118 protein-coding genes and 2 tRNA genes (2 of these 120 only partly in view) are annotated in these 113,367 nt (G+C 58.5%); 83 read left to right on the forward strand and 37 right to left on the reverse strand.

The window, feature by feature from the left end; translation table 11 throughout:
- Positions 1-1,893, reverse strand: the 5' portion of a protein-coding gene (gene podJ, locus CRP02_RS13365; protein WP_097171452.1) for a cell division protein PodJ. It extends 1,881 nt beyond the left edge of the window; 1,893 of the gene's 3,774 nt are visible here — the first part of the coding sequence; it begins with the start codon at positions 1,891-1,893; its stop codon lies beyond the left edge, outside the window.
- 131 nt (positions 1,894-2,024) lie between these two features.
- Here podJ and CRP02_RS27525 point away from each other — a divergent pair, with 131 nt between their 5' ends.
- The 8 genes from CRP02_RS27525 (at position 2,025) to CRP02_RS13405 (ending at position 9,550) form a co-directional block, all read left to right on the forward strand.
- Positions 2,025-2,189: a hypothetical protein gene (locus tag CRP02_RS27525; RefSeq protein ID WP_179784015.1), complete on the forward strand. Its 165-nt coding sequence runs from the start codon at positions 2,025-2,027 to the stop codon at positions 2,187-2,189.
- 80 nt (positions 2,190-2,269) lie between these two features.
- Positions 2,270-4,066 (forward strand): acyl-CoA dehydrogenase C-terminal domain-containing protein, encoded by a 1,797-nt coding sequence (locus CRP02_RS13375; protein ID WP_097171453.1) that lies wholly within the window; start codon positions 2,270-2,272, stop codon positions 4,064-4,066.
- Between the two features lie 32 nt (positions 4,067-4,098).
- Entirely contained in the window at positions 4,099-5,307 is a 1,209-nt protein-coding gene (locus tag CRP02_RS13380; RefSeq protein ID WP_097171454.1) for an acetyl-CoA C-acetyltransferase, read from the forward strand.
- A gap of 10 nt (positions 5,308-5,317) precedes the next feature.
- Complete coding sequence (locus CRP02_RS13385) at positions 5,318-5,530, forward strand: hypothetical protein (protein WP_097171455.1); 213 nt, start codon at positions 5,318-5,320, stop codon at positions 5,528-5,530.
- A 33-nt stretch (positions 5,531-5,563) separates the two neighbouring features.
- Positions 5,564-7,780 (forward strand): 3-hydroxyacyl-CoA dehydrogenase NAD-binding domain-containing protein, encoded by a 2,217-nt coding sequence (locus CRP02_RS13390; RefSeq protein ID WP_097171456.1) that lies wholly within the window; start codon positions 5,564-5,566, stop codon positions 7,778-7,780.
- 169 nt (positions 7,781-7,949) lie between these two features.
- On the forward strand, positions 7,950-8,372 hold the full coding sequence (locus CRP02_RS13395; protein WP_097171457.1) for a hypothetical protein: 423 nt from the start codon (positions 7,950-7,952) through the stop codon (positions 8,370-8,372).
- Between the two features lie 285 nt (positions 8,373-8,657).
- Positions 8,658-8,733 (forward strand) — tRNA-Phe (locus CRP02_RS13400).
- Between the two features lie 259 nt (positions 8,734-8,992).
- Positions 8,993-9,550 carry an alpha-ketoglutarate-dependent dioxygenase AlkB gene (locus tag CRP02_RS13405; protein WP_323455393.1) on the forward strand — a complete coding sequence of 186 codons (558 nt, stop codon included), beginning with the start codon at positions 8,993-8,995 and terminating at the stop codon, positions 9,548-9,550.
- Here CRP02_RS13405 and mnhG read toward each other — a convergent pair.
- The 7 genes from mnhG to CRP02_RS13440 all read right to left on the reverse strand — a co-directional run bounded on the left by mnhG (position 9,502) and on the right by CRP02_RS13440 (position 15,986).
- The gene (gene mnhG / locus CRP02_RS13410) at positions 9,502-9,846 is read right to left on the reverse strand and encodes a monovalent cation/H(+) antiporter subunit G (protein WP_097101478.1); all 345 of its coding nucleotides are present in this window, start codon (positions 9,844-9,846) and stop codon (positions 9,502-9,504) included. The two genes, CRP02_RS13405 and mnhG, sit on opposite strands and share 49 nt — an antisense overlap.
- Entirely contained in the window at positions 9,843-10,124 is a 282-nt protein-coding gene (locus CRP02_RS13415) for a K+/H+ antiporter subunit F (RefSeq protein WP_003514989.1), read from the reverse strand. The genes mnhG and CRP02_RS13415 overlap by 4 nt, the downstream gene beginning before the upstream one ends.
- On the reverse strand, positions 10,121-10,609 hold the full coding sequence (locus CRP02_RS13420) for a Na+/H+ antiporter subunit E (RefSeq protein WP_003514990.1): 489 nt from the start codon (positions 10,607-10,609) through the stop codon (positions 10,121-10,123). Before CRP02_RS13420 ends, CRP02_RS13415 begins: the two co-directional genes overlap by 4 nt.
- Positions 10,606-12,252, reverse strand: coding sequence for a monovalent cation/H+ antiporter subunit D (locus tag CRP02_RS13425; protein WP_179784016.1), 1,647 nt, complete (start codon positions 12,250-12,252; stop codon positions 10,606-10,608). Before CRP02_RS13425 ends, CRP02_RS13420 begins: the two co-directional genes overlap by 4 nt.
- Complete coding sequence (locus CRP02_RS13430; protein ID WP_003514993.1) at positions 12,249-12,584, reverse strand: Na+/H+ antiporter subunit C; 336 nt, start codon at positions 12,582-12,584, stop codon at positions 12,249-12,251. Before CRP02_RS13430 ends, CRP02_RS13425 begins: the two co-directional genes overlap by 4 nt.
- Positions 12,584-15,502, reverse strand: coding sequence for a monovalent cation/H+ antiporter subunit A (locus CRP02_RS13435; protein ID WP_097171458.1), 2,919 nt, complete (start codon positions 15,500-15,502; stop codon positions 12,584-12,586). The genes CRP02_RS13430 and CRP02_RS13435 overlap by 1 nt, the downstream gene beginning before the upstream one ends.
- A gap of 106 nt (positions 15,503-15,608) precedes the next feature.
- Positions 15,609-15,986 (reverse strand): hypothetical protein, encoded by a 378-nt coding sequence (locus CRP02_RS13440; RefSeq protein WP_097171459.1) that lies wholly within the window; start codon positions 15,984-15,986, stop codon positions 15,609-15,611.
- Positions 15,987-16,502: 516 nt separating this feature from the next.
- Here CRP02_RS13440 and CRP02_RS13445 point away from each other — a divergent pair.
- The 13 genes from CRP02_RS13445 (at position 16,503) to CRP02_RS13505 (ending at position 30,035) form a co-directional block, all read left to right on the forward strand.
- Positions 16,503-18,098 carry a globin-coupled sensor protein gene (locus CRP02_RS13445; RefSeq protein ID WP_323455365.1) on the forward strand — a complete coding sequence of 532 codons (1,596 nt, stop codon included), beginning with the start codon at positions 16,503-16,505 and terminating at the stop codon, positions 18,096-18,098.
- Positions 18,098-18,397: an STAS domain-containing protein gene (locus CRP02_RS13450; protein WP_013635450.1), complete on the forward strand. Its 300-nt coding sequence runs from the start codon at positions 18,098-18,100 to the stop codon at positions 18,395-18,397. The genes CRP02_RS13445 and CRP02_RS13450 overlap by 1 nt, the downstream gene beginning before the upstream one ends.
- Entirely contained in the window at positions 18,394-18,759 is a 366-nt protein-coding gene (cheY1, locus tag CRP02_RS13455) for a chemotaxis response regulator CheY1 (RefSeq protein WP_003493773.1), read from the forward strand. Before CRP02_RS13450 ends, cheY1 begins: the two co-directional genes overlap by 4 nt.
- A gap of 16 nt (positions 18,760-18,775) precedes the next feature.
- Positions 18,776-21,043, forward strand: a complete 2,268-nt coding sequence (locus tag CRP02_RS13460) for a chemotaxis protein CheA (protein WP_097171461.1) — start codon at positions 18,776-18,778, stop codon at positions 21,041-21,043.
- 13 nt (positions 21,044-21,056) lie between these two features.
- On the forward strand, positions 21,057-21,965 hold the full coding sequence (cheR, locus tag CRP02_RS13465; protein WP_019564320.1) for a protein-glutamate O-methyltransferase CheR: 909 nt from the start codon (positions 21,057-21,059) through the stop codon (positions 21,963-21,965).
- On the forward strand, positions 21,962-23,017 hold the full coding sequence (cheB, locus tag CRP02_RS13470) for a protein-glutamate O-methylesterase CheB (protein WP_013635453.1): 1,056 nt from the start codon (positions 21,962-21,964) through the stop codon (positions 23,015-23,017). Before cheR ends, cheB begins: the two co-directional genes overlap by 4 nt.
- The gene (gene cheY2, locus CRP02_RS13475) at positions 23,017-23,406 is read left to right on the forward strand and encodes a chemotaxis response regulator CheY2 (RefSeq protein ID WP_003515008.1); all 390 of its coding nucleotides are present in this window, start codon (positions 23,017-23,019) and stop codon (positions 23,404-23,406) included. Before cheB ends, cheY2 begins: the two co-directional genes overlap by 1 nt.
- Positions 23,403-23,948 carry a chemoreceptor glutamine deamidase CheD gene (cheD, locus tag CRP02_RS13480; RefSeq protein ID WP_003515010.1) on the forward strand — a complete coding sequence of 182 codons (546 nt, stop codon included), beginning with the start codon at positions 23,403-23,405 and terminating at the stop codon, positions 23,946-23,948. Before cheY2 ends, cheD begins: the two co-directional genes overlap by 4 nt.
- Positions 23,949-23,962: 14 nt before the next feature.
- Positions 23,963-24,346 carry a chemotaxis protein CheT gene (gene cheT, locus CRP02_RS13485; RefSeq protein ID WP_003515012.1) on the forward strand — a complete coding sequence of 128 codons (384 nt, stop codon included), beginning with the start codon at positions 23,963-23,965 and terminating at the stop codon, positions 24,344-24,346.
- Positions 24,347-24,489: 143 nt separating this feature from the next.
- The gene (gene fliF, locus CRP02_RS13490; protein ID WP_179784017.1) at positions 24,490-26,172 is read left to right on the forward strand and encodes a flagellar basal-body MS-ring/collar protein FliF; all 1,683 of its coding nucleotides are present in this window, start codon (positions 24,490-24,492) and stop codon (positions 26,170-26,172) included.
- A gap of 372 nt (positions 26,173-26,544) precedes the next feature.
- Positions 26,545-27,276: a transcriptional regulator VisN gene (visN, locus tag CRP02_RS13495; RefSeq protein ID WP_003515014.1), complete on the forward strand. Its 732-nt coding sequence runs from the start codon at positions 26,545-26,547 to the stop codon at positions 27,274-27,276.
- Between the two features lie 58 nt (positions 27,277-27,334).
- Positions 27,335-28,036 carry a transcriptional regulator VisR gene (gene visR / locus CRP02_RS13500; RefSeq protein ID WP_003515015.1) on the forward strand — a complete coding sequence of 234 codons (702 nt, stop codon included), beginning with the start codon at positions 27,335-27,337 and terminating at the stop codon, positions 28,034-28,036.
- A gap of 151 nt (positions 28,037-28,187) precedes the next feature.
- Entirely contained in the window at positions 28,188-30,035 is a 1,848-nt protein-coding gene (locus CRP02_RS13505; protein WP_097171463.1) for a methyl-accepting chemotaxis protein, read from the forward strand.
- 55 nt (positions 30,036-30,090) lie between these two features.
- On the opposite strand, the gene CRP02_RS13510 is transcribed toward CRP02_RS13505, so the two are convergent.
- Positions 30,091-33,600 carry a hybrid sensor histidine kinase/response regulator gene (locus CRP02_RS13510; RefSeq protein ID WP_097171464.1) on the reverse strand — a complete coding sequence of 1,170 codons (3,510 nt, stop codon included), beginning with the start codon at positions 33,598-33,600 and terminating at the stop codon, positions 30,091-30,093.
- 216 nt (positions 33,601-33,816) lie between these two features.
- Between CRP02_RS13510 and mscL the strand changes: the two genes are divergently transcribed.
- From mscL to galE, 3 genes are all read left to right on the forward strand, one after another.
- Positions 33,817-34,245, forward strand: coding sequence for a large conductance mechanosensitive channel protein MscL (mscL, locus tag CRP02_RS13515; RefSeq protein WP_003515034.1), 429 nt, complete (start codon positions 33,817-33,819; stop codon positions 34,243-34,245).
- 153 nt (positions 34,246-34,398) lie between these two features.
- Positions 34,399-35,565, forward strand: a complete 1,167-nt coding sequence (locus CRP02_RS13520; RefSeq protein WP_097171465.1) for a pyridoxal phosphate-dependent aminotransferase — start codon at positions 34,399-34,401, stop codon at positions 35,563-35,565.
- Between the two features lie 328 nt (positions 35,566-35,893).
- On the forward strand, positions 35,894-36,925 hold the full coding sequence (gene galE, locus CRP02_RS13525) for a UDP-glucose 4-epimerase GalE (protein WP_097171466.1): 1,032 nt from the start codon (positions 35,894-35,896) through the stop codon (positions 36,923-36,925).
- Positions 36,926-36,952: 27 nt separating this feature from the next.
- On the opposite strand, the gene CRP02_RS13530 is transcribed toward galE, so the two are convergent.
- From CRP02_RS13530 to CRP02_RS13575, 10 genes are all read right to left on the reverse strand, one after another.
- On the reverse strand, positions 36,953-37,774 hold the full coding sequence (locus CRP02_RS13530; protein ID WP_097171467.1) for a DUF6030 family protein: 822 nt from the start codon (positions 37,772-37,774) through the stop codon (positions 36,953-36,955).
- A gap of 148 nt (positions 37,775-37,922) precedes the next feature.
- Positions 37,923-38,150 carry a DNA gyrase inhibitor YacG gene (gene yacG, locus CRP02_RS13535; protein WP_097101500.1) on the reverse strand — a complete coding sequence of 76 codons (228 nt, stop codon included), beginning with the start codon at positions 38,148-38,150 and terminating at the stop codon, positions 37,923-37,925.
- 3 nt (positions 38,151-38,153) lie between these two features.
- Positions 38,154-38,777, reverse strand: coding sequence for a Maf-like protein (locus CRP02_RS13540; RefSeq protein ID WP_003515050.1), 624 nt, complete (start codon positions 38,775-38,777; stop codon positions 38,154-38,156).
- A gap of 34 nt (positions 38,778-38,811) precedes the next feature.
- Positions 38,812-39,030 carry a translation initiation factor IF-1 gene (gene infA / locus CRP02_RS13545; protein WP_003493814.1) on the reverse strand — a complete coding sequence of 73 codons (219 nt, stop codon included), beginning with the start codon at positions 39,028-39,030 and terminating at the stop codon, positions 38,812-38,814.
- Positions 39,031-39,240: 210 nt separating this feature from the next.
- A complete protein-coding gene (locus CRP02_RS13550; protein ID WP_065688347.1) occupies positions 39,241-39,729 on the reverse strand; it encodes a low molecular weight phosphatase family protein in 489 nt (162 codons plus the stop codon).
- Between the two features lie 2 nt (positions 39,730-39,731).
- A complete protein-coding gene (locus tag CRP02_RS13555; protein WP_003515052.1) occupies positions 39,732-40,205 on the reverse strand; it encodes a UPF0262 family protein in 474 nt (157 codons plus the stop codon).
- A 3-nt stretch (positions 40,206-40,208) separates the two neighbouring features.
- On the reverse strand, positions 40,209-41,507 hold the full coding sequence (hisD, locus tag CRP02_RS13560; RefSeq protein ID WP_097171468.1) for a histidinol dehydrogenase: 1,299 nt from the start codon (positions 41,505-41,507) through the stop codon (positions 40,209-40,211).
- Between the two features lie 131 nt (positions 41,508-41,638).
- Positions 41,639-42,079, reverse strand: a complete 441-nt coding sequence (locus CRP02_RS13565) for a DUF2948 family protein (protein WP_097171469.1) — start codon at positions 42,077-42,079, stop codon at positions 41,639-41,641.
- A 115-nt stretch (positions 42,080-42,194) separates the two neighbouring features.
- On the reverse strand, positions 42,195-43,487 hold the full coding sequence (murA, locus tag CRP02_RS13570; protein ID WP_025592455.1) for a UDP-N-acetylglucosamine 1-carboxyvinyltransferase: 1,293 nt from the start codon (positions 43,485-43,487) through the stop codon (positions 42,195-42,197).
- A 102-nt stretch (positions 43,488-43,589) separates the two neighbouring features.
- Positions 43,590-43,856, reverse strand: a complete 267-nt coding sequence (locus CRP02_RS13575; RefSeq protein WP_097171470.1) for a hypothetical protein — start codon at positions 43,854-43,856, stop codon at positions 43,590-43,592.
- A 155-nt stretch (positions 43,857-44,011) separates the two neighbouring features.
- On the opposite strand from CRP02_RS13575, the gene CRP02_RS13580 reads away from it, so the two are divergent.
- From CRP02_RS13580 to CRP02_RS13695, 24 genes are all read left to right on the forward strand, one after another.
- A tRNA-Thr gene (locus tag CRP02_RS13580) sits at positions 44,012-44,086 on the forward strand.
- Between the two features lie 90 nt (positions 44,087-44,176).
- Entirely contained in the window at positions 44,177-45,748 is a 1,572-nt protein-coding gene (locus CRP02_RS13585) for a tyrosine-type recombinase/integrase (RefSeq protein WP_097171471.1), read from the forward strand.
- A gap of 185 nt (positions 45,749-45,933) precedes the next feature.
- Positions 45,934-47,082 carry a phage portal protein gene (locus CRP02_RS13590; RefSeq protein WP_179784147.1) on the forward strand — a complete coding sequence of 383 codons (1,149 nt, stop codon included), beginning with the start codon at positions 45,934-45,936 and terminating at the stop codon, positions 47,080-47,082.
- A 67-nt stretch (positions 47,083-47,149) separates the two neighbouring features.
- Complete coding sequence (locus CRP02_RS13595) at positions 47,150-47,545, forward strand: gene transfer agent family protein (RefSeq protein WP_097171473.1); 396 nt, start codon at positions 47,150-47,152, stop codon at positions 47,543-47,545.
- Entirely contained in the window at positions 47,542-49,092 is a 1,551-nt protein-coding gene (locus tag CRP02_RS13600; RefSeq protein WP_097171474.1) for a phage major capsid protein, read from the forward strand. Before CRP02_RS13595 ends, CRP02_RS13600 begins: the two co-directional genes overlap by 4 nt.
- Positions 49,093-49,095: 3 nt before the next feature.
- Positions 49,096-49,722, forward strand: a complete 627-nt coding sequence (locus tag CRP02_RS13605; RefSeq protein ID WP_097171475.1) for a hypothetical protein — start codon at positions 49,096-49,098, stop codon at positions 49,720-49,722.
- Positions 49,719-50,063: an HNH endonuclease signature motif containing protein gene (locus tag CRP02_RS13610; RefSeq protein ID WP_097171476.1), complete on the forward strand. Its 345-nt coding sequence runs from the start codon at positions 49,719-49,721 to the stop codon at positions 50,061-50,063. The genes CRP02_RS13605 and CRP02_RS13610 overlap by 4 nt, the downstream gene beginning before the upstream one ends.
- A complete protein-coding gene (locus CRP02_RS27330; protein ID WP_143539320.1) occupies positions 50,060-50,356 on the forward strand; it encodes a hypothetical protein in 297 nt (98 codons plus the stop codon). Before CRP02_RS13610 ends, CRP02_RS27330 begins: the two co-directional genes overlap by 4 nt.
- On the forward strand, positions 50,353-50,811 hold the full coding sequence (locus CRP02_RS13620; protein ID WP_097171478.1) for a hypothetical protein: 459 nt from the start codon (positions 50,353-50,355) through the stop codon (positions 50,809-50,811). The genes CRP02_RS27330 and CRP02_RS13620 overlap by 4 nt, the downstream gene beginning before the upstream one ends.
- Positions 50,808-51,110, forward strand: a complete 303-nt coding sequence (locus CRP02_RS13625) for a head-tail connector protein (RefSeq protein WP_097171479.1) — start codon at positions 50,808-50,810, stop codon at positions 51,108-51,110. Before CRP02_RS13620 ends, CRP02_RS13625 begins: the two co-directional genes overlap by 4 nt.
- Positions 51,100-51,528, forward strand: a complete 429-nt coding sequence (locus CRP02_RS13630) for an HK97-gp10 family putative phage morphogenesis protein (protein WP_097171480.1) — start codon at positions 51,100-51,102, stop codon at positions 51,526-51,528. Before CRP02_RS13625 ends, CRP02_RS13630 begins: the two co-directional genes overlap by 11 nt.
- Positions 51,528-51,941 carry a DUF3168 domain-containing protein gene (locus CRP02_RS13635; protein WP_097171481.1) on the forward strand — a complete coding sequence of 138 codons (414 nt, stop codon included), beginning with the start codon at positions 51,528-51,530 and terminating at the stop codon, positions 51,939-51,941. Before CRP02_RS13630 ends, CRP02_RS13635 begins: the two co-directional genes overlap by 1 nt.
- Positions 51,941-52,255: a phage head closure protein gene (locus tag CRP02_RS13640; protein WP_323455366.1), complete on the forward strand. Its 315-nt coding sequence runs from the start codon at positions 51,941-51,943 to the stop codon at positions 52,253-52,255. The genes CRP02_RS13635 and CRP02_RS13640 overlap by 1 nt, the downstream gene beginning before the upstream one ends.
- Complete coding sequence (locus CRP02_RS13645; protein WP_097171482.1) at positions 52,252-52,644, forward strand: P27 family phage terminase small subunit; 393 nt, start codon at positions 52,252-52,254, stop codon at positions 52,642-52,644. The genes CRP02_RS13640 and CRP02_RS13645 overlap by 4 nt, the downstream gene beginning before the upstream one ends.
- Entirely contained in the window at positions 52,644-54,266 is a 1,623-nt protein-coding gene (locus CRP02_RS13650; protein WP_097171483.1) for a terminase large subunit, read from the forward strand. Before CRP02_RS13645 ends, CRP02_RS13650 begins: the two co-directional genes overlap by 1 nt.
- Before the next feature lie 11 nt (positions 54,267-54,277).
- Positions 54,278-56,914: a hypothetical protein gene (locus CRP02_RS13655; protein WP_097171484.1), complete on the forward strand. Its 2,637-nt coding sequence runs from the start codon at positions 54,278-54,280 to the stop codon at positions 56,912-56,914.
- A gap of 455 nt (positions 56,915-57,369) precedes the next feature.
- The gene (locus tag CRP02_RS27335) at positions 57,370-57,723 is read left to right on the forward strand and encodes a hypothetical protein (RefSeq protein WP_143539321.1); all 354 of its coding nucleotides are present in this window, start codon (positions 57,370-57,372) and stop codon (positions 57,721-57,723) included.
- A gap of 277 nt (positions 57,724-58,000) precedes the next feature.
- The gene (locus CRP02_RS13665) at positions 58,001-58,201 is read left to right on the forward strand and encodes a hypothetical protein (protein ID WP_097171486.1); all 201 of its coding nucleotides are present in this window, start codon (positions 58,001-58,003) and stop codon (positions 58,199-58,201) included.
- 123 nt (positions 58,202-58,324) lie between these two features.
- Positions 58,325-58,792, forward strand: coding sequence for a hypothetical protein (locus tag CRP02_RS13670; protein WP_097171487.1), 468 nt, complete (start codon positions 58,325-58,327; stop codon positions 58,790-58,792).
- Entirely contained in the window at positions 58,792-59,013 is a 222-nt protein-coding gene (locus CRP02_RS13675) for a hypothetical protein (RefSeq protein WP_097171488.1), read from the forward strand. The genes CRP02_RS13670 and CRP02_RS13675 overlap by 1 nt, the downstream gene beginning before the upstream one ends.
- A 48-nt stretch (positions 59,014-59,061) precedes the next feature.
- Complete coding sequence (locus CRP02_RS13680) at positions 59,062-59,268, forward strand: hypothetical protein (RefSeq protein WP_097171489.1); 207 nt, start codon at positions 59,062-59,064, stop codon at positions 59,266-59,268.
- Positions 59,265-59,549, forward strand: coding sequence for a DUF2293 domain-containing protein (locus CRP02_RS13685; protein ID WP_097171490.1), 285 nt, complete (start codon positions 59,265-59,267; stop codon positions 59,547-59,549). Before CRP02_RS13680 ends, CRP02_RS13685 begins: the two co-directional genes overlap by 4 nt.
- Before the next feature lie 1,456 nt (positions 59,550-61,005).
- Positions 61,006-61,623, forward strand: coding sequence for a hypothetical protein (locus tag CRP02_RS13690; protein WP_097171491.1), 618 nt, complete (start codon positions 61,006-61,008; stop codon positions 61,621-61,623).
- A gap of 40 nt (positions 61,624-61,663) precedes the next feature.
- Positions 61,664-62,452: a DUF4393 domain-containing protein gene (locus tag CRP02_RS13695; RefSeq protein WP_097171492.1), complete on the forward strand. Its 789-nt coding sequence runs from the start codon at positions 61,664-61,666 to the stop codon at positions 62,450-62,452.
- Positions 62,453-62,746: 294 nt separating this feature from the next.
- Here the strand turns inward: CRP02_RS13695 and CRP02_RS13700 are convergent, their stop codons facing one another.
- From CRP02_RS13700 to CRP02_RS13785, 17 genes are all read right to left on the reverse strand, one after another.
- Complete coding sequence (locus CRP02_RS13700) at positions 62,747-64,084, reverse strand: flagellin (protein WP_038489820.1); 1,338 nt, start codon at positions 64,082-64,084, stop codon at positions 62,747-62,749.
- Positions 64,085-64,346: 262 nt separating this feature from the next.
- Positions 64,347-65,690 carry a flagellin gene (locus CRP02_RS13705; protein WP_097101503.1) on the reverse strand — a complete coding sequence of 448 codons (1,344 nt, stop codon included), beginning with the start codon at positions 65,688-65,690 and terminating at the stop codon, positions 64,347-64,349.
- Positions 65,691-66,282: 592 nt separating this feature from the next.
- Positions 66,283-67,293, reverse strand: coding sequence for a flagellin (locus CRP02_RS13715; protein ID WP_097171493.1), 1,011 nt, complete (start codon positions 67,291-67,293; stop codon positions 66,283-66,285).
- 372 nt (positions 67,294-67,665) lie between these two features.
- Positions 67,666-68,403 (reverse strand): flagellar type III secretion system pore protein FliP, encoded by a 738-nt coding sequence (gene fliP / locus CRP02_RS13720; RefSeq protein ID WP_003515060.1) that lies wholly within the window; start codon positions 68,401-68,403, stop codon positions 67,666-67,668.
- Positions 68,400-68,900: a flagellar basal body-associated FliL family protein gene (locus CRP02_RS13725; protein ID WP_013635471.1), complete on the reverse strand. Its 501-nt coding sequence runs from the start codon at positions 68,898-68,900 to the stop codon at positions 68,400-68,402. The genes fliP and CRP02_RS13725 overlap by 4 nt, the downstream gene beginning before the upstream one ends.
- Before the next feature lie 28 nt (positions 68,901-68,928).
- The gene (flgH, locus tag CRP02_RS13730) at positions 68,929-69,645 is read right to left on the reverse strand and encodes a flagellar basal body L-ring protein FlgH (protein ID WP_003515062.1); all 717 of its coding nucleotides are present in this window, start codon (positions 69,643-69,645) and stop codon (positions 68,929-68,931) included.
- Positions 69,642-70,178: a MotE family protein gene (locus CRP02_RS13735; RefSeq protein WP_013635472.1), complete on the reverse strand. Its 537-nt coding sequence runs from the start codon at positions 70,176-70,178 to the stop codon at positions 69,642-69,644. The genes flgH and CRP02_RS13735 overlap by 4 nt, the downstream gene beginning before the upstream one ends.
- Positions 70,175-71,296: a flagellar basal body P-ring protein FlgI gene (locus CRP02_RS13740; RefSeq protein ID WP_013635473.1), complete on the reverse strand. Its 1,122-nt coding sequence runs from the start codon at positions 71,294-71,296 to the stop codon at positions 70,175-70,177. Before CRP02_RS13740 ends, CRP02_RS13735 begins: the two co-directional genes overlap by 4 nt.
- The gene (gene flgA, locus CRP02_RS13745) at positions 71,293-71,781 is read right to left on the reverse strand and encodes a flagellar basal body P-ring formation chaperone FlgA (protein ID WP_013635474.1); all 489 of its coding nucleotides are present in this window, start codon (positions 71,779-71,781) and stop codon (positions 71,293-71,295) included. The genes CRP02_RS13740 and flgA overlap by 4 nt, the downstream gene beginning before the upstream one ends.
- A 20-nt stretch (positions 71,782-71,801) precedes the next feature.
- Positions 71,802-72,590 carry a flagellar basal-body rod protein FlgG gene (gene flgG / locus CRP02_RS13750; RefSeq protein WP_003515079.1) on the reverse strand — a complete coding sequence of 263 codons (789 nt, stop codon included), beginning with the start codon at positions 72,588-72,590 and terminating at the stop codon, positions 71,802-71,804.
- 122 nt (positions 72,591-72,712) lie between these two features.
- Entirely contained in the window at positions 72,713-73,048 is a 336-nt protein-coding gene (locus CRP02_RS13755) for a flagellar hook-basal body complex protein FliE (protein ID WP_003515080.1), read from the reverse strand.
- The gene (gene flgC, locus CRP02_RS13760) at positions 73,045-73,464 is read right to left on the reverse strand and encodes a flagellar basal body rod protein FlgC (protein ID WP_003515081.1); all 420 of its coding nucleotides are present in this window, start codon (positions 73,462-73,464) and stop codon (positions 73,045-73,047) included. Before flgC ends, CRP02_RS13755 begins: the two co-directional genes overlap by 4 nt.
- 3 nt (positions 73,465-73,467) lie before the next feature.
- Positions 73,468-73,860, reverse strand: coding sequence for a flagellar basal body rod protein FlgB (flgB, locus tag CRP02_RS13765; RefSeq protein ID WP_097171494.1), 393 nt, complete (start codon positions 73,858-73,860; stop codon positions 73,468-73,470).
- Positions 73,861-74,098: 238 nt separating this feature from the next.
- Positions 74,099-74,671: a hypothetical protein gene (locus tag CRP02_RS13770; protein ID WP_097171495.1), complete on the reverse strand. Its 573-nt coding sequence runs from the start codon at positions 74,669-74,671 to the stop codon at positions 74,099-74,101.
- Positions 74,672-74,674: 3 nt separating this feature from the next.
- Complete coding sequence (fliI, locus tag CRP02_RS13775) at positions 74,675-76,081, reverse strand: flagellar protein export ATPase FliI (protein ID WP_003515084.1); 1,407 nt, start codon at positions 76,079-76,081, stop codon at positions 74,675-74,677.
- An 11-nt stretch (positions 76,082-76,092) separates the two neighbouring features.
- Entirely contained in the window at positions 76,093-76,827 is a 735-nt protein-coding gene (flgF, locus tag CRP02_RS13780; protein WP_003515085.1) for a flagellar basal-body rod protein FlgF, read from the reverse strand.
- A gap of 1 nt (position 76,828) precedes the next feature.
- Positions 76,829-77,608, reverse strand: a complete 780-nt coding sequence (locus CRP02_RS13785) for a DUF1217 domain-containing protein (RefSeq protein ID WP_097171496.1) — start codon at positions 77,606-77,608, stop codon at positions 76,829-76,831.
- Between the two features lie 184 nt (positions 77,609-77,792).
- Here CRP02_RS13785 and motA point away from each other — a divergent pair, with 184 nt between their 5' ends.
- The 29 genes from motA (at position 77,793) to folD (ending at position 105,184) form a co-directional block, all read left to right on the forward strand.
- Positions 77,793-78,665, forward strand: a complete 873-nt coding sequence (gene motA / locus CRP02_RS13790; protein WP_003515090.1) for a flagellar motor stator protein MotA — start codon at positions 77,793-77,795, stop codon at positions 78,663-78,665.
- Positions 78,662-79,621, forward strand: a complete 960-nt coding sequence (locus CRP02_RS13795; RefSeq protein ID WP_179784019.1) for a FliM/FliN family flagellar motor switch protein — start codon at positions 78,662-78,664, stop codon at positions 79,619-79,621. Before motA ends, CRP02_RS13795 begins: the two co-directional genes overlap by 4 nt.
- A gap of 64 nt (positions 79,622-79,685) precedes the next feature.
- The gene (gene fliN, locus CRP02_RS13800) at positions 79,686-80,225 is read left to right on the forward strand and encodes a flagellar motor switch protein FliN (RefSeq protein ID WP_003515093.1); all 540 of its coding nucleotides are present in this window, start codon (positions 79,686-79,688) and stop codon (positions 80,223-80,225) included.
- A gap of 27 nt (positions 80,226-80,252) precedes the next feature.
- On the forward strand, positions 80,253-81,296 hold the full coding sequence (fliG, locus tag CRP02_RS13805) for a flagellar motor switch protein FliG (RefSeq protein WP_003515095.1): 1,044 nt from the start codon (positions 80,253-80,255) through the stop codon (positions 81,294-81,296).
- Between the two features lie 126 nt (positions 81,297-81,422).
- A complete protein-coding gene (gene flhB, locus CRP02_RS13810; RefSeq protein WP_097171497.1) occupies positions 81,423-82,505 on the forward strand; it encodes a flagellar biosynthesis protein FlhB in 1,083 nt (360 codons plus the stop codon).
- Positions 82,506-82,510: 5 nt separating this feature from the next.
- Positions 82,511-82,948 (forward strand): hypothetical protein, encoded by a 438-nt coding sequence (locus tag CRP02_RS13815; protein ID WP_097101511.1) that lies wholly within the window; start codon positions 82,511-82,513, stop codon positions 82,946-82,948.
- A 306-nt stretch (positions 82,949-83,254) separates the two neighbouring features.
- Positions 83,255-84,547 carry a flagellin gene (locus CRP02_RS13825; protein WP_019564305.1) on the forward strand — a complete coding sequence of 431 codons (1,293 nt, stop codon included), beginning with the start codon at positions 83,255-83,257 and terminating at the stop codon, positions 84,545-84,547.
- Positions 84,548-84,798: 251 nt separating this feature from the next.
- On the forward strand, positions 84,799-85,449 hold the full coding sequence (locus CRP02_RS13830; RefSeq protein ID WP_097171498.1) for a hypothetical protein: 651 nt from the start codon (positions 84,799-84,801) through the stop codon (positions 85,447-85,449).
- Entirely contained in the window at positions 85,446-86,732 is a 1,287-nt protein-coding gene (locus tag CRP02_RS13835) for a MotB family protein (RefSeq protein ID WP_097171499.1), read from the forward strand. Before CRP02_RS13830 ends, CRP02_RS13835 begins: the two co-directional genes overlap by 4 nt.
- Positions 86,729-88,006 carry a chemotaxis protein MotC gene (gene motC / locus CRP02_RS13840; RefSeq protein WP_097171500.1) on the forward strand — a complete coding sequence of 426 codons (1,278 nt, stop codon included), beginning with the start codon at positions 86,729-86,731 and terminating at the stop codon, positions 88,004-88,006. Before CRP02_RS13835 ends, motC begins: the two co-directional genes overlap by 4 nt.
- The gene (locus CRP02_RS13845; RefSeq protein WP_097171501.1) at positions 88,003-89,358 is read left to right on the forward strand and encodes a flagellar hook-length control protein FliK; all 1,356 of its coding nucleotides are present in this window, start codon (positions 88,003-88,005) and stop codon (positions 89,356-89,358) included. The genes motC and CRP02_RS13845 overlap by 4 nt, the downstream gene beginning before the upstream one ends.
- A complete protein-coding gene (locus CRP02_RS13850) occupies positions 89,294-89,872 on the forward strand; it encodes a lytic transglycosylase domain-containing protein (protein ID WP_179784020.1) in 579 nt (192 codons plus the stop codon). Before CRP02_RS13845 ends, CRP02_RS13850 begins: the two co-directional genes overlap by 65 nt.
- Positions 89,873-90,154: 282 nt before the next feature.
- The gene (gene rem / locus CRP02_RS13855; protein ID WP_003515107.1) at positions 90,155-90,826 is read left to right on the forward strand and encodes a transcriptional activator Rem; all 672 of its coding nucleotides are present in this window, start codon (positions 90,155-90,157) and stop codon (positions 90,824-90,826) included.
- A 104-nt stretch (positions 90,827-90,930) separates the two neighbouring features.
- Positions 90,931-92,211, forward strand: a complete 1,281-nt coding sequence (locus CRP02_RS13860) for a flagellar hook protein FlgE (protein ID WP_097101521.1) — start codon at positions 90,931-90,933, stop codon at positions 92,209-92,211.
- 22 nt (positions 92,212-92,233) lie between these two features.
- Complete coding sequence (gene flgK / locus CRP02_RS13865; protein WP_003515109.1) at positions 92,234-93,712, forward strand: flagellar hook-associated protein FlgK; 1,479 nt, start codon at positions 92,234-92,236, stop codon at positions 93,710-93,712.
- Between the two features lie 3 nt (positions 93,713-93,715).
- Complete coding sequence (locus tag CRP02_RS13870; protein ID WP_097171502.1) at positions 93,716-94,819, forward strand: flagellar hook-associated family protein; 1,104 nt, start codon at positions 93,716-93,718, stop codon at positions 94,817-94,819.
- A gap of 34 nt (positions 94,820-94,853) precedes the next feature.
- Positions 94,854-95,198 carry a flagellar biosynthesis regulator FlaF gene (gene flaF / locus CRP02_RS13875; RefSeq protein ID WP_003515112.1) on the forward strand — a complete coding sequence of 115 codons (345 nt, stop codon included), beginning with the start codon at positions 94,854-94,856 and terminating at the stop codon, positions 95,196-95,198.
- A complete protein-coding gene (gene flbT / locus CRP02_RS13880) occupies positions 95,195-95,644 on the forward strand; it encodes a flagellar biosynthesis repressor FlbT (RefSeq protein ID WP_097171503.1) in 450 nt (149 codons plus the stop codon). Before flaF ends, flbT begins: the two co-directional genes overlap by 4 nt.
- Positions 95,635-96,105, forward strand: coding sequence for a flagellar hook assembly protein FlgD (gene flgD, locus CRP02_RS13885; RefSeq protein ID WP_003515114.1), 471 nt, complete (start codon positions 95,635-95,637; stop codon positions 96,103-96,105). Before flbT ends, flgD begins: the two co-directional genes overlap by 10 nt.
- A 49-nt stretch (positions 96,106-96,154) precedes the next feature.
- Complete coding sequence (locus CRP02_RS13890) at positions 96,155-96,421, forward strand: flagellar biosynthetic protein FliQ (protein ID WP_003515115.1); 267 nt, start codon at positions 96,155-96,157, stop codon at positions 96,419-96,421.
- Positions 96,422-96,580: 159 nt separating this feature from the next.
- The gene (gene flhA / locus CRP02_RS13895; RefSeq protein ID WP_097171504.1) at positions 96,581-98,668 is read left to right on the forward strand and encodes a flagellar biosynthesis protein FlhA; all 2,088 of its coding nucleotides are present in this window, start codon (positions 96,581-96,583) and stop codon (positions 98,666-98,668) included.
- A complete protein-coding gene (fliR, locus tag CRP02_RS13900; protein ID WP_097171505.1) occupies positions 98,665-99,420 on the forward strand; it encodes a flagellar biosynthetic protein FliR in 756 nt (251 codons plus the stop codon). The genes flhA and fliR overlap by 4 nt, the downstream gene beginning before the upstream one ends.
- A gap of 15 nt (positions 99,421-99,435) precedes the next feature.
- On the forward strand, positions 99,436-99,855 hold the full coding sequence (locus tag CRP02_RS13905; protein ID WP_003515120.1) for a hypothetical protein: 420 nt from the start codon (positions 99,436-99,438) through the stop codon (positions 99,853-99,855).
- A 115-nt stretch (positions 99,856-99,970) separates the two neighbouring features.
- Positions 99,971-100,528 (forward strand): rod-binding protein, encoded by a 558-nt coding sequence (locus tag CRP02_RS13910; RefSeq protein ID WP_003515121.1) that lies wholly within the window; start codon positions 99,971-99,973, stop codon positions 100,526-100,528.
- A 29-nt stretch (positions 100,529-100,557) separates the two neighbouring features.
- Entirely contained in the window at positions 100,558-100,926 is a 369-nt protein-coding gene (locus CRP02_RS13915) for a hypothetical protein (RefSeq protein ID WP_003515122.1), read from the forward strand.
- Positions 100,926-101,462: a hypothetical protein gene (locus CRP02_RS13920; RefSeq protein ID WP_003515123.1), complete on the forward strand. Its 537-nt coding sequence runs from the start codon at positions 100,926-100,928 to the stop codon at positions 101,460-101,462. Before CRP02_RS13915 ends, CRP02_RS13920 begins: the two co-directional genes overlap by 1 nt.
- 181 nt (positions 101,463-101,643) lie before the next feature.
- Positions 101,644-102,318, forward strand: a complete 675-nt coding sequence (locus tag CRP02_RS13925) for a WecB/TagA/CpsF family glycosyltransferase (protein WP_065688341.1) — start codon at positions 101,644-101,646, stop codon at positions 102,316-102,318.
- Positions 102,319-102,431: 113 nt separating this feature from the next.
- Positions 102,432-104,207: a hypothetical protein gene (locus CRP02_RS13930; RefSeq protein ID WP_097171506.1), complete on the forward strand. Its 1,776-nt coding sequence runs from the start codon at positions 102,432-102,434 to the stop codon at positions 104,205-104,207.
- 77 nt (positions 104,208-104,284) lie between these two features.
- The gene (folD, locus tag CRP02_RS13935; RefSeq protein ID WP_097171507.1) at positions 104,285-105,184 is read left to right on the forward strand and encodes a bifunctional methylenetetrahydrofolate dehydrogenase/methenyltetrahydrofolate cyclohydrolase FolD; all 900 of its coding nucleotides are present in this window, start codon (positions 104,285-104,287) and stop codon (positions 105,182-105,184) included.
- Between the two features lie 9 nt (positions 105,185-105,193).
- Here folD and CRP02_RS13940 read toward each other — a convergent pair whose 3' ends face one another.
- Positions 105,194-106,219: a LacI family DNA-binding transcriptional regulator gene (locus CRP02_RS13940; RefSeq protein ID WP_003515127.1), complete on the reverse strand. Its 1,026-nt coding sequence runs from the start codon at positions 106,217-106,219 to the stop codon at positions 105,194-105,196.
- 275 nt (positions 106,220-106,494) lie between these two features.
- Here CRP02_RS13940 and CRP02_RS13945 point away from each other — a divergent pair, with 275 nt between their 5' ends.
- From CRP02_RS13945 to CRP02_RS13970, 6 genes are all read left to right on the forward strand, one after another.
- The gene (locus CRP02_RS13945; RefSeq protein ID WP_097171508.1) at positions 106,495-107,856 is read left to right on the forward strand and encodes an ABC transporter substrate-binding protein; all 1,362 of its coding nucleotides are present in this window, start codon (positions 106,495-106,497) and stop codon (positions 107,854-107,856) included.
- Between the two features lie 106 nt (positions 107,857-107,962).
- Positions 107,963-108,976 (forward strand): carbohydrate ABC transporter permease, encoded by a 1,014-nt coding sequence (locus CRP02_RS13950; RefSeq protein ID WP_179784021.1) that lies wholly within the window; start codon positions 107,963-107,965, stop codon positions 108,974-108,976.
- 1 nt (position 108,977) lies between these two features.
- On the forward strand, positions 108,978-110,138 hold the full coding sequence (locus CRP02_RS13955; RefSeq protein ID WP_097171509.1) for a carbohydrate ABC transporter permease: 1,161 nt from the start codon (positions 108,978-108,980) through the stop codon (positions 110,136-110,138).
- 37 nt (positions 110,139-110,175) lie between these two features.
- Positions 110,176-111,831, forward strand: a complete 1,656-nt coding sequence (locus tag CRP02_RS13960; RefSeq protein WP_097171510.1) for an alpha-glucosidase family protein — start codon at positions 110,176-110,178, stop codon at positions 111,829-111,831.
- A gap of 21 nt (positions 111,832-111,852) precedes the next feature.
- Complete coding sequence (locus CRP02_RS13965) at positions 111,853-112,941, forward strand: ABC transporter ATP-binding protein (RefSeq protein ID WP_097171511.1); 1,089 nt, start codon at positions 111,853-111,855, stop codon at positions 112,939-112,941.
- Positions 112,942-113,196: 255 nt separating this feature from the next.
- Positions 113,197-113,367, forward strand: partial view of a hypothetical protein gene (locus CRP02_RS13970; protein ID WP_050923858.1) — the start only. The gene runs 186 nt beyond the window's last position; 171 of the gene's 357 nt are visible here — the first part of the coding sequence; its start codon is at positions 113,197-113,199; its stop codon lies off the right edge, out of view.

Here is a 113,367-nt window from a genome sequence, read left to right on the forward strand (position 1 = left end):
ATTATCAAGGCTGTCCAGTCGGCCGGCAATCTGCACCAGCGTTTCGTGCAGCGCCTCGAAGGTGCGGTGCGTGCGTTCTTCCGTGTTACGGCTCAGTGCCTCGAGGCTGCGAAGATCGGTTGCAAGATCGGTCAGCATCGTCATATCGGCGAGGTTTGCGCCGGAGGAGACATTGTTGCGCGTAAAAGCGTCCAGAACGGCCTCGGCCGCCTGTCGAGCCGCTTCGATGATATATTCATCGTTGGACGCCATGTAGTCCTCGATCGCCGACATGCGGGCATCGAGTTCCGGCGACATGCCCGCCGGCTGGTGATGACCCGGCTGGCTGATTAGCGAGGAGAGATGGGCGATCTGATTTTCGAGGCTGAGCAAAGCGCCGCTGTCGGCGGGTGCGGCATGGGCGGTCTCGTCCAGACGGGCCGCGATATCGCCAAGCCGTTCTTCCAGGCGCGAAAAAGTGCCTTCGTTGAAACCAGCAATGGGCTGCGGCTGGCTGTAGCGATAGTCGAGGTCTTCGATGCGCCGAGAAAGCGTGTCGAGCCGTTCCGCCAGGCCGTCATTGACGGTGCCGTGATCCAGCGCGTCGATCTTGCGGGAAATGTCGCTGAGGAACGATGTCAGTTCCGCCTGCTGTGAGGGGCGCTGCGAACGCTCCAGAAGCAGGGAAAGCTGGTCCAGCCGCTCGTGCAGCTGTGCGGCGTCGCGCGCCGTGCTCAATTCGTCGATCTTGGCGGCCAGCGTTTCAAGACGGGCGGTGAGATCCACAGCAGGATCGGGCTTTGCGGCGGCAATACGGTTGATATCACCGAGCTGTTCGGCAAGGCCGTTCAGGCGGGTTTCCAGCCGCTGTGCCAGTGCGTTGTCGGTGGCCTGTGCATTGCTGGAGCGGGCGCCAGTGGCGGCAATGGCGCGGCTGATTTCATCCAGTCGCTGGTCCAGACCGGAAAACTGTTCGGTAAAGGCCGCCTCGTTCGGCTGCATATGCTTGCCGAGCTGCTCCACCGCGCTTGCGATGGTGATCAGCTTTTCCTCAAGCACACGCACGGCGGGATTGTTGCTCATGCCGCCGAGCTGGGTCTTGATGTCGTCGAGACGATAGGCGAGCGAGACGATTTCGTCCTGCAGCGAGGCAGTGTCGAAGCCGCGCAACGTGTCTTCCACGGTGTCCCAGCGACTTTCGATCCGATGCACGCTGTCTTCACGCGCAAGCTGGTCGATGGTGAGGCGCAGGTCATCGAATTCATTGCGCAGCCCGTAGGCATCCGGAGAGGCCAGATTGCCGAGCTGGTCGATGCTGCCGGCAAGCCTTGCAATATCGTCGCGCAGGTCGCCGATGAACTGCTGGTCTTCCGCGATCGCGCGAATATTGCGGATTTCGGCCCGCAGCCCTTGCGCTTCGCGCGCCACGCCCTCTGAGATATCGTGCTTCAGCTCATGCCGCAGGTTGACGAGCGCCTGCGCGATCTCCTGCAGGGCCGCGTCGTTTCGCTGCTGCTCCTGATAGGGCGGGATGGAGCGCGCGCGCGGTGCGGGGTTGGCCGCCGCGTTCTGCACGTCGTTCGGCCGGTATTCAGGCGCAAGCGGTCTGGTAATGGTTCGTTCCGGGCGTGCAACGGGCTCCTGCGGGCGCTGGAAGCTTGCCTCGAGCAGGCGCTGGCGCTGGCGGATTTCGTTGACGGGGTCGAGTTGCGGCGGGGTGACGGTGGCACGTGGCTCGCGCGGCGCGGCATGGGCCTCGTTTTTCGGCTCAGCTGTCGTGGCCCGAGGGTCGCGCGGAAATTTCTGGCTCATCAGCCCTTCGATGCGGGCTTCAAGGCCTTCAATGGTGCGATTGAGAGCATCAAGAGACGACCTGTCGCTCGGGCTTTGGTTTTTCGATCGCAATCCGTTCATCTTCTCGCTCGCTTCGCTTCCGTCCGGCGTGCCCGGTGTTTGTTGCAACGGCTACCCGCCTGATAATGCCGTCGCACAACATGCAGCAATTCTAGAGCCGGTATTTGCCCCCATGGAGGAAAATGCTTCGATTGACGAAGCAGTTACCTCGTGTCGGAGAATTCACGAAACGTGGTAAAGAAGTGGTTAACTATGGTTGGAATTTTTTAACTTTTGCGGCGCGTGACGTTTTTGCGTGGGGCTGGCCAAGCATTGCGCGGAAAAAGGGCCATGACATTCGACCGGAATTTATTTGACGTTTACGCGCACGTCAAATATTGTCATCCCATATCGGCCGGATCGGCTCCGGCTTTCACGATGCGGAGGAACATCGGTAATGCCTGTTTACAAGGCCCCAGTTAAAGACACGCTTTTTATTCTGAACGACGTTCTTGGCCTCGAGCGGTATAACAACCTGCCCGGCTTCGAGGATGCAACCCCCGACATGATCGAGGCTATTACCGGCGAGGCGGCAAAACTTGCCGAGGAGCGGCTTTTCCCGCTGAACCTGTCTGGCGATCAACAGGGCTGCAAGCGTGCAGATGATGGTTCGGTTTCCGTTCCTGATGGGTTCAAGGAGGCCTACGACGCCTATTGTGAAGGCGGCTGGATCGGCCTTGCCGTTCCGCCGGAATTCGGCGGGCAGGGGCTGCCCTATACGCTGCATGCGGCGATTGGCGAATACATGTCCTCTGCCAACCTGTCGCTGATGATGTATCCCGGCCTCACGCAGGGCGCCATCGCTGCCGTCCTCGTCCATGGCACGCAGGAGCAGAAAGAAACCTATCTGCCGAAGATGGTCGAGGGAACATGGTCCGGCACCATGAACCTGACGGAACCCCATTGCGGCACCGATCTCGGCCTGCTGCGCACAAAAGCAGTTCCGCAGGGCGACGGCAGCTACAAGATTTCCGGCCAGAAGATCTTCATTTCGGCCGGTGAACATTCCATGACTGATAATATCGTCCATCTGGTGATTGCCCGCATCGAAGGCGCGTCGGAAGGCACCAAGGGCATTTCGCTCTTCATCGTGCCGAAATTCCTCGTGAAGGAAGACGGTTCGCTCGGCGAGCGCAACGGCGTCACCTGCGGCGCGATCGAACACAAGATGGGCATCCACGGCAACGCCACCTGCGTCATGAACTATGACGATGCGACGGGGTATCTCTTGGGTGCGGAGAACAAGGGTCTCTCCGCCATGTTCGTGATGATGAACGAGGCTCGCCTCGGCGTTGGCCTTCAGGGCCTTTCCGTGGGTGAGATCGCCTATCAGAACGCGGTCGAATATGCCCGCGAGCGCATTCAGGGCCGTTCGCTGTCAGGGGCGAAATTCCCCGATAAAAAGGCCGATCCGATCATCGTGCACCCTGATATCCGCCGCACGCTGATGACTATCAAGGCCTATAACGAGGCTGGTCGCGCCTTCCTTCTGTGGACGGCGCTGCAATCCGATATCGCCCACCGGTCGACCGATGAGAAAGAGCGTCAGACGGCAGACGACCTGCTCGGTCTCGTCACGCCGATCCTCAAAGGCGTGCTGACCGACAAGGGCTTCGACCATGCCGTCATGGCGCAGCAGGTCTTCGGCGGTCACGGCTATATCGAGGAACATGGCATGAGCCAATATGTCCGCGATGCCCGCATCACCATGATCTATGAGGGTGCGAACGGCATTCAGGCACTCGATCTGGTCGGCCGCAAGCTCGGCATGAATGGCGGCCGTGCCGTCATGGCGCTGTTCAAGGAAATCGGCGATTTCTGCGAGGAAAACCGCGCCGACGAAAAGCTCAGCCTCTACACCAAGGGTCTGAAGAAGGGCTTGAACGACCTTCAGGCCGCAACCATGTGGTTCATGCAGAACGCCATGGCCAAGCCAGACAATGCCGGCGCCGGTTCGACCGATTACATGCACCTCTTTGGCATTGTGGTGCTGGGTTACATGCAGGCCCGCATGGCGAAGGCGGCGAGCGAAGCCCTTGCGGCAGGTAGCACTTCGGACGAGGATTTCCTCAAGACCAAGCTTGTCACGGCGAAGTTTTATATGGAGCGCATCATGCCGGAAACGGCGCTGCGCAAGGCCCGCATCGAAACCGGCGCGGACACCATGATGGAACTGGCTGCAGAAGCATTCTGACAGGGCGTGTCACGCGCCGAGGGAGAGAGTTAATGACCGACGTTTACATTTATGACCATGTCCGCACCCCGCGCGGACGCGGCAAGAAGGATGGCAGCCTGCATGAGGTGCCCTCCGTTCGCCTTGCCGCCAAGACGCTGGAAGCCATCCGCGACCGCAACGGGCTCGACACCTCTGCTGTCGACGATATCATCATGGGCTGCGTCGATCCTGTCATGGATGCCGGCGCGGTGATCCCGAAAGCCGCCGCCTTCGAGGCCGGTTATTCCAACAAGGCACCGGGAATGCAGATCTCGCGCTTCTGCGCTTCAGGTCTCGATGCCATCAACTTCGCAGCCGGCAAGGTCAAGGCAGGCTCCGACGATATCGTCATTGCCGGTGGCGTGGAAAGCATGTCGCGCGTTGGCATGGGCATGTCTGGTGGCGCCTGGTACATGGACCCCTCGGTCAATTTCCCGGCCTTTTTCATGCCGCAGGGCGTGTCGGCCGATCTCATCGCCACCAAATACGGCTTTTCCCGTGACGATGTCGATGCCTATGCCGTCGAGAGCCAGAAGCGTGCCGCACATGCCTGGGAAAAGGGATATTTCAACAAGTCCGTTATCCCCGTGAAGGACCGCAACGGCCTGACGATCCTCGATCGCGACGAACATATGCGCCCCGGTACGGACATGCAGGCGCTTGCCTCCCTGAACCCCTCTTTCCAGATGCCGGGTGAAATGGGCGGCTTCGAAGCCGTCGGCATCATGGCCCACCCGGAAGTGGAGCGTATCAACTACGTGCACCATGCTGGAAATTCGTCCGGTATCGTCGATGGCGCGGCCGCCGTTCTGGTTGGTTCCAAGTCGGGCGGCGAGGCGATGGGCGTGAGGCCGCGTGCCCGCATCAGGGCGTTCGCCAATATCGGTTCCGATCCGGCCCTGATGCTGACCGGCCCGGTGGATGTGACCGAGAAGCTTCTGAAGAAGACCGGGATGTCGCTTGCCGATATCGATCTTTTCGAACTCAACGAGGCCTTCGCCGCCGTCGTGCTGCGTTACATGCAGGCCTTCGACATCAGCCACGACAGGATGAACGTCAATGGCGGCGCAATCGCCATGGGCCATCCGCTGGGTGCGACAGGAGCGATGATCCTCGGCACGGTGCTGGACGAGCTGGAGCGGCGCGATCTGAACACCGCACTGGTCACGCTCTGCATCGGTGCAGGCATGGGCACAGCGACCGTTATCGAGCGGGTTTGAAAGGCTGGTCATGAGGCGCAAGGTTTACGAGCGACCCAAGAACGAGATCGAACAGCAGCTGGCCCGGCACAATCTGGAAAAGGACATGGCGCAGGATCACAGGGCATTCGTCAGCCCCGTTTCGTCCGCACATGTCCGACGCCTCCGAGCAGAACGTTGGGGTTTGATTGTGTTTCTCGTTCTCGTGGTCGGTTCTCTCAGCCTTGCCATCGGCCTATCGTAATCTCAGGGAAATTCAGGGAAGAGGAATCCCAAGATGAACACTTATACCAATTTCACCATCGAGACGGACGCAGACGGCATTGCCCTTGTCACCTGGGACATGCCGGAAAAGTCCATGAATGTCTTCACTTCCGAGGTGATGGATGAACTGAACGCTATCGTTGACGCAACTGTTGCCGACGCTGCCGTCAAGGGTGTTGTCTTCACCTCCGGCAAGAGCACGTTTTCCGGCGGTGCCGATCTTTCGATGATCAAGTCGATGTTCTCCTTCTACAATGACGAGAAGGCGAAGGACGCGGATCAGGCAGCCGCCAAGCTGTTCGAACTGGTCGGCCGCATGACCGGCCTGTTCCGCAAGCTGGAGACCAACGGCAAGCCCTGGGTCTCAGCCATCAACGGCACCTGCATGGGCGGCGCTTTCGAGCTGTCGCTCGCCTGCCACGGTCGCGTCGCGTCGAATGCGAAGAGCCTCAAGATCGCCCTTCCTGAAGTCAAGGTCGGCATCTTCCCCGGTGCCGGCGGCACCCAGCGCGTGCCGCGCCTGACCGATGCGCAATCCGCCTTGCAGATGATGACCACCGGTCAGTCGCTGACCGGCGCGCGCGCCAAGGCCATGGGGCTGGTTCATCAGGTGGTGGAGCCGGATCAGCTAGTCGCAACCGCAAAGCAGATGATCAAGGATGGCCTGAAGCCGGTTGCCCCCTGGGATGAAAAGGGCTTCAAGGCCCCCGGCGGCGGCATCTGGACGCCGGCCGCTGCCCAGCTCTGGCCGGCTGCTCCGGCGATCCTGCGCCGGGAAAGCGCCGGCAACTATCCGGCAGCACTTGCCATCCTGAAATGCGTCTATGAGGGCCTGCAATTGCCCTTCGATACGGCGTTGAAGGTGGAGCAGCGTTATTTCACCGAAATCCTTCGCTCGAAGGAAGCCTTCGGCATGATCCGCTCGTTGTTCGTTTCCATGCAGGAACTGGGCAAAGGCGCGCGCCGCCCGGCCGGCCAGCCCAAGACGGAGTTCAGGAAGGTCGGCGTCGTCGGCGCGGGCTTCATGGGCGCTGCCGTTGCTTATGTCACCGCCGCAGCCGGTATCCCCGTCACGCTGGTGGACCGCGATCAGGAAGCCGCCGACAAGGGCAAGGGCCATTGCGAGGAAAGCGTCAAGGCCGCCATCGGCAAGGGCAGGCTGACGCAGGATGAAGGCAAGGCCTTGCTCGACCTCGTTACCCCGACAGCGGATTACGCGGCGCTCTCCGACGCCGATCTCGTCATCGAGGCCGTCTTCGAAGACCGCGACGTGAAGAAGGCCGTCATCGAGGCCGTGGAAGCCGTGTTGCCGCAAGGCGCAATTTTCGCCTCCAATACCTCCACCTTGCCGATCACCGGGCTTGCGAAGAACTCCAAGCGCCCGGCGGATTTCATCGGCATCCACTTCTTCTCGCCGGTCGAGAAGATGATGCTGACGGAAGTGATCCTCGGCAAGGAAACGGGCGACAGGGCGCTGGCCGTCGCGTTGGATTATGTGGCCAAGATCAGGAAGACGCCGATTGTCGTCAACGATACGCGCGGCTTCTTCGTCAATCGCTGCGTGCTGCGTTACATGGCGGAAAGCTACGACATGCTGATCGAGGGCGTACCGCCCGTCATGATCGAAAACGCCGCGAAATTCGCCGGCATGCCGGTCGGCCCGCTGGCGCTGAACGACGAAGTGGCAATCGATCTTTCCTACAAGATCCTGAAAGCAACCGTCGCCGATCTCGGTGACAAGGCTGTCGATCCGCGCCATATGGAACTCGTCAGGAAGCTGGTGGAAGGCGAGGGCCGGTTTGGCCGCAAGAACGCCAAGGGCTTTTACGACTACCCGCCAAAGCCCGCCAAGAAGTCCCTCTGGCCCGGCCTGAAGGATCTCTATCCTCAGCAGAAGCCGGAGGATGTGGATATGGAAGTGCTGAAACAGCGTTTTCTGGTCACCGTGGCGCTGGAAGCCGCCCGCACCGTGGAGGAGGGCATCGTCACCGACCCGCGTGAGGCCGATGTCGGCTCCATCCTCGGTTTTGGCTTTGCGCCCTATACCGGCGGCGCTCTCTCCTATATCGACGGCATGGGTGTGAAGACCTTCGTGGCGCTGGCCGAGAAGCTGAGCGAGACCTATGGCCCGCGCTTCAAGCCGACGCCGCTTCTGAAGGACATGGCCGCCAAGGGCGAGACCTTCTACGGTCGCTTCGATCCCTATGGCAGCACCGCGAAAGCGGCATAAGCCTTCAAGACACACAAATGAACAGGCCCTTCGGGGCCTGTTTTTTTATCGACCTATCGTGCCGATACTGTCGCTTTATGTGCATCCTTTGTCCTGCTGGGGCGTTGAGAAGGCGTGAACGGGCGATGCGCGCCCGGTGCCTCAATTCAGGACGCTTCAGGAGACTGCAATGAAGACATCGCTGCGATCCCATGGTTTCGACAAACCATCGGACCTTGACGACCACTTGGCTGAACTTGATGAAGAAGCTGCGGAGAAAGAGGCAGAAAAGCCCGCTGTCCGAGAGGCGCGTGCTTCCGCTACGGTGGACCAGTCGATACGCGCAGAACTGGACGAACTCCGCAAACAGTTGGAAAAGCTGCGCCGCGATGTGAAAAAGCTGGAATCCGCGTCCCATCCAACCCGCCACAAACCCGCAGATATCAGGCACGAGAAAGACCACGAGAATTCGCGCCTGATGATGGTTGTGCGCTCCGTTGCAGTCGCGTCGCTTGCCAGCCGCATTTTCGCGTCCTCACCCGTCATGGCGGCTCTGGTGGCTGTGGTGCCTTTTGCGCTTGGACTTGCCGCACGGCGCAGGGAAGGGGCATAATTGCCCCAAGCCGCCCAACCGCCGCTCTCCCGGATCAGCCGCGCCTGAACCCGCCACCTGACTGTTGTTGATCAGGTCTGGCGGATTGCGGATAGCGCGTTTCCAGCCACGATAAGGCCTTCACAGCGCACGCATTCCAGCCATCCACAGGCGCCGTGAAAAAACTGTCAAAAAACTTCGCTATGGCGCTTGCCATGTCCGAACAAGATGTTATAACCCCGCTCACTTTCGGGGCACCAAACAGCCCCGCCCGCCAAAAGCGGAGGTTCTTCAAGGACCTGAAGTGCCCGGATAGCTCAGTTGGTAGAGCAGCGGATTGAAAATCCGCGTGTCGGTGGTTCAAATCCGCCTCCGGGCACCATTCTTCTCAATTTCATTGTTTCCTGATTGAATGCGTGTTGCCTCCTCCGTCTGCTCGGCGCTGGCAAGATTAGATTGCTTCCGTTGTCATCGGTTTTTAGCGCGGACGATGTAACTCGATGCGTTACGTCTGCCTACCTGTCAAACAATCGGAAAGCTGCCCGCAAGTGGATCATTGGATACGCGCCTCTCATCTGCCGCCTGGCGTCATGTATTTTGATGACTTCCTTTCTTCAGGGGAGGAGGCATCCGTTATGGCGATGCTGGACGCTGGAGAATGGAACACGGAGCTAAAGCGTCGCGTGCAGCATTTTGGCTACCGGTACGATTATAAAGCGCGCGCTGTTACGGCAGATGCCTATCTGGGCAAGTTGCCGGCGTGGCTGGAAGTCTTTGCAGAACGTCTGGTTGAAACAGGATACTGCAGGAGTTTGCCCGATCAGGTCATCGCAAACGAATATCTCCCCGGACAGGGCATCAGCGCGCATGTCGACTGTGTTCCGTGCTTTGACGACACGATAGTATCGATAAGCCTTTTATCCGCGTGTGAAATGGTCTTTCGCGAATTGCGCGGACCGGACATTAGAAGCGTTGTGCTTCAGCCTTGCTCCATCGTCTTGCTTGGAGATGCCGGCCGTTACGATTGGACTCATGAAATTCCGTCGCGAAAATCGGATGTCGTCAACGGCGTGAGAACAAGCCCGTCGCAGGAGAGTTTCCTTGACCTTCAGGAAGGTAATTCACGCAAAACTTGTGTGAGTCCGCGGTGCTACAGATGCTCCCGATTATCCGAATTCTGCTCCGCCCGGTCCCGATAAAGTGCGGCACGCCCCAGTAGCATCAGCGACACTGGCGTCGTCACCGTCACGAAGATGCCGATGAAGATCTCGTGGAAGGCGAAGCGGTCGCCGGAGACGGAGAAATAGATGATGGAGGCCATGACGATGCCGCCGGTGCCCCAGCTGGTGCCGAGCGTCGGTGCGTGCAGGCGCTCGTAGAAGCTGTTGAGCTTGGCAAAGCCGATGGTGCCGATCAGCGTCAGCGAGGCGCCCAGAAGGACGAAGAACGCCACCAGAATGGCGGCCCAGAGCGGAAATTCTGCGGCATTGGTCATTCGATCACCTCGCCACGCATCATGAATTTGGAAAGGGCAACGGTGGAGACGAAGCCTAGGATCGCGATGAGCAGCGAGGCCTCGAAATAGATGTCGTTGCCGGTGCGCAGGCCGAAGGTCAAGAGAAGTAGCATGGCGTTGACATAAAGCGTGTCGACGCCAAGCACCCGGTCCTGGGCGCGTGGGCCGATGGCGATGCGGTAGACGGAAATCGTCATGGCGATGGCGAGCATCAGCTGCGCGAGCGAAAAGGACCAGAAAAGGATAATCGAACTCATTCGAATATCTCCATCAACAGTTTTTCATATCGGTTCTTGATGAGGCTTATCCAGGCCGCCTCATCCTCATCGTCGAGAACATGAAGCAGAAGCGTGCCCTGGCTGGAATTATATTCGAGCCAGGCGCTTCCCGGTGTCGAGGTGAGGATTGTCGCCAGAACGGCCAATCCCATCGGATCGCGAATGTCGAGCGGCACCGCGAGGAAACCGGATTTGCGGTCTCTCTCGCGCTGAAACAGAATGATCTTCACGACGGAAATATTGGACAGGACGATGTCGTAAAGCACGATCGCGATCAGCTTGACGAGCTTGTGCCAGTTGCGGATGCGCGGCTTTGCCGGCCGGAGAGACGCCATGGCCCAGGAGGCGATGAGGGCCACACCGGTGCCGAGCAGCAGATGTCCGGCTGAAAAGCTGTTGATCGTCATCCAGAAGATGATCAGCGACACCGTCAGCAGCGGGTAGGGCAGGACACGGCTTATCATGGCTGCGCCTCCGGATTGGTTCCCGCTCTCGGGGCGGAAATGACGCCCTGAATGTAGCTGGCCGGCAGATCGAGAATACGCGCCGTCTCCTGCATGTAACGCATCACCGGCCCCGCCTGCACGGTCATGGCGAGCGTCAGTCCGAGCAGCAGCATGATGGGCGCTATTTCGATGACGAGAACACGCGGTACTGTGCCTTCGAGGGAGGCCCAGAAGGTGCGGATGCCCGCGCGGGTCATCGAGATCAACGAGGCGAAACCTGCAAAGACAATCAGGAAGACCAGCCACCAGGAAAGGGTGGAGACGTTGTCATCGGCCTCCAGCCCCGAAGGGTTGAGAATGGCGGTCAGCATGGAGAATTTGGCGATAAAGCCCGAGAGCGGCGGCAGACCGGCGAGGAGAATGCCGCAGGCTGCAAAACACGCCCCGAGCACCGCCATGGTGCCGGGCATGGTCACGCCGACTTCCTCTTCCTCTTCCTCCTCTTCGCCTTCGCCATAGGCTTCCATGGTTACGGCAAGAACGTTCGCGCCGGCATCCTGCCCGCGTTCCACCAGTTCGATCAGCATGAAGAAAGCGCTGATGGTGAGTGTGGAGCTGACGAGATAGTAGAGCGCGCCGGCCGCAACCGTGGGATTGCCGGTGCCCATGGCGGCGAGAAGCGTTCCCGAGGACACCAGAACCGAAAACCCGGCCAGCCGCCCAAGCGCCTGCGAGGCGAGAACGCCGATGGCGCCGAAGATGATGGTGGCGATGCCGCCGACAAGCAGGGCATCATGGCCGAAACCGGCCGATTCCCCGGCCGTCTGCCCGAAAAGCAGGAAGGACAGGCGGGCAATGACGTAGATGCCGACCTTGCTCATGATCGCAAACAGCCCGCCGACAGGTGCTGAAGCCGAGCCATAGGCGGAAGGCAGCCAGAAATTCAGCGGCCACATGCCAGCCTTGACCAGGAACGCGATGCCAAGAACCGCAGCGCCAGTTTCAAGCAGCATGCGCTGGTCCGGGTTGAGGCCGTCGATGCGGTGTGCAAGGTCACCCATGTTCAGCGTGCCGGTGACGCCATAGATGAGGCTGACGCCGATCAGGAAGAACAATGCGGCGACGAGGTTGATGGCGATGTAATGCAGCCCGGCCTTGACGCGCTGCTGACCGGAGCCATGCAACAGCAAACCATAGGATGCCGCGAGCATAACCTCGAAGAAAACGAAGAGGTTGAAGAGGTCACCGGTCAGGAAAGCACCGTTGACGCCCATCAGCATCATCTGGAACAGCGAATGGAAATGCGCGCCTGCCTTATGCCATTTCGCCAGCGAATAGATCAGCGAGGGAATGGCAAGCAGTGCCGTCAAAAGCACCATCAGCCCGGAGAGGCGATCGGCAACGAGCACGATGCCGAAGGGCGCCGGCCAGTTGCCGAGCAGATAGACCCCGCTCGAAACCACCGCCGCAATCTCGGTATTGACCGTCGAGTTCACCTCGCGAAACAGCAGGATGGCGACAACAAGCAATATCACGGTCGAGGCAAGGCTGATGGCGGCCTTCGCCACGCGCTGGCGCTCGTCGAAGAACAACAGGAGGGCTGCGGTGATCAGCGGCACCAGAATGGGCGCGATGACGATGTGGAAGGGGAACGACATCATTTCGATTCCCTCCCGTCCACATGGTCGGTGCCGGTGAGCCCCCGGGCAGCCAAAAGCACGACGAGGAACAGCGCAGTCGTCGCAAAGCCGATGACGATTGCCGTCAACACCAGCGCCTGCGGCACGGGGTCGGCAAGCGTGGAACTGTCGACGCCGTTCACCAGCACCGGCGGCGCATTGGTCTTGATGCCGCCGACGCCGAAGATGAACAGGTTGACGGCATAGGACAGCAGCGAAAGCCCGACGATGACCTGATAAGTGCGCGGGCGCAGGATCAGCCAGACGCCGGAGCCCGTCATGATGCCGATGCCGATTGAAAGAATGAGTTCCATTACACGTCCTCCGCTTTTGCGGCTTCAGGCGTGCGAACGCGGTAGTTACGCAACGATTGGTGTGCCAGTGCTATAAGAATAAGAACGGTGGAGCCGACGACCAGCGAGAAGACGCCGAGGTCGAACAGCAAGGCGGATGCTGTCGGCATTTTGCCGATATAGGGTATCTCCGTGTACTGGAAATAAGAGGTCAGGAACGGATAGCCGAAGTACCATGACCCCATGCCGGTTGCCGCCGCCATCAGAAGGCCGAAGCCCATCCAGCGCAGCGGCAGGATGCGGATGCGATCCTCCGCCCAGCGCGCGCCGCCGGCGAGATATTGCAGCAGGAACGCGATTGCCATGGTGATGCCGGCCGCAAAGCCGCCGCCGGGCAGATCGTGGCCGCGTATGAACAGGAAGATCGAAAAGGTGACGATAACCGGGAACATCCATTGCATGACGATGGACGGCACATAGAGATAGTCGCGCACCGTATCGCCCTTGCTGCGGTCGGGCCGCTCCGCATCGAAGGCGTTTTGCATCTGCTGCTGTTCCGGCACCCCGATGCTTTCGTGCGCAGGGCGGAAACGGCGAAGCAGCGCAAAGACCGTCAGCGCCACGATCGCCAGCACCGCGATTTCGCCGAACGTGTCGAAGCCGCGGAAATCGACGAGGATGACGTTGACGACATTGGTGCCGCCGCCTTCCGAATAAGCGCGCTCAAGGAAATAGGTCGCGATGGCGTTCGGCACGGGCAGGGTCATGACCGCATAGGCGATGACGGACATGCCAATGCCGCTTGCTGCGGCCAGCAGGAAGTCACGGGCGCGGCGAAGCTGCGCCGGCAATTCATCGCTGCTGTCCACCTTCTCGAAGCGTTTCGGCAGCCATCTGAGACCGAGCAGGATCAGAACCGTGGTGACGATTTCGACCAGCAACTGGGTGATCGCGAGATCGGGTGCAGAAAGCCAGACGAATGTGAGGCAGGTGACAAGGCCGGAGACGCCGAGCATGATGAGTGCGGCGAGACGATGATATTTCGCCTGCCAGGCGGCACCCAGCGCGGCGATCATGCCGATCAGCCACAGAATGGCAAAGATCGGATCGAAGGACGTCACGCGCGGCAGCGACAATGAAAATTCCGAGAGGAAAAGCGGCGAGAAACCGGCAAGAAGCGCCACGAGGATCAGAAGCCTCAGCTGCGGCTGCAGGCGCCGGGTGCCGAGCGTGCTTTCCAGCCACCGCGCCCACTTCCAGGACACGGTGACGAGAATGCGCTCGAAGATGCGCTGTCCCCGAAGATGCCGGAAGATCGGCGGGCCGTCGTCGCAGCGGGAGAAATAACCGCCGAGCAGGGCATAGATGGCAACGCCGCCGCCGAGTGCCGCAATACTCATGATGAGCGGCAGGTTGAAACCGTGCCAGATCGACAGGCTGTAGACGGGCGTTTGCGGACCGAGAACGGAAAGCACGGCCGAATGCAGGAATGGGCCGATCGACAGGCTCGGAACTATGCCGACGATCAGGCAGGCGAAAACCAGGAACTCGATCGGGAAGCGCATCCAGCGCGGCGGCTCATGCGGATTGGGGTTCGGCAGGTCAACCGGCTTGGGGCCGAAGAAGACCGTGTGGATGAAGCGAAGCGAGTAAGCGACGGCGAAAGCGCCTGACAACGTCGCGACGTATGGCAAGGCCCGGTCGAGCAGCGAGTCCGCGTGGGTTTCTACCGCCTCGGCAAAGAACATTTCCTTGGAGAGGAAGCCGTTGAACAGGGGCACGCCGGCCATCGCAGCGCTCGCCGCCATGGCGAGCGTCGCTGTTGCCGGCATATAGGTGTAAAGCCCGCTCAGTCGCCGCATGTCGCGCGTGCCGGTTTCATGGTCGATGATGCCGGCTGCCATGAACAAGGATGCCTTGAAGGTGGCGTGGTTGACCATGTGGAAGATCGCCGCAACCGCCGCAAGCGGGCTGCCCAGGCTTAAAAGCGTGGTGATGAGCCCCAGATGGCTGATGGTCGAATAGGCGAGCAAGCCTTTCAGATCCTGCTGGAACATGGCGAAATAGGCGCCGAGCAGCAGGGTGATGACGCCTGCAGCACCCACTAGCCAGAACCATTCCGGCGTGCCTGCCAGCACCGGCCAGAACCGCGCCAGCAGGAAAACCCCGGCCTTCACCATGGTGGCCGAATGCAGATAGGCGGAAACGGGCGTGGGCGCCGCCATGGCATTGGGCAGCCAGAAATGAAACGGAAACTGTGCGCTTTTCGTCAGCGCCCCGCCAAGGATGAGAATAAGTGCCGGCAGATAAAGGGAGTGGGCGCGGATATCGGCACCGGCCGCGATGATCTTGTCCAGATCGTAGCTTCCCGCCATGTGGCCGAGGATCAGAAGGCCGGCGAGCAGGCTGAAGCCGCCGATGCCGGTCACGGTCAGCGCCATGCGGGCGCCATCGCGCGCGCCAGCGTTCTGGTGCCAGTAGCCGATCAGCAGGAACGAGAAGATGCTGGTCATTTCCCAGAAGATCGACAGCAAAATGACGTTGCCGGACAGCACTATGCCGAGCATCGAGCCCATGAAGGCGAGCAGAAAGGCAAAAAACCGTGGAATAGGGTCCTGGGCCGACATGTAATATCGGGCGTAGAGAACCACGAGCAGGCCGATGCCGGTAATGAGGATCGCGAAAATCCAGGCGAAGCCATCCAGTCGCAGGGTAAAATTAAGCCCCAGTTGCGGCAGCCATTCCACATCGTATTTCAGCACGCCACCGCCACTGACATTTGGATAAAGAAGGATGCTGCCGACCAGGCCGAAGAGGGCTACGGCGCTTGCTACGTAGGCCGCGCTTGCGGCCGCGCCTTCGCGCGGCATGAAGGCCGTTATGAGAGCGCCGACGAACGGCAATGCGACAATAAATGGTAGAACGGTTGCAAGTGTCATATGCGGCGGCGGTTTTCTCTCTGGAATTGGAGCCTACGGCGGGTTTCCGACGACTCCGATCCCTCAAGGTTCGCAAGAAACCGAATGATGAGGACCGCCGGAATGACTAAGAGATAATATGCGGAGGTGCTCTTGGAACCACGTTCGCAAAGTCTCGGAAAGTTTGTGGCGCGATGGCAACAGGTGTAGTGGCCGGTTTGGCGTCAGCCACGATCCGCAGGATGGTCGAGGGAAAACCGACTGGGCGAAGCCCCGAAGCACCGTTGTGAGCCTTGCAGCCGTGATCGTCGCCGGTGGTGCAGTCCTTATCGCGAAGCGAGGGGGAGTGGCTGAGGTCAGCCGTCTGCAATCGTTCCAGACGGCTGGTCTTTGAGATTGCCTTGATGCCGGATGGTGCCTGAAAGCCGATGATGACGAGCAGGCTCGCAACCACAAGGCCGATTAACACTTGCGGATGGCGCCTTGAACAGCGGCATTTCTCCATCCGTAACAAGTTGGCATCTCCTTGATCGTAAAGGTCTCTCTAAAGCATCACCGCTGAGCGAATATCCCGTTGATTTGTTTTAGGGGAAGGCGGACACGCTTGTCCAGCGCACAGGCTGGAAAAACCGCCCGTCGCGTCCGATTCCTTTTCGTTTTTGCCCGTTTGCGGCAAAGTAGGGGCGAGAATGGCTAAAAGCTTTTACAAATTTTACCGTTTGACGCCGGTGCTGATGTTTCTTAACTTTCAAGCAAGGAATTAACCATAAAGATTGATGGTATTTCCACGGCGGAATGGGGTTATCTCCCCTTCCAGGCATGACGCCGCACTGCCGTACCGGGCCCGATCCGGTATTTCGTTTCTTGGTTCAAGAAGGTCAGGCAAGCGTCGATGCCGCATCGTCCGCGATGGGTATGTTCGTTCAAAAATCCCCCTTAAGGGTGCTGGCGTTCTGAACCTTGCCATTTGGCCGGGTTTTACCGGCCGTCACATTATTGGGGTCGTCGGTTGGGGCAGGACTTGCCATCAGAACAAGCGCGGAGATCGGCAGGCGCAAGCCTGGCGGGGCGGCTGCGCTTTGCCGGCCTCGACGAGACGCAATCCGATTTCCTGCGCAATTATCGCAGCATGCTGGAGCCTTATGTGAAGGCCGGCCTGCGCGATGTGATGAACCGTTTCCAGTCCATGCCGGACTGTTCGCCGTCTTTCGAAAGCGAAAACCAGCTCGACCGCCTGCACGATCTGCAATCCTCGCACTGGAGCGTGCTGACCGATGCGCGTTTCGATGGGCTTTATGCCGAGCGGGTAAAGGTACTTTCCGACAATGCCGGTCGCATGGGTCTCGATCCGCGCTGGCAGATCGCCAGCCATGCGGTCGTTCTGGAACATCTGCTGGGCGGTCTGGTGACTGAACACGCGCCGCGCTCCATCCTGCCCGGCAACCGCAAAAAGAGCCGCGAACTGGCGGAAGCCGTCAAGAACGTCGTCCGCCTGGTGATGGTCGATACCGAGATTGCCGTATCGCTGCGCTTCAATGAATTGCGCCTGCGCCATGGCCGGGAACTGGCAGAACAGCGCGACAATGACCGCTCTGAAGCCGCAAAGTTGCTGGGCGAAGCGCTGACGGCATTTGCCGCAGGCGATTTGCAGGCCCGCATCGGCGGCGATGTGCCCGACGCCTACCGCGACGTTGCTGCCACTTTCAATGCGGCACTCGAGACGATCGGCGCGTCACTGACATCGGCGCAAAACAGCATCGGCGAGGCCGAGGCGCTGAGCGCGCGGTTTGCCGACATTGGCCGCTCCATGGCGGAGCGCTCCCGCCAGCAGGCCGCAGCCCTTGCCGAGACCTCCCGTGCGATCCAGACGATGATCGGGGATGTGGCCGAAAACGGCGCCCGCATTTCGGCGGCGGAGACGGCGGTTTCCCATGCCCGTGAGGCGGCGGTCGAAAGCGGCAAGGCAATCGGCGAGGCGATAAACGCGATGTCGGATATCGAGCAATCCGCCGAGCAGATCGGACGGATCATCGGCACGATTGACGAGATCGCTTTCCAGACGAACCTTCTCGCCCTCAACGCCGGCATCGAGGCGGCACGCGCCGGTGACAGCGGACGCGGTTTTGCCGTTGTCGCGCAGGAGGTCCGGGCATTGGCCCAGCGTTCCGCAGATGCTGCAAGAGAGATCAAAAGCCTCGTTGGCTCCACGAAAAAGCAGGTCGAAGGCGGCGTGCACATGGTCAACCGCACGCAGGACGCAATCGGCGGTGTTGTCCGGCAGGTATCCGGCATCAACGACATGATCACCGAGGTCTCCCGGCACTCGGCAGAGCACGTCGGCGAATTGCAATCAGTCGCTGCCGACATCGGTGAACAGCAAAGACAGGCTGACCGGAACCTTGCCGATATGGGCAATGGCTCCTCGGAGGCCGATACGCTTCACACTGTCATTCTGGAACTCGGCCGCACCATTCGCGAATTCCGCATTGCCCGTCAGGGACAGGCGGCAACTGTCGCCGCTACGGCTCGGCAGGACACATCATTTGTGGCCCGTGCGGATAACCGCACGGATTACGGCCAGGATTACCAACAATTCAGACGCCAAGGAGTCATGTAATGGCAGCCAGAAAAGCAGCTGAGGCGACGCTGAAACTGTCACCGGTGCTGGATCTCAACGAGGCATCGGCGCTGCACGGCAAGCTGATGACGCTGAGAGGAGCACCTTTGTCGGTGGATGCGTCCGAGGTGGAACGTATCGGTGCGCTTTGCGCCCAGGTCCTGATGGCCGGTGCGAAGTCCTGGGAAGAGGACGGCAAGCCGTTCGGTTTTGCCAGAGTGTCCGATGCATTCGACAAGACCATGAAACTGATAGGCGTCGAAATCGATCATTTGCTCCTGAAGGAGATCAAGAAGTGAAGAAAAAAGTTCTTACCGTGGATGATTCCAGAACGATCAGGAACATGCTCCTGGTCACGCTCAACAATGCCGGTTTCGAGACAATTCAGGCCGAAGACGGCATTGAGGGTCTCGAAGTGCTGGAGCAGAGCAACCCCGACGTCATCGTGACCGATATCAACATGCCCCGTCTTGACGGTTTCGGCTTCATCGAGGGTGTGCGTCGCAACGAGAAGTACCGGGCCATACCGATCCTCGTTCTGACGACCGAAAGCGATGCAGAGAAGAAGAACCGCGCCCGTCAGGCCGGTGCGACCGGCTGGATCGTCAAGCCGTTCGATCCTGCGAAGCTCATCGATGCCATTGAACGCGTAACTGCCTGATACGGGACATTTCACGATGGATATGAACGAAATCAAGGAAATCTTTTTCCAGGAATGCGAGGAACAACTCGCGGAACTGGAATCGGGGCTTCTTAAATTGAATGACGGTGACCGTGATCCGGAAACCGTCAACGCCGTTTTCCGTGCCGTTCATTCCATCAAGGGCGGGGCGGGTGCCTTCGGTCTGGATGATCTCGTGGCCTTCGCCCACGTTTTTGAAACGACCCTCGACTGCGTTCGCTCCAACAAGCTGGAACCGACACAGGACGTCCTGAAAGTCATGCTGCGTTCCGCCGACGTGCTGGCGGATCTGACCAATGCGGCAAGAGACGGTGGCAGCGTCGACGAAAGCCGCACCCGTGGACTCGTCAAGGAACTGGAAGCCCTGGCCAACGGCGAAACCGTCCACGCATCCGCGCCGGTGGCAGCGCCGGTTGTCGCAAAGATGCCGGAACCCGTTGCGCCCAAGCCGACGGACGATAGCGGTTTCGAGCCGATCCCGTTCTCCTTCTCGGACTTTGCCGATGAAACGACGCCGTTGATGGAGACGCCGTCTTTCCAGATAACCTTCAAGCCGCATGCATCGCTTTATTCGAAAGGCAATGAAGCAGCCCTTCTCCTGCGCGATCTCTCGCGCATCGGTGAGATGAGCGTCAATTGCGACCTGTCGGAACTGCCTTCGCTCGACAAGCTGGATCCAGAAGCGTCCTATTTCTCCTGGACGGTTTTGATCGCGACCGACAAGGGTGAAGAGGGTATCCGCAGCGTCTTCGAATTTGCCGAATGGGATTGCGATCTCGAAATCACCCCGATTCTTTCGGAAACCGCTACGGATGCGGAAGAGCTGCCGATGATCCCGGTTCCGTTCGACCTGTCGGCTCTCGACGGTGATGCGGAAGGGGAACCGGCCGTTGTGACCGCCGGGGCGGAAGAGCCCTACGTTGCCGCAGTCGTTGAGGCTGCCGTCGCAACGACGCAGATCGCCCAGAGCGTCAACGCCGCCATCGAAAAGCGCGAGGCTGCGGCAGCGCCCGCCGCAGCGCAGGCGAATGCCAATGCCGCGGCCAATGCAAGCGCCGGCCAGACCATCCGTGTCGATCTCGACCGTGTCGACCGCCTGATCAACCTCGTCGGCGAGCTTGTCATCAATCAGGCGATGCTGTCGCAGAGCGTCATCGAAAACGATGCGAGCGGCACGTCTGCCGTCAACATGGGTCTCGACGAACTCCAGCAATTGACGCGCGAAATCCAGGACAGCGTCATGGCGATCCGTGCGCAGCCGGTGAAGCCTGTCTTCCAGCGCATGTCGCGTATCGTTCGCGAAGTTGCCGACATGATCGGCAAGCAGATCCGCCTCGTTACCGAAGGCGAGAACACGGAAGTCGACAAGACGGTCATCGACAAGCTGGCCGAACCCCTGACGCACATGATCCGCAATGCGGTGGACCACGGCATCGAAACGCCGGAGAAACGCGAAGCCGCTGGCAAGAACCCGGAAGGCACCATCAAGCTTTCGGCCAAGCACCGGTCGGGCCGCATCCTGATCGAGCTTCAGGACGACGGCGCGGGCATCAACCGCGAGCGCGTTCGCCAGAAGGCGATCGACAACGATCTCATCGCTGCCGATGCGAACCTCACGGACGAGGAGATCGACAATCTGATCTTCGCGCCTGGCTTCTCCACCGCGGACAAGATTTCCGACATTTCCGGCCGTGGTGTCGGCATGGATGTGGTCAAGCGTTCCATTCAGGCGCTCGGCGGCCGCATCAACATCTCCTCGCGCCCCGGTCTTGGCTCGACCTTCACCATGAGCCTGCCGCTGACGCTTGCCGTTCTCGACGGCATGGTGGTAACCGTGGCCGGGCAGACGCTTGTCGTTCCGTTGACGGCGATCGTGGAAACCCTGCAGCCGGAAGCGAAGAACATTCACTCCTTCGGCGCCAACCAGCGGCTGATTTCCATCCGCAACTCTTTCTGCCCGCTGGTCGATGTCGGACGCGTTCTGAACTTCCGTCCGACCCAGGCCGATCCTGTGGAAGGCGTGGCGCTTCTGGTGGAATCGGAAGGCGGCGGCCAGCGCGCCCTGATGGTCGATGCGATCCAGGGACAGCGCCAGGTCGTCATCAAGTCTTTGGAAGCCAACTATACCCATGTTCCAGGCATTGCCGCCGCCACCATTCTGGGTGACGGACGCGTTGCGCTCATTCTGGATGTCGACGCCATCGTCAGCGCTTCGCGCGGGCAGCCACTGAAACAGGAAATGTCACTCGCGGCGACGGGTTGAAGGCGGATATCCAATGGCAGCACTTAATCTCAGCGATCAGCGACAGTCTCCCGATGACGTTCTTGCCAGCGGCGAATATCCGCTGACGAGACGCGATTTGTCGGAGATCGCTGCGATGATCTACGCGGATGCGGGCATCTATCTCAACGACACCAAGGCGTCGCTGGTCTATTCGCGCTTGTCCAAGCATATTCGCAATCTCGGACTGGCCGGGTTTCGGGAATATTGCGCACTGGTGTCATCGCCCGATGGAGCGGCTGCGCGCCGCGAAATGCTGTCGCACCTGACGACGAATTTCACGCGCTTCTTCCGCGAGAACCACCATTTCGAACACCTGCGCGACGAGGTCCTACCGGGCCTCATTGCAAGGGCAAAGACCGGCGGACGCGTCCGCATCTGGTCGGCCGCCTGTTCAGACGGGCAGGAGCCCTATTCGATTGCGCTCACCGTGCTCGCCATGTTTCCCAATGCGGCGGACTACGATTTCAAGATTCTGGCGACGGACATCGATCCGAAGATCCTGGCGCAGGCCCGTGCCGGCGTTTACGATGACAACGCGCTCGAAACCGTGTCTCCCGCGATGCGCAAGCAATGGTTCACGGAAGTTGATGCCGGCGGTCGCCGCAAGTTCCGCATCGATGACAAGGTCAAGCGCCTCATCACCTTCAATGAACTGAACCTGATGACGCAATGGCCCTTCAAGGGCAATTTCGACGTCATCTTCTGCCGCAACGTCGTCATCTATTTCGACGAGCCGACCCAGATGCGTATCTGGACGCGTTTTGCGGGCCTGCTGCCGGAAGGCGGTCATCTTTACATCGGCCATTCCGAAAGAGTGTCCGGCGACGCCAAGAACCTGTTCGACAATACCGGCATCACCACCTACCGCTACATTGGTCACACGTCCGGGAGGAAGGCATGAGCGCACTCGCACGGGTCCTCGTCGTCGATGATTCCCCCACCATGCGTGGCCTGATTTCCGCCGTCCTCAAGGCCGATCCGGAGGTTGAGGTGGTTGGGCAGGCCGGCAATGCCATGGAAGCGCGCGCCGCCATCAAGCAACTCAATCCCGATGTCGTGACGCTCGACATCGAGATGCCGGAAATGAACGGCCTCGAGTTTCTCGAAAAGATCATGCGACTGCGGCCGATGCCGGTCATCATGGTCTCGTCCTTGACGCATCGCGGTGCGGATGCCTCGCTCGCCGCGCTTGAAATCGGTGCTTTCGACTGTGTCGGCAAGCCGGCTCCAGGCGATGCGCGCCCCTTCGGCGACTTGGCCGACAAGGTGAAGGCCGCCGCACGGTCGCAACACGCAGCCTACCGCGCGGCGCGCCCGGAACCCGTTGTCGCAGCCCAGCCGACCCCGGTCAGCGATTATCGCGCCGGCCGCAAAGTCGTCGCCATCGGCTCCTCCACCGGCGGCGTTGAGGCACTGATTGCCGTGCTCCAGAAGTTTCCGGCCAATTGTCCGCCGACTGTCATCACCCAGCACATGCCGCCGACTTTCACCAAGAGTTTCGCGGAACGGCTGAACCGCATCTGCGCACCCGTCGTGGAAGAGGCGACGGATGGCGCGCGCCTGCAGACCGGCAAGATCTACCTTGCGCCGGGCGGTGAACGCCATTTGCAGATTTCCAATCGCAACGCGCCCTGCTGCCGGCTTATCGAGCGCGATCCCGTCAACGGCCATCGCCCTTCGGTCGATGTGCTGTTCGATTCGGTCGCCGAGCTTGCCGGACGCAACGCCGTCGGCGTCATTCTCACCGGCATGGGCCGCGATGGCGCGGCCGGGCTGCTGAAAATGCGGCATGCCGGTGCGCGCACCGTCGGCCAGAACGAAAAAACATGTGTCGTCTACGGCATGCCCAGAGTGGCCTTTGAGCTTGGCGCCGTTGAACTGCAATTGCCGCTGGCCTCAATCGGCGAAGAAATCCTGAAACTAACCACTGCCCGCAAAGAAGGTGCTGACTAATGTCTCTCGCAGAAAAGATCAAAGTTCTGATCGTCGACGATCAGGTGACCAGCCGGCTGCTGCTCAGCGATGCGCTGACACAGCTCGGCTTCAAGCAGATCACTGCCGCTGGCGACGGCGAGCAGGGATTGAAGATCATGGAGCAGCAGCCCCATCATCTCGTCATCTCCGACTTCAACATGCCCAAGATGGACGGCCTCGGTTTCCTGCACGCCGTGCGGGCCAACCCGACCCTCAAAAAGGCGGCCTTTATCATTCTCACCGCACAGGGCGACCGTGCGCTGGTGCAGAAGGCAGCGCAGCTCGGCGCAAACAACGTGCTGGCCAAGCCCTTCACCATCGACAAGATGCGCGCAGCCATCGAAGCGGTTTTCGGATCGCTGAAATGATTGAAGCTGCGGCCAAGCGCGTACATATCATTCAGGGCGAGTACAAGGTTGTCAGCGATCCCGACGTGGTCATGACGACGATACTCGGTTCGTGCGTGGCCGCCTGTCTGAGAGACCCCGTTGCCGGCATTGGAGGAATGAACCACTTCCTGCTGCCGGGAACGGGCAACGTGACCGGTGGGGATGCGACGCGTTATGGCGTGCATCTCATGGAACTGCTGATCAACGGTCTTCTAAAGAAGGGCGCACGCCGCGACCGGCTGGAGGCGAAGGTTTTCGGCGGCGCAAAAACGATTGCCAGCTTCTCCAATGTCGGTGAGCAGAACGCCATCTTTGCCATGCAGTTTCTGAAGGATGAAGGCATACCGGTCATCAGCTCCTCCACGGGTGGGGATCATGGCCGCAAGATCGAGTTCTGGCCGGTTTCGGGCCGTGCACGACAGCATCCGCTGAGCGGCGCGGAAACCCAGAAGACGGTCGCCATGGAAACGCGTCCGGTGCCGGCCCCCAAGCCCGTCGCCAACGACATCGAATTTTTCTAGTCACGGAGTTTCCAATGCAGATTGCAAACAACACCGGCACCACTCCGTTCGAAGAAGCCTTGCCCGACGTTCTGATGCGCGTGGTATCGGAACTGCACGATGTCGCCTATCTGATCGAGCGCATCGAGCCGCAACTGCTGGAAGCGACAAGCGGCGAATTGTCCAGCGATGGCGTCAAGCTCTTGCAGGGCATCGACCTTGCCGTCCAGAAAACCCGCGGCCTTGCCGAGTTCATCGATACCGTCACCGGCTCTATTCCCGGTGATTGGATCGTGGATGTCAGTACCGCGCTCAGCCTCGTCAAGCTGGCCGAAATGCAAAAGGCGCTGGGCGCAGCCATCCGCCATGGCCATTCGCAGCCGCTGGACAAGGTCGCCGGCGACTTCGACCTGTTCTAGGCAGCATTCCAGCAGCATTCATCCCAACGGTTCCCTTCCTTTCGCGGATTGCGGATAAAGGCAACGCTCGCGCAAGCTTCGCACCCTATTGTCATTACGGGGCCAAAAGGTCTCGGACTCTATGAATGACGGTGCGGAACAGAATGAATCTGTTAAATCAAATCCCTCAGGTCTTGAAGAATTTCGCGGCGCTGGGTCAGACACGGTTGTTGATGCTGGGCGGCGTGGGCATTTTGTCCATGGCCATTATCCTTGCAGCAGCACTTTACGTGAACCGTCCCGCTTACGAGACCCTTTATGTGGGACTTGAAAAAAGCGACCTCAACAAGATCAGCATTGCACTCGCCGAAGCGGGGCTGGACTTTCAGGTTGGAACGGATGGCGCCAGCCTCCAGGTTCCGGTTGGTCTCACCAGCAAGGCAAGGCTGCTTCTGGCCGAGCGCGGCCTGCCTGACAGTGCCAATGCCGGTTATGAGCTTTTCGACAATGTCGGTTCTCTCGGCCTGACTTCCTTCATGCAGGAAGTGACCAGGGTTCGCGCCCTTGAGGGTGAGATCAGCCGCTCCATTCAGCAGATCGACGGAATTGCGGCCGCACGCGTCCATATCGTCATGCCGGATGTCGGTAATTTCCGCCGCGGTGAGCAGAAGCCCACTGCATCGGTCATGATTCGAGCCAATGCCACCGCCGGGCGCAAGGCGTCCGCTTCCATCCGTCATCTCGTCGCCTCGGCCGTTCCCGGCCTTGAAGTCGATGACGTGACGCTACTCGATTCCACCGGCCAGCTTCTCGCTTCGGGTGACGACGTCACCAACGCTGCCATGAACCGCTCGTTGACGCTGGCGCAGAACGTTCAGCAGGAAATCACCACCAATATCGACAAGGCGCTGGCGCCTTTCCTCGGCATGGACAATTTCCGCTCCAGCGTGACGGCGCAGCTCAATACCGACAGCCGGCAGATTCAGGAAACCGTCTACGATCCGGAATCGCGCGTCGAGCGCTCCGTCCGCACCGTTAAGGAAGACCAGAAGTCCCAGGAAACGCAGCCCGATACGGCCGCGACCGTGGAACAGAACGTACCGCAGGCAGCGCCCCAGGGCGGCGCCGGCGGCCCGCAGTCTTCCGACCAGTCGGCCAAGAAGGAAGAGCAGACCAACTACGAAATCAATTCCAAAACGGTCGCCACGGTCAAGAACGGCTATACGGTCGAGAAGATTTCGGTCGCCGTGGTCGTCAACAAGGGTCGCATTGCCAAGATGGTCGGCGAGCCCGTCGACCAGGCCAAGATCGACGCCTATCTTGCCGAAATGCAGAAGATCGTCACCTCGGCTGCGGGCGTTTCCTCCGATCGCGGCGATATCGTCACGCTGACGGCGATGGACTTCCTCGAAACGCAGCTGCTCGACGAAGCGGCAAGCGGGCCGGGCATCATGGAAGTGCTCAGCCGCAATTCGGCAGGCATCATCAACTCGCTCGCCTTCGTCGCTGTTGCTTTCCTCGTCGTCTGGCTCGGTGTACGCCCTCTGGTTCGTACGGTTACCGGCAACGGTGCGGCGGCAGGCCAGATCAGCCAGGAGACCGCAGGCCTCGAACTGCCGGATTTCTCTCCCGGCATAGATGCGGGTGCTGGTGGTCTCATGGAAGGCTTTGGGGCGGATTTCGGCTTCGACAGCACCGACGATCTTCTGGCGGGTGGCGACAGCGAAGGCACCTTCAACCGCCGGGTTCGCGAAGGACCCGAGCGCAGGCTCTCCCGCATGGTGGAAATCAGCGAAGAACGCGCAGCCAAGATACTTCGCAAATGGGCGGTGGAAAAAGCTGCATGATTTTGAAAAAGGCCGGGGTTATCCCGGCCTTTTGCGCATTTCCGGGTTGTTTGATATCTTGGCGTCGCGCGCGGCCGCATTCCCGTTTCGGGACACTGTTTACAAAAAATTCAGCAACGATACAGTTTGCTGGGAATAGGCTGAGAATGCCGTTTATGGATTGGTCAGCTTTTCAGTATGTTTTTTAGGAATAGACGAACAAGGAAATACGTGGAAAGGCTGGTGTCAGGTAATGGCAAATCCCAGTCCGTTCCATAAAATGAAGTGATTCGGTCTCCGGGGGCTCACCATCCCATTTTGGTAAGCTTCTCGAATGGAATGATTCCATCCCGAGGTATAATCTCCCCATTGGGAGCAAGAGGGCGTAGGCGATTGAAAGTCGATGTTGATATCCGCAGGCTGTCTGCCAAGCCTATGGAGGGCATGGGTAAGCCCTTGCCACGCGACCAGCTTGCCAAGAACGTCGCAGCCTCGGCCGCTGCCGGTAACGTTTCAGGCGCGCTGGATCTGCTCGTAACCTACGCCGGCGCCTCGCACTATCTGCTGGCGCGGGAGGATCTTCTCGAAGAAACCGGATTGAAATTCATCATCACATCCGACTGGCCTTTCGATCTGGTGCGCAGGCTTGGCGCCGAACTCGCCAACAGCCAGAACAGATCGAGCGAAATGGAAAAGTGCCTTTCGCTTCTGCAGCCGCGATTGCTTGTTCTTCCGGACGACGTTTCTGTCCCCTTCGGCATCGACCGGCAATATTCGGCGCTTTCCTTCTGTGTGGGCCGCATTCGTCTTTCGCTTCTGCTGCTGTTTCCAGAACACTCGGTTCCTTCGCCGGACCGTCTGCGCGAAATCGCGCTTCTGACCGGCTATTGCGTCAGCTTCGGTATTGCCAGCGAAGCAAAGGCCGTGCGTGACATAGACCTCACGGAACGTGAGCTTGAGTGCCTGTTCTGGATCGCTGAAGGCAAGACAAGCGACGAAATTGCGATGATACTTGGCATTTCGCGCAATACGATCAATAATTACATTACAAGCGTAATGCGGAAAACCGCGACGAAAACCCGCTCGGAGGCAATCGCCTACGCCGTGCGCAACAACCTCGTATAGATGGTCGGGACCCATGGTACAGACGAAAGATAATGAGGGTACGAGTCAAAGCAGCGGTATGTTTTACCGCAGCCCTGTCGTGACAAGCCGGTCGGATCTGTTTCCGAAGCTGGTCGCCATGCAGAAACTGGTCGGCGCACGGAATTTCGTGGTGACGAAGGCCGCCGCCTCCGGCTTCCCCAACAAGAAGAAGCTGACCTGCGAGCTGGAGAACTGGGGCATGAATGCCGCCGAACAGAGCGCGCAGTTCATCCGCGCTGTCGGCGATATTCTTTTGGATCATATCGAGACATCGCTGCTGCCGGTCATCTGGCGTAACAAGAATGCCGGCGGTTTTGCCGATCTTCCTGACGTGCCGGCTTTGATGCGCCGGATCGAGAACGATACATTGCCCTATGCGGGACTGGCTTTGCCGGTGCGGCTCGGCACGATCGGCAACGGCTACATCGTTTTCTGTGGTAGCAACCTCGTTCTCGACAATGAGGTCGTCATCGAACAGCACATCAAATGCTGCGAGATCATGGTCGATATGCTGGCGCTGGATGAGCGCAAGGTGGCACCGTCTGAAGCGTTGAGCGAAAGGGAAATCGCCTGTCTGCAACTGGCGGGTGATGGCCGTATCAGCGAAGAAATCGCGGTGAAGCTCGGGCTTTCGGTACACACCGTCAACGCCTATCTGGGTTCAGCGACGATCAAGCTCGATTCCGTCAACCGTATCCAGGCGATCGCAAAGGCCATCCGGCTCGGCTATATCCATTGATTGGGGAGGGGGCGGGCTTTCCCGTCCCTGTAAGCCGGCAGGCGCCGGCGCGGCTTGTGTAATCCACCCTAAAAGCTGCTATCGGTACTTCGCGTTTTTTTAACAGTTGCCAACTAGAACTTTTATAAGTTTGGTTTTGGGGAACTGTTTCATGCACAACCGGCTCTTTAAGTCCGTTGCGGGTAAGGTCGTCGTGCTGACGATCGGCCTGATTGCGCTCAGCGTCGCGGCAGTTGGTTTTTCGACATACATTCGCCTAAAGGACAATATCATCACCACTGCGCTGCGTGACACGCACACCGCGATGCGCGGCATGGCGATCCTTTACGAGATGAAGGTCGGCGGCGTGGCCCTCGAAATGGTGGATGGAGAGCTCAAGAGTATCGGCCGCGCCAGCATCGGGACACTGCGCGACAATGATCTAGTCGACCGCACGGCTGCCGGTAATGGCGGCATCGCCACGGTTTTTGAAGCCAAGGCCGGCGATTATATTCGCATGACCACCAATCTGAAGAACGAAAAGGGCGAGAGAGCAGCGGGCACGAAGCTCGCCACCGACCATCCCGCTTTCGAAAAGGTCTCCAAGGGCGAGGGTTATTTCGGCGCCGCCACGCTTTTCGGCACCAATTACATGACCGGATACATGCCGGTTCTCAACAAGTCCGGAGCGACCGTCGGTATTCTTTTCGTGGGCGTTCCCATGGCCGTCTACGAAGCCCAGATTTTCGGCCTGCGCGACCTGATGCTGATCTGTGGCGCGCTTGCCATGGTCGGCGTGGGATTGCTCGCCTATTTCGTCATCCGGCGCACCCTGCAGCCTCTAGGCAAGCTTACCGATGCGGTGAAGTCGCTTTCGGACGGCAATCTCGATACGCCGATCCCCTATGCCACCAATACCAATGAATTCGGCAACATCGCCCGCGCTCTGGTGATATTCCGCGAGAATGCGCTTGAGAAACTCGCGATCGAGGGCAAAAGCGCCGAGGAACGGTCCTTGGCGGAATCGGAGCGTCACCGCAACGATGCCGAGAAGCAGGAGCTGGACGGCCAGATCGAATTCGCAGTCAGCGAGATCGCGTCCGGTCTCGGCAGGCTTTCGCGCGGTGATCTGAGCCGAACGATCGAGACACCCTTTAACGGCCGTCTGGATCGTCTGCGCACGGACTTCAACGAATCCCTTCTCAACCTGCGCGATGCGCTGGGGCAAATCCGCGAGCGCACCTTGGTCATCCAGCATAGCGGTTTTGAAATCGAGCAATCGTCGGTCGATCTGTCGAAGCGCACGGAGAATCAGGCGGCCTCGCTGGAAGAGACGGCAGCCGCTGTCGAGGAAATCACCGCAACGGTCAGATCGTCGGCCGAGCGGGCGCGCGAAGCCAACGAGGCCGTCCGCATCACCAAACAGAGCGCCGACAGTTCCGGTTCGGTCGTCAGCAATGCCGTGGACGCCATGGGCCGTATCGAAGACGCCTCGCGCAAGATCGAGCAGATCATCGAGGTCATCGATGACATCGCGTTCCAGACCAACCTTCTCGCCCTCAATGCCGGCATCGAGGCTGCGCGTGCGGGCGAGGCGGGCAAAGGTTTTGCGGTCGTGGCGCAGGAAGTGCGTGAACTTGCACAACGCTCCGCAGACGCGGCACGTGAAATCAAGCAGCTCATCAACCAGTCAACGCATGAGGTGAGCTCCGGATCGAAGCTGGTGCAGGAAGCGGGCACGGTTCTTTCAGCCATCAGCCATCAGATCGTCGCCGTCAGCCAGCATGTCGAAACCATCGCGACGGCGACGCAGGATCAGTCCTCCGCGCTCCACAACGTCAACGGGTCCGTCAACCAGATGGATCAGATGACTCAGCAGAACGCGGCGCTTGCCCAACAGTCGAGCGCAGCCAGCAGGGTGCTATCGGGTGAAGTGGAAGCGTTGCTCGATCTGGTTCAGCGTTTTCAGATGGAGCAGGGCTCGGCGACCGGCAGGGATCGGCTGAGCCGCGCGGCCTGACATTCGAATTTTTGAAAGTCGAAGAGCTCCCGGATCGCAAGGTCCGGGAGCTTTTTTATTCTGCCGCCGCGCGGGCCGTGCCGGATATCTGGTTGATATAGGCCCGCAGCGCCGCCGGTTTGACCGGCTTATGCTGGACGGAAATCCCGTATTTTTCCGCATCGCTGCGCACTTCCGGGCTGCGGTCCGCCGTCACGAGCAGGGCAGGGATCGTTTTGCCGTAGAATGTCCTGATCAGGCGGATGGCGCTGATACCGTCGCCGTCGTCGAGATGATAATCGGCAATGATGACATCCGGCGCCGCCGACATTGTCAGGAACGGTTCTTCGAGTGTGGCCACCGAACCTGCGGGCAACACCTCACAGCCCCATCCCGTCAGCAATAAAGTCATGCCCTCGAGGATTTTCGGCTCGTTGTCGATGCAGAGTACTCTGACGCCGGCAAGCCGGTCGCTCGCCGTTGGATTGGCGATCCCGCCAGCGGCCTTGGCGGGCGTCAGGCGGTCTGCCTCGCGCGGCAGGTGGATACGGAATGTCGTACCTTTTCCGGGTGTGGAAATCAGCTGTACCGGATGGTGCAGCATGCGCGACAGCCGGTCGACAATGGAAAGGCCAAGTCCGAGGCCGGAGGCCGTTTTTGCACCCTCATCCAGCCGGGCGAATTCCTTGAAAACCGTGCGGAATTTGGATGCGGGAATGCCGATGCCGGAATCCGTCACCTGAATGACGACATCGCCTCCCCGGCGGCGCGCGCCAACGATGACCTTGCCACTCAGCGTGTATTTGATGGCGTTGGAGACGAGGTTTTGTATCAGCCGCCGCAACAGGTTGGGGTCGGAGCGGACGGTGAGCGAGGTGGGCATGACCACGAGATCGAGGTTTTTTTCCTGCGCCATCGGCGCGAAATCGGTTTCGATGCGTTTCAGCAACTCGTTCAGCGGCACCGATGTCATGCGCGCTTTCATCGAACCGGTGTCGAGGCGGGAAATATCGAGCACCGCGCCGAGAATGGTCTCTACCGACTCGAGCGCCGAATCGATGTTCTGGACGAGATCGCTTTCCCCCGAGGCGCCAAGCCGCTCGACCAGCGAGGAGGAATAAAGCCGGGCGGCATTCAGCGGCTGGAGGATATCGTGGCCGGCGGCAGCGAAAAACCGTGTCTTGCCGATATTCGCCTCGTCGGCCGATGCCCTTGCCTCCGCAAGTTCGCGGTTGACGCGGGTAAGCTCGACGGTGCGCTCCGCCACCCGCTGCTCCAGCGTTTCATTGGCCTGTTTCAGTGCCTGATCGCTCGCCACTCTCTGCGTGATATCGGTGAAGGTGGCGACGATACCCTTGTCCGGCATGGTGTTGGAGCGCACTTCGATGATGCGTTCGCCGCCGCCAAGCACTAGCGAGAAAGGCAGGTCCATGGTCAGGAAACTGGTGATCAGCTGTTCCGTGTCGCCCGGCGGCATGTCGCCGCGCTCCTGCAGCATGGAAACGATGTCCGTCAGCGGCAGCCCCACCTGCCCGAATTGCTCAGGTAGATCGAGAAGGGTGCGGAAGCGCCGGTTCCAGATCGTCAGCTGCTGCGAGCTGTCGAAAACGGCGATGCCCTGGTCCATCTGCGCCAGCGCCGTTTGCAGCATGTCCTGATTATATTGCAGCGCCTCGCTTGCCTGATCCAGCAGCCAGGCCGTGTCGGCGCTGGTGTCTTCCGCCTTCTGGAGAATGATCGACAGCACGAGACGGGCTGAGGAGGAGCCGATGGCGCTGCCCAGCAATTGTTCGGAGAAATGGATCAGCGCCATGTCGGCGGGCTGGTCGTCGTTGAGCTTCCTGCCCGCCGTCTTTTCATAGGTCGCCAGTGAGCGCAGCATGCGCTCTTCACCGAGATAACGGGCAATCGCGCTTTTGAGATCGCCGACGCTGACGCGGGTTTTCCAGCCGCGCGTGGCGAATTGTGATTTCGAATGGCGCTTCACGAAGATGCCGGACTGGATGCGCTCCACCGGTCGCGGGTTACGTGAAAGCGAGCCAAGCACGAAAGCCATGCTGTTGACGAGCAGGCTGAGGATGACCGCGTTCACAAAAGGGTCGGCCTCGGGACCGTTGAAGACCGTACTGCCGGAAAACAGGAAGCCGAGCACGGTGGCCGCGACCTCCGAATTATCAGGCCCGCCGAAGCTTGGCAGAAACAGTAGATAGGCCCAGACAAAAAAGCCGGAACTCAAACCGGCAATCGCACCGCGCGCATTGGCGCGTCGCCAGAACAACCCGCCGAAAAGGGCAGGGGCCATCTGGGCGATGGCGGCAAATGCCAGGAGGCCGATGGAGGCAAGCCCGGTGGCGCTATCGGCCGCACGGTAATAGCCGTAGCCCAGAAGCATCACCGCAAAGATCGCTGTTCTGCGGATATTGAGAAGCGTTTTGGCAAAGTTGTCCCGGTGCGGCGAGCGGTTCAACAGCTTCTGCCGCAAAAAGATCGGCATGACGATGTCGTTGGAAATCATGATCGACAGCGCGACCGAGGCAACGATCACCATGGCGGTCGCCGCCGAAAATCCGCCAATGAAGGTGATCAGCGAAACGACCGGCATCTGATGCGCAAGCGGCAATTGCAGGACGTAAAGATCGGCGTTGCCATTGGCGCCGAGCGTCAAAATTCCGGCAAGCGCTATCGGCAGCACGAAGATGTTGATCGCAATCAGATAAAGCGGCAGCAGGAATCCCGCCATGCGCAGCTCTTCCGGCGTGCGATTTTCAACCACGGTGACATGGAACTGGCGCGGCAACAGGATGATCGCGAAACCGGAAAGCAGGGTCATCACGATCCAGCGGCTAATGGGCGTGTGATAGGATATGGCCCGCATGGCCCGTTCATTGCCCGACGCAAGTTCCCACAAATGCGAGGGGCCGTCGAAGAGGACGAACAGAACGTAAAAGCCGACGGTGCACATGGCGACGAGCTTGACGAGCGATTCCATCGAAATTGCCAGAATAAGCCCGTCCTGATGTTCGGTCGCGTCGGTATGCCGGGTGCCGAACATGACGGCGAAGCCCGCCATGACGATGGTGACGAGCAGCGGTAGATCGAGGAAATAGAGGTTGCCGCTGCCAATGCCGTAATCGCCGGGATCGACCATCGTCGCCACCGAACTGGAAACGGCCTTCAATTGCAGCGCGATATAGGGAATGGCGCCGACAAGCGCGATGATGGCGACAATCATCGCCACGGTCGAGTTCTTGCCGTAGCGGGCGGCAATGAAATCGGCAACCGACGTCAGCTTTTCGGTTTTGGCAAGCTCCACGATGCGGCGAATGATCGGCATGCCAATGGTGAAGGCAAGGATCGGCCCGGTATAGATGCCGAGGAATTCCAGCCCCTTGTCCGCCGCAAGCCCGACGCCGCCGAAATAGGTCCAGGAGGTGCAATAGATCGCCAGGCTAAGCGCATAGACGAACGGGCGCCCCTTTTTGGGAGCGTTTCTTTTCCGGCTGTTCCTGTCCCCATAACTTGCAACCGCAAACAGCAGCAGGACATAAGCGAAGGCCGAACCGAATATGATCCACCCAGGAAGCACGCATCCTCCCCATGCAACAATCCCTGAAAACGAGCATAGGCGAATTCCGCGCCGTTGAGAATGAGCGCGGTCTGATCATAAAGTTCAAGACTACCGTGCAAAAAGCCTAATAAATGCAATCTTGACGAATTCCAAATGGGACAGGGAATCTATATGGTTGAACCCGTAGGGACAGTCACATAGCTTCAGCTCGCGAAGCAGGAGAGGGACCATCTGATGCTTAACGAATTTAAAACCTTCATTGCCCGTGGCAATGTCATGGATCTGGCCGTGGGTGTTATTATCGGGGCGGCGTTCAGCAAGATCGTCGATTCCGTCGTCAACGACCTTATCATGCCGATCGTCGGTGCGATTTTCGGCGGGTTCGATTTTTCGAACTACTTCCTGCCACTCAGTTCCAGCGTCACCGCCAGCTCGCTTGCCGCCGCGCGCGATCAGGGCGCTGTCTTCGCTTATGGTAACTTTCTGACGGTCCTCATCAACTTCCTCATTCTCGCCTGGATCATTTTCCTGATGGTCAAAGGGGTCAACAAGCTTCGCGCTTCTGTCGACCGTAAAAAGATCGAGGAAAAGTCGGAACCGGCTCCGCCGCCGGAAGACGTCAAGCTTCTCACCGAAATCCGCGATCTGCTGAAGACGCGTTGAAGCTTAGATTGTCCCGGCGCGATATTGCTGACCCATGGGTCAGCTCCCTCTCGCCGGGCATCCATCCATAAAGAAAATCCATGACTGTCGCACGGAATATCATGCATATCGCCCGTTCGATGCGATAAGAAGACACCAAACGGAGTGTCTTTAATGTCCATTTTGAACAGTCTGAGTGCGCGCTCTCTGGCGGCTCCCAAGAGCGGCATTGTCGAGGTCGTGAATTATGCCCGGGGACGGGACAATCTTCTGCCGCTTTGGGTCGGCGAAGGCGATCTGCCAAGCCCGGACTTCATCAACAAGGCGGCCATCGACGGGCTCAACAATGGCGAGACCTTCTATACCTGGCAACGCGGCATTCCCGAATTGCGCCAGGCGCTCAGCAGCTACTACGAGCGTCACTTTTCAGCCTCTCTATCCGCAGATCATTTCTACGTAACAGGTTCCGGCATGCAGGCGATTGCGCTTGCCGTGCAGGCGCTGACCTCGCCGGGCGACGAGATGATCTATCTCACGCCCACCTGGCCCAATATTGTCGCCGCCATCGGCGTGGCGGGCGCGAAGGCGGTCGCAGTCGGCATCGATTTCCACGATGGTCGCTGGGATCTCGATATCGGCAAGCTGGAAAGTGCGATCACCGGCAAGACGAAGGCGCTCTTCATCAATACGCCTTCCAACCCGACCGGCTGGACCGCAACGCATGACAATCTTCGCGATGTTCTGGCACTCGCCCGCAAGCACGACCTCTGGATCGTGGCGGATGAGATTTACGCGCTTTATCACTATACCGGCACCCGTGCGCCGTCGTTCCTCGACGTGATGGAACCGGATGACAAAATCGTCTTCGCCAATTCTTTTTCGAAGAACTGGTCCATGACGGGCTGGCGTGTTGGCTGGCTTGTGGCGCCGCCGGTCATCGGGCAGGTGATCGAGAACCTTATTCAATATTCCACCTCCGGCGTGGCGCAGTTCATGCAGCGCGGCGCAGTCGCGGCTCTCGACCATGGCGACGGTTTCGTCCGCGAGAACTACGAACGCGCTCTGACATCCCGCGACATTCTCTGCGATGCGCTGATCGCGACGAACCGCGTGGAAACACTGAAGCCGGATGGTGCTCTTTATGCCTTCCTCAAGGTGGACGGCGTGACCGACAGCCGCGCCACGGCTCTGGATATCGTTGACAAGACCGGCGTCGGCCTCGCACCAGGCACCGCCTTCGGCCAAGGCGGAGAGCTGTTTCTCCGCGCTTGCTTCCTGCGCAACCCAAAGCAGATCGAAGACGCAGCCGATCGGCTGGCATCCTATATTCTCGGCAGATAACCGCGATCCTCCGATAGCCCGCCCTGCCGCGCCGAATATTTGGCCGCGGCAGGCAGATTTTCTACCGAAAGAATCATGGCGAGCCGCTAAAACTACAACCTCACGGCGTACCAATCGACGTGCGGGCTTTTCTGTGCTATGCGCCTTGTGTTCCATTTATGAGAACATTTTCATCTAATAAATAAAACACACTTCATTGCGCTAACCAATCGTAAGCCACCTTTTCATAGGGGCGAGGGATAGGTGGGGTATTTGCTGTGCAAGTAATCAATGATGAAGAATTATTGGCTTTGATGGACGCAACAAAAGCAAACAGGGAAGTAATGTCATGGCTGTTCTGGTCACCGGTGGGGCCGGTTATATAGGAAGCCACATGGTGTGGGCTTTGCTCGACGCCGGTGAAGACGTCGTTGTTGTCGACCGTCTTTCGACGGGATCACGTTGGGCGGTCGCGCCAGCGGCACGTTTCTATCTCGGCGACGTCGCCGATCGCGACTTGCTCGGCCAGATTTTCGAACACAACCAGATCGAGACCATTTTCCACTTCGCTGGCTCCGTCAGCGTCCCTGAATCGATCAGCCAGCCGCTGGAATATTACGAAAACAATACCGGCACGACCCGCGCCCTTGTTGCGGCGGCAGTCGGTCATGGTATCCGCAATTTCATCTTCTCTTCGACTGCCGCGGTCTATGGGAACCAACCCTTTGATGGCCCGGTGCCGGAAACGGCAGTTCTCAGCCCGGAAAATCCCTACGGCCTGTCGAAACTCGCCTCAGAAATCATGTTGCGCGATGTCGTGCAGGCGCATGATTTCAACTATGTGGCGCTGCGTTATTTCAATGTTGCCGGCGCCGACCCGAAGGGCCGTGCCGGGCCGTCCCCCACGGGTGTGGCGAACCTCATCAAGGTAGCGTGCGAAGCGGCAACCGGCCGGCGCGACAAGGTGGAGGTTTACGGAACGGATTATCCGACCGCTGACGGCACCGGCGTTCGCGACTATATCCATGTCAGCGATCTGATCGACGCGCATATGCTCGCCATGGCGCATCTGCGTGCTGGTGGCGGCACACGAACGCTCAATTGCGGTTATGGCGTCGGCTATTCGGTACTGGACGTGCTGCATGCCGTGCAGCGGGAATCCGGAAACGATTTCCCGGTTATCCGTTGTCCCCGCCGCGCCGGCGACATTGCCACGATGGTTGCGGATTCGAGCCGCATCCAGTCGGAACTCGGATGGTCGCCGCGTTTCAATGATCTCACAACCATCGTTCGCACGGCCCTTCAGTGGGAGGCCAAACGTCAAGCCCAGCGAAGCGACAGGATTCTGCCTGGGCGGCATAAACTGGCAGCGATAGGCTGACCAGCCGTTGGTTTTCGGGATGCGGTTCTACCTGACGGAAAAATAGAGGACCGGTCGATCCGAAAGGGTGGCAGCGGGAAGCCATTTCTCGCTGTCGAAAAAGCTGCGGGTGAGCTTCAGTCCCGGCAATTGTTCCGTTGCCAGCAAAATCAGGTTCAGCCGATGCGGCGCCGACGGCTCCGGTTTTATGGAAACCGAAATACCGAAATGCTCTGCCTGATAGGGTTGCAGCCTGCGTGCCGGCTCAAGCATGCTGGCAAGGTCCGCCCAGCGGGTCTGCTCGATGATCATCGCCAACGCGTCCTCAAGCTTCGTCAGAATAACGGCACCATCAGGTGTCTGCGGCGCAACCACTTTCATCCTGATAGAGCGAACCTCGTCGGACGCCTCGCCTCTGATGTCGAGAAAAAGCGATGCCCGTTCCGCTGCGTTCGCCGTGTCCCCGACCACAAGATCGGCCATGCATTCGAAATTGCGGATCTTCACCGGGCTTGCGTGCCAGCCTTGCGGGTTGGAAAAGCCCGCCGCGGTAAAGCGGTCGCAGAGGTCCTTGCCGGACAGAACGAAGTCGCGGGCAAAGGATGCCCTGTCGCCGCCTTGCTCGAATTTCAGCAGATGCGGCGGTAGATTGAGCTTTTGGGCGGTAACCTTTTGCCGCTTGACGGGCTTCATCCGGGCTGGTTGCTCGGCGGAGCGTGTGGCAGGCGCAAGGTTGAGATAGCTCAGCAGGCTTTTCAGATGTTTCTTGTCATTGGCAAGCAGCACCGTTGCCAATATGGCAATACAAACTGCCAGCACCGCAAACAGCAGCGCGCCAGGCCTTACTCTTTTCTGCAGGCTTGCGTCCATCGGGGAACCCTAATGGCTGCCGGGGGAGGGGCGTCAACCGGTTTTTGATATGGCTTTCGGGCTGTCGGCAACCCGGTGAATATATTGCGAGCTGAAGGTCTTAAAAAATATTCTGTATTCCACCGCCGGATTTTCCGGCGGCGCAACGTTATTCGGAGGAATTTTTGAACGAGTCCTGCTCGTCCGCGCTGCTTTCGTCGTCGGCGACAGGAATGGCGTAGGAACCGTTCAGCCAGCGGGCGAGATCGAGCGAGCGGCAGCGATCCGAACAGAACGGATAGTCTTCCCGTGTCGAGGGACGCCCACACTCCGGACATGGCTTCGTTTTCCGAAGCGGCGTGACATTTCCCGCACCTTCAGTAGATGATTTTGTCATGGTCTATCCTTCGAGCCAGCCCGACGTCACCTCAAATCCTTCACCGGAAAGAAGCGACATGGTCTCATACAGCGGCAGGCCGACGACATTGGTGTAGGAGCCGGTCAGTTTCTGCACGAATGAGCCGGCAATGCCCTGGATACCATAGGCCCCGGCTTTGCCGCGCCATTGCCCGGAGGCGATATAGGCGTCGATCTCGCGCGTAGTAAGGCGTTTGAAACGCACCTTGGTTTCCACAACCTTCTGACGGATTTTACCGCCGGGCGTCACAAGGCAGATGCCGGTATAGACCCAATGGCTGCGCCCCGAGAGAAGATGCAGCGCTGCGGAAGCCTCCTCGGTATATTCGGCCTTGCCGACAATGCGGCGACCCACGGCCACCACGGTGTCGGAGCCGAGAACATAGGCGTCTTTCCACGTCTGCTCGCTCTTCAGCGCCGCATGCGCAGCCTCGGCCTTCTGTAGCGACAGGCGACGGCACAGCGTGCGCGGATGCTCAAGCTTTACGGGCGTTTCGTCGATATCCATCGGCATCAGACGTGCCGGCTCGATGCCGATCTGATGCAACAGTTCCAGACGCCGCGGCGAACCGGATGCCAGAACGAGCTTTTGTTTTGAGTTGGTCATTGCGCTGCCCGGGCGTCCGAATGCCGAAAACGGATTACTTGAAGCGATAGGTGATGCGGCCCTTGCTCAGGTCGTAAGGCGTCATTTCGACCAGTACCTTGTCGCCCGCCAGAACGCGGATACGGTTCTTGCGCATGCGGCCCGCCGTGTGGGCGATGATTTCGTGTTCGTTCTCAAGCTTCACGCGGAATGTTGCGTTCGGCAGCAATTCGGTTACGATGCCCGGGAATTCGAGGACTTCTTCTTTTGTCATGTAAGGGTTTTCTTCCTGTTGATAGTGCCGGACCTGTCGTGTCCGGGAAAATTGCGCGGAAACTACACAATCCCGGCACATTTGTGAACCTCTAAAGCATCACGGCGAAAATCGGAACCGATTTTCGCCAGATGAGAGGTGCGGATCGAATAAATGCCTGTCCTGTGCGGCGTTTGAAGTGTCTGGTCCGATCGAAACGGACACCCAACCTCAGTCTTTTGAAAGCGTATCCGCCGCCGGCTGCGGCCTACCTGGCAGGCGTTCGGTAATCAGCCTGGCAAGATGGTCCCGCACCTCGCGATAGGCATCCAGAATCTGGTCCCGCGTGCCGGTGATGACGGTTGGGTCCATGGTTGGCCAATAGACAACGTCGAGCGAGTTCGAGCGTGTCAGTTCAAGCGCTGCGTGATGAGCTTCAGGTGTCAATGTAATGATCAGATCGAAAAAATCATCCTCGATCTCGTCCAATGTACGCGGTTTGTGTTTGCCGAGCGAAAATCCCTGTTCTTCCAGCACCGCATCCACAAAAGGGTCACGCTCGCCCGCCCGCACGCCGGCTGACTGGATGTAGATGCCGGGCGCCACCAGTCGTTTGGCGATGACCTCGGCCATGGGAGAACGGATGGAGTTCATACCGCACATGAAGAGGACCGATTTGGGAGCCTGTCCCCCATTTGGAGCCGTGGCGGGATCTCTCATCTCTAACCCCGCCAATAAAGCACACAGACAAGGGTAAAGAGACGGCGCGCAGTATCGAAATCGATTTTGATCTTGCCGGAAAGCCGGTCCATCAAAGTCTGCGAGCCGTCATTGTGAATGCCCCGCCTGCCCATGTCGATCGCCTCGATCTGGCTTGGAGTGGAGGAGCGTATCGCCTCGTAATAGCTTTCGCAGATCAGGAAATAATCCTTGATGATGCGGCGGAACGGCGTCAGCGACAGGATATGGGTTGAGACATCCTTCTCGTCTTCGGTCTTGATCGAGAAAACCAGCTTGGCATCGACCAGCGATATGTGCAGTCGGTATGGACCGCCCTCATGGCCGAATGGTTCGAACGTGTTTTCCTCGATCAGGTCGAAAATGGCGACGGCGCGTTCATGCTCCACGTCCGGCGTGGACCGGCCGATGCTATCGTCCAGAACCACATCGCAGAGCCGGAAATCGCCTGAAGCCATCTCTTAACTTTCCGGGTTGAGGCGAATGGAGACGGAGCGCGCATGCGCGTCCAGCCCCTCCGAACGGGCAAGGGTGATCGCCGCCGGCGCAAGCTGCCGCAGCTGCTCAGGCCCGAGACGCAGGATCGAGGTACGCTTGACGAAATCCAGCACTGAAAGACCGGAAGAGAAGCGCGCTGAGCGCGCCGTCGGCAGAACGTGGTTGGAGCCGCCGACGTAATCGCCGATCACCTCAGGCGTATGGCGCCCGACGAAGATCGCGCCGGCATTGCGGATGTGCGCCATCAGCGCGTCCGGATCGTCAACGGCAAGCTCCAGATGCTCGGCCGCAATGCGGTTAGCCAAGGGAATGGCATCGGTGAGCTTTTCGACGAGAATGATCGCACCGAAATCCGCCCAGCTCGCCGCTGCCGTCTCGGCGCGCGACAGCCGTTTCAGCTGCCGTTCCACCGCCGCCTCCACCGCCTTGCCGAGTTCGGCATTGTCGGTGATGAGAATGGACTGCGCGCCACGGTCATGCTCCGCCTGCGCCAGAAGATCGGCGGCCAGCCAGTCCGGATCGTTGTCCTTGTCGGCAATGACAAGTACTTCGGAAGGCCCGGCGATCATGTCGATGCCGACAGTTCCGAAGACATGCCGTTTCGCGGCCGCCACATAGGCATTGCCGGGGCCGACAATCTTGGCAACGGGCGTGATCGTTTCCGTGCCGTAGGCGAGTGCAGCCACGGCCTGTGCGCCGCCAATGCGGTAGATTTCCTCAACACCTGCGATGCGCGCGGCGGCAAGAACGGCGGGGTTTATCACGCCGCCATTCGCCGGCACGACCATGACGATACGCTCGACACCGGCAACCTTGGCCGGGACGGCATTCATCAGAACGGAGCTTGGATAGCTCGCGGTGCCGCCGGGCACATAGAGGCCGACAGCTTCGATCGCCGTCCAGCGTGAGCCGAGGCCCACACCGATCTCGTCTTCGTAGATATCGTCCTTCGGCATCTGCCGCGCATGGTGTTTTTCAATGCGCCGGGCTGCGAGTTCGAGAGCTTCAATGACGCTGCTGTCAACGGCTGCGACGGCCGCGTCGATCTCTTCCGCTGTCACCCGCATCGAGACCTTCGAGAAATCGATGCCGTCGAATTTAAGGGAGTAGTGGGCAAGGGCCGCATCGCCGCGATTGCGGACGTCATCGATGATGTCGCGAACGGTCGCGTTGACGTCTTCCGAAACTTCCCTCTTGGTTGTCAGGAAGGCAGCGAATTTCTGTTCGAAATCAGCCGATGCCCGCTCCAGCCAGATTGCCACGCCATTACCCTCTCATTTTCCTCGCGGCGATCCCGCGAGGTGCACGAACTCACCGCAGAAAAATGCGGCTCTGGTATGTGGCATAAATCGAAACAGTGACGAAAGGCAACCGTTGCAATGGCGTGGAGAGCTTATTCGCTATCGGGATGCTGCGGTTTGGCGGCAGTTTCCCAGGCGCCGCTCACATCCGTCAGCTGCGCCTCGATGCATTCGACATCGAGTGCGATCGCGCCACCGCCCGAAAGCGTCAGTTCGACGGCGCCATCAGGACCTTCGCCGTTCTGCACGAAGCGGATTGCGAGAAGCGAAAGCACCTGTTCCTTATCAGTGCGATTGATGCCGTGCGAGCGGACAGCGGAGACCCGCTTCAGGAAAACCACGCTGCGGCATCGCTCCGGCGGCAGGTTCTTCTTGTTCGCGCTTTCCCAGACGAAACGATTGGCGGAAAGTGTGAATTGGCCCTGCTTTGCCTCGAAGGCAACGTCCTTCAGTTTGAAGACGCTGTCCTGCATGTGCGTCGAAATGACGGAGAGATCTTCAGTATCCAGCGCGAGCAATTTCAGGCCGCTCATCGTTTTCTTCCTTTTCCGCGGGGCCGCGCCCGCAATGTCTATTCCTTGTACAGGAAATAGGCAGTCGCGGCCCGCTCTGCAACGGGGAGAAAACGAATGAGCGGCGATGAAAGGATCAATCGCTGACGCGTTCGACCAGCGCACCGCAGCGGGTGAGCTTTTCTTCAAGCCGTTCGAAACCGCGATCGAGGTGGTAGACGCGCGAGACCATGGTCTCGCCTTCCGCCACCAGGCCCGCAATGACCAACGACACCGAGGCGCGCAGATCGGTTGCCATGACAGGCGCACCCTTCAGGCGGGTAACGCCTTCGATACGGGCCATCTGCCCGGAGAGCGAAATCTTCGCGCCGAGACGGGCCAGTTCCTGCACATGCATGAAGCGGTTTTCGAAGATGGTTTCGGTAATGTGGGATACACCCTGCGACCTGGTCATCAGCGCCATGAACTGCGCCTGGAGGTCGGTCGGGAAGCCGGGGAAGGGTTCGGTGACGATATCGACCGGCTGAATGCCGTTGCCGTTGCGCACGACGCGCAGACCGGTCTCCGTGTCGCTGATCGACACTCCGGCAAGCCGCAGCGTGTCCAGCGCATTGTCGAGCAGCGATGCACGCGTGCCTTCCAGCACCACATCACCGCCAGCCATGGCCACGGCCATGGCATAGGTGCCGGTCTCGATACGGTCAGGCAGCACCCGGTGGCGTGCGCCGGAAAGCGAGGTAACGCCCTCGATGGTGATGGTGGAGGTGCCAGCGCCCTCGATCTTCGCGCCCATCGCAGTCAGGCAGTGCGCTAAATCGACGACTTCCGGTTCGCGGGCGGCGTTGTGAATGACGGTGGTGCCTCTTGCAAGGCTCGCGGCCATCAGCATCACATGCGTCGCGCCGACGGAGACTTTCGGGAAGGTATAAACAGCGCCGATCAGGCCGCCCTTTGGAGCGCTGGCGTTGATATAGCCGCCATCGATCTCCATCGTTGCGCCAAGCGCCTGCAGGCCCTCGATGAACAGGTCTACCGGACGTGTGCCGATGGCACAGCCGCCGGGCAGGGAAACGCGCGCACGGCCTTCACGGGCCAGAAGCGGGCCGATGACCCAGAAGCTGGCGCGCATCTTGGAAACCAGCTCGTAAGGTGCGGTGGTGTCGACAATGGTGCGGCAGGTGAAGTGGACCGTGCGGGAATAGGCTTCGCCCTGGCTTTCGCGACGGCCATTGACCGAAATATCGACGCCATGATTGCCGAGAATACGGATGAGCTGCTCGACGTCCGCCAGATGCGGCACGTTTTCGAGCGTCAGCGTATCGCTGGTCAGAAGCGAAGCGATCATCAACGGCAGAGCGGCGTTTTTCGCGCCGGAGATGGGAATGATGCCGTTGAGCTTGTTGCCACCCGTAATTCTGATGCGATCCATGCGTCCCTACGGGCCTGTGCCCGCCTTTCTTAATCATGCCTTGCGGAAATGCGCGTCCTTAGACGAGTTTTCGCGGCGTTTCAAATGATGCTGGTGAATTCTCTATGAGGATGATTCGTCCGTTTTTGCGGCAGGCAGGCCAATCGTCTCATCCGCATCGCCGGCCCGGCGCGCGCGAACCTGCTGTTTGCGCTTCTGAAGGTTTTCACGCAGCTTCTTCGCTGCCCGTGCCTTGCGCTCCGCCTCGCGTTGCCGCGCCTTCTCGCCGGGACCGGCCTGCGCGTTGCCGTTTGCCGCAAGGGCAACGGGGTCTTCTGAAGCGTTCACGGAAACCGCCGCCTTTGCCTGTTTGTCATGATGTTCGTTCATAAATTCAGCAATATCCGAAAAATACGTTTTTCAACAGGGGGAACGCTTTTTTGCCCCGCTTGTTGAAGAATATCGTTTTGCGACTTGCGCTCGTCAAAAACCTATGGCAATAGGCCGCCACGCTTGATGCTGAAGCAAACGCTTCGGCACCGGATGCTGCTATAGCTCAGGGGTAGAGCACTCCCTTGGTAAGGGAGAGGCCGAGAGTTCAAATCTCTCTAGCAGCACCATCATACTCCATTGAAATCATTGAAGGCCTTGCATTGTAAGGCTTTATATCCAATCTTCCGTTACAAAACTCGTTACAAACGGAAGATTAAATGGCTCGCCAGCCCAAATATTTGCTCAATCGTGACGGCCGCTATTTTGCCCGGATCGTGATTCCTTATGAGCTTCGCCCCTTCCTCGACACCAAGACAGAGCTTCGCGAAGCCCTCGGGCCAGACCGCCGGGCGGCGCTTGCTAAGCTTCACGCCGCCGTCGCCTTCCTTCAAGGCAAGATCGCTGTCGCCAAACGCGAGGCTCAAATTGCGACCGGCGCGCCTGTCGAAGTGGGCCAGTATCCACTCGCGGCTGATCAGATCGCGGTGCGTGATTACAATGCCCGGCTGGTATCGGATTTGGTTTATCGGAACGCGGGTCCGACATGGGCAAGCATTGGTATTGATGATCTTCGCGTGAAACTGCTTCGCGACGGCCTCGCCGGACGCTTAAACGACGACACCCTTGAAACGGTGATCGGCGACCGCGTGGAACGTTATCGCCGACTTGGCAATACTACGGCCACCAAAGGCACTGAGGAATGGCGCAAGGTCGCCCGTGCGTTGTGCATGTCGGAACTGGAATTTCTGGCGCGGGCCATCGAACGTGACGAAGGTGACTTCACCGGCAAGCCTGAAAACCCGGTGTTGATTGCGGCGGAAGCCGTTCAAGAAGAAGTTCCGCCCGTCATGATCCGCGACCTGTTTGATCGATATGTCGCGGAACTGAAGGCCAATGGCAAAGGTGTGGAGGCCGAAAAACGGTGGCGTCCCATCATCGAAGACCTAATCACTTTCTCGCGCACCACGGACGCCCGCAAGATCACAAAGAAAATCGTGCTGGAATGGAAAGACGCGAAGATCAAAACCCTCTCGCCCCGCACTGTCAAAGACGTTTACTTGACCGCCGTGAACGCCGTTTTCAATTGGGCAGTTTCGAATGACGAACTTACGGAGAACCCGGCTGGCACCGTAAAGCTAAGAGTGGCGCAGAAGGTCCAGAACCGACCGAAGGGATTCACTCGTGACGAAGCTACGGCGATACTGAAATTTACCTTGGCCTACGTGCCGAAGCAGACCGACAATCCGCAGACGCAAGAGAAGCCACAGACCAGCGCCGCGAAGAAGTGGGCGCCGCTCATTTGCGCTTTTACGGGTGCACGCATTTCGGAAATCACCCAGCTGCGAAAAGGTGACATTCGAATGGAGGGTGGAATTCCTGTAATGCGGATCACGCCCGACGCTGGAACCGTCAAGACTCGTAAATACCGTGACGTGCCGTTGCACAGTCAGATTGTCGAGAAGGGATTTCTTGACTTCGTTGACGCGTCGTCCGATGGCCCGCTGTTCTATCCTCCGATGAACGGCAAGCGGAGGGTGGAACCCGCTAAGACCGTATCAGGCAGAATTTCTAATTGGCTGCAAAAAGAAAAGCTCATTCCAGATGAGGTGCAGCCCAATCATGGATGGCGTCACGCCCTGAAAACCACGGGTAGGGAAGTCGAAATTGACAGCCGCATATTGGACGCCATCACGGGCCACGGAAGCCGCACCGCTGGTGACGATTACGGGGACGTGACGGTAATCGCCAAAAAGAAGGCTATCGATAAGCTGCCAAGTTATGCGATTTAGTAAGAAATAATTCCTATTAAGTAGGAAAATAATCATTTTACGGATTCACAAGCGAGTCCTGATATGAGACTCTCTCCTCAAGTTAATTGAGGACGGATCGCTTGCTGCTTGCCAATATCGTATCGACTGCAAAGAAGGCTATTGGCTTACAGGCAGAACAGAAGGCATATTCCCTCACTGATCCTATGATCAGCGAAATCTTCGGATCAATCCCTACTGCAACCGGCGTTATCATTACTGGCAACTCCGCGATGCACGTCCCAGCAGTTCTTCATGCTGTCCGGCTGATCTCCGAAACTATCGGCTCTCTTCCCTGCAAGCTCTATCGGGAAGCCGGTGATAGCAAGGAAGCCGCCAAGGATCACAACGCACACAAGATTGCCCATAGCCGGGCGAACGACTGGACCAGCGCCGGGCAGCTTCGCATCGATCTCACGATCGACGCCCTGCTTCATGGCGCTGGGTATGCGCAGGTTGTCCGCGCCTCCGATGATCGTCCCCTTGAGCTTCACCGCCTTGACCCTTCGAAGGTGCAGCGCAATGTCGAAGACGACGGCGAACCCTTCTATCTGGTTTCGACCGCAAGCGGGCAGGTGCGTCTTTCCTACCGCGACGTTCTCTATATCCCGGCTTTCGGTGGCGTCTCGCCGGTCAAGCTTGGCCGGGAAGCTATCGGCGTCGCTGCCGTTCTGGAACGCCATGCCTCGCAGTTCTTCGGTTCCGGCGCACGACCCAGCGGCATCATCACCAACGAACAGATGCAGGGCGGCGAAGCTGGAACCGCCGCCATCGCCAACATTTTGAAGTCTTTCCGCAAGTGGAAGGCCAGCGTGAGCGGCGACCCGCTTATTATGGATGCAGGTTGGAAGTTCGAACAGCCTGCCATGACCAGCACCGACGCGCAGTTCATCGAAAACCGCCTTGAACAGATCAACGAAATTGCACGCGTCTTCGGCGTCCCGCCGCACATGCTCTATCAGCTTGAGCGTGCGACATGGAGCAATGCCGAACAGATGGCGGCTTCTTTCCTTCAGCTTTGCCTTCGGCCTTGGCTCGACAAGTGGCAGGACGCTTTTGCCACGGTCCTGTTGACCGACGAAGAGCGCGACACCCTCTATTTCGAATTTGTCATTGATGACCTTCAGCGCGCCGACGCCGCAGGCCGCGCTGAAATCTTCGGCAAGCTTGTCGCCATGCGCGCCATGACCCCGAACGAAGTCCGCGCTGCCATGAACCTGCCCGCACTTCCGGGCGGTGACGAACTGGCAAACCCCTACACAACGACAACCACGACCGGCCCGGCAGAACGCCCGCAGCCGAAGGAGAACGCATGACCATCGCACAGCTTGTGGCTTCGCTCGAAGCTCGCCTTGCGGCCTATGAGAAGGCAACGAAGTCCTGATGCAGCACACCGCCTTTTTCGGTGACGGCGAAAAGACCTTCGCCCTCACGACCGAAATGATTCACGAGCTTGAGCGAACGACCGGCAGCGGCATCATGGCCCTGCATTATCGTTACCGCGAGGGCGTTGCACGCTTTAGCGACCTTACGGAAGTCATCCGCACCGGCCTCATTGGCGGCGGCATGTCACCGGAAGAGTCTCACAAGCTTATCAGCATCTACAGCCGTTCGATGCTTATCACCGACCTCTATCATCTGGCATTTGACATTCTGGACGCGCGCTATTTCGGAATGCCGGAAGCCCCGGCAATCCCCCAGGACGATTTGCGACAGGCCGCAGCTATCGGCGACTTGAGCGCAGCCGTCAATGAGGCCCTGAAGGATACCGGCCTGTGATCGAAGCTGAAAATCTCGAAATCAAGGCCGAAGTCTTTATCGATGATACCGGCACCGTGACCGGCATCGCATGGCCTTTCGGTTCCCCGGATAGCGTCGGTGATGTGATCGAGAAGGGAACAATCGCCTTCGCGAACAGCGTGCCTATGGTCATGGAGCATGACCAGCAGAAGGTTGTCGGCGTCTGGGAAACCTGCACCGAAACCGACAGCGGCCTTGAGGTAAAGGGCCGCTTGTTTGTGGAAGGTATCGGCCCCGCCCGCGATGCACACCGGCAATTGAAGGCCGGGAAGATCGGCGGCTTGTCCATTGGCTTCCGCCACACCGGTTTTGATCCGCGCGCCGCAGGTGGCCGCGTGTTCAAGTCCATCACCGTCAATGAAATCAGCCTATGCCGCCGCCCGGTTCATCCGGGCGCGCGCGTCAACGTCGTTAAGTCAATCACCGAAGGAAACCACATGGAAGAAGAAATTCAGAACGCACCGGCAGTCAAGGCTGACCCGGTTATCTCCGCAGAAGAAGTGAAGGCCATCAAGGCCCGCATGGACAAGCTGGAAGCCAAGGCCAATCGCCCGTTTGCGGCAAACAGCAATCACCCGGCAGCAGGGAACGACAACAGCGAACGCAAGGCCTTCGTGTCCTATCTTCGCCGTGGCGACCGTATCAGTCAGGAAGAACAGAAGGCCCTCACGGTTTCGACCGACGCTAACGGCGGCTATCTGGCACCGGGAGAATTCGGCAGCGAGCTTATCAAGCTGTTGAATGAATATTCGCCTATCCGCAGCTATGCCCGCGTCATTTCGATCTCGTCGCCGGAAATCATTTATCCGCGCCGTGTGTCCGGCACTGCCGCGACATGGGTGGCTGAAACGGAAGACCGCACGGAAAGCGGCATGACCTTTGAACAGGTCAAGTTGACGCCGTTCGAGCTGGCAACCTTCACCGACGTTTCGAACCAGCTCCTCGAAGACAACGCATACGGCCTTGAGGGCGAACTTCTCGCCGATTACGCCGAAAGCTTTGGCAGGACCGAAGGCGTTGCGTTCGTCAAGGGAACCGGCGTAGGCCAGCCGAAGGGCATCATGACCGCGACAGGCATCAAGGAAGTGAAGACGGGCGTTTCCGCAGCATTCCCGTCTACGAACCCTGCCGACGTGATTATCGGCATGTATCACGCCATTGCCACGACCCACGCCCAGAATGGCGAATGGATCATGAACCGCAACACGCTGTCCGTCATTCGCCAGTGGAAGGATGGCACGGGCCGTTACCTTGTTCTCGACCCGATCACCGCAGGCGGCGTCATGACCCTGCTTGGCCGTCCGATTGTCGAAATGCCTGACATGGACGATATCGGCGCGGGCAAGTTCCCGATCCTGTTCGGCGACCTGTCCGGCTATCGCATCATCGACCGCGTGGGCCTGTCTACGCTCCGCGACCCCTACAGCCTCGCAGGCAAGGGGCAGGTTCGTTTCCACGCCCGCAAGCGCGTCGGTGCTGACCTGACGCACCCTGACCGGTTCGTAAAGCTGAAGGTTGCAGCCTAAGCCATGACCTACCATCGGCCCGCCTACGAAGAAGTAAGGATCGCGCATGGTGGCAACACCGTGGCGCTTCGCCCTACCTTGCGAGCCGCAACTACCCTTGAAGCACGCTTCGGCTTTCCCGCAATGTTCGGGGCGCTGGACGAAGGCAACTTCACAATCATTTCTGAAATCGTCCTCGCGGCTTCGTCCCCCGCGCAGGATGCGGCGGCTTTCTTGGCTGGCATACCCGGAAAGCCGCTTTCCTCTTTCTTCGACGCCGTGCAAGCACCGCTCTTTCAGCTTGTCATGATGTTACGCCCGTCCCCTATGAGGGAGGCAAGTAAGTCCGCTCTTACTTTACCGGGGAAGCCGGTGTCATGGCCGGATTACTATTCAGACCTCTATGAGAAGGCGACCGGCTGGCTTGGCTGGACACCGGATGCGGCATGGAACGCCACGCCGACCGAAATCGACCGCGCGTATTCCGGCCACATCGCCAAGCTGAAGGCCATTCACGGCAGCGGTGATGCCAAGGAAGACAAGCAGACTGACCCTGAACAGGCCGCACGCAACGTGGAAGCTGGCCTTGATCCCGAATTTGACCGGGCCGGGCTTCAGGCCCTCAAGGCAAAGATCGGTGGTCGCGCATGAGCTTGCCGCCACGCATCTGTTCTTGTGGCCGCATTGTGCCGCATGGCGTTCTTTGTGAATGCCAGCGCGCCGCGACCCGCGAGCGCAACGCCCGCCATGACGCACGCCGCCCTTCGGCCCGTGCGCGCGGCTATGACAACACATGGCGCAAGGCCCGCGCCGAATACCTCGCCATGCACCCGCATTGCGCCATGCCCGGTTGCGGCAAGCCTGCATTCGTCGTGGATCACATCATTCCGCATCGCGGCGACCGGAACCTTTTTAACAGCCGCGCCAACTGGCAGCCGCTTTGCGCACCCTGTCACAATTCAATCAAGCAGCGGCAGGAGCGCGCGCAATGACACTACGCCTTCTGCTTCTCTATCCATTGAAGAGCTTCGGCTCGATTGGAGAACCCAACATCGGAGTTTACCTTGTGGATGCGTCTGCCCTTCACATCGATAATATGCCCGACATCGAAGAATTCGGTCACGCGCCCATCAGCGTCAGCGATTGTTTGCCTGTGAATGTAGAAGTCGCCGTGTTCTTCAATATCCATCGTTCTATGCCCTCCAACGTTTTGAGAGCATACACTTATCTGATTCAATCGCCGGATGTCGAACGTCCTCATCTACCGGATGAGGTTTTAGTATGACCCCGGCAGAACGTGCCCGTCAGATCGATAAGGACGAGTTTGACGCCGAGTGCGCAGCTATCCGACAGCGCGCTTATTCTCTTCTCGGCATTCAGACCCAGCGCGAAGCAAGAGTTGAACGCTGGGTCAACCGCGAAGAGCCTAAGGCTGTCTACAAGCCTTTCATAATTAAGCGCCAAGCGGTCCGCGAAAGACCGCGAGGCCCGCAGATTCATACAGTGCACGGCGTCTCGCTCACTTCAAGACAATGGGCCGAGCGTCTCGGCATCAGCACCAATGCGATGGCACAACGTGTCCACCGTCACGGCAGCGTAATCGCGGCCATCCTCAAGCACATCGATCTCAACGGGCCGGGGGTGGTCTCCGACTTTGAGCGTTCGAAGGGAACCGGCGCGGGGAGCACCTTACAAGAGACGCCGAATATAACTTTTTCTGGAAAGGCCGAAAACGCATGAACAGCGTCCCGCTTTCGCTTGCGAAATCACACCTGAATATCGACGGCACGACCGACGACGAACTGATTTCGTTCTACATCGAAGCCGCAGACGCTTGGCTTTCCAACTATATCGGGAAGCAGTTCGCCGATCTTGATCCCGTTCCGGCAGACCTGAAGCGCGCGGCGCTCTTGCTCGTCGCCTATTATTATGAGCAGCGGGAAGCCATTGCAGCGGGCATTTCTATGCAGTTTGCGCCGCTCGGCGTGACCAATATCGCCAATTCTTACCGTGAAAACTGGTTCGGCAATGGCGAATAAGAACGACAACGGCCTTGCTTCGACCCTTGCGGCCTTCGACCGCATCAAGCGCGCGCCGCGTGAGGCAGTCATTCCGGCCCTCTTGAAGTCCAGCAAGGAGCTTGCCAGCGCCCAGAAGCTTCTCGCCGAAACGTCGCGCGACACTGGCGCGCTGATCGATAGCATTGCCGTGACCATGCCCGGCCATTCGACGCCGCCGTATTCGCAGCCGGGCGGTTCGCGCATAGCAGGTGAGACCGAAGTTATCGTGACCGCAGGAAACAGCGACGTTCGTTACGCGCACCTTGTCGAATACGGCACGGCAGAAGCCGACGCACAGCCCTTTTTCTGGCCCGCGCTCCGGTTGCTCCGCGCTCGCCTTCAGAACCGCATCAACCGTGCCGCCAAGAAGGCGGTAAAGGACGCATGGAATAAGTGATGATTGAACCGACCCTTGCACTTCAGACGGCCATCCGGGCCGCCCTTATCTCCAATCCGGCAGTGAGCGCCCTTGTCCCGGCAGACCATATCCGGGCCGGTGGCTCGCGGCCTGACAAGACGCCTTGCATCATCATGAGCAATGGCACCACCGAATTGCACGGGCAAGACTACACCGCCCAGCGCGCGGCGTGGGTTTACAAGGACCTGCATATCTGGACGCTGGACGCTGGCGAGGATGCGGCCAAGGTAATCGCCTTCGCAGTGACCACAGCACTAGACAAGACCATCACCATCGAAGGCGGGTATTGCGATCATTTCCGCATCACGCGTGCCGTCTATCCGCGCGACCCCGACCCTACCTATGGTCACGGCGTCCTGTCCGTCGAAGCCCTCATTCGGTGGATTATCTGATGCGCGCCGGGAAGCTTGATCGCACCATCACACTCGAACGGCAGGTTGAAACCGTAGGTCCGACCGGCGCGGTTTCACCCGCCTGGACAATTATTGACACCGTGCGTGCCGAGATCGTGCAGCAGTCGGCGACCGAATTCCTTACCGGCTATGGCGAAGCAGAGAACGGGAGCGTCATTTTCCGCATCCGGTATCTGCCGGGCATCACGACCGCCGACAGGATTTCCTACAACGGTGCGGCCCATAACCTGAAGGAAATCACTGAAATCGGCAGGCGGCGCGGCCTCGAATTGCGGGCGGTTGCCACGTCATGACGCATACCCGTGGTGTGAAGCCCGCTGTTTCCCGTGACAGTGACGCGCTCAAGAAGGCACCTTCGGCACCGAAGCACCTATCCGGCTACGCGCGCGACGAATGGAAGCGAATTATGCCGGGCCTCGTTGAACGCGGCATCGTCACGAGGTCAGACCTTAGCGGCATCGAAGAACTTTGCATGTCGCGCGGCATCATCCGTGAGATTGAAGCAGCGCGCCGGGCATCGCCGGACCCGCTCGACAAGGTTCTCTTCGGAATGCAGAACCGCGCCATGCAGACGGCCCGGCAGCTTGCCGCCGAATATGGCCTGTCGCCAGTATCGCGCGCCCGCGTCGGCAGTGCATGCGGTAACGATGACGTCGCCAGCAACCCCTTCATGGTGCAGTGATGGCGGGCAGCACCTATCCGGCATGGGTATTCGACAACAGTCCGATTGACGATCCTTTCGGCCACGGCGAGCGCGCCGTGCGCTTTCTTCGCCTTCTGAAGCATCCTGCCAGCAGTGCGCCGGGCAGCTTCTTCACCTTGACCCGGTGGCAGGAACGTATCATTCGCCGCATATACGGGCCGCGCAATTCTGACGGCACGATGATCGTGAAGACGGTCTTGCTGTTTCTTCCGCGTGGTAACCGCAAGACCAGCCTCGCCGCAGCGCTCGCCTTGCTTCACACCATCGGCCCGGAAGCCGCTCCCGGTGGACAGGCAATCTTCGCGGCAAAGGATCGCGATCAGGGCAAGATTGGTTTCGAGGAAGCCCGGAACATCATCCGTATGGATAAGCGGCTGATTGCCGGAACCCGCATCTATGACGCCAAGAATGCAAAGAAGCTGATCGAATGTCCGGTGAAGCAGGCCACGCTTGAAGTCATGTCTTCAGACGGTGGCAAGGCGCACGGTCTTTCCCCGACCTTCATCCTCGCCGACGAACTGCACGTATGGAAGGGCCGCGAGCTTTGGGAGGCCCTGAAGTCTTCCCGCGTGAAGAAGCGCCCCCTGACGATCATCTGCACCACGGCAGGCGCTGGACACGAAAACTTGCTCTATGACGAGTATTTAAACGCTTGCAAGATCGCTAGCGGCGAGAAGGTGAACCCGTCCTATCTGCCTATCCTGTTTATGGCCGAACCCGGCGACGATTGGGAAGACCCGGCGACGTGGCACAAGGCGAACCCCGGCCTTGCAGACGGTTTTGTGTCGGTCGAAGAATTCCGCGACCTTGTAGCCGACGCCCGCGACCGTCCGCAGGAACGCTATGCCTTCCTTCAGTATAACCTCAACATCTGGCAGGCCGCTTCCCGCGAACCGCTTTTCAGTATGGCCGCATACGATGCCGGGCATGATCCGAACTTCGACCTTACCGATCTTGAGGCACTTCCGGCCTATCTCGGCGTAGACATGAGCGTCAACGGCGACCTGACCGCAGTTGTGGGCGCGTGGCGTCATAGCGACGGGCGTGTTTTCACTCACCCGTGGTTCTTTGTTCCGGGCGATGATTTGCGCGAGCGTGGTATTCGCGACGGTGTTCCTTATGAGCGTTGGCGCGACGACAAGTTCATTATTGCGGTTGATGGGCCGGTTATTCAGCCGGAAGCCGTCGAAGCCCATATTCGCGAGCTTTGCGCCCGGTTCGACGTGCGGGAAATCGCGTTCGACCCGCATCTTGCCCGCATGACGATGCAGCGCCTTCATGATGATGGCTTGCCCGCAATCGAGATGCGGCAGGGACCGCTGACGATGGGACCGGCAATCGGGCACCTTGAGCGCACCGTGAACGGCTTCAGCATCCGGCACAACGGCCACCCGATCATTCGCCATCACTTCGATAGCGTTGTTGCCAGTCGGAACGATACCGGCCTTGTTCGGATGCACAAGGGCAAGAAGACCGACCGCATCGACGGCGCGGTTGCCGCCGCAATGGCCGTGTCCCGTGCCATCGCGAACGATAGCCGCCGCTCAATCCTCAATATGGACCCCGATGAATACGACCGCCTTTGGTCAGAAGCAGCATAAGGAACCACGCAATGAACGACGAACAGCGCCTTGTAGTGAGCCTTGAGGCTCGCATGAACAAGTATGAAAAGGACATGGCCCGCGCCCGCAACGCGACCAACGACAACTTCAAGAAGATGGAGGGCCGTGCTCGGCAATCCGCACAGAACATGGAAAAGTCGATTGGCGGTGTTGCCGGGAAGATCGAAAGCATGTTCACGCCGCTGATGCGCGGCGGTGCTATGGTGGCCGGCATCGGTGGTGCGGCTATCGCCCTCAAGCAGATCGCCGACAGTGTTGCCGAAGTTGACCGCGAGGCCCGCAAGGCTGGCGTCTCGGCGAAGGCTTGGCAGCAGTGGGGCTATGTCGCCACGGCAACCGGGATGAGCATCGACGGCGTGACCGACGCCCTTAAGGAATTGAATATTCGCGGCGACGAATTTGCACGCACCGGCAAGGGTGGTGGCGCGGAATGGTTCGCGACGCTTGGCTATTCCGCCGAAGAAGTTGGCCGTAAGTTGCAAGACCCGAGCCGTTTCCTCGATGAGATCGTTGGTGAGCTTCAGAAGCTTGATCGTGCTGGACAGACCCGCGCCCTCGATGAGTTGTTCGGCGGACAGGGCGCGGAAGACCTCGCCAAGATGCTCGGCATGTCCGTTGCGGAAATCCAGAAGATGCGCAGCGAGGCGGCGACCTTCACCGACGAACAGATTGAGGCCGCGAAAAGGATCGACCGCGAGTTTTCCACCATGTGGCGGAACTTCACGATATACGCCAAGCAGGCAGCTATCGAAGGCGTTAACGTCGCATCGCGCATCATCGGTGCAATCAATGACCCGTCCGGCGGTGCGCGTGACAAGGCTGTTGCAGCCTACAATACGCCGGAACAGCAGTTGAAGCGGCTTCAGGACCAGCGGGAGCGTATCCTTCGTAAGATTGCCGATACCGAAGCTAACCCGCTCAATTTGATGAAGGAAGTCGAACTTCGCCAGCTTCGCGCCGCCTTGTCCGCCGTGGATGCCCAGATTGATGAGGCCAAGGGCGGCAGTAACGAATTCAAGCAGGCGCTTAAGGAACTGTCCGCCGCAAGCAATAGCCTGTCCGGCGCGATGGGTGGCAACGTCGCCGCCGCCGCGAACTTCAAGACCGCGCTCGCCGACCTGAAGAAGCTTGTGCCGGAACTGAAGGCAGAACTGGACAGTCTTGCCACAATTGACGGCATTGATGCCGCCTATCAGCGGGCCGTGGGCAACGCCCGCACCATGGGCGAAGTCATGAATGCAACCGACCTTGCGAACCGCGCTAAGAGCATCGTCCGGTTCGGCAAGCACGATAATTTCCTCGATCTGGTCGCCTCGGTCGAAAGCGGTGGCGACTATAATTCGACCCTCGATAATGGCCGGTGGACCGGCGGCGCACAGAACCTTGTCGGGATGACGCTCAATCAGGTCCGTGATCTTCAGCGCACCATGCTTGCCAATCCGGCGAACCGCGCCCTCTACGGCGACGGCAAGGGTTCGTCCGCACTTGGCCGCTACCAGATCACGGGCGCAACCCTTGAGGGACTTATCAAGGAACTCGGTTTGTCCGGTGATCGGCTCTACGATCAGGATACCCAGGACGAACTTGCCCGCGCCCTCATGCGTCGTCGTGGCAATGATCCGGCTGGCCTTCGCAATGAATGGGAGGGTTTGCGCCGTGTCGATGATGGCACCATTCGCGACGCCTATAACGGCACGCCTACCGCCGCCCAGCCGCTTGCGCCGACCGATAGCGAGAAGGCGAAGACCGATCTCATCAAGCAGCAGGACGCCGCCCGCAAGAGCCTGAACCAGTCGGTGCAGGAGGGTCTTGACCTTGCCCGATTCGAACAGTCGATTTCCGGCATGTCTGCATCACAGCAGCGTATCGAGCTTGCCGTGTATCAGGCCCAGCAGGAAGCCAAGCGGGCAGGGATCACCCTGACCGATCAGGAGCTTGCCAAGATTCGCGAGAAGATCACGCTCACTCAGCAGCTTGACGGCGAAAACAAGAAGGCTGGCGACAGTGCCGAAGGCCTGAAGAATGCGCAAAAGTTCTTTGCGGAGAGCTTCACGTCGTCCCTGTCCGGCCTTCTTACCGGAACACAGGATTTGAATGGCGCGGTTCGCAGCCTCATCAATAACTTGATCGACGCAACGCTTCAGGCCGCACTTCTCGGCAAGGGACCGCTGGCCGGACTGGCCGGAATAGGCACCGGCATTCTTGGCAAGCTCTTCGGTTTCTCCGAAGGTGGCTACACAGGCGATGGCGGGAAGTATGAACCGGCAGGCGTAGTGCACAAGGGCGAATACGTCATGAGCAAGAAGGCAACCAGCCGGATCGGCATCGGCAATCTTGATGCAATGCACCGCGGCGCGCTGGGCGGATTTGCCGAAGGTGGTTTCGTCGGGGATGCACCGTCGATCCGCACGCCCGACCTAAAGGCCGCGAACAGCAGCGCGGCGGTGCAGGCGATCTCTATCAATGCGCCGATTACCGTGAACGGCAGCGCCGGGACGCCGGAGCAGAACAACGACCTTGCCGGGAAGCTGGCGAAGCAGATGGAAACGACCGTTCGCGGTGTCATCGCCGACGAAATGCGCAAGCAGTCGCGGCCCGGTGCCTTCGGCAACAGTAGAAGCCGCTAGTTTGACTCACAGGGAGGTGTAGGCGCGTTTTATGTGCCGGAATGCGTCTATCCCACACCCGGCACCTGAAAGCTTGTGTGTGAGTCTGTATGACGGAAACGCGGAATTTTTGTCCGGGGAGGGCGTTTGCGTCCCCGGAGAGTCTGCTTGAACTACCTTCCGGGGAACGGTGACGAACTGGACAGCGCGAAGCGCTGACAAGGCCGAAGGCCGCGTAGGCGAGCCGCGCCAGCGGCGAGTAATGAACGCTTGCCCGCGTCAGCATTCCGTGTGCTTCGTCGTCTATTACATATCTCTATAATAAGAGTATAAGTATATAGATAGAGAAGCACACGGAATGCTGATGCAAAGACCGAAAAATATTTGCAACAAAAATTATTCCAGCTTTTTGTGCGTTGCCACCATCTGACCCGCTATAAATCTCAATAGATGACGATTGATGATGAGGTGACGAAATGGCAGTTGAATTAGCTTTTGCTGATTCCATCGAGGGCTTCCGGCAACGTCTGGCGCACGACAAGGCAGAGCGCGCACTTGAGCGCACCGAATCTGGAAAGGCTGAACGCGCCGCCCGAGCGTCTGCCGAAGGCCGCGACGATTATAAGCCGCGTCGGTGGTTTGCCAATGACGCGACACGCCAACTCGCCAAGCAGCGCGACAGGGAAGAACAGCAGTCTGTGAAGCGGGCAACGGGTGTCCGTGGTTATACCTTCCATGAGACAGAAGAGGCCCGCCTATCCGCCCGTAGGGAGAGCAATAGGCTGGCCTCACGGAAGCGCCGGAAAAATGCAGCGACACCGACAGCCTGATCAGCGCAGCACTACTATGTTTCCGTCGTGGTTTCGGCCTTCTCGAGCCGCTCTAATTCACGCTCGACAACTTCCCGAATGAATTGCGCCCGTCGGTTCGCGCCAACCAGTGCGTCAATCCTATCCAGCGTTTTCTCTGGAAAGCGAACATTCGTGAGTTTCATATGTAAAGGTGGTCTACCCAAAACAGCCCTCATTCAAAATAAACACTACCGCTTATTGACCCTATAAACGGTAGTGTTTAATGGTCCGTTACCGAAGTAACGGAGACCGGGAAATGACGCAGCAAAATTATATCGCCACCGACGCATACCATGACGTTCTCGACAATCTGGAAGCTCAGGTCCGCAACTTCGATCCGGCAGCGCCCGACGACATGCGCACGCGCCTGATCATGATCCTCGGTGAAGTAGGCGGCATTTGGCCTATCTCGTGCTTCAACGGACAAGATGAGGGCGAAGTGATCCTCGCCGGATAACGCGCCTGCCAACAATCCTGTCATAAGAAATCAATGGCTTACAACACGCCTACGACCGCCCTATTGCTAACCATACTTTCGTGTGACCAATAGGAGGTCCCATTAACGCAGAGGGACGACCCAATGACCCACATGCTCCAGACCAGCGCACCGGCTGCAACGATTGACCGCTACTCCGTATTTTACGACCCCACGGCACTTGCGGTGTCACTGAAGGCCTCGGCCAGTTATATTGAGCATTGCGCAGAAAAGCACAACGTGCCGCTCGCAGAGCGGCGGCTTCGTGAAAGCGTTAAGCGGTGCGAAAGTATCGCCAGCGATATGGAACGGTTGAAGGATAGCAACCCGGCGCTGATCCGCTACCGGAATGCCCTTGGCGATCTTGATACCGTGCAGATTGAAGCGTTCGCTCGGATCGTTATCGATTATCAGGCGAGGATTGGCAGTGGTTTCGTTCCCGTCTCGACCAATCATTATTTGGCTGACCTTACGGCAATGATTTTCGCCGTGGCCGCAATCGATACGCCGGTTTGCATGGGTGGAGTAGGAACCGGATTCGGCCCACGCATTAGGTATTCGGAGGTAGCATAATGCGCTTCAACCCGACCCTTTGCGAAATAATCGATAACGCGAAGGCCAAGTATGGCAACGACTTGCAAACCGCCGCAGGCGCTCTCGACGATTCGGAAGTCATTGCCGCGCTTCGCCTAACCGTGACGGAGCATCTTACCGTTCTCGGATTGCGAAAAGCGTCTAAGAGCGAGTTATGCCGCATCGTCCTTGATGCGCTGGCTACCGAAGCCGCAGATTGAATTATCGGCCCGCCAATCACGGCGGGCCTTTTCATTTCAGGAGCTACCATGTCGAACAGATATGACGGTTTATCGCCGAAGCACGCCGACGACCTGATGATCGGGATAATTGGCATTCTCGTCGCCGACGCAATGGACGAGGCTAGGGCAATGACGCGAAAAGAATGGGATGAGCGCGATATGGGCCATTTGCCAAACTACTTCGCCAGCGCAATTTACTACGCCGTTCAAAATCGGATGCGGGGTGCGCCATGACGCGCTTCAGTGCCGAAGCAGCAGAGAAGCACATTCGAAAGAAGCATCCCGGGTGTCCGGATTTCGCGGTTGCATTCTTTATCGGCGAGATCGTTAGTAGGGACTGGCACGGCGTATCTATGGGCAAAGCAGTTGGCATCACCATGCAAACTAGTTTGCGACATCTTATGACCGACTATGACCAGATGCTTCTTGAAGGTGTTGACCGTGAGGAGGCCCGGCGACGCGTGCAGCCAAAGATAAATGCGATGATTCAGGCTTGGAAGAATAAGCGCGGTTGATGGTTGTTCATCTAAATCCGTCGGTAGATTTTCCCACGCTAGGGGTGCCTCAAAGCAACAAATGAATCGCAATTCCGGCCGGAATGGCGGGCTTATAAAGGATGCTCTGCAAAAAATCTACCTTAGATACAGCATGTTGTAGGCAATCTGTGGATTTCGAAAATTAATGTCTAAATGTAGTTGCATTTGATCGAAAGGACTCGACAACGACATCGAGTCGCATCAATATCTTAGCAGTTCGGGATATAGATTCGCGAACAACGACTGCCAACTGTCTTGCAGGACAGAAGGCAGTCGCTCTATGCGTGACCGCACACGTTGGCAACGCTCTGCCGTGCGGATGTTCTAGCGGATGTAAAATCCATCGTAGCAGATCGATTCTACATACACCGAGTCACTAGGGCAAGGCAGAGTGCAGGCATAAGGACAAAAAATATGCCGACACCAAGACGCTCACCAAAAGTGACGCCCGACATGGCTGCTGCTATCAAGCTGTTGTTGCGGCGGAAGATGATGCAACACGATATCGCCGCTCGGTTTGGGATAAACCCCGGACGCGTCAGCGAAATCAACACCGGGAAACTCTATCCTGAAGTCTCGGCAGCGAGGGACGTGTAACATGGCGAAGAAGCAATCCTCATCGCCGGTGTCCTCGTTAGCTTCGAAGGTGCTTTCCGGTGCCAAGAAAGCTACACCCACAGATGCAAAAAGACTTGCCGCTTCCGTCCTCTCACAGGACGAGAAGAAGGGTAAGTGAAAATGGTGTAGCCCGTGTATTAAACACGGGCTACACCGCGACCAACTGGAAAAGGTGGACCCCGTGACAGATAAAAATAGAACTTTTGCCCAAGATGGTTTTATGCCAACGCCGCGTATAGCGACAGAAGGAAAGGTCGTCGTCCAGAATGGCTATTTGCCGACTCCGACTATCTCGACTGCGCAAGGCCAGTCTCAGAACCAGACATCGGGGGATAAGAAGTAAGAATGGTTATTCGGCGGTTACCCTTCGAACCACTAGGTGGCGTGGTGCTGCCGCGCGGGGGAATCTCGGACCCGCAGGCCGGATACTTGAGCACTCCGCTAATTCGACCACTGACCACTTCCCAAAGTAAGAACGTAGAGGAAAAACCAAAATCAAAAGACGAGGATAAATGATGAGCGAGAAACCTAAGTTGCTGACCGAAGGGTATAAGCCCACGCCACCGCTGGTTTCGTCGGCAGCGAAGCCGGTAGTATCCTCTTCGGCACCGACACAGCCGTCATCCAAGAAATAGAGGTTTGTAATGGCCGATGATAAACCAATAATTTCGCCGGATACTGCTGTGTCGCATGATAGGATAGGCGCGAGTGTTTTGACAGGTGCACACAGCTATCTTCCGACCCCGGTTATGCGTCCATCATCTACCTCGACAGGCCCAAACACCTCTCAGGCCAAACCGCCTTCTACCGAGAAAAAATGATCAAAGGCATTGTTGATCTCTTGACAGCCATGCCACCCGAGAAGGGCATATTTTGTTTCCTATCGACATGCGCGACATCAACGCAGTGGCGATGGTTTCCCGAAAAGCTAAATCTGTTAGATATCGCCACCGCTGTTGGGGCGTTTGGATCATTCTTAGCCGTCATAACGGCTGCTGTCGCGATTTTCCAATCTGCAAAAGCACGTAACTTAGCTACCGTTATTGAGCTAACCCGCCAGTTGTCGTCTGAACGTGAGAAAGCTCACGCCGCTGGCATTTATGGATGGAAGGACGAAGAATTCCACGCCTTTCAGATGGTCCACCTTGTCGAGCAAGCATCAATGATCGTTAATCAAGGCTGGGTGTCGGGAACGAAGTCGAGAGAATTCTTACTCGATTGGCTTCGCGGCGAAATTCCGTCGATGGCTGATCAGGAAGCCTATCAGGCAATGTTCGAAGACGTTTCGGGTAATCAGCTGTGCGAGCTATTCAAGCTGCGCGATCAGTTCGCTGCTGAGCGTAAACTTGCTGAGGAAAAGGCAGAAATCGCGAGAAAAAAAGAAGACCATTTTGAGGGTATTTACCGGCGTTACCAAGCTAAGAAGCGTCGATAATCCCCATGCAAATGTCTAACCAATATCAGGGGAGCTATTGATGGCTGAACCGGCAGACCTTTCGACCGCTATTGCGACAGAGCTTGCCAAGCAAATTCCTGTCAAGGACGCTTACGACGATGCGCTCAAGCCGGGCGCAAAGCAGGTAGGCATGTTAGTCGAAGACGTTACCAAGGTCATCCTGCTGGGCCTCGCGCCGGTCCAACTCGTCGCAGCCCTTCAAGACCGTTACCGCGCTTTTCTGGACACATCGGTTCGCCGCGTGCCCGAAGCTGACCGTGTTTCGCCCGCGCCACAGATTCTCGGCCCCGTCTTAGAGGGCATCAAGTATGAACCAGAGGACAGTCCAATATCCGAAATGTTCTCGCAGCTTCTCAGCTCAAGTATGGACAAGAGCCGCGTGCAAAACGCGCATCCTGCATTTTCGCAGATCGTCCGGCAGCTATCGCAAGATGAGGCAACACTTCTCAATTCGATGTGGCAGCTATTGAACGAAGAAGGGCGATCCTATCGCCAACAATTTAAGCAAGATTTTGACCGCAAGACAGCGACCTTCAACAATACCCAAATGGAACTTGATGAGGTGCCACGCGATAACCTTGCTTTCCCTGAAAACGTTGAATTTTACGGACAGCACCTGTATGCGCTCGGAATCACGGCATTCTTCGACAGCGCTAAGCAAGAACCCTTATGGGACGACGGCACAAAAGGAAACGACGTGATCGATTACAATAGAACGCAGACTGGGATCCGCGTTTTCAAAGAGCTTCGGTTCACCGATGTAGGTCGGAAATTTATGGCGGCTGTCAGCCCGCCGAAGCGAGCATAATCACAACAAATTTCAGTCCGCCACACCGTTACAAAAATACTCATAAATATTTGATTTTATTTATCTAATGTTGATTTCAAATCTCTCTAGCAGCACCATTTTCCCCAATAAAATCAGAAATTTACGCGACGCCTTGGCAGGTATTCGTCGATAATGTCGGTGCGCGTTTTCGCGCATTCTGCACTGGTATCGGTAAATGTGAAAACCGCGCCTCTTGCGAAGCGCGGTTTCCATTTCCGAATATTCTGTTGCTGCCAGAGCGGGACGAAACCGCCCGTAGCCAACGGGCGCCGCTTACTGGCGGAATAGCGACAGGATATTCTCGGAGCTGGTATTGGCGATGGAGAGCGACTGGATTGCCAGCTGCTGCTGGGTCTGCAGAGCCTTTAGCTTGGTGGACTCTTCGTTCATGTCGGCATCAACGAGACGTCCGACGCCCTTGTCGATGGAGTCTGTGAGCTTGTTGACGAAATCTTCCTGCAGATCGAGGCGCATCTTGATGGAGCCGAGATCGGCGCTCGCGCTGATCAGCGATTCCAGCTTGGTGTTGACGAACTGGATCATGTTGTCGAGGCCGTCATTGTCCGTCAGCGGCTGGCCCTTGGCGTCCAGCAAACCGCTGAGATCCTTGGTGATGTCGAGATCGATCAGCGAGTAGCCGAGCTTCTGTGCCATCTGGGAATCTGCGGCGGCGGTTTCGAGGTAAATATTGTTATTGGACGAACCGCCGGTTCCGATTGCCGTTACAGTGGTGCCTGCAGGCGTCGGCGCGGTATTGTTGGCTTTTACGTAGAGGGCTTCACCCGCTGCGTTTTCGCCGATCTTGAAGTAGGTGCCGTTGTTTCGTGCGGTTGTCGCCGCAGCAACGGTTACGAGGCCGGTTACTGCGTCTGGAGCAGAAACTGTGGTCGTCGTCCCCGAGGGGAAACCCAGAAGCTGGGATTGCGTGAACACCTTTGCGGTAGAGGGCGTGTTTGTGGCAACACCTGCGGGTGTGGTCGTGGTGATCTCGAAATTGCGCAGGGAGCCTGTATCGGAATAATGGGCGGCGCTATCGAGGATACCGTTTTTCGCCGCACCGGTCGAGGTATCGAAAAGGGCAGTCTTGTTGTCGACCTGAACGTTGATCGTCTTGACTGCAACATTGCCCGCGCCGTCACGGATGAAGGAGCCGACGATCTGCTTCGTTATCGGGGTGAGGTTGCCGGATGCGTCGCTGATCTTGCCCTTAAGCCAGTTTTCGCCGGAGAAGGAGGCGGATTCGCCGATGCTTTTCAGCTGGTCCTGGAGCTGACGGATTTCTTCCTGGATCTTTGCCTTGTCAACGCCGGCCTCGCGGGCGGCAACCAGCTTCTTGCTGATTTCCTTAACGACATCGACAGTGGTTTCCATGGCGGAATAGGCTGTATCGACCTTTGCGGCGCCGAGGCCGAGGGCGTCCTGAACAGCGGAAAGAGCACCGTTATCCGAACGCATGGTGGTCGCGATAGACCAGTAGGCGGCGTTGTCGGAGGCGGTTTTGACGCGCAGGCCGGAGGAGACACGCGACTGCGTTTCTTCCATGTCGCTGCCGATTGCGCGGAGGGTCTGAAGGGCGGCCATTGCCGCGACGTTCGTCAAAATGCTGGTCATAATTATTTGCCCCTTGATTGGCTGAAATGAAAAGGGACATTCCGGATTGCCGCCGGTAACGATCGCGCGGCTTGATGCCTGTTAACCTCTTTTTCGTCTTGGTTAACCAATCGTTTCGATGGCTAGGTTTTAGGGCCCGAATGGTTAACAAAGCCTAAACTGTCGTTAATAAAAATTAGGAAATAATAATTTCTCTTAACCATGACAGAAAAAGCCGCACCCTTTCGGATGCGGCTCGATTTTCTGGCGATGTCTTTTCCGATTAACGGAAGAGCGACAGGATGCTCTGCGAGTCGTTGTTGGCGATCGACAGGGCCTGAACAGCCAGCTGCTGCTGGGTCTGAAGAGCCTTCAGCTTGGTGGATTCTTCGTTCATTTCAGCGTCGACCAGTCGACCGATGCCCTTGTCGAGCGAGTCGGTCAGCTTGTTGACGAAGTTTTCCTGCAATTCGATGCGCATCTTGACCGAGCCGAGGTCGGCTGCTGCCGATGTCATGCTCTGGAGCTGCTTGTCAACGAAGGAAACCATGGCGTCGAGGTACTGGTTTTCCGAGACTGCCGAGCCGTCGCTGTTCTTGAACGTGCCGGTCAGGTCCTTGGTGATGTCCAGAGACGTCAGGGAGTAGGTGAGCTGCGTTGCGAGCTGGGCGTCAGCGCCTTCTTCCAGGTAGATCTTGGTGGTGCCGTCGAGGCCGACGGCAATGTTGGTCTTGGTTGCCGGAGCTGTCGGCGCAGTCGTGTTGATTTTGACGTACTGGTCGTTGCCAAGATTGAAGTATGTGCCGTTGACGTTCGGAGTGGTCGTATCGGCGTTAGCGATCGTGACGATACCCGTTGCGGCGGCGGTGGTGAAGGTGACGGCGGTGCCGGCAGTTGCTTCCTTCAGGCCCTTCAGCTGAGCTTCGGTGTAAACCTTGGCTGCTGCAACCTTAGTCACCGGCTGTGCGGCGCCTACGCCGTCCGAGTCATTGGTGATTTCGAACAGCTTGTAGCTGCCCGTGGAAGAAAAATAGGCGTAGGAGTCGAGGACGCCCTGCTTGTCCTTTGCAGCGCCCGAAGACGTGTCGAACAGCACCGTGTTACGGCTCAGGTCAACGTTGACGGTCTTTACGGAAACGTTACCGGCGGCATCGCGAATGAAGGAACCAACGATCTGCTTGGTGACGTTCTTCAGTTCGCCAGCGCCGTTGCTGACGGTTGCCTGCAGCCAGTTTTCACCGGAGAAGGACGAGGAGCTCGAGATCGACTTCAGCTGGTCCTGCAGCTGCTTGATTTCTTCCTGGATCTTCGACTTGTCGACGCCGGGTTCGCGGGCGGCAACCAGCTTGTTCTTGATTTCCTTGACGACGTCGATGGACGATTCCATACCGGAATAGGCGGTATCAACCTTGGCGGCACCGAGGCCGAGGGCGTCCTGAACAGCAGAAAGCGCACCGTTGTCCGAACGCATCGTGGTCGCGATCGACCAGTAAGCGGCGTTGTCGGAAGCTTCGCCGACGCGCTGGCCGGAGGAAACGCGGTCCTGCGTCGTTTCCATGTTCTGGCCGATGGAGCGCAGGGTCTGGAGTGCAGACATAGCTGCTACGTTAGTGAGAATGCTCGTCATAGTAAATTTGCCCCTTGAATGGCTGATTAAAGAAGGGACATTCCGGTCTCACCGGGAACAGCGCACAGCATCATGCCTGCTAACCTGCTGATTTTTAATGGTTAGCTCGCCGTTTCGATGGCTCTAGCTAACCTCCATATGGTTAATGAAGAGCTAAGGGTCGCAAAAAAATGCACACGCTGAGATTTTATTATGCAATCTTCGCGCGCATGCGCGCGTAACCTGAAATGTTTAAAAAAATAATAAAGCCGCACCCGTTTCCGGATGCGGCTTTGATAGAAGGGCAATACGCTTGGGTCAGCCTCCGTCACGTTTGCCTGTTTCACGCAATTGCAAGACGGTCAGCCTCCGCTTGCGATCCTGCGTTTAGTGTCATTCAGGCCAGCGGCTATCCGCTTGTCCATGCCCAAAATCTGACAGCCGGTGCTTTCCAATTCCCTAATTTCAGGGCGCTCCCGGCGCTTCGCTCAAATCGTGGTAAATGCTTTCAAAGCAAGGATGGTAAACGAAATCTTCCCGTTTGCGGAGCACTCCACAAATGCAAAACCGCGCCCTTTCGGGCGCGGCTCGACTTTTGTAATTTTCGGTCCGATTAACGGAAGAGCGACAGGATGTTCTGCGAGTCGCTGTTGGCGATCGACAGAGCCTGGATTGCCAGCTGCTGCTGTGTCTGCAGAGCCTTGAGGCGGGTCGATTCTTCGTTCATGTCGGCGTCAACCAGACGGCCGATACCCTTTTCCATCGTTGCCGTCAGCTTGGAAACGAAGTCACCCTGCATCGAGATGCGGTTGGAGACCGCGCCCAGATCGGCAGCAGCGCTGTTGAGGGTTTCAAGCTGCTTGTCAACGTGGGTGATGAGCTTGTCGAGGATGTCGTTGTCCGTTGCAGCGGCAGTGCCGAGCATGGTGGCAGCAGCGCCCTTGTAGATGCTCAGGTCGGAAATATCGAGGTTCGAAACCGACTGCTTAACGCCGTCTGCGACAGCTGCCTTGTCGAGGATGCCCGTACCCTTGCCGTCTGTTACAGCGCCGGTATCGAACAGAACGTTCGAGCCGCTGAGCTGCAGATCGACGCGCTGAACCTTGACGGCGCCAGCGGAGTCACGGGTGAAGGAAGCAACAACCTGCTTCTTCAGGTTGGCAATAGCCGCATCGTCAGTACCGGCAGCGAATGCTGCGCCATCGTTGGATGCTTTCGTCTTCAGCCAGTTTTCACCGTTGAAGGTTGCGGAGTCGGCGATGGACGTCAGCTGCTTCTGGAGCTGGCCGATTTCCTTCTGGATCTTCTTCTTGTCGGCGGTCGGGTCCTGGGCAAGGATCAGCTTGTCCTTGATTTCCTGAACGACCTTGATCGTCGCTTCCATGCCGGAGTACGCGGTGTCGACCTTGGCTGCGCCGATGCCGAGTGCGTCAGAAACGGTGGAGAGCGCCGAAGCGTCCGAACGCATCGTGGTCGCGATGGACCAGTAAGCGGCGTTGTCGGAGGCGGAGCCTACCTTCAGGCCGGTCGAGATACGGCCCTGCGTGGTCTCCATGTTGTTGCCGATCGAACGCAGCGTCTGGAGAGCAGCCATAGAGGAGGCGTTGGTGAGAATGCTTGCCATAGTATTTTGTCCCTTGTTTTTACGAGATACTGGAGTTGGGGACATTCCGGACTTTGTATTACCGGTCACAACGTTTCGGCTTCATGCCACTCGGTTCCGAATTACTTGTCTCTGGAAACCAAACCCGCTGTGTGTAGGGAGAATTTGGCAGCAAAGAATTGCCCAATTGTTAATTTGAGCATTAAGAAATACTAGAAAATACTTATGGTTACTGCGAAGTATATTTAATTGGTAAGTTTTTAATTTAAAATTATAGTTATCCGACCCCTAGCAAAAACGGTAACCAAAGGGTTAAAACGCGAAAACCCCGCAGCCGTGGGGCTGCGGGGTTAACAAACAGGATTAACGAAGATTATTTCGGCACAATTGCCGTCAGTTGAACGATCTCACAAGGCTGCCGACCAGCAGGTTCCAGCCGTCGATCAGCACGAAAAAAAGGATCTTGAACGGCAGGGAAATCGAGGTGGGTGGCAGCATCATCATACCCATGGCCATGGTGATGGTGGCGACGATGAGATCGATGACCAGAAACGGCAGGATGATCAGGAAACCGATCTCGAAACCGCGCCGGATTTCCGAAAGCATGAAGGCCGGAACGAGCACGCGGTAGTCGACCACATTGTCGGTCATCACGACCTGTCCGCGCTCGCGGGCGATATCGACGAACAGCTTCAGATCCTTGTCGCGCGTATTGGCGTTCATGAAGGTACGGAAGGGTTCGGCGATGCGCCCAATGGCCTGCTGTTCGTTGATCTGGTTCTGCAACAACGGCTGCACGCCGTCCGTCCAGGCTTTATCGAAGGTCGGCGACATGACGTAGAAGGTCATGAACATCGCCATCGACAAGAGGATCATGTTCGACGGGGTCGATGCAAGCCCCATGCCGGAGCGCAGGATCGAAAAGGCGATCACGAAGCGCGGAAAGCTCGTGACCATGATCAGGATGCCGGGCGCGACTGACAAGACCGTCAAAAGGCCGAAGGTGCGGATGATCCATGCGGCGACGGATCCGTCTATCTGCGTATTGAACAGATCGGTCGGAAATTGCTGGGCGTTGGCAAGGCCCGGCAAAGCCAGAAGAACAGCGATGGTAACAAGAAATCGAATCATTCGATGACAAAGGTCCGGAACATGACCTTGGATACGCGCCCTTGAGAGCGCAGGTCAACTCGTTCCTGAATGTCATCCTTAAGATATTGAAAGCCGCGCGGCCCTTCCAGCTGCTGAAGGGAAACGGTGCGGACGTAGGCCATGATATCCTGGTGGATATCCTCCGCGAGATTGACCTCGACCGGACCCTTGAACATCAGCGCCACTTCGAGCCGCACCCAGTTCGTAGAAGGGTATGCAAGGTTGGTGGTGATGGGATCGAGCTGGACGATACCGTTCGCCTCGGCCGGGATTTTATCGATACCCTCGCCCTTCTTCTCGCCATGTTCACCGGCGGCAGCCGGGGCATGCGCCTCGGCGCCGGCGATCTTCGGGGCGACCATGCCGCCCACGAACCAGCCGCCGCCCGCACCCAGCAGGGTGAGGATTGCAACGCCAGCGATGGTCATGACCATCGGCGAGGATTTTTTCTTGCCCTCAGTCTGTTCGTTTTCCATTGGTCAGTCCCGCTTTCGCATGTCGGCGTCAGAGCGGCGAGAACAGGTCGACGACCTGCTGACCGACCGGGGGTTGCTGCACTTCCGTCAGGCGGCCGCGACCACCGTAGGAGATGCGCGCCTCGGCGATGCGCTCGTAGGAGATCATGTTCTGCGCATCGACATCCTGCGGCCTGACGATACCGCCGACGTTGAGGATGCGGATTTCGTGATTCACGCGCACTTCCTGCGAACCGCTGATGATGAGGTTGCCGTTTTCGAGAATGCCGGTCACCACGGCCGCCACCATCAGCGTCAGCTTTTCGGAACGCTTGGTCTTGCCCTTGGCCTGGGTGTCTGTGTCGGAGCCGTATTTGATGTTGGAATCTGCCTCCGGCGTCCAACCTAAGATTTCCGCCTTTGCCTTCCAGTTCAGGCCGCTGGAATTGGTGCGGTTGCGCTCGGTTTCGTTGTCGAAATCGGCCTTGTCGTTGATCTGGATGTTGACGGTCAGGATGTCGCCGATGTTAAGCGCACGTAGATCCTTGAACAGCGCACCCTGGCTGTCGCTCCACAACGAATAGCCGCTCGCCATGTGCTTCGGCTGCTTCGGATACATGCCCATCTGCGGCGTCTGGCTAAATTGCAGGCCGCTGCCGATCGGGCTCATCGCGGGAGCGTTGCCAATTTCCTTCAGGGTCTGGTTGTTCTGGCAGCCGGCAAGCAGGGCAAGCGGCAGGAGGAGGGCCGGAAGACGCGGGGTCATGAAGGATCCTTCGAAGTGTTTTTGTCGATTGCCTGCGACATGATGCCGGCGACGATTGCGGCTTTCTGAGCATCCATTTCACTGAGGATGAGGCCCGATTGGCGCGGCGGAAGCTGCATGATGATGGCAGCCGCGATTTCCACATGCATCTTTTCGAGCTGCGGTGCTGCGGCATCCGCCTTCATCGTCTTGTAGATATCGACCAGATTGCTTTTCGCCTGCTCGAGGAAATGATTGCGGCGTGCCAGCCAGTCCTCATATTCCGCCTTGCGGTCTTGCAACGCGGAAATGCGCTCGTTGACGTCAGCCTGAAGCTTTTCCAGCTCCTGCTTCTGCATGAGATAACGCTGGTCGCGGGCCGCGTCGGCAATATTGGTGCAGAATTTCTGGATTTCATCCTGCGTGCTGAGTTCGGACACCACGTTCTGCTGGCTTTCGGCGCCTGCGGCGGGCAGCAGGAAAAGCAGCGAGGCAACGGCCGCGAACCGGGTAAAGCCATTCCTGAAAGCAGTTTTCTTCTGAAGTTCCATCATTGCAGCACGAGCTCCGCCTGAAGGGCGCCGGCGGATTTGATGCCTTGCAGAATGGCGATGATGCCGTCCGCCTTAAGCCCGATGCTGTTGAGACCGGCAACCAGCGTGCGAAGGTCAGGGCCTTCGACGATGGCGACTTTGCTGCCTTCCTGCAGTGCCATGATATCCGTCTGCGGTTGCACCGCCGTCTCGCCGCGCGAGAAGGGCGCTGGCTGGATGACCTGCGGCGATTCCGTCACCTGCACGGTCAGCGTTCCATAGCTCACCGCCACGCGGGAAATGCGTACATCCGCGCCGATGACGATCGTGCCCGTGCGCTCGTTGATCACGACTTTCGCCGGCGTGTCCGTCTGGACCGTCAGGTTTTCGATTTCCGCCATCAGCCGGGTCAGGTCGGCGGTACGGGGCTTCTGCACCGAGATTTCCTGCGAATCGCGCGGTTCGGCGATGCCATCGCCGTAACGGGCGCGGGCAAAGGCGTTAACGACATCGGCGACGCGCACCGCGGTCGAAAAATCGGGATTGCGCAACTGAAGGACCAGATTGACGGAATCCTTGAATTTCGACGGCAGTTCCCGCTCGATGATCGCGCCGTTCGGCACGCGCGCCGAAGTCGTGACGCCCTGCGTCAATGTCGCTGCGTCGCCCTGGGCCGAAAAGCCGTTGACGATCAGTGCTCCCTGCGCGACCGCATAGATCTGCCCGTCTGCACCGGAAAGCGATGTCATGATGAGGTTGCCGCCGCGAAGCGAGGAGGCGTCGCCGAGCGAGCTGACCGTCACGTCTACACGGCTGCCGGGGCTGGCGAATGGCGGCAGGTTGGCCGTCACCATCACGGCGGCGATGTTCTTGGCGTTGGACTGGCCGCCCTGCGTGGTGATGCCGAGGTTCTGCAGCATGGCGCGCATGGACTGTTCGGTGAAGGGTGAAGAGCGCAGGCTGTCGCCGGTACCCTGTAGGCCCACGACGAGACCATATCCGATCAGTTGGTTGTCGCGTCCGGCCTGCAGGGATGCGATATCCTTGATACGGGACGTGTCTGCCTGGGCGGGCGGCGTCGAGAGGAAGGGCAGGGCCGAAATGACCAGAGCCGCACAGAGGATACGAAGCACTTTCATTTCGCCATAACCTGAATGGTTCCGTCCTTCATGACGGTACCGCTGACCATCACGCCGGAATCGATGTTGCGTACCCTTACGACCTCGCCGAGCGAGCCGTCGCTCATGGGCGTTCCGGACGCCATCAGCGTCATGTTGCCGATGTGGAAAACGAGTTTGACGCTCGTGCCGCGCACCACAAGTGACGGTTCACGAAGCGCTGCAATGGGGATTGTGCGGCCGGGAAGCAATGTCTGCTTGGAGATCATGCCTTCCACTTCGCTGATATCGCTCGCGTAACCAGCGGAAATGTTGGGGTTGGTCACTTCCACCGGCTTCACCTGTTCGGGTGTGATCGTCTCGCCCGGATAGATCGTCCGAGTAGGAACCAGCGCCGTCGGTGCCTGTGCAAAAGCGGGTGCCATGGCACCCAGTGAAAAGGCAGACGCAAGGCACATACGGACGAGTGCCGTTCTGCAGCTGCTATGTTTCCGGCCAAACCTCATGTCCGCCTGCCTTTCCGTTCTTACTTCAGGTTCTTGCTGACAATCGAAGCCATTTCGTCAGCGGTGGTGATGACCTTGGAATTCATCTCGTAGGCGCGCTGCGCCGTGATGAGGTCGGTGATTTCCTTGACGGCATCGACGTTCGAGCCTTCGAGGTAGGATTGCTTGATGTAGCCGTAGCTCGGATCATCAGGCACGCCGATAACGGCGGCGCCGGAGGCCGGCGTCTGGGAAAAAAGGTTGTCGCCGAGCGGCTTCAGGCCCGCCTCGTTGGCAAAGTTGGCGATGGTCAACTGGCCGAGTTCAGTGAAATCCGCAGCGTTGCCGATGCGGGCGGTCACCTGACCCGTGCGGGTGATGGTGATGTCCTGCGCGTCGGTCGGGATATTGATGTTCGGGATGACATTGTAGCCATCAACCGTCACGAGGTTGCCGTCAGCATTCTTGTTGAAGGCGCCGGCGCGGCTGTAGAGCGTCGAACCGTCGGCCGCCTCGATCTGAAACCAGCCCTGGCCGATGATTGCCACGTCGAGCTTGTTGCCGGTTTCGATCAGGTTGCCCTGGGTGTGGATGTTGCGCACCGCGGAAGTCTGCACGCCGAGGCCGATATTGGCTCCCTCAGGCACGATCGCCTGGTTGGCGCGGTTCGGCACACCCTGCATGCGCTCGGTCTGGTACAGAAGATCGGTAAACTCTGCACGCGCGCGCTTGTAGCCGGTGGTGTTGATGTTGGCGATGTTGTTGGCAATGACTTCCAGATTGGTCTGCTGGGCGTCCATACCGGTGGCAGCGATGGCAAGAGCTCTCATGTCATTTTTCCTGCGGGGCTAGAGCATTTCCAGTAGAAGCGCAGAGCGGTTCTAGGTCCGGAAAGTGCTTAAAAACAAAGGCCTAGAGCGCGGCCAACGATTGGCTTCAAACCGGACGCGCTCTAGATCTGCATCTTGGTAATGTCGAGATAGGCCGACACGATCTTGTCGCGGAACGCGATGGCCGTTTGCAGCGACTGCTCGGCCGAAAGCACGGCATCGACCACTTCGCGTGTGTTTGCCTTGCCCTGAATACCTTCGAAGGAGGCCACTTCCGCCTTCTTCAGGTTGTTCATTGCATCCGTCGACATATTGCCGAGAACGCTTGCGAAGCTTGCGCCTGTCTGCTGGGCGGGCGTCGTCTGCTGGCTGCCGAAAATGCTGTCGGTCAGCGAAGAGACGTTGCTCGTGCCACGCGTGAGCGAGAGGGAACCGAGTTGTTTGATGCCGTCGATCATTGCGATGCTTTCAGAAGGTCGATGGTGGAGGCGACGAGGTCGCGTGTCTGGCGGATGACCTGAAGGTTGGCGTCGTAGCTGCGGTTGGCTTCGCGCATATCCGCCATTTCGATCAGGACGTTGACGTTCGGCATCTTGACCATGCCGCTGGTGTCGGCGGCCGGATTGCCGGGGTCGTATTCGTGGACGAAATCGCCACGGTCGACGCCAAGCTTCTTTACCGTCACGCGCTGCACGCCGCTCACGCGGTCAAGCTCGGAGCCGAATGTTACGGTCTTGCGGCGATAGGGGTCGGCGCCGGGCGTGTCGCCGGTCGATCTTGCGTTGGCAATGTTTTCCGAAACGATGCGCAGTCGGGTGGACTGCACTTCCAGGCCGCTGCCCGCGATCTTGCTCGCCGCACTCAAGGGATCCATGGTTTACCTCTTTACCGTCATCAGCATCATGCGATGGAAGGATTTGACGAGATTGGCGTTCAGGTCGTATTGCCGCTTGATCTCGCCGGTCTTGGTCATTTCCTCAGCAAGCGCGACCGAATTGCCGGACTCCTGCATGCCGATCTCGTTATTGATCGGGTTGTCGCGCACCGCGATATTTTCGCTGAGCTCGCTCGCACCGAAATGGGCGGGATGGGTCTTCGCCATGCCGACCTGCTGGCTGGTGGCCTGCATGACCGCTTCGAAAGGACTGACATCCTTGGCGTGAAACTTGGGTGTGTTGGCGTTGGCGATGTTGGTCGCCACGACTTCCTGCCGCACGCTCAGCCATTCCGCTTGGCGGGAGGCCAGATCGAACAGTTGAATCGGTTGCATAGACTTCTCCATCTCGTATGGCCCGAACCTACGGTGCTAATCTTGCGTCAGACTTGCGGGGAGGGGCGGAGGTGCGGAAGCACTGGAGAATCTGATCCCGGAGGCGATTGGGAAAACAAAAATGGCGCGCCGGCAAATGCGGCACGCCCTTGGATCGAATAGTGAATTGCGAAGACGTCTCCGTCCTGCCGGACTGGATCCGGCGACGGCAGCAAACTTCAGCAGAGTGCCGGTCTGACTACTTCTCGGGATGATAGGTTTTACCGGAAGAGGTCTCTATCATCCACTCGCCGTCGCGCTGCTCGATTTTGGTCAGGCGCGCATTGTCGGGCAATGTGGAGCCCACCCGCACCATATACATGCCCGATCCGTCCTCGATCAGGGCGCGGCCGTTGGAGACATGCAGCAGGCGGAACGAGGTCTGGCCGGGGAAGGGCTGGTCTTCAAGCCCTGCGGCGAGATTGTTCTGCTTTTCCTTACCCTTTTCGCTGACCGTCGCCGTCGTCAGCATGTCCGGCAATTCGCCGGGCGCTGGCACGTCTTCCTTGTTGCGATTGGTCATGGCGAGGGGCGAAACGCTGAAGACTTCACGCGGACCGGTATGGGGCAGGTCGCGCGTGCGGTCGCCGTCTGCCACCCTCATTCCAAACTTGTCCTCGTTGAAGAACACGTACCAGGGGAAAAATGCGGCGGCGGCGGCAAGTCCTATTCCCGTCCACGCCAGAATACGGTCGGGCGTGAAGAAGGGAGGCTGCGGCTGTACGTTCTCGAGGTCGTTATCGTCGATCTTGTCGATCTGTTTCTTTTTCACGGGTCAGCCTCTCATTCTCGGGTTTACCTGTGGCTGATTATTTTGCACTCCTCCGCGCAACGCAGTCGCCAGATCGGCGTAGGCGTCCTGCGCCGCCGGTTCATTCGGAAGCTGTTTCAGCGTTTCATAGATGATCGGAACCTGTTTCACCGCCATGTCGAGATCGGGATCGGTGCCGGGTCGATAACCGCCAATGAGGCGCAGATCCCGCGTTTCCTCAAAACGGTGCACCAGCGCTTTCAGACGCGACACCAGCTTTTCCTGATCCGGTGTCCATGCCTTCTTGGCGAGACGCGAGATCGAGGCCAGAGGATTGATCGGAGGATAGCGGCCTTCTTCTGCAAGGCTGCGATCCAGCACGATGTGGCCGTCGAGAATACCGCGGGTCGAATCGGCAATCGGATCGTTGTGGTTATCGCCGTCGACCAGAATGGAGACGATGGCGGTGATGGTACCGCTGCCTTCGGCGCCGGGTCCCGCCCGCTCAAGAAGGCGCGGCAATTCGGTGAAGACCGAGGCCGGATAGCCGCGTGCCACCGGCGGTTCACCCGAAGCGACCGCTACTTCGCGGATCGCATGGGCAAAACGGGTCACGCTGTCGATGATAAGAAGGACGTTGTCGCCCCTGTCACGGAAATATTCGGCAATGGTGACGGCCGAAAGAGGCGCCATCTTGCGCAGCATCGGGCTTTCGTCGCTGGTCGCGACAACGGCGACGGACTTGCCCATATTCTCGCCCATCGTATCCTCGATGAACTCGCGCACTTCGCGACCGCGCTCGCCGACAAGCCCGATGACGACCTTGTCGAAGGCATCGGCCTTGGCAAGCATCGATAGGAGCGTGGATTTGCCCACGCCTGAGCCCGCAAAAATGCCGAGACGCTGGCCAAGGCAGAGAGGCGAGAAAATATCGATTGCCCGGACACCGGTCTTGAAGGGCGTCTCCACCCGCTTGCGCGTCATCGACGGCGGTGCATTGCTGGAAATCGGACGGCGCTCCGTGCCTGATGCAAGCGGACCCTTGCCATCGATGGGTTCGCCAAGCGCATTGATGGTGCGGCCGCACCAGCTGTCGTCAGGCGCAACGCGGAAGGCACCCTTGCGGATGACGGTGTCGTGAATGCCAATCGGCTCGCCCGGTTCAATGGGGCAGACGTAGCAGATATCGGGTTCCACGCGCACGACTTCGCCGAGATGGATGCCGGTCGCGCTGCGATGGGCGACGAACTCGCCCAGCCTCACATGCCGCGACAGGCCGGAAACCGTGTAGTGTCCGGCGGCGATGGTGCGGACATGGCCGCCCGGCGCCACCGAAAACTCCGGATCGGCATAGTGCCCTGCAAGGCTGGCCAGCTGGGCGAGCTTCGGTGAAATCGCCTCGACCGTGAGCGTGGATTCCGGCATTGTCATCGCTCAGTTCCTTAACGTGCGCCGCCAAGCGTCTTGATGGCATCGCCGAAAGTGGATTCGGTATCGCGCATCAGCGACGAAATGCTCTCGAAGGCCCGGTTGACCTGGATGAGCTGCGTCATCTGGGAAATGCCGTTGACGTTCGACTGCTCGAGATAACCCTGAACGACGCCGACCTCGTGATTGTTGACGACCGGCGTCGGCGGGGCCACGGGCTTCACGCCACTATTGGGATGGCGCAGGAAGCCTTTCGAGAAATCCGCCTGGAAGATACCGAGCGTGGCGACGATGTTGTCGTTCTGCCTGATAGCACCATCGAGACTGACGGTGATCGGGCCACCATTCGCATTGAGCTGGATGGGACCGCCGCCGGCGTCGAGAACCGGATAACCGCTTGAGGAGATGAGCGCGCCGTCCGGACGCATGGTGAAACGCCCGTCGCGGCTCAGGATCTGGCCGTCGGGTGTGTCCATCGCGAACCAGGCATCGCCCTTGATGGCGAAATCGAAACTATTGCCAGTCTGTTCGAAAGCGCCCTGACGGGTGGAGAGATAGTCGTTACCCTGCGATACGAACGCCACCTTGGCATTCATGTCATTGTGGTTCTTGGCGACCATTTCGTCGAATTTCACTTCGGAACCGCGGAAACCCACCGTGTTCGCATTCGCCATATTGTCGGAAATGGTGGTGAGACGACGCTCCAGCGCAATCTGCGAGGAAAGGGCGACGTATAGTCCGGATTGCATATCATTTGCCTCCGAGTTTCAGGGAGTTGATGGAGATCAGCAGGTCGGGGGAAATGCCGTAGCCGCTGGAGGAGCCGAAAACGGCCAGAGGATCATAGGTCGTCGAGGGATTTTGCATTTCCCACATGATGGTGAAACGCTCGAGCAGCTTGCCGACCTTTTCAGGATTTTGCAGATCCTTGATATTGATGGATTTTTCGATGAGCGCGGCCTGTTTTTCGACGCTTCCTGCCGCAATTTCGTCAGGCAGGTTGTAGGCGGTGCGGAACACCTGCGCGAGCGCGTCGTCGGCCAGAAAATCGAGACCCGATTTGATCGTTGGTGCCTTGCGCTCGAAATAAAGAGCAAGCCGCACACCGTTATTGTCGCCGCCCGCCTCCTGCTCCAGCGTCTGGCGGGTGTATTTGCTGATGATGCCGGACTGGGCCGCTTCGGTTGCAGTTGCCGCTGCACCGAGACTTGCAAAGTCGAGCGATTTCGCAAGGTCCGAATAGCGGCTGTCGGAAAGCTTGTTGGCGAAGGCGTTCTTGTCGGCCGTGCCTTCGGTCAGCACCTTGCGGATGAAGGCTTTCGCATAGGCCATGTCTTCGAGGCCGTTGGCTTTCAGCGCATAATTGTAAAGACGGGTATCGGCCATGAAATCGTCGACGGATTTCACGCTGGCGATCTTCGACCGGTAATATTCGGTTTCACGCGCCACGTCGGGTTGCTTCGACACACGCTCAAGCGATTTGCCGATGTCCTGACTGATCAGTCTGTAGCTGGTGTAGGTGGAAGTCACTGAACCGCCGCTCTCGTTTGATCCCGATACCAAGGCGCACGTCCGCCTTTGTCGGGATAATGCCGGATGTTGCTTGTGCGAAACTGGCTGCGGCGGTGAGGGAACGAGGCCTCGCGGACAGGTTCACGCAAGCCACATTTTCTAGAGATGGCGGCATGGAACACTGTTCGGGCGTGGTCGATCAATGAATATTGTAATTGGACTTATAATCACCTTCGGCTGCATCATCGGCGGCTACATGGCGATGGGCGGCCATCTGGACGTGCTGGTTCAGCCGTTCGAATTGTTGATTATCGGCGGTGCCGGCCTCGGCGGCTTCATCATGGCGAACCCGATGAAGGTCGTGAAGGATTCGGGCAAGGCGCTCGGCGAGGCCTTCAAGCACTCGGTCCCGAAGGAGCGCAACTATCTCGACGTACTCGGCGTACTTTATTCGCTGATGCGCGACCTGCGCACGAAATCGCGCAACGAGATCGAGGCGCATATCGACAATCCGGAAGAATCCTCGATCTTCCAGAGCGCACCCTCGGTGCTGAAGAACAAGGAGCTGACGTCGTTCATCTGCGACTACGTCCGCCTCATCATCATCGGCAACGCGCGCAGCCACGAAATCGAAGCGCTGATGGACGAGGAAATCGAGACCATCCTGCACGACAAGCTGAAACCTTACCACGCGATCACCACCATGGGCGATTCCTTCCCCGCCATCGGTATCGTCGCGGCGGTTCTCGGCGTCATCAAGGCCATGGGCAAGATCAACGAATCACCGGAAGTGCTGGGCGGCCTCATTGGCGCCGCACTGGTGGGCACCATGCTCGGCATCATCCTGTCCTATTCGATCTGCAACCCGCTCGCTTCGCAGGTCAAGATCGTCCGCACCAAGCAGCACCGCCTCTACATCATCGTCAAGCAGACGCTGATCGCCTATATGAACGGCTCGGTGCCGCAGGTCGCGCTTGAATACGGGCGCAAGACCATCTCCAATTACGAGCGTCCGTCCATCGACGCCGTCGAACAGGAGATGATGAACCCCGGCGGCGAAAACAAGGCGGCATGACCATGGCTAAAGCTGCACAGCAAAGAGCACCCGTCATCGACACGTCGCTGCTCGCGAAACTTACGGGCGGGCTTTCCGACCGCAAGACAATCGCGAAGGTCGGTGCCGATATCGGCCATCTCTACAGCGAATTCCTGCCTGATATCTTTCACAGCGAGACCGGCATTGCGATAGACGTCGAATATATCGGCTCCGAATCGGGGCTGATGACCGATCTCATCGCCAATATCGGCGGCAATTTCTCGGTTGCGGATTGTTCTCTGCGCAACTGGTGCCCCAATTTCATGATGGCGGTCGGCAACGGCTTCGTCATCGCGCTCATGGAGCGCATGCTGGGCGCCGCAGCCGACACCATCGGCGAGCCGGACGAGCGCAGCCTGTCCCACATCGAACTCGACCTGGCGGCCATGGTTCTCGGGCGCATCGGGGGTGTCCTGCGGTCGGGCGTCAACGCACCGGGCGGTTTCGAGGCGACGATCGACCCGCCCTTTACGGCCAATGGAAAAAGCGCGTTCGAGGAGATGATCGCCGGCCTCTACGGCGTGACAGTCCGCATGAAGATCGCCATCGGCAAGGTTTCTTCGGAATTCGCGCTGATCGTGCCGCAGCGGCCCCTGCTCAAGACCTCCATCGCCGCTCCCAAGGCTTCAGCCCAGGCGCTGAAGAAGCAGGCGGAATGGGTGGATTTGATCTCGGAGCAGGTGAAGAGATCGCAGGTAACGCTCGAGGCGCGCATCAAGCTCGAAACCTTGACCCTGCGGACGATCTCCAGGCTGGTAGCCGGCGACGTCATTCCGTTTCAGGATCTGAAGCAGGACGACATCGGCGTCGAGGTCAGCGCCAACGGCTCCAAGCTCTATAATTGTGAATTCGGCAAGTCCGGCGACCGCTACATGGTTCGGGTAAAGAACAATGTCAGCACGGACGACGAGATCTTGCGACATCTGATGGGTTAAAACCTGTCCACCTTTTTTGGGTTCTGGGCAGGCTGACGCAAGTTTCAAAGGGAATAATCAGCGCATGGCTACGAAGAAAACACCTGTGACCGATGATATGGCGCTGCCGTCGCTTGAAGATGGCGGTGAGCTCGACCAGGCTATCGGCGATCTGCGTGGCGTCCTCAAGACGGATGCGGAAGGTTCGCTGTCCGACTTTGGCGACTTCGGGGATTTCGGGAGCGTTGACGACGCTTCCGCCGACAGCGACCTTTCCGCCTTCGGTGGCGGAGCGGGCGATTTTGCGATGAACGATTTCGCGGCCACCCCACAGGTCGCGGGCATCAAGGCGCCGCTCGGCAGCGGCCTGTCCGACAATATGGACCTGATCATGGATATCCCGATCGATGTCCAGATCGTTCTCGGCACCAGCCGCATGCTCGTCTCGGGGCTGATGAGCCTTGAAGAGGGTGCAACGATCGCGCTTGACCGCAAGATCGGTGAACCGGTCGAGATCATGGTGAATGGCCGCCGTATTGCGCGCGGTGAAATAACGGTACTTGAAGACGACGATACGCGCTTCGGCGTAAAATTGATTGAAGTAATGAGTACGAGAAAAGCCTGATCCCTGTGGGGACGGAGAGGAAAGACCATGATGGACTTCGAGGATTTCGGTAACCCGCTGGCAGGGAAGCCGTTGTCTCAGGCCGACAAGGCGGCCGCGGTGCTTCTTGCCATGGGCAAGGGCGTCGCCGGCAAGCTGCTGAAATTTTTCACGCAGCACGAATTGCAGATGATCATTTCCTCGGCCCAGACGCTGCGTGTCATTCCCCCTGACGAACTCGCCCAGATCGTGGCGGAGTTCGAAGACCTGTTCACGGAAGGAACGGGTCTGATGGACAATGCCAAGGCGATCGAAAGCATTCTCGAAGAGGGCCTGACACCGGAGGAGGTGGACAGCCTTCTCGGCCGTCGTGCAGCCTTCCAGGCCTATGAAGCGTCGATCTGGGATCGCCTGCAGGAAGCGGAGCCGGAATTCGTCGGCAAGTTCCTGCTGCGCGAGCATCCGCAGACCATCGCCTATATCCTCTCCATGCTGCCCTCGTCCTTCGGTGCCAAGGTCCTTCTGACCATTCCCGAAGAGCAGCGCGCCGATATCATGAACCGCACGGTGAACATGAAGGAAGTCAGCCCCACGGCTGCCCAGATCATCGAGAAGCGTGTGGTCAACCTCATCAACGAGATCGAAGCAGAGCGCAATGCGGGCGGTTCCACGAAGGTTGCCGACCTGATGAACGAAATGGAAAAGCCGCAGGTCGATACGCTGCTCAGCTCGCTCGAAACGCTCAGCAAGGAAGCTGCCAACAAGGTCAAGCCGAAGATCTTCCTCTTCGACGATCTCATGTTCATGCCGCAGCGCAGCCGCGTCCTGCTGCTCAACGATGTCTCGGCGGACGTTCTCACCATGGCGCTGCGTGGCGCAACCATGGAAATCAAGGAATGTGTGCTGTCCAGCATCAGCCCGCGCCAGCGCCGCATGATCGAATCGGACCTCGCCGTGCCGCAGGCTTCCATCAACACCCGCGAAGTGGCGATTGCACGCCGCGCCGTGGCGCAGGAAGCGATCCGGCTTGCCAATTCTGGCCAGATTCAGCTGAAGGAAGCGTCCACTGAGGAACAATCCGCAGCAGCCTGAGCGGAAGCCGGTTGATAACCCGCCTTACAGGTGATGCCGGCCATTGCGATGGCCGGTCTCGGGCGCTAGTTTCGGGATGGCGGCCTGCCGCGATCGGCGGGCCTTTTTTTATCCCGGGAACGTGCCTTGGCAGACGATCAGGACAAGGACAGTAAAACAGAAGACCCAACGGAGAAAAAACTCCGTGATGCGGCGGAAAAGGGCAATCTTCCCTTTTCCCGCGAGGTGCCGATCTTTGCTTCGTCGCTCGCCTTTTACTGCTATCTGGTTTTCTTTTTGCCTGACAGCGCCGGTCGCCTCGGCGTAACGCTGAAGGACCTGTTCGGCCAGCCCGAACAATGGAACCTCAGCACCAGGCCGGACGCCCTGTCGCTGCTTTATTTCCTCGGCACGTCCATGGCATATCTGCTCATGCCGGCCATGATCATGTTCATCGTCTTCGGCCTTGCCTCCTCGTTTTTCCAGAACCTGCCGTCGCCGGTGCTTGAGAGGGTGCGTCCGCAATGGTCGCGCATCTCGCCCGCAAAGGGGTTCGGCCGCATCTACAGCAAGCAGGGATTTGTGGAATTCGGCAAATCGCTGTTCAAGATCTTGATCGTTTCGATCATCATGTTCCTGTCTTTGCGCGGCGATTTCTACAGTCTCATCGACCTGATGTTCTCCGACCCGCAGGTCATTTTCGTCAGGGTTGTCGAGATTACCAAAAAGATGATGGTCGTGATTCTCTTTTCGACCGCGCTGCTTGCCGCCGTCGACCTTTTGTGGACGCGCCACCACTGGTTCAGCCAGCTGAAAATGACGAAGCATGAGGTGAAGGAAGAATACAAGCAATCGCAGGGCGACCCGGTGGTCAAAGCCCGCCAGCGTTCGGTCGCCCGTGACCGCGCCCGCCGCCGCATGATCGACAATGTGCCGCGCGCGACACTGGTGATTGCCAACCCGACACACTTTGCAGTGGCGTTGCGTTACGTTCGCGAAGAAGGCGACGCGCCTGTCGTCGTTGCCAAGGGTCAGGACCTTATCGCATTGAAAATCCGCGAGATTGCGGAAAAAAATAATATCCCCGTTTTTGAAGATCCGCCGCTCGCACGCTCCATGTTTGCGCAAGTCTCGATCGATAGTGTGATTCCACCAGCTTTTTACAAGGCTGTGGCTGAGCTCGTTCATCGGGTTTACGCCATGAAGTCATCGAAAATACGGGTTCAATAAAACCAATGAAAAAATCCGCCTATTCTGAAAAGCGGGAAATGATCGTCGCAGAGGCGATCAACCCGATCGCCACCGAACTGCGCCTGCTCGATCCGGCCGACCTGATTTCATTGCTCAGATTCGAGTGCTACGGCAGCATTGCCGACCTCGTCTCGTCGGCCGCGGAGCTTTATTATCATCCGGGCACGATCAATTTCGGTGCCGGTGGCGAATACAGGCTCGAATGGGAAGGGGCGCCGGAGATCGTGCTCGATCTCGAACTGAAACCGCACGGCGCCACGGTTTATGCGCAATTGATTCTGGCCAACGAGCATGCTGCGGTCGAGATCAATCATGTTTCGTTTCAGAACCCTTCGGAAAATCCGGACGAGAACACCGAGTTTCTCCGTCAGAGCCTGACGGCTGCCCGATTCGTGCCGGCCCGCCAGGGCGAAGCGGCCTGAACCAGTCCAGCGGACATTTTCATATATTATCCATTGCGCCTTCCGAATTCGCGGGCGCAATGGCTTCATTCGGGCACTTTTTCACCCGACCTTGCCTGAAGCGTGCCGGTTTATGCAAAACCGGCCTGTGAAGGCAAGGAACGCCTTGCAAATCAGCGTTGTTGTTTGGTACCTATCGAATTAACGATTTGTTAACGAACGGCAGGTCGCGGTGGCTCTTTTTACCATCGCTGATGCGCATGATGCCTCTGCTCGTTTTCGGCGCAGCGCCGGATTTTTCCTGACAGTACCAATTGGGTGGACCCAATGACCAGCATTTTGACCAATGCGGCGGCGATGGCCGCGCTGCAAACCTTGCGCATGATCGACAAGAATCTCGAGACGACGCAGGCGCGTGTGTCGTCCGGCTACCGTGTCGAAACGGCGGCGGATAATGCTGCCTACTGGTCTATCTCCACAACCATGCGCTCCGACAATGCAGCGCTCTCGGCCGTGCAGGATGCATTGGGACTGGGCGCCGCCAAGGTCGATACGGCCTATGACGCCCTTGCGAACTCGATCGAGGTCGTCAAGAAAATCAAGGAAAAGCTTGTCGCCGCCTATGGCGTCGGGGCTGACCGCGGCAAGATCCAGGACGAAATCAAGCAGCTTCAGGAACAGCTGAAGAGCACGTCGGAATCTGCCTCCTTCTCCGGCGAGAACTGGCTGCAGGCCAGCATCAGCAATGGTGGAACGCCGCCGGTTGTAGAACCCATCACCAAAAAGGTCGTCGCGTCCTTCACGCGCACCGGTTCGGGTAATGTCGGTGTCACCACGGTTGACTATGTGCTGGACGGCAGTGCCGTGCTTTTCGACCTCAGCGGCGGAAAACTCGGTATTCTTGACAAGAGCGCCGTTTTTGTCGCGAAGACGGAACAACAGATCACCCAAACATCGACGACTGCCGGCGTGACTACCAATGCGGGCTACGTCGTCAAGAAATTGACGGACGCGGAAATCGGCACGCTGAATGCGGCGACGCCGGATACGAATGCCGACCCGAGCGTCTACAGCAATGGAACGGTGAATTATCTTCGTTTGTCCGAGAATACCTGGGTCAAGGTGACGGCGACCAACCCTTCGAGCGGCACCACCACCGTCGCGGCGGCCTATCGGGACACGGGCAGCAACGATTGGTTCTATGACACGACCGGTGCGCCGACCTCCGTTGCCAGATCCCTCGGTCTTTCCGTCTCCACGCTCGATCTCGACAATCTCGATGTCGTGGCGGCAGCCATGAGCGGTTTTTCCGGTGGCACCACGAACTACACCGCTTCCGACGCCATCGATGTGATGATGAGTTTTGTCGACAAGCAGCTCGAAGCCATGACCAGTACGGCCTCCAGTCTCGGCTCACTACAGAGCCGTATCAACATGCAGGAAAACTTCGTCTCGAGCCTGATGGACGTGATCGACAAGGGTATCGGCCGTCTCGTGGATGCGGATATGAATGAGGAATCGACCAGGCTGAAGGCTCTGCAGACACAGCAGCAGCTCGGCATCCAGGCGCTCTCGATCGCCAATGCCAACGCGCAAAACATCCTTCAGCTCTTCAAGTAAACCGGCGTCGGTCCGGCGGGTTCGGGGGAGTTGGTTGCAGGGTTTCTGAAAACGGGGCCCGCCTTCATCCTCGCACAAGTTTGAACACCTAACGTCGGGGCAATATCGGGTGGATCGCATGGCGTGATCCGGCCGGAAACAATTGAAGAGACGGGCAGGGTAGCAAGGATGACGGTGGTGCCGCCAAACGGCTTTGATCGCAGGCAACGAAACATGTCTCGCCCCTTTGGCCTGTTTTGCCGGGGGCGGGCATGAGCGCGTCCATTGCAAGATATCTCAAGGATTTCGGTGACGTGCAGCCCGCGGGACTGACGTTCGGCGAACAGTTGGCTGATGTCGACGGCATTTCCGGTTTTGGCGATATAGCGGCCGGTTTCGATGAATTCGAGCCGCTCGACGTCGAAAGCGAAAAACAGGCCGCCTATGCCCGTGGTCACGAGGATGCGACCCGCGAGATAACGGAAAAAATGCAGGCCGAGCGCGAGGAGCTTCTTGCCGCTCATGCCGCTGAACTCGAAGGCTTACGTTCCGTCTATCTGGAAGAAATTGCCGTTTTCCTGTCGCTAAGGCTGCGTGAAGGCATCGATGCGATCGCGACCAATCTCAGCGAACAGACCGCCAATATCCTTGCTCCGGTTCTGACCGAAGAGCTGTCGCTGAAGGCGGTTTCGGCGCTTGCGGACGTCGTTCGCGCTTCCATGCCGGATGGCGAGGCCGTGACCCTTGTCGTGAAAGGCCCGAAAGATTTGTTTGAGCAGCTGAAGACGCAGCCGGGCTTTGAAGAAGAGACGATGAAATTTACCGAGACGGCGGATATCGACCTCTCTGTTGAGTTGGGTGAAAGCGTGTTCGTCACGCGCATGTCCGCCTGGGCGTCCAGTCTTCGCAAGGTGATGAAATGAGTGAAGGCGAAAATCACCACCACGGCAAGAACGAGATCATCATCGTCAAACGCCACAAGGGCGGGCACGATGGCGCCCATGGTGGCGCGTGGAAGATCGCTTATGCCGACTTCATGACGGCCATGATGGCGTTCTTCCTCGTCATGTGGCTGGTCAACGCCGCAAACGAGGAAACCAAGGCCTCGGTTGCCAGCTATTTCAATCCGATAAAGCTGTCCGATGAGAAACCCTCGTCCAAAGGGCTGGAAAAGCCCGTGGACAAGGAAGAGGGCGTCGAGAAGAAAGACCAGTCCAACATAAAGGCGGAAAAGGTCACCCAGGGTTCGGCCGCTGCGACAGGTGAAGACCTGACCTCGCAGACCGGGGAGCAGTCGAACTTCTCCGAAGCGGACTTTTTCGAGAATCCCTATTCCGTTCTGGCGGAAATTGCCCAGCAGGTCGGGCAGCAGGCCAATGTCAGCGCCAAGGGCGAGGGTGGTGCTGCCGATTCCGGCCCGGCGACGGGTGCGAGCGGCGGTGAGGCTTACCGCGATCCCTTCGATCCCGATTTCTGGACCCAGCAGGTGAAGATCACACGTGCGGACCAGCAGCAAAATCCGGTCGAACAGCAGCAATCTGCCGAGAACAAGCAGCAGGACGCTGCCAAGGATAATGAAGCGCTTGCGGCTAAATCGTCTCAGCAGCCAGCCGATGGTGCAGATCACGGCAAGGCCATGGAAGTCGCCGCCGTGGTGCCGCAGCAGCGGCCGGGTGCAGCCGAGCAGGCAGCACTTACGCAGCCTCAGCCGGAGCAGCAGCAGCAAGGTACTGCTGCGCAGAAGGAAGAGGCCAACGAGCTGCGTGAAGAGATCGAGAAGCAGATATCCGGCATCAGCGGCAAGCTCGCCGAAGGTCTGGTGGTGACGCCCGCCGAAGGCGGATTGCTGTTGACCATTTCCGACCAGACGGAAACGCCGATGTTCAATGTCGGATCGGCTGTACCCCGCGGCGAAATGGTCCTGGCCATGGAGAAGATCGGCAAGTTGCTTCAGGAGCGTGGCGGCAGCGTGGTTATCCGCGGCCATACCGATGGACGCCAGTTCAAGGGTGAGGCCAATGACAATTGGCGGCTTTCCATGGACCGCGCGCATAGCGCCTATTACATGCTGGTTCGCGGCGGCCTGTCGGAAGAGCGGGTGAAACAGGTTTCGGGTTTTGCGGACCGTAGATTGCAGGTGCCGGCAGATCCGCTGGCGAATGCGAACCGCCGTATCGAAATCCTGCTTGAGGCCGATCGGGGGTGAGTGTGACGAAATCCTCGAAACGTTGGGTTTTTCTTGCGGCGACACTGTGTGGTCTCGGTGCCGAACCGGCGAAAGTTTTTGCGCAATCGCAAGACAACCTCATGCCATATGCCATGTTGCGGTCCCTGCAGTTCGTGCAGGATTCGGTCACCATGGGAGACCATTCGGCAACCGAAATGCAGCGGTTTCTGCTCCAGACGATCGACGAGCGGCTTAAGAGCGCGCCTTCGGCGATCTTCAAGGATCCGCGCAATGTCGATGCGGCGCTTGTCTACGCGATGAGTGGCGGCAATCCGGCCACGCTCGAATTGCTCGTCGCGCGGGATGTGGACGGCAATTTCGACAGCCGCGTCGCCGATATTCTGCGCAAATATCTGTCCGGCAAGGGAACGCTGGTCGCGCAGAGCATCGCGGCCATGGTGCCGGAGTATCGCGGCACGAGAATTGGCGCCTATCTTGCACTGATCGGCGGCAATGTGACGATCCCCCGCGATCCGGTGGCTGCCCTCGGTTTCTATGACATAGCCCGGCTCGAAGCGCCCGGTACCATCGTGGAGGAGGCTGCACTCCGCCGCTCGCTCGCTATCGCCGTTGAAGACGGCGATGCCGGGCGTGGCGTCGAATATGCACAGCGTTACGCGCGGCGGTTCCTGCATTCGCCCTACGCCAGCCAGTTCGCGGACCTTCTGGTCTCACTGGTGGTCAAACGTGTCGATTCCATCGGGCACGACACGATAGAGGAAACATTCGCCATGATGGACGCGGAGAGGCAGAAGGAAGCCTATCTGCGCCTGTCGCGTCTCGCGGCGATCAGCGGCAAGGATTCGCTGGCGCGCATGGCGGCGCTGAAGGCGAAAGCGCTCTCTCCGGATATGCCGGATCAGCCGCAAGTGCAGGCAAATCTCTATGAAAGCCTTTCCAATATCGGCACGCCCGATGTGGTGAGCGCGATTGAAACAATCGGGCAAATTCCCGAGGCACAGCTTTCGGATCGCGACAGGGCCCTGCGGGACGCGGCAAGGGCAATCGCCGACCAGGTGGTTCGTCCGCCTTCCCCGCAGCCTGGCGCCGATCCCGGTGTCACGGCAGGCCAGGGGGCTGGGTCGAGCGCGCCCGCGAATGAGGCGGCCAGTGCCGAGACCAAGGGCATATGGAGAGTTGAAAACCACAAGGCTGAGGATGAGGGCGAGAACGTCCGGCAACTCGTGACGAGCGGCCGCAGCAAGCTCGATGAAATCGACAGCCTTTTGAAGAAAGGCGAGGGGGCACCATGATCGACGCAACCATTAACGCGATAGTGAATGCGCCATATAACGATCCGCGCGCTGGCAGCGCCAGTGTGAGGGACGACGCCAAAGGCGGAAGTTTCGGCGATACCCTCGCCACGGTCAGGGAAGAGCGCCCGCCGCAGGCACCGCATTCTCGTCATCAGCAGGAAGCGGGATCGGCTGAAGAACAGCATGCGCAACCGGATGACGATGCGGAAAAGACGGATGTGCCGGTTAAGCGGCCCCCGAGCTTCCTGAACGTGATCGTCAAGGACCATTCCGGAGAAGGTCACGGTCACGAGGCTTTGGCGGAGCTTCAGAATGCGATTAAGACGGCGCACACATCGCCTGAAAACGGCAAACCTGGCAAGAAGGTCAAGGACGCCGACAAGGAGAGCCAGACGGCGGCGGATGCAATCGATCCGAAGCTGGCAGAGTTGCAGACGCTCACGGCCAATGTCGGCGATATCGTGACAGCCAAGACGCCCCTTGAGGAAATTGCGCAGGCGATTGCCGGCAAGGCCGATGTCAAATCCGAAAAGGTCGAAACGGTCAGGGGTAAGGCTGAGCCTCTGGCGAAGGACATGCACGCACGGACCGAGCTTGCCGGAAACGAAGCCGGATCCGGGTCGGGCACTGAAGGCGACGCCTCGGCATTCCGCTTCGCATCTCCTCGTTCCGGCACGGCCCGCGCTCTCGATATGAGTACGGTTCAGCGCGATGGCCGCGTCGAGTTCGATGCCCGGGAAAGCAGTGGCAAGGCGACCGAGACGATTACCGTTCTCGATTCGCGGCGGTTCATTGGTCTGGCACCTTCATCCAACGCCTCGGCTCTGACCGGCCTCATCGCCAATGATTCTGAATGGGTTAGCGCCATGCAGCCCGGGTCGTCGCTGTCCAATGAGGCGGCCCAGAGCAGCACCGGCAAAGTCGTCCATACGCTGAAGCTGCACATGACTCCGATCGAGCTGGGATCGGTGACGATGTCGTTGCGTCTTGCCGGCGATGAGCTTGCCGTTCACATGACGGTGGAGAACGTGGCCGCCTACAAAAAGCTTCAGCAGGACAGCAACAGCATCCTTGAGGGCCTCAAGGCGCAGGGTCTGACGGTCGATAACATCACGATCAGCATTGCTTCTTCTGACAAGAGTGACCAAACGGGCACACAAGCCAACAATCAGCAAAATCAGCAGGCGCAGCAGCAGGGCCAACAGGCCGCCGCAGGGCGCAACCGTGACGAGTCCGGCGCACGCGGCGGACGGCAGGGCAATGGTGATAATTTGGGGGTGCATAATGAAGGCATGGATAGCGCTCTTGGCTCTGCCCGCACTTCTGCTGACAACGGCGTTTACCTCTGAAAACGCCTCCGCTTCGGCAACGTCAGGTGTCTGTGAAAGGGAAATTCAGTCCGCCGCCCGCAAATACGGTGTGCCGGAGGGAATTCTCTATTCTGTCGGCCTGACCGAGACCGGTCGCAAGGGTCGGCTTGACCCCAACGCCATGAATATTGAGGGAAAACCGGTATTTGCCTCTTCCACCGAAGAGGCATTGACCACTTTCGAGACGGCGAAGCGCAACGGCGCCAAGCTGATCGACCTCGGATGCATGCAGATAAACCACTATTTCCATGGCGAAAACTTCACATCCGCGCGTGAAATGTTCGATCCGCGCCGCAATGTCGAATATGCCGCCATGTTCCTGCGCAATCTCCACAACAGGCACGAAACCTGGACTATGGCGGTCGCCCGCTATCATGCCGGCCCCAACAACGACCCAGCTCAAAAGAAATATGTCTGCCGGGTGATCGCCAATCTGGTGGCGACGGGGTACGGAAAATGGACCGTCAACGCGAAAAATTTCTGCGACGGATAACAACCATAGATTGTTTTGGTGCGGTCAAGGACTCGCAATTTGAAATGTGGCGAGAGAAAGCCCTAAAAAAGGCGTCGCAAGCGATTTTTTCGGATTTTTGAAATTTTTACACAAAAATTTTGTACCGTATATGGTTAACAACCACTATATATAGATCAAATCGGCACAAAATAGTTAATCAATTATTAATATCTATCGATGATTTCCTACAGTTGTCGCTGAATCTCCCGATTCGTACCAATGCCGCATTGGAAAACACCACACTGATTCGGAGGCGGACGAATGATCGTAGTGGTTGATGAGCGCGAGCTCGTTAAAGACGGCTATACTTCTCTATTTGGGCGTGAGGGCATCCCCTCGACCGGTTTCGATCCGGTCGAATTCGGGGAATGGGTCTCGACGGCAGCGGACAGCGATCTGGCGGCCGTAGAGGCATTCCTGATCGGTCAGGGCGACCGGAGCTTCTCCTTGCCAAAGGCGATCAGGGATCGCACGACGGCACCGGTGATCGCGGTCAGCGACCAGCCCTCGCTGGAATCGACGCTGGCGCTGTTCGACAGCGGCGTCGACGATGTCGTGCGCAAGCCGGTTCACCCCCGTGAAATCCTTGCGCGTGCGGCGGCGATCCGTCGTCGCCTGCAGGTCATCTCGAATTTCACCGATGCGGGACCGATCCGGGTTTTCTCCGACGGTCGTGATCCCGAAGTTGGTGGCGAGGTCTTCGCCTTGCCGCGGCGCGAGCGCCGCATCCTTGAATATTTGATTGCCAATCGCGGACGTCGCGTTTCCAAGGCGCAGATTTTCAATGCCATCTACGGCATCTTCGATGATGACGTCGAAGAGAACGTCGTGGAAAGCCACATCAGCAAGCTTCGCAAAAAGCTACGCAAGAAACTCGGCTACGATCCGGTCGATTCCAAGCGTTTCCTCGGTTACAGCATTGATTGGCAATAATATTCATTCATCCGCGTGGTCTTTTTCAAACGCGGTATTTCAGACAGCTTCACGCAAGCCAAACGCTTTACCTTCTCCCTGAAGATGACCACGAGGGTTTTTGAATGAGTATTTTCGGCACTATGCGAACCGGTGTGTCCGGCATGAATGCACAGGCTAACAAGCTGGGAACCGTTGGCGACAACATCGCCAACGCAAGCACCACCGGCTACAAGCGCGCATCGACGTCGTTCTCTTCGCTCGTTCTGCCCTCCTCGTCGGGCAGCTATGCCTCCGGCGGCGTGCAGTCCAACGTTCGCTACAGCATTTCGGAGCAGGGCAACCTGTCCTACACGACGTCGAGCACCGATCTTGCCATTCAGGGCAACGGCTTCTTCGTGGTTCAGGATGGAGCAGGCACGCCTTACCTCACAAGAGCCGGCTCTTTCGTGAAGAATGCGGAAGGGTATCTGGAAAACTCTGCTGGCTTCCAGCTGATGGGCTACCCTTATGGATCCAACCCGCCAGCTGCCGTCGTCAACGGTTTTACCGGTCTCGAGGCTATCAATGTCAACAACTTCGGCCTGACTGCATCGGCGTCCACACAGGGTAGCTTCCCGGCCAACCTGAACCGCGATGAAGATCCGGTTGCTGCGGGTTCGCGTCCGAGTAACAACGTCGCTACTTCGACAATCGGTGCCAAGACCTCGCTGACGGCGTTCGATAGCGGCGGTGCAAAGGTACTCTACGATTTCTACTATACCAAGACCGCTGCAAACACCTGGGAAGTGGCGGTTTATCGTCAGGACCAGTCCACGAATGGTGGTTTCCCATACACGGCAACAGCACCTGCTACGCTGGTCCAGGGAACTGTGTCGCTGACATTCGACCCGGCCACCAACAAGCTTACGACTGCGTCTCCCAAATCGATCACCATCAACGATAGCAACAGCGGCGTTGCACAGTCGATCAATATCGACCTGTCTGATATGTCGCAGTTCTCATCGAAGTTCACGCCCGGCACCGCGATCCTGAACGGCAATGGTCCGAGCCAGATCAAGGATGTCGAAATCGGCAAGGACGGCGTGGTGACTGCAGTCTATCAGGATGGTGGCCGCCGCAACATCTACCAGCTGGCGCTGGCAACGGTGCCGAGCGTCGACAATCTCAGCCCGCAGAACGGCAACGTTTATCTGCCCAGCAACGAGTCGGGTGTCGTCACCATCGGCTTCGCGCAGACTGGCAGCTTCGGTTACATCCAGAAGGGTGCGCTTGAGGGCTCGAACGTCGATATCGCCAGCGAACTCACCGACATGATTGAATCCCAGCGTATCTACACTGCGAATTCGAAAGTCTTCCAGACCGGGTCGGATTTGATGGATGTCCTGATCAATCTGAAGAGATAGTAATTCTCACGAGGACAAATGAATGTCGCTCACGTCAGCAATGAATACTGCGCAGTCGATCTTCAACAATACAGGTAAGCAGACGGACGTTACTTCGAAAAACATTGCCAATGTCGGTAATGCGAACTACGTCAAGCGAACCGCCATTCTCGGCACGACCATGTCCGGTGCAAGTATTGTCGCCAACGGCCGTGCCCAGAATGAGAGCCTCCTGAGGCAGACGATCTCCAGTGCATCCCTCGCTTCCGGCCAGAAAACCGTTCTGACCGGGCTCGAGGAGATGAAAAGCCTTTTTGGCGGCAACGATTACGAGAGTTCGCCTGCCACCTATATGAAGGAACTGCTGAAGAGCCTTGACGGTTACGCCTCAAAGCCGAGCGATTCCGCGCTTGCGGCGACGGCGGTTACATCCGCCGTGGACGTCGCCAATTCCCTGAACAAGGCTTCGTCCGAGTTGCAGGCGATGCGCTTGCGTGCCGACAAGGAAATGTCCCTTCAGGTCGACAAGCTGAACGGCCTGCTCGCGAAATTCGAGGAAGCCAATAACGAGGTCAAGGCGCAGACCGCGATCGGCGGCAATCCAAGTGATGCTCTCGACCAGCGCGAGACGCTGCTGAAGGACATTTCGTCCATCATCGGGATCAACGTCGTCAATCGTGAAAACAACGACGTGGCGCTCTACACGGCGGATGGCGCGACCCTGTTCGAAGTCGTGCCGCGCAAGGTTACTTTCAAGGCGCAGCCGGGCTACGACGCGACGGTCACGGGGAACGCGATCTACGTCGATGGCGTCGCGATCAAGGCGAGCAGCGGCAGCAACACGACAGCGGAAGGTTCGCTTCAGGGTCTGATGCAGGTTCGTGACGACCTGGCGCCAACCATGCAGAGCCAGCTCGACGAAATTGCGCGCGGCCTCATCACCATGTTTGCGGAAAAGCCGGCCAGCCCGACCAGCACGCTGCCGAAGATGCCAGGCCTCTTCACCTACGGCTCGCCTGCGGCCACAACCATTCCGGCAAGCGGTGTTGTCTCTCCCGGGCTCGCTGCGAGCATTACCGTCAACCCTGCGTTAATTATTTCCAAAGGTGGAAACCCGGAATTGTTGCGCGACGGCGGTATCAACGGTACCGCTTATGTAATCAACAGCACAACTTCGGGCGGAACCGGGTTTTCCGCACTGATCGACAGCTATGTCACTGCTTTTGACGCGCCCATGAATTTTGCCGCGTCGACACGTATCGATACGAATACAAGCATCCTGAAATACGGCACCAACTCGGTGGGGTGGCTCGAACAGGAACGATCCGGCGCAACTTCGGCAAACGAAGCGAAAAGCGCGCTTTATGAGCGCTCCGCCACCTCCTATTCGAACAACACTGCCGTCAGCCTGGATGAGGAGCTTTCGCTGCTCATGGATATCGAGCAATCCTACAAGGCCGCCACGAAGCTGGTGACCACCATCGACGACATGCTCAAGTCGCTGATGGATATGGTGAGGTAATAGATGAAAACGTCCTTCATTTCATCGCTGGCGATGCAGAACAGCATGCGCAGCACCATCCTCAAGGCCCAGCTTGAGATGACGAACCTCAATACCGAGCTGACCACGGGCAAACATGCGGACTTGGGCGTGACGCTGGGTGCCAACACGGCCCGCAGTCTTGACCTTAATCGCGATGTCGATCGTCTCTCTTCGCTCGTCAGCGTCAATTCCATCGCCACGCAGCGCCTCAAATCCTCTCAGGCGGCACTGGATGGCATGGCAAAGGCCGCCCAGGAAATTCAGAAGGTTCTTGTTCCGAATACCAGCAGCGAAGCACCAACGCTGGCAACGGTCGCCAAAACCATTTCGAATGCGTTTAACACCTTCACCGGTTTTGCCAATACGGCAGTCAGTGGCGAATTTCTGTTTTCCGGCATCAATACGGATGTGAAGCCTATCGACGACTACTTTGCCGAAGGATCGACGCTGAAGGCAGCCTATGAGGTTGAGCTGAACGCATTCATGGCGGCACAGACACCTGCGGTCGGCAATGTTGCTAATCTGTCCAAGGCTCAGGCCGCGGCGTTCATGACCCGTATCGAAGGCGTGTTCAACGGTACTACGCCCGTTACGAACCCACCGCACAGCGATCTGACGGCCGGCCAGAATTACGATTTCTGGACGACCTATGGGTCGAAGGCGAGCGACACGAACATGACGAGCCGCATCAGCCAGAACGAGGTGGTCGAGACATCGACCAACAGCAACTCGCAGGGCATGCGTTATTTCGCGATGACAGCAATGACGGCGATGACGTTCCTTGATGACAAGGTCCCAAGCGATGTTCGCGAACTGGTGGCGACCAGGTCGGTGACCAATATAGGCACGGTCATTAGTGGTTTGAACCAGCAGCAGAGCCAGCTCGGCCTTTCCGAAAGCCGTGTTTCGAAAGCGAACGACTCGCTCGCCGCCCAGAAAAAGATCATCGAGACTCATCTGCTGGATATCGAGGGGATCGATACCTACGAGGTGAAGACACGCCTGGATCTGCTCCAGCAGCAGATTGAAATTGCCTACAGCCTTACGTCGCGTCTGCAAAAAATGAGTCTGGTAAACTACCTCTGATGAACAGGGGTGGCGGCAGATAAAGGATACATGAATGTACCAGTTTTCCTACGCCGAAATCATGGAGGATGGTGTCGCAGACGCGAAAGATCGCGAGCGGCAGGCGTTGACAAAATCGATCGATCTACTGGTGGAGGCAAAGGATTCCTCTTCCCAGCGCCACACGATCGAAGCGCTTTTTTACACTCGACGGGTCTGGATCCGCTTCATTGAGGACCTCAAGCAGCCCGAAAACCAGCTGGCCATGGAACTCAGGGCAAATCTGATTTCGATCGCGATCTGGATTTTGAAAGAGTGCGAACTGATCCGGAAACGTCAGTCGACGAATTTCCAGGGTATAATTGACGTGACAACCATCATCAGGGATGGACTGAAATGAAAAGTACACTTCGAATCTCGCTGAAATCGGGCGAAAAGATTTTCATCAACGGCGCGGTTTTGCGGGTGGATCGCAAGGTGGCCCTCGAATTCCTGAACGATGTCACGTTCCTGCTTGAAAACCACGTCCTGCAGCCGGAGCAGGCGACGACGCCGCTCAGACAGCTTTATTTCATCGCCCAGATGATCCTCATCAATCCGGAAGGACGCGAACAGTCGACGAACTTGTTCCGCAAATCCGTGAGCATGCTGCTGAATTGCTTCCAGCATGATGAGATTCTGGCCGAACTCAAGCGTATCGACGGTCTGGTTGCCTCGGGTAAGGCTTTCGAAGCGCTGAAGGCCATTCGTGGCCTGTACCCGACCGAGGAAAAGATCCTCAACAATCAGGAAATGACCCCCGCAACGATCGAACAGATTCGCAAGGAGATCGCACCATGGCGGTAGATGCAGTCACGTCGGCAGCCTCTAACCCCTGGGCAAATGCCGGGGCGAGCAGCAACGACAAAAGCGCGGCGTCGCTTAACTACGATAGCTTCCTGAAGCTTCTCATCGCCCAGATGAAAAACCAGGATCCGACCAGCCCGATGGATGCCGGCCAGCAGATGTCGCAGCTGGCGAGCTTCTCGCAGGTCGAGCAGACGATCAAGACCAACACCCATCTGAAGAGCATGCTGCAGGCCGAAGCCCTGACGCGCGCTTCCGACCTGGTTGGCAAGACGGTCAAGAGCGCCGACGACAAGGTCACCGGCGTGGTGAAGGAAGTCGAAGTTTATTCGGACGGCGTCGTCGCCATCACAGAAGCTGGTGACAAAGTGCTGCTGCAGGCCGGTGTGACCTTCTCGAACGGTCCGATCGCGACTACACCTGATAGCGGCACCGATTCGGATGTGCCTGCAGGTTCCTGACATTGACGAGGCGGCATGACGCCGCCTTTCCGGAATAAAGGATGCGACGATGAACGAGGCCGATGCGCTCGATATCATGCAGGCGGCAGTCTGGACGGTTCTCGTCGCGGCCGGTCCCGCCGTTCTCGCGGCCATGATCGTCGGTGTCGCCATCGCCTTCATCCAGGCCCTGACCCAGGTTCAGGAAATGACGCTGACCTTCGTCCCCAAAATTGTAACGATCATGATCGTTCTCGGCGTTGCCGCCCCGTTCGTGGGCGCGCAGATCGCCCTTTTTTCCAATCTCGTCTTTTCTCGGGTTCAGTCGGGCTTCTGACGCCCGTCCCGTCTGGATGCCATCCTCGCGCAAGCTTCAGCGACTAGGGATAGGCTGAAGCATCGGGCTGAATTGCGTGAGCGATTTTAGAAAACCGGTGCCGCGGAACCGTGCGGCGGCTTTTCCGTCGCCCTTCTCATGAAGAGACAGGACGATTTTATGGCGCAACCACCAGTCATTTCCTTGGCCAAGGTAAGCCCGAGCATGCGGGATGTCGGTTTCGCATTGGGCATCGTATCGATCCTCTGCGTGCTGTTCCTGCCCATTCCGGTCGTTCTGGTGGATGTCGGGCTGGCCTTTTCCATAGCACTTTCGGTCCTCATCCTCATGGTGGCGCTCTGGATCCAGCGTCCGCTGGATTTCTCGTCTTTTCCAACCGTGCTGCTGATCGCGACCATGATTCGCCTGTCGCTGAACATTGCGACGACGCGTGTCATCCTTTCGCACGGCAACGAGGGGCCGACGGCGGCGGGCGGCGTGATTGCGGGCTTCTCCAGCCTCGTCATGTCCGGCGACTTCGTGATCGGTCTGATCGTCTTTCTGATCCTGATCACCGTCAACTTCATCGTTATCACCAAGGGTGCCACCCGTATCGCTGAAGTCGGCGCGCGCTTCACGCTGGATGCCATTCCCGGCAAGCAGATGTCGATCGATGCGGATTTGTCCGCCGGCATCATCGATGAAAAGGAAGCGCAACGCCGTCGCCGCGAGCTGGAGGAGGAAAGCTCGTTCTTCGGTTCGATGGACGGTGCTTCCAAATTCGTGCGCGGCGATGCGATCGCCGGCCTGATAATCACCGCGATCAATATTTTCGGCGGCATCATCATCGGTTACTTCCGCCATGGCATGCCGATCGGCGAGGCTGCCGATGTTTTCGTGAAGCTTTCGGTCGGCGACGGTATCGTTTCGCAGATCCCGGCCCTTATTGTGTCGCTGGCGGCTGGCCTTTTGGTGTCGCGCGGCGGCACCTCGGGATCGACGGATCAGGCTGTCATCAATCAGCTGAGCGGATATCCGCGTGCCTTGATGGTCGCAGCCATGCTGATGGGGCTTCTTGCCGTCATGCCGGGATTGCCTTTCCTGCCCTTCACGCTTTTGGGCGGCATCATGGCCTTCGGCAGCTGGTATATTCCGCGCCAGGTCGAGGCGGAAAGCGCGCAGCGCCGTCAGGAAGAGGAGGACAAGGTTCTCCAGACCAACGAGGCGGAAAAGGACTCCGTCAAGCAGGTCCTCAAGACGTCTGAAATCGAACTTGCCCTCGGCAAGCAGGTTTCGACCCGCCTCCTCGGCGCGCATCAGGAACTGGCTTTCCGTGTCGGCAAGATGCGCAAGAAGTTCGCGACCCAATACGGCTTCGTCGTGCCGGAGATCAAGGTCTCCGACGACATCATGATCCCGGAAAAGGCCTACCAGATCCGTGTCCATGGCACGACGATCGCGTCGAGCAATCTGCGTGTCGGCGATGTTCTTGTCGTGACGGGGGCAGGGCGCAAGCCGAGCATTCCGGGCGACGAAATCCGCGAACCCGCCTTCGGCATGCCGGCCGTTTCCATTCTCGAGACATTCACCGAGGATTTGAAGCGCGAAGGTTTCCACCCGATCGACAATGTCTCTGTGGTGCTGACGCATCTGAGCGAAGTCATTCGCAACAATCTGCCGCAATTGCTGTCCTACAAGGACGTCAAGATCCTCATCGACAGGCTGGACCCGGAATACAAGAAGCTTGCCGACGAAATCTGCTCGTCGCACATGTCCTATTCCGGCCTGCAGGCGGTGCTGAAACTGCTGCTCGCCGAACGTGTGTCGATCCGCAACCTGCATCTCATTCTGGAAGCGGTCGCCGAACTTGCACCGCATGTGCGCAAGACCGAGCAGATCGTCGAACATGTACGGGTGCGCATGTCGCAGCAGCTCTGCGGCGATCTGGCCGACAATGGCGTATTGCGTGTGCTTCGCCTCGGCAACAAATGGGACATGGTCTTCCATCAGGCGCTCAAGCGCGATCAAAAGGGCGAAATCGTCGAATTCGATATCGATCCCCGCCATCTCGAGGAATTTTCCGAGCAGGCATCGAAAGTTATCCGTGAATTCATGGATCGCGGACTACCCTTTGTCCTTGTCACCTCGCCGGAAACACGGTCCTATGTGCGCATGATCATCGAACGACTCTTTGCGACCCTGCCGGTTCTCTCGCATGTGGAACTGGCCAAGGGGCTGGAGATCAAGATTCTGGGCGCCATTTCATGATAACCGACCCGCAAGGGACAATTATCGCATTGTTCCTTGCAATTTGCCGTATCGGCGCCTGCTTCATGACCATGCCGGGCTTTTCCAGCTCGCGCATCTCGCCGCAGATACGCATTCTCCTGTGCGTTGCGGTGTCCATGGCGCTTCTGCCGGTACTGTGGGATACGATCTATCCGAAAGTCTCCGGCGCAAGCCAGGGCACCGTTGTCGGCCTCATCTTCACCGAGATCGTCATTGGCGCGATGTACGGGCTGATCGCGCGGTTTTATACGCTCGGCTTCCAGTTCACGGGCGCGCTCATCGGCGCATCCATCGGGCTTAGCGCTCCCGGCGGAGCGGATGCCGTTGAAGACGTGCAGGAAAACCAGATATCGAACTTCATCACCTTCGGTGGGCTCATGGTGCTGTTCATCCTGGATTTCCACCATATCGTCCTGCGGGCGCTGGTCGATTCCTACGCCACGACACCGGTCGGCGCGCTCATCAGCGGCCAGAAGATGCTGATAACCCTGACAGATACGCTGCGCGCCTCCTTTTCCATCATGCTGCGGCTTGCCAGCCCCTTTGTAATTTACGGTCTGATGTTCAACGTTGCGGTCGGCCTCATCAACAAGCTGGCGCCGCAGATACCGGTCTACTTCATATCGACGCCTTTCGTTCTCGCGGGCGGTATTTTCATGCTTTACCTGTCGATCGCGGCCCTCATCCGGCAATTCGTGGATGGTTTCGGCCCGGTCTTCATCGGCTTCTGATCTGGAGAAAACGCCATGGCTTCGGACAAGCGTTCGGCCAAACTCAAGCGCCTGGTAACGGTCCAGCGCCACATGGAGAAAATGGCCGAGGTGGAACTGGCCGACACCACCCGCGTGCGTGCCGAAGTGGCGCAATCCATGGAGAACGTGCTTGAAGCGATGAGTTCCATGGAGCCGGTCCACCAGACGTTCTCCAGGCACTATTCGGATCGATACGGCCGCCTTGTCGTCAAGGATCGCCAGCTCTCCGGCGTGCAGCAATTGCAGGAAAACAAGGTGCTGAAGGAAAAGACCAAGGCCGACCGGCTGGAGGACAGGATGCACCTCGCGCGCGATCTCGAGGATCGTGAGGCCGACGACAATGCAATCTACGATCTGTTAGAAATCACGAACGCATCCCGGACACCAGCCTCCAGCAAGGTTGGCGATCCATAGTCTGTCCCGTTGTTGCATCGTTGGGCGTCCAGAGAGACGTATTCAGCGGTGTTTCTTGATTGAGCGAACGCCCCGGTTTTAATGCCGCCCGTTCGTCAGCTCGGGAGTTCTGGACGTGGCGATATCGGTTATAAGCGATCTGGTGATGGATGTGGTTCGCGCTGCGGACCCTCAGGAAGTGCAGGTAGCCCAGGAAAAATTGAAGGCGAACAAGGCGGCTTTCGCTGCGACGAGCCTTGCCGATTCGGGCAAGGGCTTTGGCGCTGCCATTGATATGCTTGACAGCGCCACTTCGAAGGCAGGTCTCGGCAATACCAACATCCGCTCTGCCCGTACCGAAGTTCCGGAAACATATCGCAAGTATGAAGCTTCCGTGCTTCAGACCTTCGTTGCCAACATGCTGCCGAAAGACAGCGAGGAAGTCTACGGCAAGGGCAACGCCGGCGAGATCTGGAAAAGCATGATGGCGGAACAGTTTGCCGACACGATCTCCAGAAATGGCGGCGTTGGCATTGCAGAACAGGCCTACAAGGATGCGTTGCGGAAAGCCGAGAGCAAAGGCATTACCGACGTATCCATGAATGACAAAGACCATAATGCTGCAATTCGGATGGTGGCGGAGTTCGAAAGGCAGGTCCTCGGCGTTTCCAATGATAAAACGGACGAGGCTTGAGCATGATAAATCATAACGAGGAGACAAGCATGGACCTTATGTCGAACGACCACCGCATCAAATCCGTTCTCGGCCGTCTTGAAATGATCATCGACAATGAGAATGACAATATCGGTAAGGACCCCCAGTTCGATTTCAAAGTCTCCAATGCCCATAAAAGCCGTTGCCTCTATGAGTTGACGATGTTGTTCCGCGATACGCCCCACGAGGAAATCGCGGCCGGACATCTCGATCAGGTGCAGGGCATCAAGTCCAAGCTCGCGACCAATGCCAGCCGCGTCGAGGCGCATCTGAATGCGGTTCGCGCTGTTGCGGATTTGCTCAAGACCGCGATCCAGGAAGCCGATACGGACGGCACCTATTCCCAGGAACAGTTCATGTACGGCGCAGCCTCCTGATGTTGAAGCTTCTTCTCACCGGCGTCTGGGTTTGCGCCGTCACGCTCGGCGCGGTGTATTTCTCCGTCCAGATGGCGACGGCCCCCTCGTCGGGAGATGAGGCGGGGGCGAAAAAGGCCAGTCTGCAACTAGTCAAAGGCGAAAGCATCACCATCCCCGTCATCAATGACGGTGGCGTGAACGGTTATTTCCTGAGCCGCATTTCCTTGCGTGTCGACAAGGACAAGATGGCGAAGATCGAACTGCCCGCAACGCAATTGATGACCGACGAACTCTTCACGCTCCTTGCGGGTTCTTCCATGGTCAACATCGCCAATATCTCCACCTTCGATCCTGATGTCTTCAAGCAGCGCATCCGCGAGGGGCTGAACAAGAAACTCGGCGACGAGGTGGTCGGGGACGTCCTGATCGAGCAGCTCGATTATCTGTCGAAGGCCGATATTCGCGAGCAAAAGGGCAACGGCTCGCCCCGTTCGGTCAAGCTTGTCGAAGGCGAGAAAGTCGACACCGGAAAAGAAGCGGCCCCAAGCCACTGACGGTGCGGGGCGAGGTGCAGGCCACCGGTCTGGTTAATCGCCCCTTTCTATTTTCCGGAATATTCGATCGGTTGCCTTCAGGGTAAATTCAACCAGCACCTGTATAAACAGACCCATGAGCTGCCGTCCCGCAAACCATGCGCCGGATTGGCAGCGGTGGATTTGGCATTCGGGGGCTGGCATGAATTTCGCGGCAGATTTTGCGCGGACGGGATCGCAACGGAATATTCACGGACTGCGCGTCTGTGATCTGGACTGGAACGGGGCGCTGGAAATGGTCAGCGGCCAGGCTTCGGCTTGTGACGGCCACACGATGCTCTCGTTTCTCACCATCCAGAATGCCAGGCTGTCCCTCAAGGACATTGCTTACAGGCAGATTCTGGAAAGCTGTCTGCTTCTGCCGCAGGGCAGGGGTATGAATGCCGCCGCACGGGCCGAACACGGCAAGCCTCTGCCCGAGACCATCGATGGCGTTGCCTTCGTCATGGCACTTCTGACCTATATGGCGGTGCCGAAACGTATCGGCGTTGCGGGGGATGATGCAGCACAGGTCGGAGAGGTCCTCGCCAAGCTGCGCGCACATGCGCCCTGGCATGATTTCGTGATGCTGAACCGGGATACTTCGGGCGTGAAGGTCGATGTCGTGCTGGCGGGCATGCTTGCGGAAAACCAGGAGAAATGGCTGCATCGCAGCATCAATCGCGATGATGCGCGTCTCGCCATCGCGGTCGGTCCCCTGTTCAAGGTGCTGGCTTCCGAAGTGGCCGGCATGCCCGAAATCTTTCGCAAGCTGCATATGAGTTGGCTTTACAGCCTTTGCGCCGAGCCCTGGCACATCGCGCTCGGCAAGGGCTGAGCCGGGTCCGCAAGGCCCGCGTTAACCATTTGTTTGCCACGATCCTTTAACCTCCCGTAAGGTTTTGAAAGCCGCCTGTTGCGGGCGGCGCCGAGCGTGGCAGACGGCTTCAGATGGTTGATCACAGTCCCGATATGATGGCGACGCGCCCTGATGAGGATGGTGTTGCCGCGCCTGCGTCGCAATTTCGCAAACATTGTCTGCGGCTTCTGACAGCCGGTTGCGTAGCCGCCGCCACCGTTGTGGGGGCTGCACTTCCGCTGCTGCTCATCGATTCCGGTTTTCGCGGATATGTTTCGCAGGCGCGTGTCGAGGTTACCCAGACCGGCTACGACGCTCCCGATGCGGCACGCATTCTTGCCATGGCCCGCCGCACCCTGCTTTCTCCTTCCGGTCTGGACCGTATAACGGGCGACCTCAAATTGAAGCCCGCCGACATGGTCGGCGTTCGCAATCAGGGCGAACTTGGCCTGCTTTTCGACCTTTTGACCGGGGCGGATGCCCGTTCGCTTTCCCCGCGCGAAGCATTGAACGGTGCTGTGGGCGAGGCGATCCGGCTGGAACTGACGCCGGATGAAAACACGCTGATCGTAACCTCGAAGGCAGCAACGCCGGAAACCGCGATGCGGCTTACGGATTATCTTTCGATCCGTGTCATGGCGGATGGCAAGGCCGGCACCATGACGCCCGCCATGCGCGAGACGGAGCGGGCGCGCACCCGGTTGGACGAGGCGGAAGCCGCCTTGAACGGTTTCCAGATGCGCCACGGCGAGACCGTTCTGTCGGAAGTGCAGCAACTCGAGCAGCAATTGCGCGACCTCAATGACAGCCTTGCGGGGACGACCCAGCAGCAGCAGTCGCTTCAGACGGATCTGGCGGTGGCCACCGGCCTCAAGCCGAATGACGTATTGTCAAAGCCCCTGCCGTCAGGCGCTGCTTTCGCTGTGCTTGAGGACATCAGGCAAAGACATGCAAGTGCCAGCATGGCGCTTTCAGGCGTCTCGGTCGATTACGGCCCGAAACATCCCCGCCGCATCGCCGCCCAAAACGCCGTGGATGCCGTGCAGGCGCTTGTCGCTCCGGCATTGCGTCAGCTGGTCGATGGCTTGCGCGCTGATGAGAAGCGCGTCGCACAGGAAGTTGCAATCGCGAACGCCGAACGAACGAAACATCTCGACCGCCTGAACAGCCTTGGTGTCACGCCCGGTGAATTCTCCAGATTGCAGGGTGAACTGGAAACGGCGCGAAATGCCTATCTTGAGGCGAGCGAGCGTCGGGACATGTCCGCATCCACCACAACCGCCGTTGAGACCCGCCTCACCAGGAAGGCCGGACCGGGTGAATTGTCGCGCGACCTGACACAAGCCGCGATGCTGGCAGGCGGTGGCGCGTTGATCGGCCTGTTGGGCAGCCTGTATCTCCTGAGCTACCGTCGCCATGACGAGGAGGAGGCACTCGTCTTCGATGATGCGCACGTTCGGCCCTCCGAAGAAGCGCCTGAGCAATCGGGGCAGTTTCCCGAGTTCGAGCCGATCGAGCCGGATGTGTTCCATGATCTGGACGAACTGGCCGCGGATAGCGAATTCGAGCCGGAGGCTGAGTTCACGGACTATTACGCCGGGGCGGCGAACGATAGCGGATTCGATACCGATGACATTCCGCTGGACGAGCGTGTGCGGCAGGTTCTGATGGGCAACCGCACCGTCAGGAATACCCCCCAGACGACACCGGAGCTGCCGCCCTTGCTCAGTGAAGCCCTTGCCGGGCATTTCGATCACGAGCAGGCCGAAGCCGAGGAATTGGCGGAATTGAGACGCGAGTTGGCGCTCTTGAGGGAGCGCCTCGCCGATTACGCCGAGCATCGCGACGACTATCGCAAAACTGCCTGACGAAGCTGCATTTTTGCTTGCATTCCTGCAAAGTCGGCACCATACGGGGCCAACGTAATCCAGCAGGAGCAGGACGCATGGCAGTTGTGATTGACGGAAAGGCAAAGGCGGCTTCGGTAACGGAGGCGGTCCGCAAATCGGCAGAAACGCTTGAGGCGGAACAGGGTGTGAAGCCCGGTCTCGCGGTTGTCATCGTCGGCAACGATCCGGCCAGCCACGCTTACGTGAATTCCAAAAGCAAGACAGCCAAGCAATGCGGCTTCAATTCCGTTCAGCACACGCTGCCGGAAGAAACAACTCAAGATCAGCTTCTGAAGTTGGTCGGCGAACTGAACGCCGATGCCTCCATCCACGGCATTCTGGTACAGCTTCCTTTGCCGAAACACTTCAATTCCGATGAGATCATCCAGTCGATCCTGCCCGAGAAGGATGTGGATGGCCTGAGCGTGCTGAACGCCGGCAAGCTGGCGACCGGCGATCTCGCAACCGGCCTCATCTCCTGCACGCCAGCCGGCGCCATGCTTCTGGTGCGCAGCATTCACGGCGAAGATCTTTCCGGCCTGAACGCCGTGGTCATCGGCCGCTCCAACCTCTTCGGCAAGCCGATGGGCCAGCTTCTGCTGAACGCCAACGCCACGGTGACGATGGCGCATTCGCGCACCAAGGATCTCGCCACCGTCTGCAAGACGGCCGATATTCTCGTGGCGGCGGTGGGTCGCGCGGCAATGGTGAAGGGCGATTGGGTAAAGCCCGGCGCTACCGTCATCGATGTCGGCATCAACCGCGTTCCCGCTCCGGAAAAGGGTGAAGGCAAATCGAAGCTGGTCGGTGACGTCGCCTATGATGAGGCAAGCGCTGTCGCTGCTGCCATCACCCCCGTTCCGGGCGGCGTAGGCCCGATGACGATCGCCATGCTGATGGCCAACACCGTCATCGCCGCCTATCGCGCGCTTGGAAAGACCGCACCGAAGTTCTGAAATCGGTAGTTACTCTTTCGGAGCCGGTCCTGTGGAGGCGCGGACGACAAGTTCCGCCTTCCAGAGTTCCTGATGAGGTTCGGTCTGGTTGAGCTTGATCCGGTTGATCAGGCGCTGCCCGACACGCACCCCCGCCGCCCGCAAGGATGAGCGGGTGGTGGTGAGAGGCACCGAAAAATTGTCGGGCTTCAACAGCGGCAACACATCGTCATGTGCGATCAGCGAAATATCCTTGCCCGGTTTCAGGCCGCGCTGGTTGAGCGAGCGGATCACGCCGAGTGCCAATGCGGTACTGGCGCACACGATGGCGGTTGGTCTTTCCGGCTGTGACAACAGCGCTTCCATGCCGAGATAACCCTCCTCGTCGGTCATGCTGCTGTGTCTTGTGTTTTCCGGGCGCAATGTCAGCCCATTTGCCGTCAGCGCCTTTTCCACCCCGAGACAGCGGCGGAAGGTGAAGTCGTAGCCCTCCGGCCCGTTCAGAAGCCCGATCCGCTTGTGGCCAAGCTGAAGCAGCAGCTGGGTCGCATCGCGAAATGCGGCCTCATTGTCGACGTCGAGAAAGGGATAATCCTCTTCCACGCCGATGGAGCGGCCATGGACGAGGAAGGGCAGGGAAAGCGATTGCATCATGGCGATGCGGGCGTCGTTCTTCTTCATATAGGCGAGGTAGATGCCATCGACGCTGCCGCTCGCCGCCAGCCCCCGCAGGGCTTCCCGTTCCTTTTCCGGCTCCGTGGGGGTGATGACGAGGTGAAATCCGCTGCGAGCCGCTTCTTCGCCTAGACCGCTCAGGAATTCGCCGAAATGCACATCCGAGCGGTGGTGTTCGCCAACCGGCATGACCAGTCCGATGGAGCCGACCTTGCCGGTCGCCAACCGTTGCGCCGCGGCATTCGGGCGATATCCGGTCTTTTCGGCGGCTTCCATGACGCGGCGGCGCGTCTCTGCGCTCACCTCGGGATATCCGTTGAGCGCTCTGCTGACGGTTGTCTGAGAAATCCCCAGCAGTTGCGACAACTGTTTCAGGTTCATGTTTGTTTTTCCTCCATGCGCGCGCATCGGAAATGGCAAAAGCCTCTCCTCTAACTCCCAAAGCGCTTTAGTTTTTTACCAGTCCCTGCCGATTTTCTCAATCGAAAACGATAGCCGCCTTTCTAAGTAAGTATGACTATTCATACGACAATGCGGCAGGTCCAGCGAAAGAGCCTCTTGACTCCTTCTTAATGACAATGAGATGAATAGGCAGCCAAAGCGCTTTGATTTATGGGAGATGCTTTGAGCCTTTTATGTGATGGGAGGTAAATCACATGCAGAAGACCTTTTTGGCGACGGCGGCTTCGATAGTGCTGCTGTCGGGTTCGGCCTTTGCCGCCGATCTGAAATTCGCGCCCGGTCAGGATGCCAAGTTCAACTGGAAAAGCTACGAAGCCTTCAAGGCGGCCCATGCTGACCTCAAAGGTCAGACGCTGACGATTTTCGGGCCCTGGCGCGGTGAGGACGAGGCGCTGTTCCAGACGGTGCTGGCCTATTTCTCCGACGCGACCGGCGTGAACGTCCGCTATTCCTCCTCGGAAAACTACGAACAGCAGATCGTCATCGACACGCAGGCGGGTTCTCCGCCCAACATCGCCATCCTGCCACAGCCCGGTCTTCTGGCCGATCTCGCCGCCAAGGGTTTTCTGGTTCCGCTCGGCGATGAGACCGCAAGCTGGGTCAAGGACAATTACGGCGCTGGCCAGTCCTGGGTTGATCTCGGCAGCTACAAGGGCAAGGACGGCAACAAGGCTTACTTTGCATTTCCCTTCAAGGCCGACGTGAAGTCGCTCGTCTGGTACGTGCCTGAGAACTTCGAGGAAGCGGGCTATAAAGTGCCCGAGAGCATGGAAGACCTGTTCAAGCTGACGGACCAGATCGTTGGCGATGGCGGCACACCCTGGTGCATCGGCCTCGGTTCCGGCGGTGCGACCGGCTGGCCGGCAACGGACTGGGTGGAAGACCTGATGCTGCGCACACAGCCGCTCGACGTCTATCAGAAATGGACGACGAACGAGGTGAAGTTCACTGACCCGGCCGTGGTTGCGGCAATCAATGAATTCGGCAAATTCGCCAAGAACGAAAAATATGTCAGCGGCGGCGTTGCGGCTGTGGCATCCACCGACTTCCGCGACAGCCCGAAGGGCCTCTTCGACATTCCGCCGAAGTGCTACCTCCACCATCAAGCGTCCTTCGTGCCGTCCTTCTTCCCTGATGGTACCAAGGTCGGAACGGATGTGGATTTCTTCTATATGCCGACCTATGCCGCAAAGCCTGAACTCGGAAAGCCGGTTCTGGGCGCCGGCACGCTCGTCACCATCACCAAGGAAGCGCCCGCCGCCAAGGCTTTCGTCGACTTCCTGAAAACCCCGATCGCCCATGAAGTCTGGATGGCACAGTCCAGCTTCCTGACGCCGTATAAGGGTGTGAATGTCGATACCTATGCCAACGAGCAGATGAGGCGCCAGGGTGAAATCCTCACCTCCGCGACCACCTTCGGCTTTGACGGTTCCGACCTGATGCCGGGCAAGATCGGCGCGGGTGCATTCTGGACCGGCATGATCGATTTCGTCGGGGGCAAGTCGGCCGATCAGGTCGCTGCCGATATCCAGAAGGCCTGGGACGGCCTGAAGTAACCTCAACAGCGCTTGACCCGGCGGTGATGCCGCCGGGCCTTTGCCAACGGAACGGCCGTCGACCGCATATAATCAGCGCGGCGCGGAGAGGATCAAGGGAGGGAACATGGCTCAACAACTCGTTTCTGCCATCGGCGTCATGGTGGCCGGCGTTTTTGCCTGCGCCGCCTATTATTGGCTATCCGACAAACTGTTGCAGGTAATCTTTCCCGTCCGCTCGGGAGACGTGTTGCAGGCATCCCGCAACCTCAACCGCCGCGCAGCGGTCAGGCCCTGGCTGTTCATCGGCCCCGCTCTTCTTCTTCTTCTCGTCTATCTGGTATATCCCGTCATCGCCACGCTGATCCTCTCTTTCTATGACCGGACCGGCGCCGAATTCGTCGGTCTTGCCAATTATCGCTGGGCATTTTTCGATGCCGGCTTCCGGCAATCGATCTTCAACAACATCCTCTGGCTGGCCGTGGTGCCGGCGGCCTGCACATTCTTCGGCCTCGTTATTGCCGTCATGACCGACCGCATCTGGTGGGGCAACATCGCCAAATCCATCGTCTTCATGCCGATGGCGATCTCCTTCGTCGGTGCCTCCGTCATCTGGAAATTCATTTACGAGTATCGCGCCGAGGGTCAGGTGCAGATCGGCCTCCTCAACGCCGTCGTCGAGTTTTTCGGCGGCAGCCCGGAGGTGTGGATTTCCATGCCCTTCTGGAACAACTTTTTCCTGATGGTCATCCTCATCTGGATTCAGACCGGCTTTGCCATGGTCATCCTGTCTGCAGCGCTGCGCGGCATTCCGGAAGAGACAATCGAAGCGGCCGTCATCGATGGCGCCAATGGCTGGCAGATCTTCTGGAAGATCATGGTCCCGCAAATCTGGGGCACCATCGCCGTCGTCTGGACAACCATCACCATTCTCGTTCTTAAGGTTTTCGACATCGTGCTGACCATGACTAACGGTCAGTGGAACACCATGGTTCTCGCCAACCTCATGTTCGACTGGATGTTCCGCGGCGGCGGTGACAGTGGCCGAAGTGCGGTCATAGCGCTTATCATCATGGCGGCCGTCACCCCGATCATGATCTGGAACATCCGCCAGGCAAACCGCGAGATGGAGGGCCGCTGAGATGGATATCGTAAAACGTCTGCGCCGCGTCGGCCTGCCGCGCCTCATCGTCCATGCCAGCGTGCTGGTCGTCGTGCTTCTCTGGCTGCTGCCCACGCTCGGCATTCTCGTAAGTTCCCTGCGCGACAAGGACCAGATCACCGTGTCGGGCTGGTGGACGGCCTTTTCCAGTTCCGAACAGACCGCGGCGGTTCGCCTTGCCGACGCTGCCGTGCAGAAGCAGGACGGGAACCGCTACGTCATATCAGGTAATGTTTTTGAAAGCGGACAGGGGGGCAAGGTTGCAGCCTTCGGCGTTCGCGTGCAGGAGCCGACGGCCTTCAAAGCCGGTGAAGCGGCAGATATCGGCGACGGGGAAACGCTGCTCGTCAATACCGATGGCACCTATGAATACAGCAAGGCCTCGAGCTTCGAGGGCTCGCGCGGCAAGCGCGTCTATATTTCCGTCGCGACGCCGCCGGTCTTCACACTCGACAATTATCGAACCGTCCTGACCTCGGAAGGCATCGGTCAGTCCTTCGTCAACTCGCTGACAGTCACCGTGCCGGCAACCGTCATCCCGATCCTCATCGCCGCCTTTGCCGCCTATGCGCTGTCATGGATGAGCTTTTCCGGCCGCAATTTTCTGATTGCGATGGTGGTGGGCCTGATCGTTGTACCGTTGCAGATGTCGCTGATACCGCTCCTGAAACTCTACAACGAAATCGGCAATATCTTCGGCGTACCGTCCAAGACCTATGCCGGCATCTGGCTGGCGCATACCGCCTTCGGCCTGCCGCTCGCCATCTACCTGTTGCGCAACTACATTTCCGGCCTGCCGAAAGAGATTATCGAAAGTGCGCGTGTCGATGGCGCGAGCGACTTCGAAATCTTCGTCAAGATCATCCTGCCGCTGTCCTTCCCGGCGCTCGCCTCCTTCGCCATCTTCCAGTTCCTGTGGACCTGGAACGACCTGCTCGTCGCCATGGTCTTCCTCGGCACGCAGAAGGATGAGCTGGTACTGACCGGTGCCTTGAACGCGCTGCTCGGTTCGCGCGGCGGCAACTGGGAGATTCTCACCGCCTCGGCCTTCGTCACCATTGTCGTGCCGCTTGGCGTCTTCTTCGCCCTTCAACGTTATCTCGTGCGTGGCCTGCTCTCAGGCTCCGTCAAGGGAGGCTGATTATTCCATGAACGCCCATACCAGACAGGATGAGACTATGACCGCTCCGGTGACTTCGGCTTTGACGCCCAACAAGGATTGGTGGCGCGGTGCCGTGATCTATCAGATCTACCCGCGCTCCTATCAAGACTCCAATGGCGACGGCATCGGCGATCTCAAGGGCATCACCGATCGGTTGGCGCATATTGCCGGTCTCGGTGCCGACGCCATCTGGATTTCGCCCTTCTTCACCTCGCCGATGAAGGATTTCGGTTACGACGTCTCGAATTATGTCGATGTCGATCCGATGTTCGGCACGCTTGCCGATTTCGACGGCTTGATCGCGGAAGCGCACCGTCTCGGTATCCGCGTCATGATCGACCTCGTCATGTCGCACACGTCTGACCAGCATCCGTGGTTCGTGGAAAGCCGCGCCAGCCGCAACAATCCGAAATCGGACTGGTATGTCTGGTCGGACAGCAAGCCGGATGGCACGCCGCCCAACAACTGGCTGTCGATCTTCGGCGGCTCCGGCTGGCAGTGGGACCCCACACGCATGCAATATTACATGCACAACTTCCTGACCTCGCAGCCGGATCTCAACCTGCATAATCCGGAAGTGCAGGAAGAACTGCTCAATATCACCCGCTTCTGGCTGAAGCGCGGCGTCGATGGTTTCCGTCTGGACACCATCAACTTCTATTTCCATGATCTGGAATTGCGCGACAACCCGGCGCTGGCGCCGGAGCGCCGCAATGCTTCCACGGCACCTGCGGTCAATCCCTACAATTTCCAGGAACATCTCTACGACAAGAACCGCCCGGAAAACATCGCCTTCCTGAAGCGCTTCCGCGCCGTGCTGGACGAGTTTCCGGATATCGCCGCTGTCGGTGAAGTGGGCGACAGCCAGCGCGGACTCGAAATCGTCGGCGAATACACCTCCGGCGACGACAAGATGCAGATGTGCTACGCCTTCGAATTCCTGGCGCCGGATGCGCTCACGCCGCAGCGTGTTGCCGATGTGCAGGCGGATTTTGCCAGGGCTGCACCGGAAGGCTGGGCCTGCTGGGCGTTTTCCAACCACGATGTCGTGCGCCATGTCAGCCGCTGGGGCGAGCATGTCGAAGACAAGGACGCTTTCGCAAAGGTGCTCTCGGCCCTGTTGATGACGCAGCGCGGCTCCGTCTGCATCTATGAGGGTGAAGAGCTGGGCCTTACTGAAGCCGATATTGCTTTTGAGGATTTGCAGGACCCCTACGGCATCCAGTTCTGGCCGGAATTCAAGGGCCGCGACGGTTGCCGCACACCGATGGTGTGGGATGCGGGCCACGCACAGGCAGGCTTCTCGACCTCGGACAAGACCTGGCTGCCCATTCCGGCCGAACACAAGCGGCGCGCCGTCAGCGCCCAGCAGGGCAATGAGGCGTCCGTGCTGGAGCACTACCGTCGCTTCCTTTCCTTCCGCAAAAAGCATCCTGCTTTTGCGAAGGGCGGCATCGAATTCCAGCCAGTGGAGGGCGATGTGCTGAGCTACACCCGCACGCTCGGCAACGAAACCGTTCTGTGCCTCTTCAATCTGTCTGCGACGTCAGCAAAGGCGACGCTGCCGGAAGGGAACTGGGAGGTTCTCGAAGGCCACGGCTTTGCAAGCGGTGTGGACGGCAGAAGCGTAGAACTTCCGGCATGGGGCGCTTTCTTCGCCCGTTACGCCTGATAGAGCAGGGAGGAACAACCCATGACAAGTCTCGTTCTCAAGGATATCCGCAAATCATACGGGCAGGTGAAAGTCCTGCACGGCATCGATCTGGAGATCGAACAGGGCGAATTCATCGTTTTCGTCGGCCCATCCGGCTGCGGAAAATCGACGTTGCTGCGCATGATTGCGGGTCTGGAGGAAATCACCGGCGGCGAAATGTTCATCGACGGCCAGCTGGTCAATGAAATCCCGCCCTCGCGTCGGGGTATTGCCATGGTGTTCCAGTCCTATGCGCTTTATCCGCATATGACTGTCTACGACAATATGGCCTTCGGCATGAAGATCGCCAAGGAAAACAAGCAGGAGATCGACCGCCGCGTCCGCGCCGCTGCCGAAATCCTGCAGCTGACGCAATATCTGGAGCGCTTGCCAAAGGCTCTGTCTGGCGGCCAGCGCCAGCGCGTTGCCATCGGCCGTGCCATCTGCCGCAATCCCAAGGTGTTTCTGTTCGATGAACCCCTGTCGAACCTCGATGCCGCGCTGCGCGTCGCAACCCGCATCGAAATCGCCAAGCTCAACGAGCAGATGGCCGATACGACGATGATCTACGTCACCCACGATCAGGTGGAGGCGATGACGCTGGCCGACCGTATCGTCGTTTTGAATGCGGGTCGTGTGGAGCAGGTCGGCCCGCCGCTGGACCTTTACGAAAACCCCGCCAACCTCTTCGTGGCGCGGTTCATCGGCTCGCCCGCCATGAACATCATTGCGGCAAAAATTGCCGTAGCCGGAGAGCGGACTTCAATCGAACTTGCCGGCGGCAAGACGCTGAACGTCGTCGTTCCCACGCTTGCAACCGAGCAGGGCAAGGCCGCGAGCTTCGGTGTCCGGCCGGAGGATTTGAGCATCGTTACCGGCGACGATTATCTTTTCGAGGGAAAAGTCGCGATCGTCGAGGCTCTCGGTGAAGTAACCCTGCTTTATCTCGAAGCGCCCAAGGGGCAGGAGCCGATCATCGTCAAGGTGCCGGGCATCGTATCCGTCGCCAAGGGTCAGACCCTGCGTTTTGCGGCACCACAGGCAAAGCTCCATCTCTTTGATGCCGAGGGAAAGAACTACCGCAGATAGTTGCGGAGACATTGGCCGGTGAGCTTCAGGAAACATGCCCCGGAACGTCCCCGTTCCGGGGTTTTTTCATGATGTTTTGCCGCTGTGGAAAAATGCCGAAAATGTTCCGTCTTCGGTCTGTTTAAGGTGACGCTGATATGAATTGTTAAAGACTACGTTTTAATCTTGGAGACGTTGAAAGAGCATGGAGGTCGGGGCGTGCAGAGCAGTGCGGGTGTTATCAAGAACAGTTACCTGACCAAGGAAGAATCCTTCATGTACGACCGCGAAGGCCGGTTTCGCATGGAAGACACCATGAATGCGGCGCGCATCGAATATACCGAGAAGGCCGTCATGCACATGGCCGCTCGCCGTTGCGACGTCATTCGCATTTCCCAGACCGAGGCCGTGCTGGCACTGCTGACGAAATACAATCTTCCGAACCAG

It is taken from the genome of Rhizobium sp. AN5, from assembly GCF_900215255.1.
Classification (GTDB): Bacteria; Pseudomonadota; Alphaproteobacteria; order Rhizobiales; family Rhizobiaceae; genus Agrobacterium; species Agrobacterium tumefaciens.

Bases quoted from the DNA above. Each gene is read 5' to 3' on its own strand.
- CRP02_RS13375 (WP_097171453.1), top strand. From the start codon at position 2,270: ATGCCTGTTTACAAGGCCCCAGTTAAAGACACGCTTTTTATTCTGAAC.
- CRP02_RS13380 (WP_097171454.1), top strand. From the start codon at position 4,099: ATGACCGACGTTTACATTTATGACCATGTCCGCACCCCGCGCGGACGC.
- CRP02_RS13385 (WP_097171455.1), top strand. From the start codon at position 5,318: ATGAGGCGCAAGGTTTACGAGCGACCCAAGAACGAGATCGAACAGCAG.
- CRP02_RS13390 (WP_097171456.1), top strand. From the start codon at position 5,564: ATGAACACTTATACCAATTTCACCATCGAGACGGACGCAGACGGCATT.
- CRP02_RS13395 (WP_097171457.1), top strand. From the start codon at position 7,950: ATGAAGACATCGCTGCGATCCCATGGTTTCGACAAACCATCGGACCTT.
- CRP02_RS13405 (WP_323455393.1), top strand. From the start codon at position 8,993: ATGCTGGACGCTGGAGAATGGAACACGGAGCTAAAGCGTCGCGTGCAG.
- mnhG (WP_097101478.1), bottom strand. From the start codon at position 9,846: ATGACCAATGCCGCAGAATTTCCGCTCTGGGCCGCCATTCTGGTGGCG.
- CRP02_RS13415 (WP_003514989.1), bottom strand. From the start codon at position 10,124: ATGAGTTCGATTATCCTTTTCTGGTCCTTTTCGCTCGCGCAGCTGATG.
- CRP02_RS13420 (WP_003514990.1), bottom strand. From the start codon at position 10,609: ATGATAAGCCGTGTCCTGCCCTACCCGCTGCTGACGGTGTCGCTGATC.
- CRP02_RS13425 (WP_179784016.1), bottom strand. From the start codon at position 12,252: ATGATGTCGTTCCCCTTCCACATCGTCATCGCGCCCATTCTGGTGCCG.
- CRP02_RS13430 (WP_003514993.1), bottom strand. From the start codon at position 12,584: ATGGAACTCATTCTTTCAATCGGCATCGGCATCATGACGGGCTCCGGC.
- CRP02_RS13435 (WP_097171458.1), bottom strand. From the start codon at position 15,502: ATGACACTTGCAACCGTTCTACCATTTATTGTCGCATTGCCGTTCGTC.
- CRP02_RS13440 (WP_097171459.1), bottom strand. From the start codon at position 15,986: ATGGAGAAATGCCGCTGTTCAAGGCGCCATCCGCAAGTGTTAATCGGC.
- CRP02_RS13450 (WP_013635450.1), top strand. From the start codon at position 18,098: ATGGCAGCCAGAAAAGCAGCTGAGGCGACGCTGAAACTGTCACCGGTG.
- CRP02_RS13460 (WP_097171461.1), top strand. From the start codon at position 18,776: ATGGATATGAACGAAATCAAGGAAATCTTTTTCCAGGAATGCGAGGAA.
- cheR (WP_019564320.1), top strand. From the start codon at position 21,057: ATGGCAGCACTTAATCTCAGCGATCAGCGACAGTCTCCCGATGACGTT.
- cheB (WP_013635453.1), top strand. From the start codon at position 21,962: ATGAGCGCACTCGCACGGGTCCTCGTCGTCGATGATTCCCCCACCATG.
- cheY2 (WP_003515008.1), top strand. From the start codon at position 23,017: ATGTCTCTCGCAGAAAAGATCAAAGTTCTGATCGTCGACGATCAGGTG.
- cheD (WP_003515010.1), top strand. From the start codon at position 23,403: ATGATTGAAGCTGCGGCCAAGCGCGTACATATCATTCAGGGCGAGTAC.
- cheT (WP_003515012.1), top strand. From the start codon at position 23,963: ATGCAGATTGCAAACAACACCGGCACCACTCCGTTCGAAGAAGCCTTG.
- fliF (WP_179784017.1), top strand. From the start codon at position 24,490: ATGAATCTGTTAAATCAAATCCCTCAGGTCTTGAAGAATTTCGCGGCG.
- visR (WP_003515015.1), top strand. From the start codon at position 27,335: ATGTTTTACCGCAGCCCTGTCGTGACAAGCCGGTCGGATCTGTTTCCG.
- CRP02_RS13505 (WP_097171463.1), top strand. From the start codon at position 28,188: ATGCACAACCGGCTCTTTAAGTCCGTTGCGGGTAAGGTCGTCGTGCTG.
- mscL (WP_003515034.1), top strand. From the start codon at position 33,817: ATGCTTAACGAATTTAAAACCTTCATTGCCCGTGGCAATGTCATGGAT.
- CRP02_RS13520 (WP_097171465.1), top strand. From the start codon at position 34,399: ATGTCCATTTTGAACAGTCTGAGTGCGCGCTCTCTGGCGGCTCCCAAG.
- galE (WP_097171466.1), top strand. From the start codon at position 35,894: ATGGCTGTTCTGGTCACCGGTGGGGCCGGTTATATAGGAAGCCACATG.
- CRP02_RS13530 (WP_097171467.1), bottom strand. From the start codon at position 37,774: ATGGACGCAAGCCTGCAGAAAAGAGTAAGGCCTGGCGCGCTGCTGTTT.
- yacG (WP_097101500.1), bottom strand. From the start codon at position 38,150: ATGACAAAATCATCTACTGAAGGTGCGGGAAATGTCACGCCGCTTCGG.
- CRP02_RS13540 (WP_003515050.1), bottom strand. From the start codon at position 38,777: ATGACCAACTCAAAACAAAAGCTCGTTCTGGCATCCGGTTCGCCGCGG.
- infA (WP_003493814.1), bottom strand. From the start codon at position 39,030: ATGACAAAAGAAGAAGTCCTCGAATTCCCGGGCATCGTAACCGAATTG.
- CRP02_RS13550 (WP_065688347.1), bottom strand. From the start codon at position 39,729: ATGAGAGATCCCGCCACGGCTCCAAATGGGGGACAGGCTCCCAAATCG.
- CRP02_RS13555 (WP_003515052.1), bottom strand. From the start codon at position 40,205: ATGGCTTCAGGCGATTTCCGGCTCTGCGATGTGGTTCTGGACGATAGC.
- CRP02_RS13565 (WP_097171469.1), bottom strand. From the start codon at position 42,079: ATGAGCGGCCTGAAATTGCTCGCGCTGGATACTGAAGATCTCTCCGTC.
- murA (WP_025592455.1), bottom strand. From the start codon at position 43,487: ATGGATCGCATCAGAATTACGGGTGGCAACAAGCTCAACGGCATCATT.
- CRP02_RS13575 (WP_097171470.1), bottom strand. From the start codon at position 43,856: ATGAACGAACATCATGACAAACAGGCAAAGGCGGCGGTTTCCGTGAAC.
- CRP02_RS13585 (WP_097171471.1), top strand. From the start codon at position 44,177: ATGGCTCGCCAGCCCAAATATTTGCTCAATCGTGACGGCCGCTATTTT.
- CRP02_RS13590 (WP_179784147.1), top strand. From the start codon at position 45,934: ATGATCAGCGAAATCTTCGGATCAATCCCTACTGCAACCGGCGTTATC.
- CRP02_RS13595 (WP_097171473.1), top strand. From the start codon at position 47,150: ATGCAGCACACCGCCTTTTTCGGTGACGGCGAAAAGACCTTCGCCCTC.
- CRP02_RS13605 (WP_097171475.1), top strand. From the start codon at position 49,096: ATGACCTACCATCGGCCCGCCTACGAAGAAGTAAGGATCGCGCATGGT.
- CRP02_RS13610 (WP_097171476.1), top strand. From the start codon at position 49,719: ATGAGCTTGCCGCCACGCATCTGTTCTTGTGGCCGCATTGTGCCGCAT.
- CRP02_RS27330 (WP_143539320.1), top strand. From the start codon at position 50,060: ATGACACTACGCCTTCTGCTTCTCTATCCATTGAAGAGCTTCGGCTCG.
- CRP02_RS13620 (WP_097171478.1), top strand. From the start codon at position 50,353: ATGACCCCGGCAGAACGTGCCCGTCAGATCGATAAGGACGAGTTTGAC.
- CRP02_RS13625 (WP_097171479.1), top strand. From the start codon at position 50,808: ATGAACAGCGTCCCGCTTTCGCTTGCGAAATCACACCTGAATATCGAC.
- CRP02_RS13630 (WP_097171480.1), top strand. From the start codon at position 51,100: ATGGCGAATAAGAACGACAACGGCCTTGCTTCGACCCTTGCGGCCTTC.
- CRP02_RS13635 (WP_097171481.1), top strand. From the start codon at position 51,528: ATGATTGAACCGACCCTTGCACTTCAGACGGCCATCCGGGCCGCCCTT.
- CRP02_RS13640 (WP_323455366.1), top strand. From the start codon at position 51,941: ATGCGCGCCGGGAAGCTTGATCGCACCATCACACTCGAACGGCAGGTT.
- CRP02_RS13645 (WP_097171482.1), top strand. From the start codon at position 52,252: ATGACGCATACCCGTGGTGTGAAGCCCGCTGTTTCCCGTGACAGTGAC.
- CRP02_RS13650 (WP_097171483.1), top strand. From the start codon at position 52,644: ATGGCGGGCAGCACCTATCCGGCATGGGTATTCGACAACAGTCCGATT.
- CRP02_RS13655 (WP_097171484.1), top strand. From the start codon at position 54,278: ATGAACGACGAACAGCGCCTTGTAGTGAGCCTTGAGGCTCGCATGAAC.
- CRP02_RS27335 (WP_143539321.1), top strand. From the start codon at position 57,370: ATGGCAGTTGAATTAGCTTTTGCTGATTCCATCGAGGGCTTCCGGCAA.
- CRP02_RS13665 (WP_097171486.1), top strand. From the start codon at position 58,001: ATGACGCAGCAAAATTATATCGCCACCGACGCATACCATGACGTTCTC.
- CRP02_RS13670 (WP_097171487.1), top strand. From the start codon at position 58,325: ATGACCCACATGCTCCAGACCAGCGCACCGGCTGCAACGATTGACCGC.
- CRP02_RS13675 (WP_097171488.1), top strand. From the start codon at position 58,792: ATGCGCTTCAACCCGACCCTTTGCGAAATAATCGATAACGCGAAGGCC.
- CRP02_RS13680 (WP_097171489.1), top strand. From the start codon at position 59,062: ATGTCGAACAGATATGACGGTTTATCGCCGAAGCACGCCGACGACCTG.
- CRP02_RS13685 (WP_097171490.1), top strand. From the start codon at position 59,265: ATGACGCGCTTCAGTGCCGAAGCAGCAGAGAAGCACATTCGAAAGAAG.
- CRP02_RS13690 (WP_097171491.1), top strand. From the start codon at position 61,006: ATGATCAAAGGCATTGTTGATCTCTTGACAGCCATGCCACCCGAGAAG.
- CRP02_RS13695 (WP_097171492.1), top strand. From the start codon at position 61,664: ATGGCTGAACCGGCAGACCTTTCGACCGCTATTGCGACAGAGCTTGCC.
- CRP02_RS13700 (WP_038489820.1), bottom strand. From the start codon at position 64,084: ATGACCAGCATTTTGACGAACGTCGCGGCAATGGCCGCCCTTCAGACC.
- CRP02_RS13705 (WP_097101503.1), bottom strand. From the start codon at position 65,690: ATGACGAGCATTCTCACTAACGTAGCAGCTATGTCTGCACTCCAGACC.
- CRP02_RS13715 (WP_097171493.1), bottom strand. From the start codon at position 67,293: ATGGCAAGCATTCTCACCAACGCCTCCTCTATGGCTGCTCTCCAGACG.
- fliP (WP_003515060.1), bottom strand. From the start codon at position 68,403: ATGATTCGATTTCTTGTTACCATCGCTGTTCTTCTGGCTTTGCCGGGC.
- CRP02_RS13725 (WP_013635471.1), bottom strand. From the start codon at position 68,900: ATGGAAAACGAACAGACTGAGGGCAAGAAAAAATCCTCGCCGATGGTC.
- flgH (WP_003515062.1), bottom strand. From the start codon at position 69,645: ATGACCCCGCGTCTTCCGGCCCTCCTCCTGCCGCTTGCCCTGCTTGCC.
- CRP02_RS13735 (WP_013635472.1), bottom strand. From the start codon at position 70,178: ATGATGGAACTTCAGAAGAAAACTGCTTTCAGGAATGGCTTTACCCGG.
- CRP02_RS13740 (WP_013635473.1), bottom strand. From the start codon at position 71,296: ATGAAAGTGCTTCGTATCCTCTGTGCGGCTCTGGTCATTTCGGCCCTG.
- flgA (WP_013635474.1), bottom strand. From the start codon at position 71,781: ATGAGGTTTGGCCGGAAACATAGCAGCTGCAGAACGGCACTCGTCCGT.
- flgG (WP_003515079.1), bottom strand. From the start codon at position 72,590: ATGAGAGCTCTTGCCATCGCTGCCACCGGTATGGACGCCCAGCAGACC.
- CRP02_RS13755 (WP_003515080.1), bottom strand. From the start codon at position 73,048: ATGATCGACGGCATCAAACAACTCGGTTCCCTCTCGCTCACGCGTGGC.
- flgC (WP_003515081.1), bottom strand. From the start codon at position 73,464: ATGGATCCCTTGAGTGCGGCGAGCAAGATCGCGGGCAGCGGCCTGGAA.
- flgB (WP_097171494.1), bottom strand. From the start codon at position 73,860: ATGCAACCGATTCAACTGTTCGATCTGGCCTCCCGCCAAGCGGAATGG.
- fliI (WP_003515084.1), bottom strand. From the start codon at position 76,081: ATGACAATGCCGGAATCCACGCTCACGGTCGAGGCGATTTCACCGAAG.
- flgF (WP_003515085.1), bottom strand. From the start codon at position 76,827: ATGCAATCCGGACTATACGTCGCCCTTTCCTCGCAGATTGCGCTGGAG.
- motA (WP_003515090.1), top strand. From the start codon at position 77,793: ATGAATATTGTAATTGGACTTATAATCACCTTCGGCTGCATCATCGGC.
- CRP02_RS13795 (WP_179784019.1), top strand. From the start codon at position 78,662: ATGACCATGGCTAAAGCTGCACAGCAAAGAGCACCCGTCATCGACACG.
- fliN (WP_003515093.1), top strand. From the start codon at position 79,686: ATGGCTACGAAGAAAACACCTGTGACCGATGATATGGCGCTGCCGTCG.
- fliG (WP_003515095.1), top strand. From the start codon at position 80,253: ATGATGGACTTCGAGGATTTCGGTAACCCGCTGGCAGGGAAGCCGTTG.
- CRP02_RS13815 (WP_097101511.1), top strand. From the start codon at position 82,511: ATGAAAAAATCCGCCTATTCTGAAAAGCGGGAAATGATCGTCGCAGAG.
- CRP02_RS13825 (WP_019564305.1), top strand. From the start codon at position 83,255: ATGACCAGCATTTTGACCAATGCGGCGGCGATGGCCGCGCTGCAAACC.
- CRP02_RS13830 (WP_097171498.1), top strand. From the start codon at position 84,799: ATGAGCGCGTCCATTGCAAGATATCTCAAGGATTTCGGTGACGTGCAG.
- CRP02_RS13835 (WP_097171499.1), top strand. From the start codon at position 85,446: ATGAGTGAAGGCGAAAATCACCACCACGGCAAGAACGAGATCATCATC.
- CRP02_RS13845 (WP_097171501.1), top strand. From the start codon at position 88,003: ATGATCGACGCAACCATTAACGCGATAGTGAATGCGCCATATAACGAT.
- CRP02_RS13850 (WP_179784020.1), top strand. From the start codon at position 89,294: ATGAAGGCATGGATAGCGCTCTTGGCTCTGCCCGCACTTCTGCTGACA.
- rem (WP_003515107.1), top strand. From the start codon at position 90,155: ATGATCGTAGTGGTTGATGAGCGCGAGCTCGTTAAAGACGGCTATACT.
- CRP02_RS13860 (WP_097101521.1), top strand. From the start codon at position 90,931: ATGAGTATTTTCGGCACTATGCGAACCGGTGTGTCCGGCATGAATGCA.
- flgK (WP_003515109.1), top strand. From the start codon at position 92,234: ATGTCGCTCACGTCAGCAATGAATACTGCGCAGTCGATCTTCAACAAT.
- CRP02_RS13870 (WP_097171502.1), top strand. From the start codon at position 93,716: ATGAAAACGTCCTTCATTTCATCGCTGGCGATGCAGAACAGCATGCGC.
- flaF (WP_003515112.1), top strand. From the start codon at position 94,854: ATGTACCAGTTTTCCTACGCCGAAATCATGGAGGATGGTGTCGCAGAC.
- flbT (WP_097171503.1), top strand. From the start codon at position 95,195: ATGAAAAGTACACTTCGAATCTCGCTGAAATCGGGCGAAAAGATTTTC.
- flgD (WP_003515114.1), top strand. From the start codon at position 95,635: ATGGCGGTAGATGCAGTCACGTCGGCAGCCTCTAACCCCTGGGCAAAT.
- CRP02_RS13890 (WP_003515115.1), top strand. From the start codon at position 96,155: ATGAACGAGGCCGATGCGCTCGATATCATGCAGGCGGCAGTCTGGACG.
- flhA (WP_097171504.1), top strand. From the start codon at position 96,581: ATGGCGCAACCACCAGTCATTTCCTTGGCCAAGGTAAGCCCGAGCATG.
- fliR (WP_097171505.1), top strand. From the start codon at position 98,665: ATGATAACCGACCCGCAAGGGACAATTATCGCATTGTTCCTTGCAATT.
- CRP02_RS13905 (WP_003515120.1), top strand. From the start codon at position 99,436: ATGGCTTCGGACAAGCGTTCGGCCAAACTCAAGCGCCTGGTAACGGTC.
- CRP02_RS13915 (WP_003515122.1), top strand. From the start codon at position 100,558: ATGGACCTTATGTCGAACGACCACCGCATCAAATCCGTTCTCGGCCGT.
- CRP02_RS13920 (WP_003515123.1), top strand. From the start codon at position 100,926: ATGTTGAAGCTTCTTCTCACCGGCGTCTGGGTTTGCGCCGTCACGCTC.
- CRP02_RS13925 (WP_065688341.1), top strand. From the start codon at position 101,644: ATGAATTTCGCGGCAGATTTTGCGCGGACGGGATCGCAACGGAATATT.
- CRP02_RS13930 (WP_097171506.1), top strand. From the start codon at position 102,432: ATGGTTGATCACAGTCCCGATATGATGGCGACGCGCCCTGATGAGGAT.
- folD (WP_097171507.1), top strand. From the start codon at position 104,285: ATGGCAGTTGTGATTGACGGAAAGGCAAAGGCGGCTTCGGTAACGGAG.
- CRP02_RS13940 (WP_003515127.1), bottom strand. From the start codon at position 106,219: ATGAACCTGAAACAGTTGTCGCAACTGCTGGGGATTTCTCAGACAACC.
- CRP02_RS13945 (WP_097171508.1), top strand. From the start codon at position 106,495: ATGCAGAAGACCTTTTTGGCGACGGCGGCTTCGATAGTGCTGCTGTCG.
- CRP02_RS13950 (WP_179784021.1), top strand. From the start codon at position 107,963: ATGGCTCAACAACTCGTTTCTGCCATCGGCGTCATGGTGGCCGGCGTT.
- CRP02_RS13955 (WP_097171509.1), top strand. From the start codon at position 108,978: ATGGATATCGTAAAACGTCTGCGCCGCGTCGGCCTGCCGCGCCTCATC.
- CRP02_RS13960 (WP_097171510.1), top strand. From the start codon at position 110,176: ATGACCGCTCCGGTGACTTCGGCTTTGACGCCCAACAAGGATTGGTGG.
- CRP02_RS13965 (WP_097171511.1), top strand. From the start codon at position 111,853: ATGACAAGTCTCGTTCTCAAGGATATCCGCAAATCATACGGGCAGGTG.